Genomic DNA, 115,343 nt, shown 5'->3' with positions numbered 1-115,343 from the left:
GGTGCCGATGGATTCGGCCGGCCAGGAGCGGCTGCGCGCCGCCGGTATCCGTACCGCGATACGGGCGGGCGCAGTCCGCTTCTCCTGCCACCTCTACACGACGCCCGAAGACGTCGACCTGGCCCTCAGGACAATTTCTGGATGATGAGTTCGCGGACGGTCTTGGCGTCGGCCTGGCCCTTGGTGGCCTTCATGACCGCGCCGACCAGGGCGCCGGCCGCCGCGACCTTCCCGCTGCGGATCTTCTCGGCCACGTCCGGGTTGGCCGCGATCGCGTCGTCGACCGCGGCGCCCAGCGCCCCGGTGTCACTCACGACCTCGAGACCGCGCGCGGCCACGACCTCCTCCGGCGTGCCCTCGCCGGCCAGCACGCCGTCGAGCACCTGACGGGCCAGCTTGTCGTTGATCCGTCCCGCGTCCACCAGGGCCTGGACCTCGGCCACCTGGGCCGGAGCGATCGGCAGCGACTCGAGTTCGGTGCCGGTCTCGTTGGCCTTCCGGGCCAGCTCGCCCATCCACCACTTCCGGGCCGCCTCCGGCGACGTCCCGGCGTCGATCGTCGACTGGATCAGCTCGACCGCACCGGCGTTCACCACCGAGGCCCAGTCGTGGTCGTTGAGCCCCCAGGCCTGCTGGATCCGCTTCCGACGCTCGGCCGGCGGTTCCGGCAGCGTCTTCTTCAGCTCCTCCACCCAGGCGACGTCCGGCGCCAGCGGCACCAGGTCGGGCTCGGGGAAGTACCGGTAGTCGGTCGCCTCCTCCTTGCTCCGCCCGGGCGTCGTCTCGCCGGTGTCTTCATGGAAGTGCCGGGTCTCCTGCTTGATCTTCGCGCCGCTGTCGAGCAGGCCGGCCTGCCGGATCATCTCCGACCGCACCGCCCGCTCGACCGACCGCAGCGAGTTGACGTTCTTCGTCTCGGTGCGCGTCCCCCAGGGCTCCCCGGGGCGGTTCAGCGACGTGTTCACGTCGCACCGCATCGAGCCCTGCTCCATCCGGACGTCGGAGACGTCCAGGCCGCGGATGACGTCACGCAGCGCGGTGACGTACGCGCGAGCCACCTCGGGCGCGCGGGCGCCGGTGCCGGTGACCGGCTTGGTCACGATCTCGACCAGCGGGATCCCGGCCCGGTTGAAGTCGACCAGCGAGTGCGTGGCCCCGTGGATGCGCCCGGTCGCGCCGCCGACGTGCAGCGTCTTGCCGGTGTCTTCCTCCATGTGGACGCGCTCGATCTCGACCCGCACCGTCTCGCCGTCGACGTCGACGTCGAGGTAGCCGTCGACGCAGATCGGCTCGTCGTACTGGCTGATCTGGTAGTTCTTCGGCATGTCGGGGTAGAAGTAGTTCTTCCGCGCGAACCGGCACCAGGTCGCGATCGAACAGTTGAGCGCGAGCCCGATCCGGATCGTCGCCTCGACCGCGGCCGCGTTCACGACCGGCAGCGAGCCCGGGAGGCCCAGGCACACCGGGCAGACCTGGGTGTTCGGCTCGGCGCCGAACGTGGTCGCGCAGCCGCAGAACATCTTCGTGTTCGTACCCAACTCGACGTGGGTCTCGAGCCCGATCACCGGCTCGTACCTCGTCGTCACCTCGTCGAAGCCGACCGCGGTGACCGTCACTTCGCACCCCCCAGCAGCGGAGTCTTGTCGGAGAGCACACCCAGCGCGGCCTCGACCGCGGCCGCGACCCGGTAGCACCGGTCGTCGGCCAGCGCCGGCGCCATGATCTGCAGGCCGACCGGCAGGTTCTCGGTGGTGCCCGGGGCGGTCGCCAGCCCGACCGGCACCGAGATCGCCGGCAGCCCGGCCAGCGACGCCGGCAGCGTGCACAGGTCGGCCGCGTACATCGCCATCGGGTCGTCGACGCGCTCGCCCAGCTTGAACGCGGTCGTCGGCGTCGGCGGGCTGACCAGCACGTCGCAGGTCTCGAACGCGGCCGCGAAGTCGCGGCCGATCAGCGTGCGGACCTTCTGCGCCTGGCCGTAGTACGCGTCGTAGTAACCGGAGCTCAGCGCGTACGTGCCGATCATGATGCGCCGCTTGACCTCGGGCCCGAACCCGGCCTCGCGGGTCAGCGACATGACCTCTTCGAGGTCGCGGACGCCGTCGTCGCCGACCCGCAGGCCGTACCGGACCGCGTCGAAACGGGCCAGGTTGGACGACGCCTCGCTCGGCGCGATGAGGTAATAGGCGGCCAGCGCGTACCCGAAGTGCGGGCAGGAGACCTCGACGACCTTCGCGCCCATCTCCTCGAGCTTGGCGTAGGCGGTTTTCGCGGCCGCTTCGACGCCGGGCTCGTACCCGTCGCCGCCGAGTTCCTTGACGACGCCGACGGTCAGCCCGGCCAGGTCGCCGTGCGCACCCTCGCGAGCCGCGGCCACCACCGGCGGGACCGGCACGTTCAGGCTGGTGGAGTCGCAGTGGTCGTAGCCGCCGATGACCTCGTGCAGCAGCGCGGTGTCGAGCACCGTGCGGCCGAACGGACCGGCCTGGTCGAGCGAGGACGAGAACGCGATCAGCCCGTACCGGGACACGCCGCCGTACGTCGGCTTGTGCCCGACGATGCCGGTGACCGCGGCCGGCTGCCGGATCGACCCACCGGTGTCGGTGCCGATCGAGATCGGCGCCTCGAACGCGGCGACCGCGGCGCTGGACCCGCCGGACGACCCGCCGGGCGTCCGGTCGAGCGCCCACGGGTTGTGGCTCGCGCCGAACGCGGAGTTCTCGGTGGACGACCCCATCGCGAACTCGTCCATGTTGGTCTTGCCCAGGATGACGATCCCGGCCTCGCGCATCTTGCGCGTGATCGTCGCGTCGTACGGCGGGATCCAGCCTTCGAGGATCTTCGATCCCGAGGTCGTCTGCAGGCCGCGGGTGACGACCACGTCCTTCAACGCCAGCGGGACGCCGGCCAGCGCGCTTCGCGGCTCACCGTTGGCAATGTCGAGGTCGACGGCCTCGGCGGCGGCGAGCGCGCCGTCGTCGTCGACCACCAGGAACGCGTTGACGTCACCGTCGACGGCGCGGATGCGGTCGAGGTGCGCGCGGGTGACCTCGACGGCCGAGACGTCGCCGCCGGCGATCTTCGTGGCCAGGTCGGCCGCGGTGAGGCGGGTGAGCTCCTCGGACATACTCACTCCTCCTCGGTCAGGATGCGCGGGACGCGAAATCGCCCGTCCTCGGCCGCGGGGGCGGCGAGCAGCACCATCTCCCGGTCGATGGAGGGCCGGACCACGTCTTCCCGGAGCACGTTGGTGAGCGGCACCGCGTGGCTGGTCGGCGGGATGTCGTCGGCGGCGACCTCGCTGACCCGGGCGACCGAGCCGAGGATCACGTCGAGCTGGCCGGCGAACGTGTCCAGTTCGTCGTCGGTGACCGCGAGCCGGGCAAGCCGGGCGAGGTGCGCGACCTCCTCGCGGGAGATGGCGGGCATGGGAATGGTTCCCCTCGTATCGATAAATGCTCGCTGCATCCTACGGCGCAGGCCGGGGTGGCTCACACCGCGTTACGCCCGCCACGCGGCGGGCACTCGGATGGTTACGTACGCGTAATCAGATGCGGTCGCCGGCCGCGTCGGTCAGAGCCGGAACGATCGGGACCGTGCCCTCGACCAGTTCCAGCGCCAGCCCGGCGGTGAACGGACGGCGCAGGGCCGCTAGCAGGACCTCGGCGACGTCGTCGCGGGAGATCGAACCGCGCTCCACTTCGACGTCGAGCGCGACCCGGCCGGTGCCGGGCTCGTCGGTGAGGCCACCCGGGCGGATGATCGTCCAGGCCAGCTTGCGGTTCATCAGGTCGTGGTCGGCCGCCCGCTTGGCCTTCAGGTAGGCCGAGTAGACGGCGTCGGTGCCCGCCGGCGGGTCTTTCTCAACGCCGATCGCCGACACCATGAGGTACCGGTCGACGCCGGCCGCCTCGGCGGCGTCGGCGAGCAGGGCGGCCGCTCCGCGGTCGACCGTGTCCTTGCGGGCCGCGCCGCTTCCCGGGCCGGCCCCGGCCGCGAACACGACCGCGTCGGCGCCCCGGACGACCGCGGCGACCTCGTCGACCGAGGCCTTCTCCAGGTCGAGGACGACGGCCTCGGCTCCCGCCGCTTCGACGTCGGCGGCGTGATCGGGATTTCGGATGATGCCGACCGGCTGGTCTCCGTCCGAGCTCAGCAACCGCTCGAGCCGCAGTGCGATCTTCCCGTGCCCACCCGCTATGACGACTCGCATGCCTCCACCGTAGTCGTGCGGCGGAAAATGCGTCGGCGGGCCGTGGCAGGCTGTGGATATGCCCGGGCCGTTGAAAGTTCGAGGCTCGGTCGTCATACCGGAGGCCGAGCTCTACTGGCGGTTCTCCCGGTCGAGCGGGCCCGGCGGGCAGTCGGTGAACACCGCGGACTCGCGGGTCGAGCTGTCCTGGGACCTGGAGGCCTCCTCGGCGCTCGGCCCGGTGATGAAGGAGCGCGCCCGCGAGCGGCTGGCCGGCCGGCTCGTCGACGGGGTCGTCACGGTCGCCGCGTCCGAGCACCGCTCGCAGTACCGGAACCGGCTGGCGGCCGAGGAGCGGCTCGCCGCCCTGCTCTCCGAGGCGATCGCGCCGCCGCCGCGTCCGCGCCGGCCGACCCGGCCGAGCCGCGGTTCGGTCGAGCGCCGGTTGAGCGAGAAGGCCCGGCGCTCGCAGACCAAGCGCCTGCGCCGTAACAACGACGATTGATCAACGCTCATCCTTCGGACGTTCCGGCGCTTCCGGCCGCTGATGCGGCCGGAGCACCGCCGTCTGGGCCTTCGGACGGATCACCGACGGCGTGCCGGCGACCGGCGCGCTCGCCGCGCCGGCCCGGTTCTGGCTGGGCGCGGCGATCGTCGGCGGCGGGGCCCAGTGCTCACCCACGACCAGCGCCCGACGGACGGGACCGACAAGGAGGTGAAGCTGGCTCCCGGATAACCTCGGGGTCGTCGCGTGCGGCCTGAACCCGGGCGACGATCTCGGCGATCTGAGCGATCACGACCGAGCCGGCCACGATCGTGATCGGCCGCCCGAACTCCTCGCAGCAGGCGATCAACACCGTGCCCAGCACCGCCAGGACCTGCACCACCGTCATACCCCAGACCCTGCCGGTCCGGCGCGGCCACCACAGTGGAGGCCGATGGCCGATCCGGGGTAGACCTAGCTCTACGCCTCGGCTTCTTCCGGCTCGTCGGGACCGCCGATCGCGGCGATCTCCCGGGCCGCGTCCGGGCCGTCGGACAGCAGCACCCGGAAGCCGGCCTCGTCGAGCACCGGCACCTTCAGCTGCACCGCCTTGTCGTACTTCGACCCGGGCGCCTCCCCCACGACGACGAACCCGGTCTTCTTCGAGACCGACCCCGACACCTTGCCGCCGCGGTTCTGGATCTCTTCCTTGGCCGAGTCCCGGCTGAACTCCTCCAGCGACCCGGTCACCACGATCGTGACGCCCTCGAGCGGGCGCGGGCCCTCGTCGACCGCCTCCTCCTCGAGCCGGACGCCGGCCGCGCGCCACTTCTCGACGATCGCCCGGTGCCAGTCGACCGCGAACCACTCGTGCACGGCGGTGGCGATCGTCGGCCCGACGCCCTCGGCGCCCACCAGCTCCTCGGCCGGCGCGTCGGCGATCCGGTCGATCGAGCGGAACGACCGGGCCAGCGCCTGGGCGGCGGTGGGCCCGACGTGCCGGATCGACAGCGCGACGAGGACCCGCCAGAGCGGACGCTCCTTGGCCGCGGCGATCTCGGCGAAGAACCGCTCGGTGTTCTTCGTGGGCACCGACGGGACCTTCGGCGTGCCCTTCGTGTAGAAGAACGGCACGAGTTCCTCGTCGCCGGTCTTCTTGTTCACCCGCTTGATCGCCACCTCGGCGAGGTCTTCCGGGGTGAGCGCGAACAGGTCGCCCTCGTCTTGCAGGGGCGCCTTCGCCGGGGCGTCGGGGTGGGTCAGCGCGATCGCGGCCTCGTAGCCGAGCGCTTCGATGTCGAGCGCCGACCGGCTGGCCAGGAAGAAGATGCGCTCCCGGAGCTGGGCCGGGCACGACCGCGCGTTCGGGCACCGGATGTCGACGTCGGCTTCCTTCATCGGACGCAGCTCGGTGCCGCACTCGGGGCAGTGCGTCGGCATGACGAACTCGCGCTCGGTGCCGTCACGCAGGTCGACGACCGGGCCGACGATCTCCGGGATCACGTCGCCGGCCTTGCGCAGCACGACCGTGTCGCCGATCAGGACGCCCTTGCGGCGCACCTCGTTGGCGTTGTGCAGCGTCGCCATCTCGACCGTGGACCCGGACACCAGCACCGGCTCCATCACGCCGTACGGTGTGACCCGCCCGGTGCGCCCGACGTTCACCCGGATGTCGAGCAGCTTGGTGTTGACCTCTTCCGGCGGGTACTTGAACGCGATCGCCCAGCGCGGGGCCCGGGACGTCGAGCCGAGCCGCCGCTGGGCCGCGACCTCGTCGATCTTGACGACGACGCCGTCGATCTCGTGCTCGACCGAGTGCCGGTTCTCGCCGAAGTTCGCGATGTAGGCGCGCACCTCGTCGAGGGTGTTCACGACCCGGTAGTGCGACGAGGTCGGCAGGCCCCAGGCCTTGAGCCGCTCGTACGCCTCGGACTGCCGGGTCAGCGCGAAGCCCTCGCGGGCGCCGATGCCGTGCACGAGCATGCGCAGCGGCCGGGACGCGGTGACCCGCGGGTCCTTCTGGCGCAGCGAACCGGCGGCCGCGTTGCGCGGGTTCGCGAACGGGGCCTTGCCCGCCTCGACCAGCGACGCGTTCAGGTCACCGAACGCCTCGACCGGGAAGAACACCTCGCCCCGGACCTCGACCAGCGCCGGGATGTCGTGCCCGCCGTCGTCGGACAGCACGTTCGGGATGTCGGCGATCGTCCGGATGTTGAGCGTGACGTCTTCGCCGGTGACGCCGTTGCCGCGGGTCAGCGCCCGGGTCAGGCGGCCGTTCTCGTAGAGCAGGTTGATCGCGAGCCCGTCGATCTTGAGCTCGCACAGGTAGTGCACGTCGTCGCCGACCTCGCGGTGGACGCGCTCGGCCCACTCGCTGACCTCGTCGTCGCTGAACGCGTTGTCGAGGCTGAGCATCCGCTCGAGGTGGTCGACCGCGGTGAATTCGGTGGAGAACGTGCCGCCGACCCGCTGCGTCGGCGATTCGGGGGTGCGCAGGTCGGGGTGCGCCTCCTCGATCGCCTCGAGCTCGCGCATCATCCGGTCGTACTCGGCGTCGGAGATCGTCGGCGCGTCGGAGACGTAGTACGCGAACTGGGCCCCGAGGATCTCCTCGGCCAGCTCGTCGTGCTGCTTGCGTACCTCGGCCGGTGCCGCTGTCTCGTCCACGCTCATGCCTCCGGATCCTTGACGAGGGTGCGCCCGGCTGCCCGGACCTGCGTCAGCACTTCTCGCGCGCGGTCTTCGGTGGCGCCGGCCAGCCCGCAGGCCGGCGTCGTCACCACCTGCTGCGCCAGCGACGTCGGGTCGAAACCCAGGCGCTGCCACAACGTCCGCACGGGCTCGACGCTAGCGCCCGGGTCCGACAGTTTTCGCAGTTCAGCTCGCGGAAGCCCGGTGGGCGCCAGCGCAGGCACCACCCCGGCGAACAGCCCGAGCCCGGCGTCGAGCTCCTCGCCCAGCGCGTCGATCGCCGCAGTGCGCCACCGGTCCGGCGGCCCCCAGAGCGTCAGATCCGCCGACACCGCGACCGCCCCGGCCCGCCGGAACACCCCCCACGGGACGTCCGGCGCGCAGCAGTGGAACACCACCGGCACGCCGAGCTTCTCGACCAGCGTCGTCAACGACTCGAGAACGACGACCTCCTCGGGCCGGCGCAGCGTCCCGTACCCGCTGGGCGTCTTGATGCGTCCGGCCAGCACCGCGGGCAGCGACGGCTCGTCCAGTTGCAGGACGATCGACGCCCCCGGCACCCGCCGGCGCACGTCGGCCAGGTGCGCCAGCAACCCGTCCAGCAACGACGACGCCAGATCCCGCACCGCCCCCGGGTCCGACACGGCCGCCACCCCGTTGTGCAGCTCGACCGACGCGGCCAGCGTCCACACCCCGGCGGCCTGGATCTTGAGCGGCCCCGTGTACCCCTCGGCGTGCTCGGTCAGCGCGTCCAGATCGCGCTCCATCAGGTCCAACGCACGGCGCAGGTCCCGGCCGGGCCGGTCGACCAGCCGCCATCCGGACGGCTGCAGGTCGACCGGGAGTTCCACCAGGAACGACGCGCCCCGGCCGATCACGTCCGAACCGGGACCGCGGCCCGGCAGCTCGGGCAGGTGCGGCAGGTCGGGCAGCTCGCCGAGCACCGTGCGCACGGCCTCGATCACATCGGTACCGGGCATCGACCCGACGCCGGTCGCAGCACCTTCAGGCCAGGGATAGTCCACCCCTGAACCTTATTAGCTGGTCAGAGTCCGCAGATGATCCAGCGCCCGGTCGAGCGCGGCCGAGGCGACCACCTCGATGTCCGGCACCACCCCGACGCCCTCCCAGTTCCGGCCGGTGCGGGGGCTGATCGACCGGGCGATCGGGATCGTCACCCGCAGGTGGGGGTGCACCTGGATCCGATCGACCGGGTGGGCCCCGCCCCGGGTGGTCTCGCCGATCAGCGTCGCCCGCCCGAGCTCCTTCAGGTCCCAGGCCAGCTCCTCTCCTCCGGAGAACGTGGAACCGCTGGTCAGCACCACTACCGGGCGCTCGCTGCCGAAGCGCGGGCCGGGCACGAACGACGACGTCCAGAACTGCCGGGTCTCGTCCGAGGCGCGGAAGTAGAGGTCGTTGAGGTGCACCGGCTCGGGCCCGAACAGGTAACTGCAGAGGAACGCGACCTGGTACGGCGACCCGCCCCGGCAGCGGCGCAGGTCGAGAACGAGGCCGTCGGCCCCGTCGGCCAGCGTCATCGCCGCGGTCGCGGCCGGCGCGGCGATCTCCGGCGGCCAGAGCAGGTCGATCTCGAGGTAGGCCACGTTGCCGTCGAGCCGCTCGACCTTGGCGAAGCCGCCGCCGGTGCGGGCAGCCTCCCGGACCTCCTGGGCGCGCTCCTCGGCCTCGTCGGCGGTCTCGTCCCCGGTGCTCAGCGGCAGCGCCTCGGACGTGAACTGCAGGCGCAGGTGTTTGTCGCCGTTGATCGTCTGCAGGTCCTCGGTGACGAGGTCGGCGAGCGCGTCCGGCTCGAGGCCGTCGGGGTAGCGCCCGGCCGACTGCGCCGACCGCACCGCGGTGGCCGCCTTGGCGCCCACGTCGGGGAACACGTACCGGTCGAGTAACTCGATAGTCCGGTCGATCATCGCGTCGATCTCGTCTTGTCGCATGTAGGCAGTGAAGCAGCGCGCTTGACAAAGCGTCAAGAGGTCTTGACTCTTGGACCCGTGGACGAACACCTCGAGATCTCGGACGCCGCTCAGTACCGGGCGCTCGGCCATCCGCTGCGGCATCGGCTGCTGTTCGCGCTCGGGCAGCAGCCGGCCACGATCAGCCAGCTCGCGAAGGGGCTCGACCAGCGCAAGGGCAACATCGCGCACCACCTCGGGGTGCTGGAGGCGGCCGGGCTGGTGCGGATCGTCGAGACCCGTCAGGTGCGCGGAGGCACCGAGCACTACTACCAGCGGTCGGCGCGTCGGATCTCGTTCGACCGTCCGGACGCCACCCCGGTGATCGCCCGGGCGGTCGCCGACGAGCTCGTCTCGGCCGAGCGGATCGGTGGGCGGATGCGGACCCTCCGGCTGACCGCCGACCAGGCCGGCGCCCTCGCGGCCGCGATCGAGAAGCTGATCGACGGTCTCGAGGACGCCGGCGACTCCGCGGAGCGCTACGGGGTCTTCGCCTCGGTCTGGAAGCCGTGACCCGGTCAGCTGGTCAGGTCGTAGACCGTGGTGCTGCCGACCGTGGTCGCGGTGTAGTTCGCCTCGACCCAGGTCGTGATCTGGCTGAGCACTCCGTCTCCCTGGCCTCCCTGGCCTCCGGCGATGAAGTAGCCGATCCGGCCGGCCTTCACGAGGGCTTGGAACTGGGCCAGCGTCGTCGATTCGTCGCTGCCGGACCAGCCGCCGATCGACATGACCGCCTTTCCGGTGGAGAGCTCCAGGGAGGCCGCGGACTGCGAGGTTCCGACCGCGGCGGCCCAGGTCGCGGTCGATTTCTTCAGCAGCGCGGTCAGCTCCGCGCTGGTGGCTCCGCCACCCGGGTTTCCCGCGTTTGCCGACGTCCCTGAGCCTGGCGACGTGGAGCCGGCGCGCGCGGTGGGGGCGCTGCCGTTCTGGGTGGAGGGGGCGCCGGTGGGCGGGGTGCCGCCTCGGGTGCCGCCGCCGGGGCCGCCGGTGCCCATCGTCGCGGTGGCGGCCGGGCCGGCCGTCGGCGTGCTGCCGTTGTGCGCGGTCGACGCGGTCTGCACCGCGTAGGCGCCGCTGCCGGCCAGGCCGGTGAGCACCCCGGCGATCAGCGCGACCGCTGCCAGCTTCTTCCACCGCGTCCCCACGAGCAGCGCCACCGCGGCGACCACCGCACCGGCCACGATCACGTAGCGCAGCGGCGCGTACCAGTCCGCCGTCCGGTTCAGCAGCGCGTAGCTCCAGACCCCGGTCGCGGCCACCATCGCCGCCAGCGTCACCCGCCCGACGACCCGCCGCCGCTCGGACCAGAGCAACCGGCCCGACACCGCGATCGTCCCGACCACACCCGGCGCCATCGCGACCGTGTAGTACTCGTGCACCGTGCCCTCCATGAACGAGAGCACCAGCCCGGTGACCACCGTCCAGCCACCCCACAGCACCAGCGCGGCCCGGGTCCGGTCGGTCCGCGGCCGGCGCGCGGTCAGCACCAGCCCGACGACCAGCCCGATCAGCGCGGCCGGCAACAGCCATGAGATCTGCCCGCCCATGTTCTCGTTGAACAGCCGGAACAGCCCGGCGGACCCGCTGAAACCGCCGCCACCGCCCCCGCCGTTGCCCTCTCCGCCGGTGAGCCGGCTCAGGCCGTTGTAGCCGAGCGCCAGCTCGAGCGCGCTGTTTCCTTCCGACCCTCCGACATACGGACGGGACGACGCCGGCCAGAGCTCGACCAGCGCGATCCACCAACCGGCCGAGACCACCAGCGACACCCCGGCCAGCAGCAGCTGCCCGATCCGGCGACGCGTCCGCGGCTGACCCGCGACCAGGTACACCAGCGCGAACGCCGGCAAGACGAGGAACGCCTGCAGCATCTTCGTCAGGAAGCCGAACCCGAGCGCCGACCCGGCCGCGAGCAGCCAGCCCGTCCGCCCGGACTCGACCGCCCGCACCATGAAGTACCCGCCGGCCACCAGCAGCAGCGTCAGCAGAGCGTCCGGATTGTTGAACCGGAACATGAGCACGGCGACCGGCGTGAGCGCCAGAGCCGCCCCGGCGAAGAGGCCGGCCACGTGCCCGAACCACCGCTTCACGGCGGCGTACAGCAGCCCGACGGCGGCGACGCCCATCAGGGCCTGCGGGGCGAGCATGCTCCACGAGTTGAAGCCGAAGAGCCGGCCGGAGAGGCCCATCACCCACAGCGCGGCCGGCGGCTTGTCGACCGTGATGTAGTTCGCGCTGTCCAGCGAGCCGAACAGCAGGGCCTTCCAGCTCTGGGTCGCGGCCTGGACCGCGGCCGCGTAGAACTCGTTCGCGTAGCCGGAGGCCGAGAGGTTCCACAGGTAGAGCGCGGCCGTTCCGATCAGCAGCGCGAACAGCGAGGGCCGATGCCAGCCCGGCTGGTGCGCGGGCCCGCGCAGGAATCGCTTCACCCGCCCCGGCGGCGGCGCGTGCCGGTGGGGTGACGATCGGGGGCCGAGCTCGGGACGTGCGAGTGTCGCGGTCATGGGCCCAACGATCGGCAGCCGCCCTGATCGGTACCCATGAGACGACTGAGAACTCGCTGAGCGGTACCCCTGCACACCCCCAGAAACCGGAGGGTGGGTGAGCAACCCGCTACGTGGTGGCGGGGCGTCTCGGCGGACGGTGGGCGCGGCGGGTGCGGAAGCGACCGGGGCCGGCCAGGCAGGCGTAAGAAAGCACGTAGTTCTAGGCGGGGACCGTCTTGTGGGCGGCGTCGATCGTGGCCGAGCCGACGACGGCGTCGCCGTCGTAGAGAACCACGGCCTGACCGGCGGCGATACCGCGCGCCGGGGCGTGGAGGCGGACGATCCAGCGGTCGCCGTCGGGGGACGCGGTGGCCGGGAACACCTGGCCGTGGGCGCGCAGCTGGGCGAGGCACTCGAACGGCTCGGTGCGCGGGCCGTTCGTCCAGACCGGTCGCACGCCGACGACCTCGTCGACGTCGAGGGCCTCGGCCGGACCGACGCGGACCGTGTTCGACACCGGGGAGATGTCGAGGACGTAGCGGGGCTTGCCGTCGGCGGCGGGGCGGCCGAGCTTGAGGCCCCGGCGCTGGCCGACGGTGTACGCGAAGGCGCCGCTGTGGCTGCCCAGCACCTCGCCGGTGGTGTCGTCGACGATGTCGCCGGGGCTGTCTCCGAGGTGCTTGCGCAGGAAGCCGGCCGTGTCGCCGTCGGGGATGAAGCAGATGTCGTGCGAGTCGGGCTTCTCGGCGACGCCGAGGCCGCGGCGTGCGGCCTCCTCGCGGACCTGCGCCTTGGTGGAGTCGCCGAGCGGGAACATCGCGTGCGCGAGCTGGTCGGGACGCAGCACCGCGAGGACGTACGACTGGTCCTTGCCCTCGTCGACGCTGCGGCGCAGAACGCCCTGCTCGAGCCGGGCGTGATGGCCGGTGACGACCGCGTCGAAGCCGAGCGCGATCGCGCGGTCGAGGACCGCCTCGAACTTGATCTTCTCGTTGCAGCGCAGGCACGGGTTCGGCGTGCGCCCGGCCGCGTACTCGGCGACGAAGTCGTCGACGACGTCCCGGCCGAACTCGTCGGCCATGGCCCAGACGTAGAACGGGATGCCGATGACGTCGGCGGCGCGGGACGCGTCGCGGGAGTCCTCGACCGTGCAGCAGCCGCGGGCGCCCAGGCGGTGCTGCTGCGGGGAGGGCGAGAGCGCGAGGTGGACGCCGGTGACGTCGTGCCCGGCGTCTTTGGCGCGGGCAGCCGCCACCGCGGAGTCGACCCCGCCGGACATCGCCGCCAGCACGCGCATTTCCCTGCTCCTCCCGATTGGGCTCGGTACGAGCGTACCGGGGCGCGCCGCGCGAGACGTCGTGCGGTTTGGCGAGCTATGGGTCGCCGGACCGCACACCGCCTCGGGCGGCTACGAGGGCCGGACGGACCTCGGGCGGACGTCGGTGATCAGGCCGTACTCGATGGCGTCGTCGGCGGTCAGGAACCGGCCGCGACGGAAATCGGCCTCGATGTCGTCCAGCGGCCTTCCCGTCAGCTCGGCCAGCCTCGCGTGGAACGACTCGACGAGCTTCTGGTTGGCCGCCGCCTCGCCGGCCAGCTCTCCGGCCGTGCCGGTGATCGACGGCAGCGACGGCTCCGACAGCCGGAACCGTGCGTGCGGGTGCGCGTACCGCTCGGCGACCGCGGTGAGCAGCGCCAGGCTGCCGCCGCCCAGCTCGCCGACGACCAGCGCGTGCACCGGGACGGCCAACGCGTCGAGCGTGTCGACGACCGTCCAGACCGCGGAGAGATCGGCCGTTCCGCTGTTGAGCCGGAGCGTCACCGGGCGGGTCGTGCGCGTGTCGAGCAGCAGCAGCCGGGACGCGATCCGGTTCGCGGAGTCGGCGTCGATCGGGCCGTTGACCTGCACGATCCGCTGGTCGAGGAGGCGGTCCTCCCAGAGCTCGCGGACGTCCTCGGCCGGAGACTGCGGAGGCTGCGGAGGCTGGGGCGGCGGGGTCGGCGGCCAGAACGGCTGGGGCCGAGGGGTCTCCGGCGGCTGGGGCGGCGGTTGCCAGCCCGGCGGGCGCCACTCGGGTTGCGTCGGCTCGCCCGGCCAGGGGCGGGACGGGCGCTCGGGAGGGAACCAGGTTGCGGAAGACATGAGGATCACCACCGTCGATCGTTGGGGTTCCGCGGGGTAGGTGAGTCGCCGGCCACCGGCGAGGTAGGCAGATGCGCCGCCGCCGGCCGCACCGGCGCCGCATCAGGCCCCGCACCCACCCCGGGATCCGGACGAAAACCCGGCGCGACGACGCCGGGGAACGGGCGCACCGGCGAAGCGAACGGCCGACCCGCGGAATGCCCGGGCTCGAACCGCAACGACACGTCGAGCCGCCCGCCCAACGCCTCGGCGTACCGATCCAGCGTCGACATCCGCGGATCCACCTCCCCCGCCTCCAGCCGGGCCACGGACGACTGCGACGTGCCCATCCGGGCCGCGACCTCGGTCTGCGAGAGCCCGGCGGCCCGCCGCTGGTCGGCCAGCGCACCAGCGGTCTCCCGCCGACGCCGCAGCGCCGCTTCCCGCATACCCGGCATCCGGGGCAGATCGTCGTCCATATCAAGAACGGTATCTCGAAATTGAGATACCGTCACTCAGCCGAGAGCGAACCCCGACCCAACTCAGGCTTTGCGGACCGCCCCGGCCCGGCGGGCCCGCTCCACGACCCCGGCGATCTCCGCCACCAGCGCGTCCACGTCCGCCTCGGTCGACGTGTGCCCGAGCGAGAACCGCAGCGAACCGCGCGCCCGCTCGATGCCCGACCCCATCGCGACCAGCACGTGACTCGGCTGGGCCACGCCGGCCGAGCACGCCGACCCGGTCGAGCACTCGATTCCACGCGCGTCGAGCAGCATCAGCAGCGCGTCGCCCTCGCAGCCCGGGAACGAGAAGTGCGCGTTGCCCGGCAACCGATCGCACCGCGACCCGTTCAGCACCGCGTCGGGCACCTCGGCGACCAGCCGCGAGACCAACGAATCGCGCAGCCCCGACACCCGCTCCGCGTACGATTCCTGCGCCTTCACCACGGTCTCGACCGCCACCGCGAACGCGACGATCGCCGGCGTGTCCAGCGTGCCCGACCGGACGTCGCGCTCCTGGCCGCCACCGTGCATCAGCGGGACGCACGGCACGTCCCGCCCGAGCAGCAGCGCGCCGACGCCGAGCGGGCCCCCGACCTTGTGCCCGGTCAGCGTCAGGGCGTCCACACCGGACGCGGTGAAGTCCACCGGCACCTGCCCGACCGCCTGTACCGCGTCGCTGTGGAACGGCACCCCGGCCGCCCTGGCGATCGCGGCCAGCTCGGCGATCGGCTGCACGGTGCCGACCTCGTTGTTCGCCCACATCACGGTGACCAGCGCGACGGCGTCCCCATGTCGTTCGAGGGCGTCGGCCAACGTCGACGGGGCCACCGTCCCGGAGGCGTCGACCGGGAGCAGTTCGACGGTCGCGCCCTCGCGGTCGCGGAGCCAGTCGACCGCGTCGAGCACCGCGTGGTGCTCGACCGCGGAGGCGAGCACGACCGTGCGACGCGGATCCGCGTCGCGCCGGGCCCAGAAGATGCCCTTGACGGCCAGGTTGTCGCTTTCGGTGCCGCCGCCGGTGAACAGCACCTCGGACGGTCTGGCCCCGAGCGCGGCGGCGAGCCGTTCGCGCGCCTCCTCCACGGCCCGCCGGGCTCGACGCCCGGCCGCGTGCAGGGACGAGGGGTTGCCGACGGAGCCGAGTGCGCCGGTCAGAGCGGCAACCGCCTCCGGCAGCATCGGCGTGGTCGCCGCATGATCGAGGTACGCCATGGCACCCTTCAGACTATCGGGCGCCGACGCTCACCCGGCGCCGAAGCCGGGCCGCGACGAGGATGGCGCCGACCGCGATCGCCGCCATCACGAGGTTGCTCGAACCGATGGCCGTCGGCAGCCCGAACGCCCCCGCGGTGGCCGCCGCCACCACGGCCCCGGTGAAGCCGATCGTCAGCGAGCTGAGCAGCGCGTCGGCGATCTGCATGGCCGCGCTGTTGCGGCCGCGGTCGTCGGCCGACGAGAACTCGAGCAGCAGCACCGAGAGCGACGGCATGATCAGGCCCATCCCGAGGCCGCCGACGATCCAGGCCGGGTAGGCCACCCAGCCCGACCCCGGCGTCCAGGCGACGAACGCCATCAGCGCGCACGCGACCGCGACGCACCCCAGGCCGGTGCCGACGACCAGCGACCGGGCCACCGACGGATACCGCCCCTGGATCCACGACGCGCCCGACCAGCCGAGCGCGCCGATCGTCAGCGGCAGGCCGGACGCGGCCGGGCTCCAGCCGTGCACCGACGCGAGCGTGAGCGGGACCAGCGCGTCGACCGCGAAGAACGAACCGGCCGCCAGCCCACGCAGCAGGACGACGGTCGGCAGGCCCGAGCGCGCCGTCGCCGTACCGACCGGGAACAGCATCCGGATCGCGACGACGATCGCGGCCAGGCCCACCAGCGCCAGCGGGACCGCAACGACGTCGAGCCGGTTGCCCGCGACCTGCAGCAGGATGACGCCGGCCCCGGCGAGCAGCGCGAACGGCCACCGCGACCGGCCACCCCCGCGATAGGCCGCCGACGCCCCAGCCGCCTCGCGCGGCGGATCCGACGGCAACCGGCGCAGGCCGGGCAGCACCAGCGCGGCCCCGACCACCACCAGCGGCACCAGCCCGAGGAACACCAGCCGCCAGTGCGCGTGCTCGGCCAGCGTGCCCGCGACGACCGGACCGACCAGCGACGGCAGCACCCAGCCGACCGCGGTCATCCCGAACACCCGGGGGTGCAGCTCGGGCGGGTACCCGGCCCCGATCAGCACGTACATGACGACGATCAGCACGCCGCCGCCCAGCCCCTGCACCATCCGCCCGGCCACCAGCTGGGCCATCGTCGTCGCGGTGCCGGCGATGACCAGCCCGGCGCCGAACAGCACCAGCCCGGCGATCAGCGGCTTGCCCGGCCCGATGCGGTCGGAGATCTCGCCGGCCAGCACCATGCCGAGCAGGTTCGCGACCATGAACGCGGAGAACGGCCAGGCGTAGAACGCCATGCCGTGCAGCGACTCGACGACCGTGGGCATCGCGGTGGTGACCGACATCGCTTCGAACGCCACGATCAGGACGATCAACAGGATCCCGGCGGTCGTCGCGCGCAGCCCCTTGCCGAACACAGTGGGTAAGGGCGGCGCAGCGGTCGATGTCACCCTATGAACGTTACGACGACGCTACGACGGATTTTCCGTACTGTTCGCACGATCACGAACGGCCGGGCCCCCTGGACAGGGAACCCGGCCGTGTGCGCAAATTCAGCCCTTGCGCTTGCGGACCTCGTCCGCGGCCTGCGGAGCCACCGCGAACAGGTCCCCGACGACGCCGAAGTCGGCGAGCTCGAAGATCGGCGCCTCGGCGTCCTTGTTGACCGCGACGATCGTCTTCGAGGTCTGCATTCCTGCCCGGTGCTGGATCGCCCCGGAGATGCCGAGTGCCACGTAGAGCTGCGGCGACACGGTCTTGCCGGTCTGCCCGACCTGGAACTGGTGCGGGTAGAAGCCCGAGTCGACGGCCGCGCGCGAGGCCCCGACCGCGGCGCCGAGCGAGTCGGCCAGCTCCTCGACGACCTTGAAGTTGTCGGCCGAGCCGACGCCCCGGCCACCGGAGACGACGATGTTCGCGTCGGTCAGCTCCGGGCGCGAGCCGCTGGACTCCACGACCCGGTCGAGGATCTTCGCCTTGGTCGCGGACTCGTCGAGGGCCACGTCCACCGGGACAAGCTCGCCGGCCGCGGGCGCCGGGGACGCGTCCACGGCCCCGCCCTTCAGCACGTAGATCGGCGTGCCGGTCGTGACCTTGGACTTCACGATCCACTGACCGGCGAAGATCGCCTGGGTCGCGGTGTCGCCCTCGAGCCCGACGACGTCGTAGAGCAGGCCCGACTCGAGCTTGACCGACAGCCGCCCGGCGATCTCCTTGCCTTCCGCAGTAGCGGCGATCAGGATCGCGGCCGCATCCGTAGCAAGGGAAGCCAGGATCGACGCCTTGGGCGCCACCAGGTACGAGAGCACGTCGTCGGACTCGGCGGCGTAGATCTTCGCCGCGCCGAACTCCTTCAGCGTGTCCGCGTAACCGGCGGCCGTGCCCGGCGTGCCGACGACGACCGCCGACGGCTCGCCCAGCGCCCGTGCCGCGGTGAGCAGCTCGGTCGTGATCTTCTTGACGGCGCCGTCGACGTGCTCGACGAGAACCAGCACTTCAGCCATTGGTGTGATCCTCCTCAGACGATCTTCTCGGCGGCCAGGTACGCGACCAGCTTCGAGCCGGCGTCGCCCTCGTCGGTGATCTTCTCGCCGGCCGCACGCGGCGGCCGCGGGTTCGCGTCGACGACCGCGCTCGTGGCGGCACCGGCTCCGACCGAGGCCGCGTCCACCCCGAGGTCCGCGAGGGACTTCGTGTCGACCGGCTTCTTCTTCGCGGCCATGATGCCCTTGAACGACGGGTACCGCGGCTCGTTGATCGTGTCCCAGACGCTCACGATCGCCGGGGTCTGCGCCTCGACGACCTGGTAGCCGTCTTCCAGCTGACGCTCGATCGTGAGCGTGCTGCCGTCGACGGTGAGCTTGCGGGCGCCGGTGAGGCCGGCCACCCCGAGGCGCTCGGCCAGCATCGCGGCCATCGCGGCCGCGCGGCCGTCGGTCGACTCGGCGCCGGAGATGACGAGGTCCCACTCCAGCCCGGACAGCGCCGCGGCCAGCACCTTGGAGGTGGCCAGGGCGTCCGAACCGTGCAGCGCGGGGTCGTTGACGTGCACCGCGCCGTCCGGGCCCATCGACAGGGCCTTGCGGATCGACTCGGTCGCCTTGTCGGGACCCATCGTCAGCACGGTGACGGTCCCGCCGACCGCTTCCTTGACCTTGAGAGCCTCTTCGATCGCGTACTCGTCCATCTCGTTGATCACGAGGTTGGCCGAGTCACGCTCCACGGTCTTGTCGTCTGCGCGGAGAGACCGTTCGGTACCGGAGTCCGGAACCTGCTTGACCAGTACGACGATGTTCATGGGTCTGTTCAGACCTCCTGCTCAGGTCGCGCGCACGCTGGGTAATACAGTCACGAGTGATGTTACCCGCCGGTAGCATTCTTGTGCATCCGGGGCTTGTTAGCCATATCACCACGTCCGGGCGGCTACGTCAGCGTGTCTCCGCTCACGCATCGGGCCCGCGCGGCGGTGCACTACAGTGCGCGCGGTGGAAATCGTGGCGGACAACTACCGGTTCCGGCGGCACGAGGTCGCGTACCTGGCCGCTCGTCCCTGGATTCGCGGTGCGACCGTGCTCGAGGCCGGGGCGGGCGAGGGCTACGGCGCCGACATCCTCTCCCGGGTCGCCCGCCGGGTGATCGCGGTCGATCCGGACGCGGCCGCGTGCGAGTACGCCGCCAAGGCGTATCCGGGCCTCACCGTGACCAGGGCGAACCTCACCGAGCTGCCGATCGCCGACGGCAGCGTCGAGGCCGTGGTGAGCCTGCAGACCGTCCACCGGCTGGCCGACCGGCCGGGGTTCGTCGCCGAGTGCGCGCGGGTCCTCCGCTCGGCCGGCACGCTGGTCGTGAGCACGCCCAACAGCGGTGAGGTCGACCTCCCCGACCTGCTCGCCCCACACTTCCGCGTCGACCGCCTGTACGGCGTCCACCCGCGCCGCCGGCTCCGCCGCCGCAACCCCGCGACCGTGTCCCACCGCGACTTCCACTTCGCCGAGAACACGACGGACGACGCCCTCGACCTCTTCGCGATCGCCATTCGAATCTAGGGTGGCCGGGGTGGACTCTCGACTGCGTGCACTGGCTGATCTGGACGTCGCCGGAACCCGCGAGGGGTGTGGGCGGCACGAGTACGACGGCACCGTGCAGGACCTGTCGCCGGACGGCGTCCGAATGGGGCTGGCGCGCCTGAACGACGGACCGGCGTACCCCGACCCGCACGACGAGGCGCACGTCGTCGCGTTCGAGCAGCGGGCCCGGGTCGCCCTCGGCGACCTCGCGCTGCACCGCCGGAACCCGCTCGCCCACCTCTCCAACCTCGACCTGGCCTGCTACGACCGCGAGTACGCCCCGGCCGCCGAGCGGGCCGAGGCCCGCGCCAGGCACCTGACCGGCTGGCCGGACGCGGTCGACGCGTCGATCGAGGCGCTGGACGCCGTGCCGGCCGCGGTCGCGGAGGCGAGCCTGGGCAGCGCGACCGGCCTGGCCGCGGGCCTGGACCCGGTCAAGGACGCCAAGGCCCTGGCGGCCCAGCAACGCCTGGTCGAACACCTGACGAACGCGGCCGCCACCAGCGAGGCCCCGGTCGAACTCGGCGCCGACGGGCTGACCGCGCTGCTCTCCAGCGCCGAGGCCCTGCCGGTGAACCTGACCGAACTCGCCGCCGCCGGTCAGGCCGAGCTCGACCGCCTCCGGGCCCTGCTCGACGACGCCTGCGCGCGGATCGCGCCCGGGCAGCCGACCGCCACCACCGTGCGGACCCTGCTCGCCGACCACCCCGACATCAGCGGCGTGATCAGCACGGCCCAGGCCGAGACCTACGAGGCCATCGCCTGGAGCAACGCGTCCGGCCTGTTCCCGGAGACCGACGGCGAGTGTTACGTCGGCCCGGCGCCCGAGTCGCGGCAGTGGGCGATGGCGATGATGGACTGGGCCGCGCCCTTCGAGCCCGACGCGCCGTCGTGGTACCACGTCACGCCGCCCGACCCGGCCTGGCCGGCGGCCGAGCAGGCCGAGTGGCTGTCGGTGTTCAACTCCTCGAGCCTCCCGGCGATCACCGTCCACGAGGTCGCGCCCGGCCACTACACGCACGGCCGGGCCCTGCGCCGGCTCGACTCCGACGTCCGGCGGCTGCTGCTCTCCGACGCGTTCGTCGAGGGCTGGGCCCACTACGTCGAGGAGGTGGCGCTCGAACAGGGGTTCCGCGACGGTGACCCGCGGTTCGCGGCCGGGGTCGCGCTCGAGGCGCTGGTGCGGGTCGTCCGGCTGCTCTGCGCGATCGGGCTGCACACCGGGTCGATGACCGTGCCCGACGCGACCGCGCTCTTCACCGAGCAGGCGTTCCTCTCCGGGCCGGCCGCGCTGTCCGAGGCCCGGCGGGGCACGTTCGACCCCACGTACGGCCGGTACACCTGGGGCAAGCTCGTGCTGCGCGACCTCCGCGCGCGCACGCGGTCCGACCTGCGAGAATTCCACCAGGCTCTGCTCTCGCTCGGCGCGCCCCCACTCGGTCTGGCCCACGTCGTCGTCGAATAAAAAAACTTTCGGAGACGTGTCGAATCCCGCGGTCGTCGTTCGGCGTACCGGGTGAAGCACCACGACGAGCCCGAACGAGGAGCACCCCATGGGATACATCAAGGCCGGTCTGTTCATCTCCGTCGACGGCGTGATCGAGGCGCCGGAGACGTGGCACTTCCCGTACTTCGACGACGCGATGGGCGCGGCCGTCGGCGGGCTGATGGACAACGACGCCACGCTGCTCGGCCGGCGCACCTACGACGGCTTCGCCGAGTTCTGGCCCAAGGCCGACCCGAACGACCCGATGACCGCGCAGATGAACGGCGCGAAGAAGTACGTCGTCTCGACCACGCTCACCGAGGCGACCTGGGAGAACACGACGGTGATCAGCGGGGACGTGGCCGCCGAGCTGCGCGAGCTGAAGAAGGGCACCCGGCTCGGCGTCACCGGCAGCGCGAGCCTCGTCCGCTGGCTGGTCGAGAACGCGCTGATCGACGAGCTGCACCTGCTGGTCCACCCGATCGTCGTCGGGCACGGGCAGAAGCTGTTCGGCGCCGACGGCCCGACCGTGAAACTCTCCCTGCTGTCCTCGACCACGTTCGGCACCGGCGTCGTGCACGCCGTCTACGCACCCGCGGAGTGAACTGATGCGCTACATGCTCATGCACTACGAGACCCAGGCCGACGAGGACGGCGTCAAGCCGACGCCGGAGACGATCGCGAAGGTGGGCGAGTACGTCCAGGAGCTGTCGATGTCCGGCGTGCTCCTGGCCGGCGAGGGCGTCGCGTCCAGCAAGCAGGGCGCCCGGCTGGAGGTCGAGAACGGCGACGTCCGGGTGATCGACGGGCCGTTCGCCGAGGCCAAGGAGCTGATCGGCGGCTTCGCGATCCTCGAGGTCGACTCGTTGGCCGAGGCGATCGAGCACGCCCGCCGGTACGCGCTGCTGATCGGCGTCGAGCGGGTCGACGTCCGCAAGGTCAACGAGTTCGACGACCTGCAGTGACCGACGACCGGATCGATGTCCTGTGGCGGGTCGAGTCGCCACGGGTCATCGCCCGGTTGATGCGTCTGGTCGGTGATCTCGACACCGCCGAGGAGCTCGCCCAGGACGTCTTCGTCTCCGCGATCGAGAAGTGGCGGAGCGAGGGCGTCCCGGACAACCCGGCGGCCTGGCTGAACACCACCGCGAAGTTCCTGGCGATCGACCGGCTCCGCCGCCGGGACGTCCAGCGGGGCAAGTACCGGCTGGTGGCGGCGTCGGAGCCGGAGACGTACGAGGTTTCGGAAGACCAAACGCTCGCCGACGACCTGCTCGGGCTGATCTTCATGGCCTGCCACCCGATCCTGTCGCCGGACGCGCGGTCCGCGCTCACGCTCAAGCTCGTCTGCGGCCTGAGCACCGAGGACGTCGCCCGCGCGTTCCTGACCCCGGTCCCGACGATCGCGCAGCGCATCGTCCGGGCCAAGAAGACCTTGGCCGCGGCCAAGGTCCGCTTCGAGCTTCCCGACGACCGGAAGCCTCGTACGGACGCCGTCCGCGAGGTGATCTACCTAGTGTTCAACGAGGGTTACGCGGCCACCAGCGGAGACCGGTGGATCCGGGGCGACCTGTGCGCGGAGGCACTGCGGCTGGGCCGGATGCTGGCCGCGCTGACCCCGAACGACACCGAGACGCTCGGCCTGCTCGCGCTGATCGAGATCCAGGCGTCCCGGCTGCGGGCCCGGGAGACGCCGGACGGCGAGCCGATCATGCTCGACGACCAGGACCGCACCCGCTGGGACCGGCTGCTGATCCGGCGCGGCCTGGCCACCCTCGACCGGATCGAGCAGCTCGGCGGCACGACCGGCCCGTACGCGCTGCAGGCGGCGATCGCGTCCTGCCACGCCAGGGCGGCCCGCTACGAAGACACGGACTGGGAGCGGATGACCGCGCTCTACGACGGGCTGGCCCGGATCAGCCCGTCGCCGGTCGTGGAGCTCAACCGGGCGGTCGCGACTGCCCGGGCGTTCGGCCCGGCCGCGGGTCTGGAGGTGCTCGAGCCGCTCTTCGCCCTGCCCAGCCTGGCGCAGTACCACCTCCTGAACGCCGTAGCCGGTGACCTGCACTGCCGCCACGGCGACCACGCCACCGCCCGCGAACACTTCCTCACCGCGGCCGCCCGGACCCAGAACGCGGCCGACCGCTCGACGATGCAACGCCGGGCGTCCGAGTGCGCGGCCGGACATTCCTAACCGGCGTTGGCGATCATCGAGTCGGCGAACACCTCGTAGCCGTTGGGGCCGCGTCGCTTCGACACGTACATCGCCGCGTCCGCTCGGCGCAGCAGCGCCTTGGCGTCCAGCGTGCCCGGGTCGGCCAGCGCGATCCCGATGCTGCACCCGACCCGGGCACCGCTCTCCCCGGGCGGCTGGGCGTCCGCGATCCCGGCCAGGATCAGCCGGGCCTGGGCCTCCAGCTGCTCCGGCCCGGCCACGCCGTTGCACAGCACGACGAACTCGTCGCCGCCGATCCGCCCGATCACGTCCCGCTCCCGGCCGGTCGACTCCAGGACCCGGCTGACCAGCTGCAGTTTCTCGTCCCCGGCGGCGTGCCCGTGGTCGTCGTTGACCTGCTTGAACCCGTCCAGGTCGAGGAAGAGCAGCCCGACCGGGTACCCGCCCTCGGCCGCGCCGGCCAGCGTCTGCTCGATCATGAGCTTGACCGCCGAGTTGTTCAGGACGCCGGTCAGTTCGTCGTGCGTCGCCGCGTACAGGATCTGTTCCTGGGCGGTCCGCCGGTCGTGGATGTCCCGGTGGTGGCCGACGATCGCCCGCACGCCGGGGTGCGTCAGCAGGTTGCGGGTGACGAACTCGTGCCAGCGCCACGACCCGTCGGCGTGCCGGATCCGCAGCTCCCGGGCGTGCACGACGTCCGGCTCGGCGCGGATCCGGGCGTTGAACTCCGCGGCGGCCGCGTAGTCGTCCGGGTGGAGGTGCGTCCACAGGCCGTCGCCGAGCAGGCTCGCCGGGTCGTGCCCGGTGATCCGCGCGGCGGTCGGGCTCACGTAGACGACCTGCCCGTCGGCGTCGGTCAGCGTGATGATGTCGGCCCCGTCGTACAGGAGCGCCGCGAAGCGCTCCTCGCTCGCGCGGAGGGCGCCCTCGCTCGCGCGGAGCGCGGCTTCCGCCTCTTCCCTCCGGCGGACGGCCTCCCCGAGCACCGCACTCGTGCTGACGACGCCGAGCCCGATCAACAGCGCGACCCCGTGCCCTTCGGGGAGCGGCAGGTAGCTGAACAGCCCGCAGCCGATCGCGACCTGGCCGATCAGCAGCGACACCGCACTGCACACGGCCAGCGGCCGCCAGGCCCGGGAACCGTCCTGCCGGACGAACCGGGACAGCACGTTGAGGTGCGCGACGGCCAGCATCGCGCCCCAGCCGATCGCGTAGATCAGCGTCGTGTTGATCGCGATCCGCGACCCGACGCGCAGCCACAGCCGCTCGCCGGTCCCGCCGCCCAGCCGGTCCTGCACCCCCGGCTGCTGCAGGACCGCGCCCGCCCCCAGCAGCGCGACGAACACCCAGAACGGCGTGGGGCCGACCAGGTCGAACAACCGCAGCACGGCGAGCACGAGTAGCACGACCACCTGCTCGGCCGCGTTGCGGAGATGGCGCAACGGGCTCACCCGGCCACGGCCGGCATCGATCCGGCGGAGAGCTCGTACCCGTTCCGCCGCCGGCGCTTCGAGGTGTACATCGCCGCGTCGGCCCGGCGCACCAGGCCGCGGGCGTCCACCTCGCCCGGCTGGGCCAGCGCGATGCCGATGCTGCACCCCACCCGCGTGCCCCCGTCGTCGGGCGGCTGGGCCGCGTCGATGCCCTGGATGATCGCCGCGGCGATCGCCTCGGCCTGCGCGCTCCCGCCGACGCCGTTCAGCGCGACGACGAACTCGTCGCCCCCGAGCCGGCCGAGCACGTCCCGCTCCCGGCCGCACGTCCGCAGCACGTCGGCGACCAGGCGCAGCCTCTCGTCACCGGCCGCGTGCCCGAGGACGTCGTTGACCTGCTTGAACCCGTCCAGGTCGAGGAACAGCAGGCCCACCGGGTAGGAGTGCCCGAGCGTCTCCTCCAGCGCCAGCTGGAACGCCGACGCGTTGAGCAGGCCGGTGAGCGCGTCGTGGGTCGCCGCGTAGGCGATCCGGTCCTGCGCGGTCCGCCGGTCGTGCACGTCCCGCTGGTGGCCGACGACCGCGTCGACCTCGGGACGGTCGAGCAGGTTGCGGACCACGACCTCGTGCCATCGCCAGACGCCGTCGGCCCGCCGGAATCGCAGCTCGGCCGAGTGCTCGGTGTCCGGCTGCTCGCGGATCCGGGCCCGCAACTCGTGGGCGAGGTCCCGGTCGTCGGGGTGGATGAGCTTCCACAGGCCGTCGCCGAGCAGGACCTCGGGCTCGTGTCCGACGACCCGGGACGAGTTCGGGCTCACGTACCGCAGGACGCCGTCCCGATCGGTGAACGTGACCATGTCCGACCCGTCCTGGACGACCGACCGGAACCGTTCCTCGCTCCCGCGCAGCGCGGTCTCCACCTGCTCGCGGGCCCGGACGGCGGCTCCGAAGAACCGGCAGGCGAGCACGGTGCCGGCCGCGACCAGCACGGCCACCCCGTGCACCTGGGGCTCCGGGAGGTAGCTGTACAGGCCGGCGTTGATCGCCAGCTCGCCGAGCCCGATCGTCACGGCGCTGCACACCGCGGCCGGCCGCCAGGCCCGCGAGCCGGACTGGCCGGTGAACTCCGACAGCAGGACGAGGTGGGTCACGGCCAGCACCGGGCCCCAGCCGGTCGCGTAGATCGTCGCGGTGTTGACCAGGTACCGCATCGCGACCCGCGGCCAGAGCCGCCGGCTGAGGTCGCCGCCGCTGAGCGCGCGGTGCAGCGCCGGCTCGTGGAACGTCGTTCCGACGACGACGAGCACGGCGAACACCCACAGCGGGGTCGTCCCGGCCAGGCCGAGCACCCGCAGCACGACGATCAGCGACATGACGACGGTGCCGACCAGCACCGAGTGGGCCAGCGCCCGGGCTCGACGCGACAGCACGCCCACCCATCGGCGGGCTAGCCGCGGACTGAAGCCAAACGCGTGGTCAGGAAGTCCCGCTCGGCCGGGTTGTCGGCCAGCGCGATCGCCGACTCGTAGGCCGCGGCGGCGTCCCGGTCGTGACCGAGCCGGCGGAGCAGGTCGGCCCGGGTCGCGTGCCAGGCGTGGTACGGCACGAGGTCGAGCGCGTCGACGGCCGTCAACGCGGCCGCCGGCCCCTCGACCTCGGCCAGCGCGACCGCCCGGTTCAGTGCGACGACCGGCGACGGGGCCACGACCATCAGTTGGTCGTAGAGCGCCAGCACCTGCCGCCAGTCGCTCGCCGGGCCGTCGGTGTGCACGGCGTTGATCGCGGCCAGGATCTGGTAGTAACCCGGGCGCTGGAGCTTCAGGCACTGCCGGACCAGGTCGTGCCCCTCGTCGATCGACGGCCGGATCCACCGGGTACGGTCCTGCTCGGCCAGCGGTACGAGTGTCGTCCCCTCGAACCGCGCCGGCCGACGCGCGTCGGTCAGCAGGAGCAGGGCCAGCAGTCCGGACGTCTCCGGCTCGTCCGGCAGCAGCTGCCGGAGCAGCCGGGCCAGCCGGATCGCCTCGGCGCAGAGCTCGCCCCGGAGCGGGACGTCACCGGTGGTGGCGAAGTAGCCCTGGTTGAAGACCAGGTAGACGACGGCCATCGCCGAGCTCAGCCGGGACGGCAGGTCGGAGGCGAACGGGACCCCGAACGGGATCCGGGCCGCCTTGATCTTCCGCTTGGCCCGGGTGAGACGCTGCGCCATCGTCGTCTCCTCGACGACGAACGCGGCCGCGATCTCGGCCATCGACAGGCCGACGACCAGCCGCAGCGTCAGCGCGACCCGGGCTTCGACGGCCAGCGCCGGGTGGCAGCACATGAAGATGAGCCGGAGCCGGTCGTCGTCGACCGCGCCGAGTGGATCGGAGTCGGGCGGGGTGAGCATGGCCGCCTCCTTCTGGCGGGCGTCCCGGGTGGACTCGCGTCGGATCCGGTCGATGGCCCGGTTGCCGGCCGTGGTGACGAGCCAGCCGCCGGGGTTCGGCGGCAGCCCGTCCCGCCGCCAGGTCTGCACCGCGACGACGAGCGCCTCGCCGGCCGCTTCCTCGGCGATGTCGACGTCGGAGAAGCGGCGGACGAGCGTCGCCACGACCCGCCCGTACTCGGCCCGGACGATGCGCTCGATGTCCTCGTCGGACGCGGTCATTCGCTCTGGAAGGGCCGGACCTCGACCTTGCCCGCGCACGCCTTCGAGCCCTTGGCCGCCCAGCGCAGCGCCTCGTCGAGATTCTCGGCCGTGATCACCCAGAAGCCGCCGATGTGCTCTTTGGTCTCGGCGAACGGGCCGTCGGCCAGGATCGTCTCGGCGCCGGTGTTGTCGACGGTCGTCGCGGTGTCCCGGGGCATCAGGCCGCCGGCGAACACCCAGGCGCCGGCGTCCATGACCTCCTGGTTGAACGCGCCGACGGCCTCGAACTGGGCCTGCATCTCGTCCGGGGGAAGCTCCGGGTACCCGCCGACGTGCCAGACCGAGAGCATGTACTGCTGTGCCATGACTGTTTCTCCTCGCGTTATCGGGCGCGTGACTCGCCGTCGATGACCTCGAAGTCGCCGGCGGCGAACGGTACCGGTTCCAGCGTCAGCAGCGAGACCCCGGTGGGCGTGGTTTCCGCGCTCACCGTACGGAAGCCGGTCGGCGGGGCGTCGGGCGAGAACAGGCGCTTACCGTCGCCGACGGTCACCGGGAAGATCATCAGCCGGTAGACGTCGATCAGGCCGGCCTCGTGCAGGGTCCGGGCCAGCTGGGCGCAGCCGTGGACCTGGAGCTCGCCGCCGGGCTGCTTCTTCAGGTCGCGGATCGCGGCCAGGAAGTCGCCGCGCAGGACCGTGCTGTTGGCCCAGCTCGCGTCGGCGTCGGTGAGGGTGCTGGAGACGACGTACTTGGGGTAGGTGTTGAGCCGGCCGGCGACCGGGTCGGCGGGGTCGGTGACCAGCGGCCAGTGGGCGGCCATGATCTGGTAGGTGAGGCGGCCGTAGAGGAACGCCTCGGCTTCGGCGAAGTAGCGGCTCACGAACGCACCGCCGGCCTCGTCGAAGTACGGCACGACCCAGCCGCCGCGGTCGAACTTGCCCGAGGTGTCTTCCTCCCGCCCGCCCGGCCCCTGCGCGACCCCGTCGAGCGTGAGAAACAGATTGACGCTGAGCTTCATCGGTACGTCCTCCCGGGTGTTGGTGGCTTACACCCTCACCACGAACACCCGGGCCGCGCTACGACACTCTTCTCACGCCAAATTCGAACTGCGGGGGTAGGCGTCGGACGGATCGGTCAGGACGTTCACCAGGTACGGGACTCCGGCGTCGAAGGCTCGGCGCAGGGCCGGACCCAGATCGCCCGGCTTCTCGACGGTCTCCCCCGCGCCCCCGAGTGCGCTCACGACGTCGTCGTACCGCAGCCCAGGCTGCAGATCCGCCGCCACGTCGTAGCCGTACACCGCCTGCATCGGGTGCTTCTCGAGCCCCCAGATCCCGTTGTTCCCGACCACCATCACGACCGGCAGCTTCTGGCGCACCAACGACTCGACGTCCATCAGCGAGAACCCGGCCGCGCCGTCACCGAACAGCACGCAGATCTGCTTGTCGGGCCGGGCCACCCGGGCCCCGATCGCGTACCCGGCTCCGGTGCCGAGGCAGCCGTACGGCCCCGGGTCGAGCCAGCAGCCGGGCGTGTACGAGTCGAGGTACCGCCCGCCGTACGACACGAAGTCACCGCCGTCGCAGATCACGACCGCGTCCCGGTCGAGCACCGAGCGCAGCTCACCGTAGATCCGGGCCGGCTTGATCGGATCGGTGTCGGCCCGCAGCACGTCCAGCTCGGCCGACCGGGCCGCGTCCTCGAGGTCGCGCAGCGACGCGATCCAGCTCTCGTGGTCGGCCCGCGGCCCGGTGTAGTCGGCGAACGCGGTGAGGATCGTCGCCAGGTCGCCGACCGGCGCGGCCGCCGTCGTCACGTGCCCGGCCTTCTGCGACGGCGAGTCGACGACGTGTACGACCGCCGCCTCGCCGAACGCCCCGAACCCGAGCCGGAAGTCCAGCGGCGTCCCGACGACCACGACGAGATCCGCCGACTTGAACGCCTTGCCCCGGACCCGGGCGAACGCCAGCGGGTGGTCGGCCGGGATGCACCCGCGACCCTGCCCGTTGCTGAACACCGGCACCCGCAGCGCCTCGGCCGCCGCGACCAGCGCCTGCTCGGCCGATCCGGCGTAGACGTCCGACCCGGCGATCAGCACCGGACGCTCGGCGCTCGCGATCAGCGCGGCGGCGGCCGAGACCTCCGCCGGGTCGGCCTCGCCGCCCGCGGGCGGCGCCGGCGGCGTGATCTCCGACCGGGCCCGGTCGAAGATCACGTCCATCGGCAGGTCGAGGAAGACCGGACCGCGGTGCGGGGCCAGCGCCAGGTCGGCGGCCGCGCCGACGTCGGCGGCGATCGCCCCGACGTCGGTGACCGTCGCCGCGTGCTTGGTGATCGGCGCGAGCACCGGGACGTGATCGAACTCCTGCAGCGACCCGGCGCCCCAGCGCATCTGCGGCGCCCGCCCGCCCAGGACGACGATCGGCGAGCCGTTGAACTTGGCCGACGTGACGCCCGAGACCCCGTTCGTCACGCCCGGACCGGCCGTGAGCACCGCGAGCCCGGGCCGACGGGTGAGCTTCGCGGTCGCCTCGGCCGCGAACACCGCGCTCTGCTCGTGCCGGACGTCGATCAGCCGGAAACCGGTGGTGTGGGCCGCGTCGTAGAGCGGGAAGACGTGCCCACCGGAGAGCGTGAACATCGCCTCGACACCGCGGGCCCGCAGCGCGGCCAGCGCCAGCTCCCCGCCGTGTCCTTCCAGCTCGGTCATCGGATTCCTCTCGTCGGTCCAACCTTTCTCAGGCGAACCCTACTCAGAGGTAACCGAGTCAGCGGATCTTCTTCCAGAACGCCTCGGTCGCGGCCGCGTCGGTGGTCGTCGTGTAGATCTCGCCCGAGACCGGCTTGCCCGGAACGTCCCAGTAGATGTAGCGGCCACCGTCCTTCGTGGCGTGGCCGGTGATGTAGTTGCCCTGACGGGTCTGCTGGTCGTCGGTCCAGAACGTGTCGCCGTCGACGACCAGCGTGTCGTCGGAGAAGCCGTTGCGGGCGGACTTCGCGTACGAGTCGCGGTCGGCCAGCGTCTTGTAGCGCAGGTAGTAGACCTCGAACGACCCGGTGTACGAGCACTTCAGCGCTTCGTTGGCGGCGTTCGCCCCGGGGATCGTCGACGTGACGACCTCGCAGGTGGTGGCCGTCGCCGTGCCGTGGCGGGCGAAGTCGCGCAGGTCGGGATCCTTGAACTGGGAGAGCAACGGCGGGTCGGACGGCGACGGGGACGTCGAGACCGACGGCGACGGGGCGGCGATCGTCGGCTTGGGCGTCGGCGGGTCGTCGCCGGAGATCGCCCAGAGGCCGAGCGAGACCACGACCACGAGCAGCACGACGACGCCCGCGACGATGCCGAGGATCAGCCCGGTGTTGCTCTTCTTCGGCGGCGGCACCGGCGGATAGCCGTACCCGGGCTGCGGGTAGGCCGGCTGCTGATACCCGGGCTGCGGGTACGCCGGCTGCTGGTAACCCGGATATCCCGACGTAGGCGCACCGGGATATCCCGACGTCGGCTGCTGCGGGTACTGCGGCTGGTTGTAGTCGTAGCCCGGCGTCAACGGGCTGCCCGGCGGCACCTGACCCGGCGGCACCTGACCCGGCGGCACTTGGCCGGGCGGCAGCGGCTGGCCCGTGGTCGGGTCGTACGCCGGCTGGTAGGACCCGGGCTGGGCGTACGGGTCGCCGTAACCGGCGCCGCTGGGGTCATAGGCCCCGGGCTGTTGCTGCCCGTACCCTTGCGGGTCCTGTGGGTACGTCATCCCGTTCTCCTCCACCGCGGCCGCGCGGACGCTTGGCGCCGTCAGGGTAGGCGACACCTGTGAATGTCCCATCCCGGGGTCGGGAAGCGGACTCGCTCCACCGCGCGAACTTCCTCACATCGATGGTTCCTTAGTTCGTTCTTCACCGCGCGTGGATACCTGGGAACGGTGCGTGCTACAACCGGCCAGTTACGACGCTGCCATGAACTCGACGTCCTCCGCTTCCTCGCGGCGGCCGCCGTCGTCGCGTTCCACTGGATGTTCCGCTCGACCACCGGGTCGACCCCGCTGGCGACCACCGGCTTCGAGGGCCACGCGGCCCTGTTCCGGTACGGCTACCTCGGCGTCGACGTGTTCTTCGTGATCAGCGGGTTCGTCATCCTCCGGAGCGCCTGGGGGCGCACCGCGGGCACGTTCCTGCTCAACCGGGCCGGCCGGCTGTACCCGGCGTTCTGGGTCGCCTGCACGGTCACCGCGCTGGCGGTGACGCTCCTGCCCGGCGACCGGCTGTCGGTCTCGTTCGGTCAGTGGGCCGCCAACCTGACGATGGGCAGCGAGGCGTTCGGCGTCACCTACGTCGACGGGGTGTACTGGACGTTGCTGGTCGAGCTCGCGTTCTACGGGCTGGTCGCGGTGGGCACGGTCGTCGGGCTGACCGTGAACCGGGTGCTGGCCGGGGCCGGCCTCTGGCTGGGGATCTCGCTGGTGCACTCGTTCTGGTCGATGTCCGACGGCTGGGCCCGGCTGTTCGTCCCGGAGTGGACGCCGTACTTCACCGCCGGGGTGGGGTTCGCGCTGCTGGCCAAGGAGGGGCCGGGCGCGTCGCTGAGCCGGCGGCAACGCTGGGTGGCGCTGGGCATCACGCTCGCGTCCTGCGGCTGGGCGCTGGTGCGGGGCGTGTCGTTCGCGAACGCGCTGACCCGCAAGTACGGGCTGCCGTTCTCGGGCTGGGTGGTGTGCGCCGTGCTGCTGACGACGTTCGTCGCGTTCGCGCTGCTGGTCGGCGGCGTGCGCGTGCCGGGCGCGGCCCGGATCGCGTTCCTCGGCGCGCTCACCTACCCGCTGTACCTGCTGCACGAGAACATCGGCTACACGCTGCTGACGATCGGCAACGTGCGGCTCGGGCTCAACCGCTGGTTCGTGCTCGTCTTCGTCGGCCTGGTCGTCGTCGGACTGGCCTGGGCCCTCAACCGGTACGTCGAGGAACCCGGCAGCCGTCGGATGAGCCGCGCTCTGAAAGAGCGCAGCCGACAGCACACGCGCAGCGCGCCACGGACGGTCGACACCGAGGCGCGGGCGCTGGCGGCCTACTCCGGCCTCACACCGGTCGGGCGGGCACTCTAGGCGCCGGTGAACTCGGCTTTGCCCGGGCCGTTGGCCAGGAACGACTCCATGCCGATCCGCTTGTCCTCGGTCGCGAACAGACCCGCGAACAGCTGGCTCTCCAGCCGCAGCCCGGTCTCCAGGTCGACGTCGAGCCCGCCGTCGATCGCCGCCTTCGCGGCTCGCAGGGCCCAGGCCGGCCCGTTCGCGAACTGCGACGCCCACTCGACCGCGGCCGCGTACACGTCGTCCGGCGCGACGACCTTGTCGACGAGGCCGATCGCCAGCGCCTCGGCCGCGTCGACGAACCGCCCGGAGTAGATCAGGTCCTTGGCCTTGGCCGGACCGACCAGCCGGGTCAGCCGCTGCGTGCCACCGGCGCCCGGGATGATCCCGAGCAGTATCTCCGGCTGGCCGAGCTTCGCGTTGTCGCCCGCGACCCGGAAGTCCGCGGTCAGCGCCAGCTCGCACCCACCGCCGAGCGCGAACCCGGTGACCGCGGCGATCACCGGCTTGGGGATCCGCGCGACCGCGGTCAGCGACCCGGTCAGCGCCTCGGCCCGAGCCACCATCCGGGTGTAGTCGGTCTCGGCGAACTCCTTGATGTCGGCACCGGCCGCGAACACCTTCGGCCCGCCGTAGAGCACGACCGCGCGCACGTCGTCCCGCTCGGTCGCCTCCTGGGCCGCGGCCCGCAACTCCTGCTGCACCTGGGTGTTGAGCGCGTTCATCTTCGGCCGGTCCAGCCGGATCGTGCCGATCTTGTCCGTCACCTCGAGCGTCACGAATTCGCCGGTCATCCGCCCCGACCACCCTTCTCCGGACGGGCAGCCGTCCGGCCTCGATGCCGTTGGCGGCAGCCTACCGGCGGGTAGTCGGGCTCACCGCGCGAGCGTGACCACGGACACCGTGTTCGACGCCCGGTTGCTCACCCACCCGGTGTACCCGTCCGGCGAGACCGCCACGACCCACGGCTCCTGCCCCACGGCCAGGCTCGCCGTGCGTCGGAGGGTCTTGATGTCGATCACGGTCAGCCGACCGTCTCCGGTGGCCGCGTAGTACGCGTGCCTCCCGTCCGCGGACACCGCCACGCACCGAGGGTTCTTGCCGACGTTCACCGTGCGGACGTTCTTCGTCTTCAGATCGACGACCGACGACGTGTCGACGTCGAAGTTCGCGGTGAGGGCCGTCGTGCCGTCGGGGGTCACGGCGACGCTGTGCGGGCTCTTCCCGACCGGGATCGTGGCCGTCACCGTCGTCTTCGCGGTGTCGATCACCGAGATCAGGTTCGACTCGTGGTCGGCGACGTACGCGGACCGGCCGTCCGGGGCGAACGTCACCCAGTGCGGCTTGGGCTTGACCCCGAGCGTCATCAGGACCTGCTCCTGAGCGGTGCCGATGACCGTGATGACGCTGCGCTCGTGGTCGGGCACGTAGAGGAGAGCGCCGTCGGGCGAGAGCGCCAGCGCGTACGGGTTGGACGGCTGGTCGGGATTGCCCACGTTGATGCGCTTGGTGACCTGGCGGGTCTTCGTGTCGACGACCGCGACCGTGTTGCCGGTGCCGTTGTCGTTGTGGGTTGAGACGTAGAGCTTGGTGCCGTCGCGGTTGATCGCGAGGTACTGGGGTTGGTCGCGGGTGGGGATCGTGGCGACCTGGCCGAGCTCTTCGGTGTCGACGACCGAGACCGTGCGGCTGTCGCTGTTGGCGACGTAGACGAAGCGGTTGTCGGGGGCGAACGCGATGCCCTGGGGGCCCCGGCCGACCGGGATCGTCTTCTGGACGGTCGGCTGGGCGAGGCTGGCCGGGATCGAGGCGGTAGCGGACGGGGTGACGCTCGCGCCGGCCGTCGGAGTCGGGGTGGCGGCGTTGTTCGAGTCGTTGTCGTCGTCCGGGCCGAGCACGATGAACGCGGCCACCCCGAGGAGGATCACCAGGACGACGACGCCGGCCAGGACCGGGATGCGCCAGGAGCGGGTGCCCGGGCGGGGTGGTTCGGGGTCGCGGCGGTGGCTCAGCAGGGTTTGTGGGGTGTCGCGCTCGGGCTCCGGGCGGGGGCGCTTCTCGGTCGGCGCGGCCGGGGCCTCGGCCCGGAATGCGACCTCGGGTTCCGGCGAGGGCGACGGTGTTCGCAGGACGTCGCCCAAGCTCGGCGGAGGGCCGCTGTCGGCCCCGGTCGTCCAGGGAGCCACCTCGGGCGGCGCGGGATAGTACGGCGCTCCGGTGGCCGCGGGGGCGTCGGCGGGGCCGGGAGACGCGAGGAGAGTCGTCTCGGCACTCGAATCGGGCCCAGCGGGCACGGCCGGTTCCGGAGGCGGGGCCGGCGGGGCCTCGGGGGCGGGGGTGGAGCCGTTCGGGTGGCCGGTCGGCGGCGATGGCTGTGCTCCCGCGGGCGTCCCGCCCGTAGGCGGGCCGGTGCGCTTGATCGTCGGCCGGTCGTCCGCAGGCTCCCCCGCGAACCGCTCCCGGACCCCCGGCGTCGGCCGGATCCTCTTCTCGGCCAACCGCAGCGGCGCATCCACCCCGAGCCCGAACGCATCCCGCAACTGACCGATCAGCGCACTGCAGCTGTCCGGCCGAGCCCCCGGCCGCTTCGCCATCGCCGACTGCAACACCGCGTCCGCGGCCGGCGGCACGTTTTCCACCGCGTCCGACAGCAACGGCGGCGGTGACGAGATGTGCGCCCACATCATCGCCACGTAATCGCGCCGATCGAACGGCGCCGACCCGCTCAACACGTGGTACAGCACGCACCCGAGCGAGTACACGTCCGCCCGATGGTCGACCGGCTGGTTCGCGATCTGCTCGGGCGCGACGTAGGCGATCGTCCCGAGGAACTGGCCGGCCGTCGTCAGCCCGGTCACGTCCGCGGCGCGCTTCGTCAGCCCGAAGTCGGTCAGGTACACGTGCCGCTGGGCGAGGTTCATCCCGTACTGATCGTCCGAACCGGTCAGCAGCACGTTGCCCGGCTTCACGTCCCGATGCACCAGCTGCCGCTCGTGGGCCGCGTCCAGAGCCGCCGCCACCGCGGAGAAGATCGTGATCGTCTCCCCCGGCGTCAGCCGGCCCCGGCGCCTGATCACCCGGTCGAGGTCCTCGCCGTCCACATAGCGCAGAACCGCGTACAGCATCCCGTCGAACTCACCGGCCTGGTACACCGGCAGCACGTTCGGATGGTCGAGCGACGCGGCGAGCTCGCTCTCCCGGGTGAACCGGGCCCGGAACGTCGGATCCGACGCCAGCTCCGGCGCGATCAGCTTGAGCGCGACCGGCCGCCCGAGGCGCTTGTCGACCGCCTTGTACACCACGGCCATCCCACCGCGGGCGACGAACGACTCCACCGTGTACCCGGCGATGTCTTCCCCGATCTCGAGGAGCATCTGGTCGTGTCGGCCCATATCCATCAACTCTAGGCCGCGAAGCAATGCCTAATAGCTCAAAGCGCGCGGGCGCTGTACCTTCCGTCGCGCTGGTCGAGACGCAGCGGCAGCCCGAACGTCGACGACAGCGTCTCGGCGGTCAGCGCCGACTCCACCGGCCCGGCCGCAACTACCGCGCCCTTGCGCAGCAGCAACGCGTGCGTGATGCCCGGCGGGATCTCCTCGACGTGGTGCGTCACCAGGATCAGCGCCGGCGAGTACGGGTCCCGCGCGAGCGTCGACAAGCGACGGACCAGGTCCTCCCGCCCACCCAGGTCGAGCCCGGCGGCCGGCTCGTCGAGCATCAGCACCTCGGGGTCGGTCATCAGCGCCCGGGCGATCTGGACCCGCTTGCGTTCGCCCTCGCTGAGCGTCCCGTACAGCCGATCGGCCAGGTGCTCCACACCGAACTGGGCCAGCAGACCCCGGCCCCGCGTAGCGTCCAGACCGTCGTACTGCTCGTTGAAGCGGCCGACCACCGCGTACGCGGCCGTGACCACGACGTCGGCCACCGTCTCGTCGGACGGGATGCGCTCCGCGAGCGACGCGGACGAGAGGCCGATCCGCGGCCGGAGCTCGAAGACATCGACCTTGCCGAGCTGCTCGCCGAGGATCGCGACCCGGCCGCGGGTCGGGTGGAGCCGCGCCGCGGCGACCGAGAGCAGCGTGGTCTTGCCCGCGCCGTTCGGCCCGAGGACCACCCACCGGTCCTCCGGGGCGACCTTCCAGGAGATCTCGTCGAGCAGGTCGTTGCCGCTCCGGGTCACCGTGACGCCGGCCAGGTCGAGCACCGCGTCCGGGTCCGGCTCCGGATACGTCCGCGGCGCCTCCGGCGCCACGACCTTCCGCGGTTTCGCAGGCAGCGCCGCATCGGGGACGACCGATACACCGGACGTCACCGAGAAGATCGGCGAAACGGACGCGGGAGGCACGGAGGCGCGACCAACAGCAGGCACGCCCCCATCCAACAACACGTCGGCCAACCTCGGACGCCCTCCCCCGTCTCGGCGCGCCGCGTGGTACCCAACAGAACCAGGCGCGCAGTCACATCTTGGGAGGTCTAGTTACGTTTACCCGAGCAGACCCCTAATCTGTGCACAACAGGCTGCTAGGGGGCGCAATGAGCACAGCGACGGCCGACCCCAACGGGCCGTGGCCGGGTAGCCCGTTCCCGCTCGGGGCGACGTGGGACGGCGACGGCGTGAACTTCACGCTGTGGAGCCCGCACGCGGTCGGCGTCGACCTGTGCCTGTTCGACGACGCCGGCAACGAGCGCCGGCTGATGCTCGGCGAGAGCACGTACCACGTCTGGCACGGCTACGTCCCCGACATCGGCCCTGGTCAGCGCTATGGCTTCCGGGTGCACGGCCCGTGGAACCCGCTGGCCGGCCATCGCTTCAACCCGGCCAAGCTACTGATGGACCCGTACGCGCGGGCGTACTCCGGGCAGGTCGTCGACGACCCGTCGCTCTACGGCCACGTCGGCGACGCTTCCCGCGGGTGGCCCGACGGGCGCGATTCGGCCCCGAACACTCTGCGCTCGGTCGTGCTGGCCCGGACGATCGGCCTCTCGCACACCCGGCCGCGGGTGCCGTGGGAGGACACGGTCATCTACGAGCTGCACGTCCGGGGCTTCACCGCCCGCCACCCGGACGTGCCCGAGAACCTCCGCGGCACGTACTCCGGTCTGGCCCATCCGGCGGTCATCGAGCACCTGATGAAACTCGGGATCACGAGCGTCGAGCTGCTGCCGGTGCACCACATGGTCTCGGAGCCGTTCATCAGCGAACGCGGGATGACGAACTACTGGGGCTACAACACGCTCGGCTACTTCGCGCCGGACTCCCGGTTCTCCTCCCGCGGCGACACGGGCGGCCAGGTCGAGGAGTTCCGCGACATGGTCGCCGCGTTGCACGCGGCCGGCATCGAGGTCATCCTCGACGTCGTCTACAACCACACCGCCGAGGGCGGGGCCGACGGGCCGACGCTGAGCTTCCGCGGGATCGACAACCGCGGCTACTACCGGGTGGATCCGTCCGACGCCAGCCGCTACGTCGACTACACCGGCTGTGGCAACACTCTGGACGCCCGGCAGCCCGCGGTGCTGCAGATGCTGATGGACTCGCTGCGCTACTGGGCCCTCGACATGGGCGTCGACGGGTTCCGCTTCGACCTCGCGTCGGCGCTGGCCCGCTCGATGCACGACGTCGACCAGCTGAGCGCGTTCATGGCCGTCATCCACCAGGACCCCGTCGTGAACCAGCTCAAGCTGATCGCCGAACCGTGGGACGTCGGCGCGGGCGGCTACCAGGTCGGCAACTTCCCGCCGCTGTGGACGGAGTGGAACGGCCGCTACCGGGACGCCGTCCGCGACCTGTGGCGGGGCGGCACCCGCGGCCTCGGCGAGCTGGGGTACCGGCTGTCCGGCTCGTCCGACCTCTACCAGGACGACGGCCGCCGCCCGTTCGCGTCGATCAACTTCATCACCGCGCACGACGGCTTCACCATGCGCGACCTGTTCACGTACAACCACAAGCACAACGAGGCCAACCGCGAGGACAACCGCGACGGTACCGACGACAACCGGTCCTGGAACTGCGGCGTCGAGGGCGAGACCGACGACGGCGCCGTGCTCGCGCTGCGCAACCGGCAGATCCGGAACGCGCTCGCCACGCTGGTCCTGAGCGCCGGCGTCCCGATGATCACGGCCGGCGACGAGATGCGCCGCACCCAGGGCGGCAACAACAACGCGTACTGCCAGGACAACGAGCTGTCCTGGGTGGACTGGAAGCTCGACCCGGAGGCGGAGTCGCTGCTCGGGTTCACGTCCCGGCTGCTCACGCTGCGGGGCCGGGCGCCGGTCTTCCGGCAGCGGTCGTTCTTCGTCGGCGCACCGGCCGACCTGGACTCGCCGGTCAGCGACCTGTCGTGGTTCCGGCCCGACGGCGGCCTGATGAGCCCGGACGACTGGAACCGCTACGACGCCCGGACGCTGGGCATGTTCCTCGACGGCGACCAGATCCGGAACCGCACGCTGCGCGGCGAGCGGATCGTCGACGACTCGTACCTGCTGTGGGTGCACGCGGCCGACGGCGACCTGGAGGTCCGGCTGCCCGGGCCGCCGTGGGCCCAGCGCTACCAGGTCGTGTTCGACACCGCCCGGCCGGACCTGCCCGACGGCAGCGAGGTCGTCGAGGGCGGCGCGGCCCGCCCGCTCTCCGCCTGGTCGACGGTGCTGCTGCGGGCTGTGCGTTAGGTGGTGGCCGTGCCCAGCGCGACGCCGACGATGAAGATCAGGAACAGGATCCCGGACGCGACGAGTAACCAGAGGGCGGCCGTGCGGCCGAAGATGCCCCGGTTCTGGTCGTTGATCTCGCGGTAGCCGTCGGGGCTGTTGCCGGCCGGCGGCTCGCGCAGCGCGACCCGGGGCGCGCCACGCCCGAGCCCGCCCATGAACCCGCCCAGGCCGGAGGGCGGCCCGGTGTCGACCCGGGTGTCGTCGAGCCGGGCCCGGCCGGCGTCGACCGGCGACGCGGCCTCGGCCCGGGAGATCTGGGTGTACAGCTCGGCCTGCCGCTTCCGCAGGTCGCGCAGTTCCAGCGAGAGCCCCCAGAGGCCACCGAACGCGTGCCAGGCGGCAATGCCGACGATCGGCAGCGCGACGACGGTCAGCGCGCTGAACAACATCCCGACGCCGGGCTCGTCGGACGCGAACGAGACCGCGGCCAGGCTGGCCACGACGATCAGCCCGACGAACGCGAGCCCGAACCCGAGCAGGCCGAACACGTCGATCGCGGCCCGCATCCGGCGCCGGTGCTGCTGGATCTTGGAGTCGACGACGCGGAGCTGGTCGTCGAGGATCCTCAGCTCGGGCTCGCCCGTCGGCCGGTCCGCCACGGGCTCCTCGGAGCTCGTGGCGGACCGACCACCACCGGTTACAGAGGCCATAGCCCAGATTATGGACTAGGCGGTCGTGACTAGACCGAGCTCGACCGGATCGGTCAACAACTCGTGGTGCGGAAGGACACGCACGGTGTACCCGAACGGACCGGCCTGCTCCAGCGGGATGTCGGCTTCGTACCGGTAGGTGTCTCCCCCGTTGCCCAGCGGACGCATCGGTACGGTGGCGACTTCGTGCAGGACGTCGTCGGAGTCCACCGTGCCGTAGCAGGCCTGGACCGCCACCGCCTCGGGCGCCAGCCCGCCGAGGTTGACCTCGGCCCGGATGTTGACGGTCGCGCCGAGCTCGGGCGTGTCGCCGATCCCCGACGACTCCACGTGCGCCACCTTGACGCCGGTCCAGTGCTGCGCGACGTCGGCCCGCCAGGAGGCCAGCTCGCGCGCGCCCGCGAAATTGTCCGCGAGCACCCGGGCCGAGCTCCGTGCGGCCGGCGCGTACAGCCGGTCGACGTACTCGGCCACCATCCGCGTCGCGGTGAGCTTCGGGCCGAGCGAGCTGAGCGTGTGGCGCACCATCTCCAGCCAGCGGGCCGGGACGCCGTCGTCGCCGCGCTCGTAGAACAGCGTCCGGACGTGGGTGGACAGCAGGTCGTAGAACGCCGCCGCCTCCAGGTCGTCGCGCCGGTCCGGGTCGATGACGCCGTCGGCGGTGGGGATCGCCCAGCCGTTCTGGCCGTCGTACATCTCGTCCCACCACCCGTCCCGGATGGACAGGTTGAGGCCACCGTTGAGCGACGCCTTCATGCCCGACGTCCCGCAGGCCTCGAGCGGACGCAGCGGGTTGTTCAGCCAGACGTCGCAGCCCCAGTACAGGTACCGGGCCATGCCGATGTCGTAGTCGGGCAGGAACACGATCCGGTTGCGCACGGCCGGGTCGTCGGTGAACCGCACCATCTGCTGGATCAGCATCTTGCCGCCCTCGTCGGCCGGGTGGCTCTTCCCGGCGATGACGATCTGCAGAGGACGGTCGGGGTCCAGCAGCAGCGCGCGCAGCCGGTCGGGGTCGCGCAGCATCAGCGTCAGACGCTTGTACGACGGCACCCGGCGGGCGAACCCGATCGTCAGCACGTCCGGGTCGAACACCGAGTCGATCCAGCCGAGCTCGGCGTCGGTGTGCCCGCGCCGTAGCGACGAGGCCCGCAGCCGGCGGCGGACCTCCTCGACCAGCTTGCTGCGCAGCGCCCGGCGGGTCTCCCAGAGCTGCTGGTTCGGCGCCTGGCCGATCGCCGCCCAGAGGTCGTCGTTCACCGCGCCCGACCCGATCGCCGCGGTCTCGCGGGCCACCCAGGTCGGCGCGTGGACGCCGTTGGTGACCGACGTGATCGGCACCTCGGAGTTCTCGAAGCCCGGCCAGAGCCCCTTGAACATGTCCCGGCTGACGATCCCGTGCAGCTTGCTGACGCCGTTGGCGCGCTGGCCCAGCCGCAGGCCCATGTGGGCCATGTTGAACACGCCCGGGTCGTCTTCGGCACCCAGCCCGAGCAGCCGCTCGATCGGGATGTCGGGCACGTCGGCCAGAACACCCGCGCCGAACACGTGCGCGATCAGGTCACGGGAGAACCGGTCGATGCCGGCCGGCACCGGTGTGTGCGTGGTGAACACCGTGCCCGCCCGCACCGCCGACAGCGCCTGGTCGAACGTCAGGCCGGTGCCCTGGACGAGCTCGCGGATGCGCTCCACCCCGAGGAAGCCGGCGTGGCCCTCGTTGGTGTGGAAGACCTCGGGTGCGGGCTCGCCGGTCAGCTCGGCGTACGCGCGCAGCGCCCGGACGCCCCCGATGCCGAGCAGGATCTCCTGCAGCAGCCGGTGGTCGGCGCCGCCGCCGTACAGGCGGTCGGTGACCCCGCGCTCGGCCGGGCCGTTGTCTTCGATGTCGGAGTCGAGCAGCAGCAGCGGGACCCGGCCGACCTGCGCCTTCCAGATGTGCGCGTGCAGCGTGCGGTGCTCGGGCAGGTTCACCGAGATCCGCAGCGGAGCGCCGTCGGCGCCGGTCAGCCGCTGCAGCGGCAGGCCGTGCGGGTCGAGCGGCGGGTAGTGCTCGGCCTGCCAGCCGTCGGCGGTGAGCGCCTGACTGAAGTATCCGGATCGATACAGGAGGCCGACCCCGACGATCGGCGCACCCAGGTCGCTGGCGGCTTTGAGGTGGTCGCCGGCCAGGATTCCCAGACCGCCGGAGTACTGCGGCAGCACTTCGGTGATGCCGAACTCCGGGGAAAAGTAGGCGATCGACGCGGGCAGCGGCTTCCCGGCGTCGGCTTCGGCCTGGGCGTGCTCCTGGTACCAGCGTGGCTCGGTGAGATAGCGCTGCAGGTCGGCGTGGGCGTCCCGCAGGCGGCCGAGGAAGTCCGGGTCCGCGGCGAGCGCCTCCAGTCGCTGACCGGAGACCTCCCCCAGTAGACGGACCGGGTCCTGGCGCACCTGTTCCCAGACTCTGGGATCCACGGAAGAGAAAAGATCAACCGTGGGTGGGTTCCACGACCACCGCAAATTCATCACGAGCTCACCGAGCGGGGCCAGCGGTTCGGGCAGCTTGGCCCGCACGGTAAAACGACGTAGGGCTCTCACGGGCCGCACCCTACCGACGCCCGGGTCGGTTCCCGTGTCACGGGCGCGAACATTGCGTCCGTGTCCCGCAAGTATTTTCCGCTCCGGGCGGCTATACCTCCCCAGGGACTCTCGGCCATCGTGTACTTGAGACCCTTGGACCGGGTGCAACGCAAGCCCCTGGACCGTCACCGCGACCGTCCCTCTGACTCGATACGGTAGGCCTTGATGACCGGACGCTTCGCGATCGAAGACATCACCCCCGTCGTGGCTGCTGGTTCGTATCCAGCGCGCGCCGTCGTGGGTGAATTGATGCCCGTCTCCGCCACGGTGTTCCGCGAGGGACACGACGCCGTGGGCGCGAACGTGGTGTGGACCGCGCCCGACGGGCGGCGAACACCGTTCACGCCGATGGTCAAGGGCGAGAACGACCGGTGGCACGCCTCGGTCGTTCCCGACGCTCCCGGCCGGTGGACGTTCGTCGTCGAGGCCTGGGGCGACCCGTTCGAGACCTGGCACCACGCGGTCGAGGTGAAGGTCGCGGCCGGCCAGTCGGCGGTCGAGCTCGCCAACGACCTCGAGACCGGGGCCCGGCTCTTCCTCAAGGCCGGCCGGTTCGCACCGCGCCAGCGCCGGGACGAGCTGTTCGAGGCCGCGGCCGCACTGCGTGACACGACCAAGCCGCTGGCCGAGCGGGTCGAGCTCGGGCTGTCGCTGGGGCCGGCGATGGCCGAGCGTCCGGTGCGTGACCTGGTGACCCGCTCACCCGCGTTCAGCGTCTGGGTCGACCGCGAGCGCGCGCTCTACGGCTCCTGGTACGAGTTCTTCCCCCGGTCGGAGGGCGCGGTCGTCCCCGACGCGGGCACCGACGCCGTCGGCCCGCCGGTGCACGGCACGTTCCGCACCGCCGCGCGTCGCCTGCCGGCGATCGCCGACATGGCCTTCGACGTCGTCTACCTGCCGCCGATCCACCCGATCGGCCGGGTCAACCGCAAGGGCAAGAACAACACGCTCACCCCGACGCCCGACGACGTCGGTTCGCCGTGGGCGATCGGTGCCTCCGAGGGCGGCCACGACGCCATCCACCCCCAGCTGGGGACGTTCGACGACTTCGACGCGTTCGTGGCCCGTACGCGCGAGCTGGGCATGGAGGTCGCGCTCGACCTGGCGCTGCAGTGCGCGCCCGACCACCCCTGGGTCACCGAGCACCCGGAGTGGTTCACGACGCTGCCCGACGGGACGATCGCCTACGCCGAGAATCCGCCCAAGAAGTACCAGGACATCTACCCGCTGAACTTCGACAACGACCGGAACGGCATCTACGCCGAGATGCTCCGGGTCGTGCTGCTGTGGGTCGAGCACGGCGTGAAGATCTTCCGCGTCGACAACCCCCACACCAAGCCGACCGACTTCTGGCACTGGCTGATCTGGGAGGTCAAGAAGGTCCACCCGGACGTGCTGTTCCTCGCCGAGGCGTTCACCCGGCCGGCGATGATGCACCACCTGGCCGAGATCGGGTTCACCCAGTCGTACACGTACTTCACCTGGCGCACGGCCAAGTGGGAGATCGAGGAGTACGGGCGCGAGCTCGTCGAGTCCGGGCACTACATGCGCCCGAACTTCTTCGTGAACACCCCCGACATCCTGCACGCGTCGCTGCAGTACGGCGGTCCGGCGATGTTCGCGATCCGGGCCGTGCTGGCCAGCATGATGTCGCCGACCTGGGGCGTCTACTCCGGCTTCGAGCTCTACGAGCACGTCGCCGTGCGTCCGGGGTCGGAGGAATACCTCGACTCGGAGAAGTACCAGCTCCGTCCGCGGGACTGGAAGCAGGCCGAAGCGGAAGGGCGTACGCTGGCGCCGTTCCTGGGTCGGCTCAACGAGTTGCGCCGAGCTCACCCGGCGCTGCAGAGGCTCCGGAACCTGCGTTTCCACCACGTCGACAACGACGCGATTTTGTGTTTCTCCAAGCAGCAGGGGGCCGACACGGTCCTGGTGGTGTGCACGCTCGACCCGCACAACACGCACTGGGGTAACACCGCGCTCGACATGCCCGCTCTCGGGCTCGACTGGCACGACCGGTTCCGGGTAGTCGACGAGCTCACCGGGGCAAGCTTCGACTGGGGACAGCACAACGCCGTCCGACTCGACCCGTATCAGCAGGTCGCGCACGTGTTCTCGATCCACAGCCAGACGTCCTGAGGGCGCACATGACCATCTCACTGCCTCACCCGCCCAGACTGCGCGCCCACACCCCGGAGCGCACCGTCGAAGACGCCGCCGCGCACCCGCACACGGCCGACGGGCATCTCGTCGAACCCCAGTCCGAGAGCTACAAGCACGCGCGTCAGATGCCGCTCGACCCCGAGTGGTACAAGCGCGCGGTCTTCTACGAGGTCCTGATCCGGGCCTTCTACGACTCGTCCGGCGACGGCACCGGCGACCTCCAGGGCCTGACCGCGAAGCTCGACTACCTGGCCTGGCTGGGCGTCGACTGCCTGTGGCTGCCGCCGTTCTACGACTCGCCGCTGCGCGACGGCGGCTACGACATCAGCGACTTCCGCGCGGTGCTGCCGGAGTTCGGCACGCTCGAGGAGTTCGTGACGTTCCTCGACGAGGCCCACAAGCGCGGGATCCGCGTGATCACCGACCTGGTCATGAACCACACGTCGGACCAGCACCTGTGGTTCCAGGAGTCGCGGCGCGACCCGGAGGGCCCGTACGGCGACTTCTACGTCTGGAGCGACGACGACTCGAAGTACGCCGACGCCCGGATCATCTTCGTCGACACCGAATCGTCGAACTGGACCTACGACCCGGTGCGCGGGCAGTTCTACTGGCACCGGTTCTTCAGTCACCAGCCCGACCTGAACTTCGAGAACGAGGCCGTCCAGGAGGCCATGCTCGACGTCCTGCGGTTCTGGCTCGACCTCGGGATCGACGGTTTCCGGCTCGACGCGGTGCCCTACCTCTTCGAGGAGGAGGGCACGAACTGCGAGAACCTGCCGCGCACCCACGAGTTCCTCAAGCGGTGCCGCAAGGTCGTCGAAGACGAGTACCCGGGCCGGGTGCTGCTGGCCGAGGCGAACCAGTGGCCGGCCGACGTGGTCGAGTACTTCGGCGACCCGAGCGTCGGCGGCGACGAGTGCCACATGGCGTTCCACTTCCCGCTGATGCCGCGCATCTTCATGGCCGTCCGCCGCCAGTCCCGGTTCCCGATCTCGGAGATCCTGGCCCAGACGCCCGACATTCCCGAGGGCGCGCAGTGGGGCATCTTCCTGCGGAACCACGACGAGCTGACGCTCGAGATGGTCACCGACGAAGAGCGCGACTACATGTACACCGAGTACGCCAAGGACCCGCGGATGCGGGCCAACGTCGGCATCCGCCGCCGGCTCGCGCCGCTGCTCGACAACGACCGCAACCAGATCGAGCTGTTCACCGCCATGCTGCTGTCGCTGCCCGGCTCCCCCGTCCTCTACTACGGGGACGAGATCGGGATGGGCGACAACATCTGGCTCGGTGACCGGGACGGCGTCCGCACGCCGATGCAGTGGACGCCGGACCGCAACGCGGGCTTCTCGGTCTGCGACCCGGGCCGGATCTACCTGCCGGTGATCATGGATCCGATCTACGGCTACCAGGTCACCAACGTGGAGGCCCAGCTCGGCGCGAGCGCGTCGCTGCTGCACTGGACGCGCCGAATGATCGAGATCCGGCAGCAGCACCCGGCGTTCCCACTCGGGTCGTTCACCGACCTCGGCGGGTCGAACCCGACAGTGCTGGCGTATGTCCGTGAATACGTCGGGCCGGACGGGGAACATGACGTAGTGATATGCGTCAACAATTTGTCGCGGTTCCCCCAGCCGGTCGAGCTGGACCTCGGCCGGTTCCGCGGCTGCACGCCGGTGGAGCTCACCGGCCGGGTGCACTTCCCGCCGATCGGCGAGCTGCCGTATCTGCTGACGTTGCCCGGCCACGGCTTCTACTGGTTCCAGCTCACCCCGCACGAAGAGCGCGGCTAGGCGACGTGGTGAATCCACCGAGCGCGCGGACGACCGGGAACCGCACGGGAGGTATCGGATGACAGCGCTGGTCACGCATGCCGAAGCCCTCACCGGCTTGCTCTCCTCGTGGCTACCGAAACAGCGATGGTTCGGCGACAAGCAGAGCCACATCGACGACGTGTCGGTCGTGAAGGCCGACACGTGGTTCGACGACCTGCCGTCCGGCGGCCCCCGCCTCGACCACGTCGTGGTGGGGGTGGCCTCCGGCGGGCGGGTCGAGCGGTACCAGCTGCTCGTCGGGCTGCGCCGCGGCGAGCTGCCGGAACGGCTCGACCACGCCCGGATCGGTCCGGTCGAGGATCTCGTCGCCTACGACGCGGCCCACGACCTCGACCTGACCGGGGAGATCCGCGACCTGATCGCGGCGAACAAGGACGTCGGCGGCGTGCGGTTCCGGCACGAGCCGGGCGCCGTCATCGACACCGACCTGGCCAGCCGGCCGATCTCGGCCGAGCAGAGCAACACCTCGGTGGTGTTCGGCGGCGAATACATCATGAAGCTGTTCCGGAAGCTCGACCGGGGCGTCAGCCCCGACCTCGAGCTGCACCGGGCGCTGCGCAGCGTCGGCAGCGAGCACATCGCCGAGCTGTACGGCGCGATCGAGGGCGAGCTGCAGGACGCGCCGGTCACCTACGGCCTGCTGCAGAAGTTCTTCGCGAACACCGCCGACGGCTGGGCGATGGCCACCGCGTCGGTGCGCGACCTGATCAACGAGCCCGAGACGCCGATCGCCGAGCTCGGCAGCGACTTCTCCACCGAGGCCTGCCGCCTCGGTCAGGCAGTCGCCGCGGTGCACCGCGACCTGGTGACCGCGCTGGGCACCGAAGTGGTGCCGGTCGATCGGCTGGACAGCGTCGTCGCCGGGATGAACGCCCGGCTGGACGCCGTGCTGCGCCGGGTGAGCGGGCTGGCTCCGTTCGAGCCCGGCATCCGCCGGGTCTTCGCCGAGGTCGCCGACCACGGCGAGCCGGTCATCGTCCAGCGCATCCACGGTGACCTGCACCTGGGTCAGGTACTGCGGACGCTGCAGGGCTGGGTGCTCATCGACTTCGAGGGCGAGCCCGCCCGTCCGCTGCCGGAGCGGGTCGCGAAGATGTCGCCGCTGCGTGACGTCGCCGGGATGCTCCGCTCGTTCGACTACGCAGCCCACCACCTCCTCGTCGGGCACGTCGAGGCGGAGGAGATCGACCCGTCGGTCGACGAGCGGGTCGTCGAGTGGGCCGACCGGAACCGGGCCGCGTTCATCGAGGGCTACGCGAAAGACGGCATCACGCTCGCCGACCCGGAGGCCAACCCGGCGCTGCTGCGCGCGCTCGAGCTCGACAAGGCCGTCTACGAGGTGGCCTACGAGTACGACAACCGGCCGAGCTGGGTCGACATCCCCCTCCGCTCGATCGCCAGACTCGCGACTACCTGATCCCGTCACTGGGAAACCGAGAGGTCATGACCATTCAGCCCGACATGTCAGTGAGCCGGATCGAGCTGGATCAGCTGATCCGCGGCGAGCACCACAACCCCCACGGTGTTCTGGGCGTCCATCGCCTGGAGAGCGGCGGCTGGGTGGTCCGGACGCTGCGGCCGGAGGCCGCCGCGGTCACGCTGGTCAGCGGCGACGAGCGCCGGGAGATGACCCGGATCCACGACGGCGGGGTCTTCGCGGTGGACTTCGCCGAGCAGCCGGGCGACTACCGGCTCGAGGTGCGGTACGACCACGGTCCGGGGCACGGCGCGCACGTCACCGACGACCCCTACCGCTGGCTGCCGACGCTCGGCGAGGTCGACCTGCACCTGATCAGCGAGGGCAGGCACGAACGGCTCTGGGACGTCCTCGGTGCCCACCTCCGGCACTACGGGACGCCCGGCGGAATGGTCTCCGGCGTCAGCTTCGCGGTGTGGGCGCCCAACGCCCGGGGCGTCCGGGTCACCGGTGACTTCACGTTCTGGGACGGCCGCGGCCTCCCGATGCGCTCGATGGGCTCCAGCGGCGTCTGGGAGCTGTTCGTGCCCGACGTCGGCGTCGGCGCCCGGTACAAGTTCCAGATCCTCGGCCCGGACGGGCACTGGCGGGAGAAGGCCGACCCGCTGGCCTTCGCGACCGAAGTGCCGCCGGCCACCGCCAGCGTCGTCACCGAGTCGTCGTTCGAGTGGAGCGACGCCGAGTGGGTGGCCACGCGCGACCAGGGTGGCTGGCACGCCAAGCCGGTCAGCGTCTACGAGGTGCACCTGGGCTCGTGGAAGCAGGGGCTCTCCTACCGGCAGCTGGCCGACGAGCTGGTCGAGTACGTCACGAACCTCGGCTTCACCCACGTCGAGTTCCTGCCGGTCGCCGAGCACCCGTTCGGCGGCTCGTGGGGCTACCAGGTCACCGGCTACTACGCCCCCACCTCCCGGTTCGGCGTCCCCGACGACTTCCGGTACCTGGTCGACCGGCTGCACGCCGCCGGCATCGGCGTCCTCGTCGACTGGGTGCCCGCCCACTTCCCCAAGGACGCGTTCGCGCTGGCCCGCTTCGACGGGACGCCGCTCTACGAGCCGGCCGACCCGCGCCGCGGCGAGCACCCCGACTGGGGCACCTACGTCTTCGACGTCGGCCGCAACGAGGTGCGCAACTTCCTGGTCGCCAACGCGCTCTACTGGCTCGAGGAGTTCCACGTCGACGGCCTCCGGGTCGACGCGGTGGCCTCGATGCTCTACCTGGACTACTCACGCAAGGACGGGGAGTGGCTGCCGAACGAGTACGGCGGCCGGGAGAACCTCGACTCGGTGAAGTTCCTGCAGGAGCTCAACGCCACCGTCTACCGGCACCACCCGGGCACGATGATGGTCGCCGAGGAGTCGACGTCGTGGCCCGGCGTCAGCCGCCCCACCCACGTCGGCGGGCTGGGCTTCGGGTTCAAGTGGAACATGGGCTGGATGCACGACACGCTCGACTACCTCAGCCGCGACCCGATCCACCGCCAGTACCACCACCACCAGATGACGTTCTCGCTGGTCTACGCGTGGAGCGAGAACTTCGTCCTGCCGCTGTCGCACGACGAGGTCGTGCACGGCAAGGGCTCGCTCTACGGGAAGATGCCCGGCGACCGCTGGCGCAAGCTGGCCCAGCTCCGGGCGCTGTACGCCTACATGTGGGCCCACCCCGGCAAGCAGCTGCTGTTCATGGGCGGCGAGCTCGCGCAGGAGGGCGAGTGGTCGCAGGACCGCTCGCTCGACTGGTGGGCGCTCGAGAACCCCGACCACGCGGGCGTCCAGAAGCTCGTCGGTGACCTCAACCGGGTCTACCGGGAGAGCCCGGCGCTGTGGACCCAGGACGTCGACCCGGCCGGTTTCTCGTGGATCGACGCCAACGACGCGGCGAGCAACGTCTTCTCGTTCCTGCGTCACGGCGCCGACGGGTCGGTGCTGGCCTGCGTGGCGAACTTCGCCGGGCACCCGCACCACGACTACCGGATCGGCCTGCCGCTGGTCGGTACCTGGGACGAGGTCGTGAACACCGACTCCGATCTGTACGGCGGGTCGGGCGTCGGCAACCTGGGCGAGGTCGTCGCCGAGGCCCGGCCCTGGCACGGCGAGCCCGCGTCGGCCTCGGTGACGCTGCCTCCGCTGGGCGTGATCTGGCTACGCCCGTCCGCGTCGGCTGCTGCGTCGGCCGCGGCGCCTGCGTCGTCCTCCGAGGCCGCAGCGCCGGTCGAGAGCGGACCGGGCGCGGCCGCGGGCCGGGACCCCGGAGCGGACCCGGGAGTTGTTCCTGGCACCCCCTCCGGCTCCGAGGAAGACTAAGCTCCGTACCTCTCCCACAACGAAATCAGGACGGAAAGTCACCTTTGTGAGCAGGACGAGAAGTGCATGTGCACCGACTCTCCCGAGCCGGTTGCAGACATCCCCTACCTACACGGCATGATCACAGTCGATGCCACACGATCGGATCCACCACGGCTTCCAGTGCCGTCACGTGAATATCGCCTTGCCCGAGGGGCCGGGCCAGGACCGGATACCCGACCTGCTCAGGGCGGCTGCGGCCACCATCGAGGAGATGGAGACCGACGGTCCCATCGGCGTGATGGACGTGTTGCTGCACTACGACCTCGAGGCCGGCGCTAACCGTCCTCACGTGACGCTCTACTACTACTTCCCCGAGGAAGACGAAGAGTTGCTCTGAGAAGGTCCCGGGTGGTCCCCGGGACCTTCTCCGTGTGTAGCTTTCGTATATAGCGTCCGCGTATTCCCGAGGCATGCTGATCGACCGCGCGGAGATCGAGCGGGCGTTACCGGGGTACGACATCGGCGGCCAGATCGGCCGTGGCGGGTTCGGGCTGGTGTTCACGGCGAGACACCGGCGGCTCGGTGTCACGCGTGCGGTCAAAGCGATCGTGGCGCCCGAGGTCGACGACGCCGAGCTGTCCCGCCGGTTCCTGTCCGAGGCCCAGTTGATGACCGAACTGGACCATCCACACCTGGTCCGGGTGTTCGAGTACGCCGAGCACGGGTCGGTCCGGCTGCTCGTCATGGAGTACCTCGCGGGCGGGACGCTGGGGCAGCGGCTGCACCAGCCGGTGACGCCGGAGCGGGTCTGCGCCTGGGCACTGGCGATCGCCGACGGGTTGCAGGCCGCGCACGAGCGCGGGGTCGCGCACCGGGACATCAAGCCCGACAACGTGCTGTTCACCGCGGGCGGGGCGCCGAAGCTCTCGGACTTCGGGATCGCCAAGCTGTTCGAAGGCACCGCCGCCTCGACCAGCGGCCTGCTCGGGACGCCGATCTACATGGCGCCGGAGCAGTTCCTCGGCGCGCCGGTGGGGCCGGCCGCCGACCTGTACTCGCTGGGCGCGACGCTGTACCGGGCGCTGGCCGATCGGACGCCGGTGGGCACCGACCTGTCGCTCGCCGCGGTGGTCCGGCAGGTGATCGAGAGGGAGCCGGCACCACTGGACGACGTCCCGTCGCGGGTCGCGGCGGTGGTGATGCGGGCGCTGGCGAAGAAGCCGTCGGATCGGCCGGCATCGGCGCAGGAGTTCGCGGTGGAGCTGGCCCGGGCGGCCCGGGACTCCTTCGGCCGGGGCTGGATCACGACGACCGGCGTGCCGCTCCGCGTGGACCCCCGAGTGCTCCTCGACGAACCCGCACCGCCGGCCCCCACTCCCCAGCCGGACGTCCCGACGCGGATCTCCGGCGGCCTGTCCCCGGCGTTCGCGCCCGCGGCTCTCGCCGCCGCGCCCGTGGCCCTCGCCGCCCCGCCCGCGGCTCCGGCGCCCGCTGCGCTCTCCGTCCCGCCTGCGCGGCCCCGCACGGGCCGGCGCACGGCGTGGCTGGTCGCCGCGGCCGGGCTCGCGGTCGTAGCGCTCGTCCTCACCGCCGGCTACGTCGGGTCCCGCCTCGGTTCGCCCTCGGCCGACGTCCGCGCCGGCGCGACGGCGCCCGTCTCCTCCGCGCCGGCCCCGCGCCCCACCCCCACCACGGCGACGCTCGTGAAGACCCTCAGCGGCCACACCGACGACATCTACGCGGTGGCCTTCGACCCGAAACGCCCGGTGATCGCCTCGGGCGGCAAGGACGGCTCGATCCGCTTCTGGAACACCCGCACCGGCGACCCGATCGGGCCGGCCCGCCCGAGCCAGCACGGCAACGTCGACGGCCTCGCCTACACCGCCGACGGCCGTACGCTCGTCACGTCCCAGTCCGACGGCACGATCCTGCTCTGGGACCCCCAGATCGGCCAGCGCCGCGGAGACGCGCTCACCGGCCACGACGGCGCGGTCAACGCGGTCGCGGTCAACCGGGCCGGGACCCTCATCGCCTCGGCCGGCAACGACAAGACCGTGCGCATCTGGGACCTGGCCACCGGCAAGCAGACCGTCCCCGCGCTCAAGGGGCACACCGCCGAGGTCACCTGGGTCGCGTTCAGCCCCGACGGCCGGCTGGTCGCGTCGGTCAGCTCGGACAAGACCGTCCGCCTCTGGAACGCGGCGACCGGCGCGGCGATCGGCGGCCCGATGACCGGCCACACGGCCGAGGTCTGGTCGGTCGCGTTCAACCCGGACGGCAACCGGCTCGCGACCGCGTCCGACGACGGCACGGTCCGGCTCTGGGACGTCGCCACCCGGGCCCAGGTCGGCTCGGCGCTCACCGGCCACAACGAGGGCGTCGACACGGTCGCGTTCAGCCCCGACGGCCGACTGCTGGCCTCGGCCGGCGAGGACAAGTCGCTCGGTCTCTGGAACCCGAACACCGGCCGCCTGATCAGCTTCGTCGCGACCTACCACTCCGACCTGATCTACAACGTGGCGTTCAGCGCCGACAGCCGCGAGATCGCGACCGCCGGCGCCGACCACACCGTCAAACTCTGGCAGCTGGCTTAGGTGTGCGCCGACGAGGCCCGCACCACGGTCCGGATCTGACGCAGCACGACCGTGAGCGTGGCCAGGTCCGAGGGCGCGTCCTCGGCCAGCAGCGCGAGCGTCGTCAGGGCCCGGCTGATCGTGTCCGCGTTCGCGTCGGCCCAGCGGCTGACCCGCTCCTCGGCCGTCATCCGGCCCGGCACCCGGCGCAGCACCTCGCGGGTGAGGCTGTCGAGCGCGCTGTACAGGTCGTAGCGCAGCGCGAGCCGGGCCAGCGCCTGCCAGCGGTCGGCCCGGGGCAGCGCCGAGATCCGGTCGAGCATCTCGTCCACCCGGAAGCGCTCGGACAGCGTATAGTACAGCGTCGCCACGTCGCGTCCGGACAGTTCGGTGTGGTGCGAGAGCTCGACGACGTCGAGCAGGCCGAACCCGTAGAGCGCGGCGGTGACGCGGTCGGCCAGGTCGGCCGGCACGCCCTCGGCCTCCAGGCCCCGGACGAACCCCTGGTACCGGTCGGCCTCCCGGCCGAGCATCAGGCTGCCCATCTCGGCCATCAGCTCGGTCATGCCCGGCCGCAGCCGGGCGATCTCGGCCTCGACGTCGAGCGACCCGCTGCGGCTCTGCAGCAGCCAGCGGACGCCCCGGTCGAGCACCCGGCGGGCCTGCACCATCACCGCCTGCTGAGCGGACGCGGGCACCGAGGAGTCGAGCTCGTTGGCCGCCCGCCACAGGTCGCCGAGCCCGCAGACGTCCCGGATCACCGCGTAGGCCCGGACGATGTCGGCCGGGGTCGCGCCGGTCTCCTCGACCGCCCGGAACACGAACGAGACGCCACCGTGGTTGACGACCTCGTTCACCACCGCGGTCGTGATGATCTCGCGGCGCAGCGGGTGGGTCTCGGCATACCGTGCATACCGTTCCCGCAGCGGGGTCGGGAAGTAGTCGCGCAGGATCGGACGGCACCAGGGGTCGTCCGGCACCGGCCCGGCCAGCACGTCGTCGGCCAGGCCGATCTTCACGTAGGCCAGCAGCACCGACAGCTCGGGCGAGGTGAGCGACTCCCGGGTGGCCGCGGTCTCGTCGTCGGGCAGGAACTCCAGCGCGCGGTCGAGCCGACCGGCCCGCTCGAGCTCGGACATCAGCCGCCGGTGGACACCCAGCAGCCGCGGGGCCAGGTGCCGGGCCAGCGACAGCGCCTCGTTCTGGGCGTAGTTGTCGGCCAGCACCAGGTGCGCGACCTCGTCGGTCATCTCGGCCAGCAGCGCGTTGCGGGCCTCGGTGTCGAGCTCGTCGGCGTGCACCGCCTGGTTGAGCAGGATCTTGATGTTGACCTCGTGGTCGGACGTGTCGACCCCGGCCGAGTTGTCGATCGCGTCGGTGTTCACCCGGCCGCCCTCGAGCGCGTACTCGATCCGGCCGCGCTGGGTCAGGCCGAGGTTGCCGCCCTCCCCCACGACCCGGGCGCGCAGCTGCTTGCCGTTGACCCGGACCGCGTCGTTCGACTTGTCCCCGGCGTCGGCCTGGGTCTCGTCGGACGCCTTGACGTACGTCCCGATCCCGCCGTTCCAGAGCAGGTCGACGGGGGCGAGCAGGATCGCCCGCATCAGCTCGGCCGGGCTGAGCCGGGTGGCGGTCTCGGGGAGGCCGAGGGCCGCGCGCATCTCCGGCGTGACGTCGACCGCCTTGGCCGTGCGGGGGAAGACCCCGCCGCCGGCCGAGATCTTCTGCTTGTCGTAGTCCTCCCAGCTCGACCTGGGGAGGTCGAAGAGACGTCGGCGCTCGGCGAAGCCGACGGCCGCGTCCGGGTTCGGGTCGACGAAGATGTGCCGGTGGTCGAACGCGGCGACCAGGCGGATGTGCTCGGAGAGCAGCATGCCGTTGCCGAACACGTCACCGGACATGTCGCCGACGCCGACGACCGTGAAGTCCTGCGTCTGGGTGTCGTGCCCGAGCTCGCGGAAGTGCCGCTTCACCGACTCCCAGGCGCCCCGGGCGGTGATGCCCATCGCCTTGTGGTCGTAGCCCACCGAGCCGCCGGACGCGAACGCGTCGCCGAGCCAGAACCCGTACTCGGCCGCGACCTCGTTGGCGATGTCGGAGAACGTCGCGGTGCCCTTGTCGGCCGCGACGACCAGGTACGAGTCGTCCCCGTCGTGCCGGACGACGTCGACCGGGGGGAGCACCGTGCGGCCGTCGCTGTCGAGGTTGTCGGTCAGGTCGAGCAGGCCGCTGATGAACGTCCGGTAGCAGGCGATGCCCTCGGCCTGGATCGCGTCCCGGTCGCCGCCCACTGGCGGGTTCTTGACCACGAACCCGCCCTTGGAGCCCACCGGCACGATCACGGTGTTCTTCACCATCTGGGCCTTGACCAGCCCGAGGATCTCGGTGCGGAAGTCCTCCCGGCGGTCGGACCAGCGCAGGCCACCCCGGGCGACCGCACCGAACCGCAGGTGGACGCCTTCCACGCGGGGCGAGTACACGAAGATCTCGAACTTCGGCCGCGGAGCGGGCAGGTCGGGCACCGCGCGCGGGTCGATCTTGAAGCTCAGGTACGGCTTGTGCCGACCGGCCCGGCCCCGCTGGAAGTGGTTCGTGCGCAGGGTCGCGGTGATCAGCGTGAGGACGCTGCGCAGGATGCGGTCGGCGTCCAGGCTCTGCACGGCGTCCAGGGCCTCGGTGAGGCTGACCAGCAGCGCGTCTCCGGCGGCGGCGCGGGCGTCGGCGTCGCCCCGGAAGTTCGGGTCGAACCGGGCGGTGAACAGGTCGACGAGCATCCGGGCGATCTGCGGGTTCTCGGCCAGCACCCGCTCGACGTACTCCTGCGACCAGCGGCTGCCGGCCTGCCGGAGGTACTTCGCGTAGGCCCGCAGGACCACGACCTCGTCCCAGGCCAGCCCGGCCGAGACCACCAGCGCGTTGAACCCGTCGACCTCGCACTCGCCCCGCCAGCAGGCCGCGAACGCGTTCTCCATCGCCGAGTGCACCCGGCGGATGTCGACCGGCACCGGGGGCGCGAGCGGTCCCGACTCGGCGATCGCCCGCCCGATCATGTGGGGCACGTCCGTGCCGCTGCGCACCCGCAGACCGAAGTCGTAGACCCAGGTCGGCTTGTCGTCGGTGCGCTGCACCCGGTACGGCCGCTCGTCCACCACCTCGACGCCGAGCGAGTGCAGCACCGGCAGCACGTCGGAGAGCGCCATCGCGTCGCCCAGGCGGTAGACCGTGAACCGCAGACCGCGGTCGGCCGACCGGTAGAGGCTGACGCCGAGGTCGCCCTCCTCCTCGAGCACCTCGATCCGGGACAGGTCCTCGACCGCCTCGGCCGGCGTGTGCTCGGCCTGGTAGGCCGCGTTGAACGCGGTCCCGTACCGGCGCAGCAGCCGGGTCGCCTGCTCCTCGCCGATCTCCCGGCGGATCTCGGTCGCGAACTCGTCGTCCCAGCTGCGGGTCGCGTCGGCCAGCCGCTGCTGCAACTGATCGACGTCGATGGGCCCGACCGAGGTGTTCGGGTCGGTGCGGACGACGAACTTCACCCGGGCGAGCACCGACTCGGTGACCCGGGTCGTGTAGTCGACGCCGACGCCGTGCAGCGCGTCCATCAGGATGTCTTGCATGCGCAGGCGGTTCTGCGTGGTGTACCGGTCGCGGGGCAGGTACACGACGCAGGAGATGAACCGGCCGTAGGCGTCCCGGCGGACGAACAGCCGCAGCCGCCGACGCCCGCCCAGCCGCAGCACGGCCATCGTCGTCTCGAACAGCTCGCTGGTCGCGATCTGGAACAGCTCGTCGCGGGGGTAGGTCTCGAGGATCTGCAGCAGGTCCTTGCCCGAGTGGCTGCTGCGGGAGAGCCCGGAGCGGGCCAGCACCTCGTCGACCTTGCGCGAGATCACCGGCAGCGCCCGCACGCTGTCCAGGTACGCCGCCGACGAGAACAGGCCCAGGAACCGGCGCTCCCCGGTGACGTTGCCGTCGGCGTCGAACGTCTTGAAGCCGACGTAGTCGAGGTAGGCCGGGCGGTGCACGGTCGAGCGCGAGTTGGCCTTGGTGATGATCAGCAGACGCTTGGCCAGCACGTTGGCCCGAACCTCTTCGGGCATGTCGGCCAGCCGGCGGGGGCGGCTCGCGCCCTCCCGGAGGATGCCCAGGCCGGTGCCCGGGACGGCGACCAGCGCCCGGTCGTCCCCCTCGAGCGAGTACTCCCGGTAACCGAGGAACGTGAAGTGGTCGTCGGCCAGCCAGCGCAGCAGCTCGCGGGCGTCGGTGACGTCCTTGTCGGGCACCGGCAGGGCCTTGTGGGTGAGCCCGTCGGCGATCGTGAGCGCACGGGCCCGCATCTCGTCCCAGTCGGTCACCGCGGCCCGGACGTCGTCCAGGACCCGGGCCAGGTCGGTCTGGAGTTGTTCCTCGGCCCCGCGGTGCGACCGGCGGTCGATCTCGATGTGCATCCACGACTCGACGACCTCGCCCGCGACCGGCGCGTCGGGGTCGCCCACCGGACGCACCTCGGTCAGCGTCCCCTCGTCGTCGCGGACGACGACCATCTGCGGGTGGACGAGCAGGTGGACGCCGAGCTCGTGCCGGGCCAGCTCGGCCGTGACCGAGTCGACCAGGAACGGCATGTCGTCGGTGACCAGCTCGATCACCGTGTGGCCGCCGCACCAGCCGGCGTCCCCGCTCGGCGTGCGGACCCGCAGCTTCAGCTCACCGCGGGCCCGGACCGCGCCCAGCTCCCGGTGCGAGACCGTCGCCGCGACCAGGTCGGCCGGCGAGCGGTTCAGCAGTTCCTCGGCCGCCACGTACCGGTAGTAGACCGGCAGCAGGGCCGCCACCAGCGGGTCGTCCGTGGTCGCCGCGGACTTCGCGATCAGCGCGTCCTTGTGGGCTTCGACCTCGTCGACCGAGGCGAGGAGATCGGCCCCGGGCGCCAGGCCCAGTTGCGGATCGACCACGAACTCCGAACCGGAGTCCTCCGTCTGCCGGGCGGACAGCGCACGCCGCTCCATTAACGCTCCCTCGATCTGCCGCGACACTGCGGATCACCGCCTGAGGCTGCCGGACGGTGACGCCCGGTCACCCTAACCCGTGTCGGCATCGGGTTCGGGTCCGCGGGTAACCCGGCACCCGAACAGCAACGTGCTGTTTTCACACACGAAAAAGGGGCCCCGCGGGTTCGCGTGGCCCCTCTGACGTGGCTTTCCTAGAACAGTGCGCGACTCAGGTCCCGACGCGCCTTGGCGACGATCGGGTCCTCCGGCGGCGCGATCGCGAACAGATCGAGGATGTGAGTTCGGACTCGGTTCCGGTCATCACCAGCCGTTCGGCGGATCAGCGCGATCAGCCGGTTGAACGCCTGTTCGGCCAGCCCGGACACGAACTCGACGTCGGCGGCCTGCGTCTGGGCGTCGATGTCGTCCGGCGCGGCCTCGGCGGCGGCCAGCACGGCCCGGCCGTCGGTGACGTTCTCCAGCCGGCGCATCAGCCCGATCTGGGCGATGCCGCTGGTCGCGTTGAGGTCGTTCGGCGTCTCGGCCAGCATCGCCTTGTAGGCCGCCTCCGCGCCGTCGAGGTCACCGGCCTGCAGCTTGTCGTCGGCGTCGATGAGGCGCTGGTCGGCCGGCGCCTCCGGCACCTCACCCCCGGCCGCCTGCACGATCGCGGCCAGCCACTGGCGCAGGTTCGCCTCCGGCTGCACCCCGGCGAACGCGTCCACCGGCTGACCGTTCGCGATCGCCATCACGAACGGAATGCTCTGGACGCGGAACGCCTGCGCCAGCCGCGGGTTGGCGTCGATGTCGATCTTGGCCAGGACGAACGCGCCGTCGGCCTCGATCGCCAGCTTCTCGAGCACCGGCGAGAGCTGCTTGCAGGGCTGACACCACTCGGCCCAGAAGTCGATCACGACCGGCGTCTGCACCGAGCGCTGCAGGATGTCGTTCTGGAACGTCGCCTCGGTGACGTCGATGACGTAGGGCGAGTCGCTGGACGGCGGCGCATCTGCTGCGGCCGGTGCGCCACCGGCCGGCGCAGCCGCGGGCGGAGTGGAGCGCAGTGCGGAAAGGTCGACGGCGCCGGCCAGCGAGGCGGCCGTCATGCGGGGATTCGGCTGTCGCATGCCTACAGTCTTCCACTCTCACCGGCGGTGTGACCTGAGGTAGTCCCGTGACAGCTCGTCGAAGACCGAGCGGGTGAGCCCGAACGCCTGACCCCAGGCCGGTGGATCGGCGAGAAAGTCGTCCAGCGAGCCGATGACCGCGGACCGGCTGGGGCTGTCGGCGACCTGTTCCGCGCCGATCCGTACCTCGCGCAGGAACGCGTAGGGGTCGCCGAGGTCGGCCGCCAGCCGCTGTTCGGCCATCAGCACGAGAGACCAAAAGTCCTGGTCAGGATGCAGTTGCTCCACGTACCAGACGATCGACGCGCTGAGATGTGCCGACCACCGGATCGTCGGCTCGGGCGGCCGCGCTCCCCCGGCCCGGTACACGAACTGGCGGATGGTCCGGTCGGCCCAGGCGGTGAGCTCGGCGTGCCGGCTCGACGCGTACGTCTCCACCCCTCGATCAAAGCGTCAGGCCGCAACCGATTCCAGCGGCTGCTCGGCTGCCTTGCGGGCCGCCCAGCGCTCGAAGAAGAGCGTCCCCAGCGGCGGGATCGAGGCCAGCAACCCGACGAACGTCGCCCGGGCGCTCCAACCCGCCACCGGCCGCGTGAGCAGCACCGACACCACGTAGAGGATGAACAGTGCGCCGTGGATCGGCCCGAAGATCTTGACCCCGATCTCGTTCTCGACCACGAGATACTTGAAGACCATTCCGATCAGCAGGCCCGTCCACGACACCGCCTCGGCAAACGCGGCGAGCCGGAACATGCGAAACGTAGTGCTGGATGCCGTCGACATGACGACATAGCGTAGACGATCAGTTGCGGCGCCGGGCGCGGCGGCCCCGCGCCCTTTGCTGAGATCCCACCGTTTGCCGACTAGTCAACGTCATTCGAGCCCCCGACACGTGCCTTTGCCGCCAAACGCCCGCCCGAGCCGCCCGCGAGGTTTGGTGAGAGTCAGGGGTTGACGCGAGGGCCTCCGGGCAGGTGTGCAGTCGACCCACCGACTGGGCTCGGACGCCTGCGGCCGGCCCGCTGCAGCGTTGATGCCCGCTGACCGGCGCGGCGGGCGACCGACCGGTTCCAGGTGCCCCACGCCACCGCCGCCCGCTGGGCGGCCCGCTGCCGGCCTCAAGGCCGGGCCGGGATGACCGACCGGTCCAGCCAGCCCCACCACGGCCCGGCCCGCACCACTCGGCGCACCGAACGGCGGATCATCCGGGTCCGGGTGACCACGCGGATTGGCCCGGCGCGCATCGCGGCCCGGCTAGGCCTCAACGCCCCAACGGTTCGCCGCGTCCTGACCCGCTACGGCCCCGCGCCTGATCCACCTCGACAGCGCCACCGGTGTGTGAGTTGGCCGCAACGTGCGCGACCGACCCGGCGACCTGATCCACGTCGACGTGAAAACCCGACGGCGGCGGCCACCGCATCCTCGGACGCGCACAAGGCAGACGCAACCAGCGCGCCACCACCGCGCGCGAGAACTGCCGAGCGGTGATCGGCTACGCCTACCTGCACACCGCCCGGCGACCACTCGCACCTGGCCTACACCGAAATCCTCGAGACGAACGTGCAGAGACCGCCACCGCGTTCTGAGCCCGCGCCCGAGCCTGGCTCAACAACCGCGGAATCACCGTCGCTCGGGTCCTCACCGGCAACGGCTCCTGCTGCACATCCCGACTGGCCGACACCCTCACCGCGGCCGGGATCACCCACAAACGCACCCGCCCCTACCGGTCAGAAACAGAACGCCAGGGCGCATTCGTGCCCCAACCTGATGGGATAGAACACCCAGCGCTCAACGTCTGCCAGCCTGCACGGTTTACCGCCCAACCTCGGCCCGGCACAACCTCAACCCGAGGCACAACCTCAGCGCGTTCCGCCAAGCTCAGCCCGGCACAACCTCAACCCCAGGCACAACCGAAGCCACCCGCCAGACCACCCCGGCCCACCCGGCCGCCCCGCACCCCCGGCCCCGGCCCGCCTGGCCCCCCGGCCCGCCCGGCCCCGGCCGCGCCCGCCCACACCCACCCCGCCTCAAGCCGAAATGCGAACCCGCTCCGCCCGCACCCGATAAACCCCAACCCCCACCCGCTCAGACCGCGCCTCAACGCCGGCCCGCACCCCCCGCGGCCACCGAGTCTCAGCCGACCACACGACCCCGTCCAACTCCGCGCCCTCGAGCTCCGCCCCCGTCAAGACAGCCCCACTCAAAACCGCCCGCCGCAACGAAGCCCCCACCAACCGAGCCTCGATCAACGACACGTTCGAGAAATCCGCCCCCACCATCAGCGCACCCTCGAAATTCGCCCGAGCCGCATCCGCCCCGACCACCTCGGCCATCCCGAGATCGGCCTCCCGCAGATCCGCCCCGGCCAAATCGGCCGCCACCAGATCGACCCGCCGCAACTGCGCGCGAACCAGATCGGCATCCGCCAACCGAGCCGACCGCAGGTTCGCCCCCAACAGATTCGCCGCGCGCAGCGTCGCGCCGCGCAGGTCGGCCCGGGCCAGACATACGTCGCGCAGATCGACGCTGGTCAGCTCGGCCTTCTCCAACTGCGCGTCGCGCAGGTCGGCACCCCGCAGGTCGATGCCGTCGAGCCGGCCGGCGCGCAGGTCGGCATCCGACGGCAGCAGCCGGACGTCGAGCGCCGTGCCGACCTCGAGGACGGCCGTGCAGACCTGCTGATCGACCCAACCATGCCGGGCCTCGGGGAAAGCGGTGTCGAAGAACTCGCGACTGAGCTCGCGGAAACTCCCGCGCACGTGATCCGGAGGTGCCATCGCCGCCTCCTCAGTGGGAGCTCGTCAACGCGGGCTGCGGGCAGATGGGGCATCGTCCGTGACGCGCCATCTTGTTCAAGAGTAACGCAGATGCACGAACCGCTCGACGTATCGCGAGCTCTCCGGACACATTGGGGCTCACGATATCGGTGTCGAGCACACGCGCGACCACTATCTCCCAGTGCGCCTGGGCGGTTCGTGTTCCATTGTGAAGTCCGACGTACGACGGCACGAAGTCCTGCGGGACGCCCGGCCAGCCGGCGACCGGCGGCGGCAGCGCGGCGACCATCCCCCGCCGGTTGCCGTTGGCCTGCTGCTCCACCAGTTCCCAGAGCAGCGGGATCAGCTCACTCATCGTCGAGTTCCCGCAGGATCTCGCGAAGGTCGTCTTTACTGATCTGCGGGAACGACTCGTTCAGCGACCTCGACCGGCGCGACCCGATCGAATCGCTGACCACGTAACCGGCGACCGCACCGGCGACACCGGGCATCACCAGCCAGCCGGCCACCGACAGGAACCAGGCCAGCACCGGCGCCGACGTCGCGGCCGGCGATTCGATGCCCAGGCTGACGTCGTACGCGTCCCGCCAGCCGACGACGAACCCGGTGACCACGTAGAGCACGGCCAGCGCCACGAGCACCGGCAGCCCGCGGAAGAGTAACCAGTACCGCAGGTTGCGCTGGTGGCCCTGCGAGCGCCACCACCGGCGCAGCAGTTCCCTCCGTCGCTCGCGCGCAACAGCGGGAGCGGGAAGCGGGAATTCCGCGGGCACGTCGGCGTCGCCCGGCTGGGCGTACCCCGGTGACCGAGCCATACGTCCAACGCTAGTGCAGTTCGCGAGCAGATTCGTCCAGCAAGGACTCAGCGGCCGTGTAGGGGTCGAGCTTTCCGTCGAGGATCCGGTCGGCGAGCGCGTCGAGCGCGGTTCCGCCGCGCCGATCGCCGATCCGGGAGCGCACCTCCGCGACCGCGATCGCCTCGATCTCCCGAGCCGCCCGGGCCCGCCGACGGTCGCGCAGGCCTCCGGTCTGCTCCAGCCACGCGCGGTGCGCGTCGATCGCGCTCAGCACGTCGTCGACGCCCTCGGCGCGGGCGGCGACGGTCTTGACGATCGGCGGCCGCCAGCGGTCGTCGGAGTACGCACCGGCCAGGCCGAGCATGCCCTGCAGGTCCCGGACGGTCGTGTCCGCGCCGTCGCGGTCGGCCTTATTGACGACGTAGACGTCGGCGACCTCGAGGATGCCGGCCTTCGCGGCCTGGATGCCGTCGCCCATGCCCGGCGCGAGCAGCACGATCGTCGTGTCGGCGAGCGACGCGATCTCGATCTCGGCCTGACCGACGCCGACGGTCTCGACCAGCACGACTTCGTACCCGGCGCCGTCGAGCACCCGGATCGCCTGCGGGGTGCCGACCGAGAGGCCGCCGAGCTGGCCCCGGGACGCGATCGACCGAATGAAGACGTCCGGGTCGGTGGCGTGCTCCTCCATGCGGATCCGGTCCCCGAGCAGCGCTCCGCCCGAGAACGGCGACGAGGGATCGACCGCCAGCACGCCGACCCGCAGATCCCGCCGTCGCAGCGCCCCGACCAGCGCGTTCGTACTGGTGGACTTCCCCACCCCGGGCGCCCCGGTCAACCCCACCACGTAGGCCCGCCCGGCGTGCGGGGCCAACGCCGCCGCGACCTCCCGCAGCCCGGGATGCCCGTCCTCCACCATGCTCACGAGCCGCCCCACCGCCCGCACCGACCCACCCCGCGCGTCATCGACCAGCGCAGCGACGTCCGCATGACGACGGCTGGACACGATCAACCCTCCCGCTGAATGCACCGGGCCGCGGCGTCGAAGACGGCCGCGGCCCGGGGGTAGGAACGTGCGCCCTCGATCAGGCGCCGGCCACCTTGACGATCAGCGCGTCGCCCTGGCCGCCGCCTCCGCAGAGAGCGGCAGCGCCGACGCCGCCGCCTCGGCGGCCGAGTTCCAGGGCCAGGTGGAGCACGATCCGGGCGCCGGACATCCCGATCGGGTGGCCGAGCGCGATCGCCCCGCCGTTGACGTTGACCTTGGCGTCGATCTCGTCCTCGGAGAGCCCGAGCGCCCGCGCCGAGTGGACGCCGACCGCGGCGAACGCCTCGTTGATCTCGATCAGGTCGAGGTCGGCGACGGTCAGGCCTTCCTTGCCCAGCGCGTGCTGGATCGCGTTCGCCGGCTGGGGCAGCAGCGAGTTGTCGGGCCCGGCGACGTTGCCGTGCGCGCCGATCTCGGCGATCCAGGTCAGCCCGAGCTCCTGCGCCTTGGCCTTGCTCATGACGACGACGGCCGCGGCTCCGTCGGAGATCTGCGACGACGACCCGGCGGTGATCGTGCCCGCCTTGTCGAACGCCGGACGCAGCTTCGCCAGCGTCTCGACGGTCGTGTCGGGCCGGATGCCCTCGTCGGCCGAGAACACGATCGGGTCACCCTTGCGCTGCGGGATCTCGACCGCCGCGATCTCGCCGTCGAACAGCCCGTTCTTCGCCGCCGCGGCGGCCCGCTGGTGCGACCGCGCGCTGAACGCGTCCTGGTCGTCCCGGCTCAGCCCGCTCTTGCCGACGAACGCCTCGGTCGACGCCCCCATCGCGATGTGGTCGAACGAGTCGGTTAGCCCGTCGTGGGCCATCGAGTCGAGCACCTCGATCGAGCCGTACTTGTATCCCGCGCGCGACTTCGGCAGCAGGTGCGGCGCGTTGGTCATCGACTCCATGCCGCCGGCCACGACGATGTCGAACTCGCCCGCCCGGATCAGCTGGTCGGCCAGCGCGATCGTGTCGAGGCCGGAGAGACACACCTTGTTGATGGTCACCGACGGCACCGACATCGGGATGCCGGCCTTCACCGCGGCCGGCCGGGCCGGGTTCTGCCCGGCCCCGGCCTGCAGGACCTGACCCATCAGCACGTACTGCACCTGCTCGGGCGACACGCCGGCCCGCTCGAGCGCGGCCTTGATCGCGACCGCGCCGAGGTCGGCCGCGGAGAAGTCCTTGAGCGAGCCCTGCAGCCGGCCCATCGGGGTGCGTGCACCGGCGACGATTACGGAAGTCATGGGACGCCCTCCGGATTGTGAAGATTTCGGGGATGTCACGTCACCATACCGATGGGTAGCTTCAAACTGGTCGTGAGAGAGGCCACAGCTTTTCGCAGGTCGCGTGCGTACCTTCGCGGTCACGCTGAGAGGAGGCCACCGATGGCCATTCGCCGGATCGATCACGTCGGTATCGCGGTTCCGGACCTGGACGAGGCGCTCGCGTTCTACGAGAAGACGTTCGGCCTCGTTGCCGAGCACGAGGAAGTCAACGAGGAGCAGGGCGTCCGCGAGGCCATGCTGGTCCCGGCCGACGGCGATCCCGGAACCGCCCGCCTGCAGTTGCTCGCCCCCCTGCGTCCGGATTCCGCGATCGGCAAGTTCCTCGACCGGTCGGGCCCGGGCATCCAGCAGATGGCCTACACGGTCGACGACGTCGACGAGACCAGCGCTGAGCTCCGCGCGAAAGGTCTACGCCTTCTTTATGACGCTCCGCGGCGGGGCACCGCCGGCTCGCGGATCAATTTCGTCCACCCCAAGGACGCCGGCGGCGTCCTCGTCGAGCTCGTCGAGCCTGGTGGACTGGATCACAGCTCGGACTTCTGAATCGCTACTGGTAAGTAACATTCGGCGCCTCCGACCCCCCATATCTCTGGAGGCGCCGACCGTGAAGCAGATCCTGGAAGCGATCCTGTCCGACGAACTCGACGCCGTAGCCGGCCTGGAGGTCCCCGAGTCCTACCGGGGCGTCGTCGTCCGGAAGGACGAAGTGGACATGTTCGCGGGCCGGACGACCCGCGAGAAGGACCCGCGCGAGTCGCTGCACGTCCAGGACGTGGCGACGCCGGAGCTGGGCCCGGGCGAGGCGCTGGTCGCGGTGATGGCGTCCGCGGTCAACTACAACACGGTGTGGACGTCGATCTTCGAGCCGCTCTCGACGTTCGGGTTCCTGGAGCGGTACGGCCGGCTCTCGCCGCTGACCAAGCGTCACGATCTGCCGTACCACGTCGTCGGCTCGGACCTGGCCGGCGTCGTCCTGCGCACCGGGCCCGGCGTCAACCTGTGGAAGCCCGGCGACGAGGTCGTCGCGCACTGCCTCTCGGTGGAGCTGGAGTCCTACGAGGGGCACGACGACACGATGCTCGACCCCGAGCAGCGGATCTGGGGCTTCGAGACGAACTTCGGCGGCCTGGCCGACCTGGCGCTGGTGAAGGCCAACCAGCTGATGCCCAAGCCCGACCATCTCTCCTGGGAGGAGGCGGCCAGCCCCGGGCTGGTGAACTCCACCGCCTACCGGCAGCTGGTCAGTAAGAACGGTGCGGCGATGAAGCTCGGCGACACCGTGTTGATCTGGGGCGCCTCGGGCGGCCTGGGGTCGTACGCCACCCAGATGGTGCTGGCCTCGGGCGCCACGCCGGTCTGCGTGGTCTCGTCGGCCGACAAGGCCGACATCGTCCGGTCGATGGGCGCCGAGCTGGTGATCGACCGGAACGCGGAGGGCTACTCGTTCTGGAAGGACGAGCACAACCAGGACCCGCGCGAGTGGCGACGGTTCGGCGCGAAGATTCGCGAACTCACCGGCGGCAAAGACCCCGACATCGTGTTCGAGCACCCGGGCCGCGAGACGTTCGGTGCGAGCGTCTTCGTTGCACGAAAAGGTGGAACGGTCGTCACGTGCGCGTCGACGTCCGGATATCTGCACCAGTTCGACAACCGTTACCTCTGGATGAACCTGAAGCGGATCATCGGGTCGCATTTCGCCAACTACCGCGAGGCCTATCTGGCCAACGATCTGATTGCCACCGGAAAGATTCATCCGACGCTCTCGAAGGTCTACCCGCTCGAGCAGACCGGCCAGGCCGCGTTCGACGTCCACCAGAACCTCCACCAGGGAAAGGTCGGCGTGCTGTGCCTCGCTCCCGAGGAGGGGCTCGGGGTCCGGGACCAGGAGAAGCGGCACCGACACCTCGACGCGATCAACCGTTTCCGGTCGCGTTAGGTCTGACGGCCGTGGGGCTGCGGGCCCCACGGCTGAGTCGGGCATCAGACGAACAGCCGTACGGTGTGTCGCTTGGGATTTTCGTGGCGAATGTGAGAGAGGGTTCGCTAGATGCGGCCATCTGGGTCTGCGATAGTGGGCGGCATGCAGCCGACCCCCACCGAGAACAACCTCTCGTTCTTCGACTCTTCGAACACCGATCCGGGCTTCACCATCGCGCTGCGCGGGTACGACCGGCACCAGGTGAACGAGCACCTGCAACGACTGAACACGGAACTGACCCAGCACCAGAGCGCCAAGGGCGAGGCCGAACAGAAGCTCGCCGAGGCGCAGCACCGGGTCCGCGCCGTCGAGCAGCAGCTCACCGCGTTGCAGCAGCAGATGCGTAGCCAGCAGAAGCAGCTCCAGGAGAACTCGAAGCCGACGCTGAGCGGCCTCGGGACCCGGGTCGAGCAGTTACTGCGGCTGGCCGAAGAGCAGGCGAACGAGCACCGCACCGAGGCCGAGAAGAAGGCGGAAGAGACCCTCTCCGCCGCCCGCCTCCAGGCCCGCGAGCTGACCGAGAAGGCCCGCGCCGAGGCGCAGTCGGTCAAGGTCGCCGCCGAGCGCGACGCCGGCGGCGTCCGCGAGGCCGCGGAGCGCGACGCGTCCGAGATCCGCAACGAGGTCGCTCGCGAGGTCGAGGGCAACCGCGCCACCGCCGACCGCGAGACCCGCCAGATGCGCACGACCGCCGACCACGAGGTCGCCGAGCTCAAGGCGCGCGTGCACCGCGAGGTGGCTCAGCTGCAGGCCACCGCCGAGCGCGAGGCCACCCAGCTCCGGGCCGCGGCCAAGCAGGAGACCGAGCAGCTCCGCAACAAGGTCAAGGCCGAGACCGAGGGCCTGCGCACCACCGTGCGGCAGGAGACCGAGCAGCTGCGCGCCGAGGCGACCCGCGAGGCCGAGCAGAAGCGCGGCGAGGCGAGCCGCATCCTGGCCGAGGCCCGCGAGAAGCGCGACAACGACCTCCAGGCGCTCGAGCTCCAGCTGGCCGAGGGTCGCGAGCGGGCCGAGCAGGAGGAATCGCAGCGCCACGCGGCCGCGGTCTCCGAGACGCAGAAGCTGGTCGGCGAGGCCGAGCAGCGCGCCCGGGTCGCCGAGACCCGCGCCCGCGAGGTCGAGGCCCACACCGAGTCCCGGCGGAAGGCCGCCGAGGCCCAGGCCAAGGACATCGTCGAGAAGGCGCGCGCGCTCGCCGACAAGACGGTCAACGAGGCCAGGGCCGAGTCCGAGCGCCTGATGTCGGACGCGAAGGCCAACGCCGAGCACAACACGACGCAGGCCAAGCGCCAGGTCGCCGAGCTCACCTCTCAGCGGGACGCCATCACCACGCAGCTCGGGCAGCTGCGCGAGATGCTGGCCGGCCTGGTGGGTGGCGGCGCGGCGGCGGCCACCGTGGCCAAGGCGGCCGAGGCCGCCAAGGTCGAGCCGGTGGAGGCACCGAGCGCGAACGGCCGCGGCTGATCGTCCAGTAGTTCTTCGTACCGGGCCCCAATGACGTGGCCGGGTATTCGTACGGGCGGCTGCACCCCGTCGAGGCGCGGTGACCCTGCAGACGCAGGGTCACCGGCCGCTTTCACGGAGTCATCCCGGACAGGAACCGCTCGGGCGTGGAACGATGTGGCGGTGGGTCGTCCACCAGGCGATCACCACACCGGCGTTGCAGGCGCCTGACCGCCGTTCTGGGGGTCTGGCTCGGAACGATGCGAGTATGACTGCATGTCGTTGGAGGACGGGCACGGCCTTCTCCCCGTGAACGGCGGCGAACCTTCGCCGTCGTTCGAGGTGGTGCTGCGCGGATACGACCGACGTCAGGTCGAGGACGCGTTCGGCCGGTTAGAGAGCGAGCTGGGCGCGATCGCGGCTGACCGCGACGCCGCTTACGCGCGCTCCGACGCGTACGGCGCTCAGGTCGAGCGTCTGCACGCGGAGATCGACCGTCACCGGGGCGAGATCTACCACCTGCGCCAGCAGCTCGAGTACGCCGTCCGGAACCCGCACGCCGAGGTCAGCGCCCGCGTCCAGCAGATTCTCGACCTCGCCGAGGCCGAGGCCACCGAGCTCCGGTCCACGGCCCAGAACGAGCTCCTCGGGGCGCGCAACACGGTCCAGCGGGCCGCGGCCGAGGCCGAGGCGGCCGCACACCGCGTCCTCGACGAAGCGGCCCAGGACGCCCGGGGCTTACTCCGCGACGCCGAAGAGGAGATGACCCGGCAGCGCGAAGAAGCCGAGCGCGAGCTCGTCGAACACCTGATCGGCCTGCGGGAAGAGATCGCCCGCGCGCAGGAGATCATCGACGAGAACACCACCGAGGCCCGCCGCCAGGCGGACGCGCTCCTGCAGGACGCCGAGGAGCGCGCGACCGCGATCCCGGCCGAGGCCGAGACCTACGCCGAGCAGGTGCGGGCCGAGGCCGACGACTACGCCGAGACCGTCCGCTCGAAGGCCGACGCCTACTCGGCCCAGGGCCGGTCCGAGGCCGACGCCTACGCGAGCCAGATCCACGCGGCCGCCGACGCTCGTCTGTCGGCCGCCATCAACGACGCCGAGGAACAGGCCGAGCAGCTCGCGGCCGAGGCGCGCGAGCTGGCCAACACGATCGAGGCCGAGGCCAAGGAGCGCGCCGACGCGCTGATCGAGCAGGCCGAGAACCGGGTCGCCGAGGCCGAACAGCGGGTCGCCGACGCCGCCAAGCAGGCCGCGCAGAAGGTCAAGGACGCCGACAACCACGCCGAAGGCGTCGCCCGCGAGGCCGACGACTACGCGAACGCGGCCCGGCACGACGCCGACGAGTACGCCAAGGCCACCCGCAAAGAGGCCGACGACCACGCCGAACGGGTCGCCCGGCTGGCCGACGACCACGAGAGCACGGTCCGGCTCGGGGCGGACGAGTACTCGCAGAGCACCCGTCGCGAGGCCGACACCCACGCGACGAACGTCCGGGCCGAGGCCGACGCGTACAAGACGTCGACGTCGACCGCGGCCGACGAGTACGCGGAGACCACCCGTCGGCAGGCGGACGAGCACGTCAAAACGGCGAACCGGAAGGCCGACGACCACGCCGAGCGGGTCGCCCGCGAGGCCGACGACTACGCGAAGTCCACCCGGCGCGAGGCCGAGCAGGCCGCGAAGCAGACGACCGAGCAGGCCACCGCCGAGGCGGCCCGGGTCACCGCGGAGGCGACCGCCGAGGCCACCCGGCTCACCGACGACGCCCAGCGGCGGGCGGACGATCTCACCGCCGAGGCCGAGGCGCGCCGGCTCGCGCTGACGACCCAGGCGAGCGAAGAGGCGGCGCGCATCGTCGGCGACGCCGAGCGCACCGCGTCCGCGCACACCGCGCAGGCCGACGAGCAGGTCCAGGCGATGATCGACGCGGCCGAGCAGCAGGCCGCGCAGGTCACGCGCGACGCCGTCGCGTCGGCCGAGACGACGGTCGGGCAGGCGCAGGACCGCGCCCGCACGATCATCTCGGTCGCCGAAGACCGCGGCCGCGACCTGGTCACCAACGCCGAGCGGCGGGCCAAGGAGATGGTGGCCGACGCCGAGCGGCGGGCCGCCGCCGTCCGCAGCACCGCCGAGGAGAAGGCCGCGTCGCTGATCTCTTCGGCCGAGGAGCGCGCCCGGGCGCTCCGGGCCGACGCCGAGCAGCACGCCGAGGCCATCGTCACCGAGGCCCACGAGCAGGCCGCGCAGGCCGCGACCGACGCCGCCGAGGCCACCGCGGACGTGTTCCGGCGGGCCCGCGAGGCCGAGGACTCCGCGGCCAAGGCCGTGGCCGACGCCGACGAGAAGGCCGCGACGACGATCGCGCAGTCCGAGGAGAAGTCGGCCGAGCTGGTCCGGGTGGCCCAGGAGAAGGCCAACGAGCTCCGCGACCAGGCCAAGGAGCTGCTGAAGAGCTCCCAGGACGACCGGGACGAGGCCGCGGCCGCGCTCGCCGAGGCGCAGGAGAAGCTGCACACCGCCGAGCAGGAGGCCGCGACGACTGTCGCCGGCGCCAAGATGGTCGCGCGGATGCGGGCCAACGAGCTGACCGAGGCGGCCGAGAAGAAGGCCGGCGAGACGACGGCCGCGGCCGAGCAGCTCGCGAACGAGACGATGAAGGCCGCCGACGACCACGCCGAGCGGGTCGCGCGGGAGTCCGAGGACTACTCGAACACGACCCGCCAGGAGGCCGACGAGCACAGCACGACCGTGCGCGGCGAGGCCGACACCTACGCGGCGACGACCCGCCGCGACGCCGACGAGCACGCCCGCCGGGTGACGGCCGAGGCGTCGGCCCGGCAGGCGGCGGCCGAGAAGCGCGCGGCCGAGGTCACGGCGGCGGCCGAGAAGTCGTCGACCGAGCTCGTGGCCAAGGCCGAGAAGAAGGCGTCGACGCTGCTCTCCGAGGCCACGCAGGTCGCGACCGCGGCGACGACCGAGGCCGACGAGTACGCGACGCGGGTGCACGCCGAGGCCGAGGAGATGTCCCGGTCGGCGACCGAGGAGGCGGCCGCCCGGGCCGAGCAGATGATCTCGAACGCGGTCGCCGAGGCCGAGCGCATCGCCGCCGACGCGAGCTCGCGGGCCAAGAAGACGCTCGACGACGCCAAGGCCAAGAGCGCGACGATGCAGCGGGACGCCGAACTCCGGGCGCGGAACACGAAGGAGAAGGCCGGGCTCGAGGCGCACTCGACGACGCGCAAGGCGCGCGAGGAGGCCGAGAAGACGGTGGCCGGGGCGCGCAAGGAGGAGGCTCGGTTGCGCGCCGAGGTCGCCGCGTTGATCGAGCGGCGCGATGCGATCAACAACGAGATGAACCGGCTGCAGGATGCGTTGTCCGGCCTGGGCGGAGGCCTGTTGGCCAACCTGTCCGCGGTCGCGCCACCCCCGCCGCCGGAGCCCCCGTCCCCGAAGACCGACGCTCCGAAGACCGACGTCCCGAAGACCGACGCCCCGAGGACGGAGGCCCTGAAGGCGGAGGCTCCGAAGGCAGAATCCGCCAAGGCTGAAGCTCCCGAGGCCGCCGAAGCCGCCGAGGCCGAGGCCCCGAAGAAGGACGCGCCCGAGGCGTCCGGGAGCGACGCGCCGAAGGACGAGCCGGCCACGAACTCCGAGGCCGAGAAGCAGCCCAAACCCTCGGTGAACGGCTCCACGCCCGACGAGCAGCCCGAACGCCCCACCCCCTCCGAGCGCGAGACTTCCTCACCCCGGCAGACCCTGGGCGCCCGCCTGGCGGCCAACCCACACCCGCCGGCCCGCACGGCCACCCCCGAACCCCAACCGGCCACCCCGGCGCCGGCCGAGGAGAGCGCCGACGAAGCCGGACGGCAGCGAGCCGGGTCGATGCTCGGCCTGGTGGACGACCGCGCCGCGGTCGGCGTCGGCCCGACCCTCGACCTCACCTGGCGAGCCGAGCGCCGAGACGACCGCCGAGACGGCAAACCCGCCTAGACGCGAACGAACCGCCTAGACGCGAACGAACCGCTCAGACGCGGGCGAGCAGCGCCCGGACGGCGCCGTCGAACGCGGTCGGATCCTCGATCGCGGTCAGGTGCCCGGCGTGCGGTATCTGCACCACCTGAGCGTCCGGCAGCACGTCCGCCATCGCCGCCACGTCCGCGTCGGTGATCAGCGCATCCTCCTCGCCGGAGATGATCAGCGTCGGCACGTCCGCCCGCTCCAGCACGTCGAACGACGACACCCGCGACGCCATCGCGTACTCCGCCCACGCGGCCGCGTCCGGCGGCGCGGCCAGGATCGCCGCCCGGGCCGCCTCGGCCACCGCGGGCTTCGTCTCCCGGGTCGTCGACCCCAGCAGGTTGGTGAAGACGTTCTCGATCAGCGGCTCGGCCGAGTGCGTGTGTTCGAGCGCATGGGCGATCCCGATCCGGTTGGCCGCCGCGTTCTCGTTGTCCGCCGACGCCTTGGTGTTCGCGAGCACCATCCCCAGCACCCGCTCGGGGTACCGCCGCAGGAACGCCATCGTGACGTACCCACCCATCGAGAGCCCGCCGAGCACGACCTTCTCGAGCTTCAGGTCGTCGAGCAACAGCGCCAGGTCGTCGACCAGGACGTCCATGGACGGCTTCTCGTCGCCGAGCGGCGAGTCGCCCCAGCCGCGCTGGTCGGGCGTGATGAGCCGGCACGTGTCGGCCAGCAGCCAGTGCTGGGTGGCCCACATCGCCGAGGAGAGCGGGAACGCGTGGAGCAGCACCAACGGCGTGCCGTGTCCGCTCTCCTGGTAGGTCAACTCGACCGTCACGGTTCCCCCTGGTTAGTCCTGCGGCTCCGGTCGCGGCACGTCCGCGAACGCGGCCACGGTCCGGTCTGCGTACTGGCTGGCGTCTCCAGTTTCCATGGGTCCGTCCCATTCGCGTGGGAGCGGCACCAGGTCGGTTGACACGGTTCGCGCGACGATCTCGTCGAGCACCCGCTCCGCATAGCCCACCCAGAGGTGCTTCGCACCGGCCACGGGGACGATTTCTGCCTGGGTGAGCGGTTCGAAGCGCTCCCGGGCCTCGTCCGGGCGGAGGTAGTCGTCGAACTCCGGTACGAGAGCAACCACCGGTTTACCGGAGTCGGCCCAGGTCTCCAGGTCCGAAGGCCGGCTGAAGCGCAGCGGCGGCGAGAGCAGGATCGCACCGACGATGCCCGGGTCGCACCCGTACATCAGCGCGAGGTCGGTGCCGAACGACCAGCCCACGATCCAGGGATTCGGGAGTTCTTCGAACTCCGCGTACTCGATCGCCGCCGCGACGTCGAAGCGTTCGTCCACGGCCTGCGAGAACGACCCCTCGCTGGTCCCGCGCTCGGACGTCGTCCCCCGCGTGTTGAACCGGAGCACGGCGACGCCGGCCAGCGCGGGCAGGCGCTGGGCGGCCTTGCGGAAGAGGTGGCTGTCCATCATGCCGCCGTGGGTCGGCAGCGGGTGCAGGCAGACCAGCGTCGCGGCCGGCGGCCGCCCCAGCGGCAGCGCCAGCTCCCCGACGAGCGTCAGCCCGTCCGCGGTCTCCAGCGTGATGTCCCGACGATCCGCCGGCAGAACCGAGTTAGCACCGATGCGAGCCACGAACCCATTTTCTCACCGGCGCCGCGACCGGGCGCTCCAGCATGGCGTGTGCCAGTGGCGGCGGTCGTCGGCCGAGGCCTGACCCGCCCAGGCGCCGGCTTCGGGCCACACCACCACGTGCGCCGTGCCCGGCCGGACCTCCTGCTGGCATCCCGGGCACCGGTACGTCTTCCCCGACGACGACCCGGCCAGATGGCGCACCACCCACCCGTCCTCGACCATGTCGACGACGGGTACGTACGGCTCGCGGGGGCCGGGGTCGCTGCCCCGGCCCCGGCGTCGCTGATGGTTGTGCCGGCCCACGCTTACACAGCGTGCCGCACCCCTGAATCGTTCCCGGACCCGCCCGGTCACTTCCGGGCGTAGTCCCGGAAGCCGCGTTGCGTCTTCCGGCCCAGGTAGCCGGCCGCGACCAGGTGCGAGAGCAACGGCGACGGTGAGAACCCCGGCTCGTGGAACTCGGTGTGCAGCTCTTTCTGGATCGCCAGCGAGACGTCCAGCCCGACGACGTCCAGCAGCGCGAACGGGCCCATCGGATACCCGAACCCGAGCGTGACCGCGGTGTCGATCTCGTCGGTGTCGGCGTAGTGGGCGTCGAGCATCGCGACCGCGTCGTTCAGGTACGGGAACAGCAGCGCGTTCACGATGAACCCGGCCCGGTCCCGGCAGTTCACCGGGTGCTTCCCCAGGGAGCCGGTGACGGCGTGCGCGGTCGCCACCACGTCCGGGGCCGTCGACACCGTCGACACGACCTCGACCAGCTTCATCACCGGCGCCGGGTTGAAGAAGTGCAGACCGACGACGTCCTGCGGACGTTTGGTCGCGGTCGCGCACTCGATCACCGGCAGGCTCGACGTCGTCGTCGCCAGCACCGCGCCCGGCTTGCACACCGCGTCGAGCGTCTCGAAGAGCGTCCGTTTGACGTCGAGGTCCTCGACCACGGCTTCGACGACCAGGTCGACGTCGGCCAGGTCGTCGTAGCTCGAGCTGGCCCCGACCCGGGACAGGACCTCCGCGGACGACGCCAGCTTCCCCTTGGCCACCGCGCGGTCCAGCGACTTCGTCAGCGCGGCCAGCACCGCGGCACTCTTCGCGTCGCTCCGGGTCACGTAGATGACCGGGTACCCGGCCTTCGCGAACACCTCGACGATCCCGGTCGCCATCGTCCCCGAGCCGACGACGCCGACCGTCCGCACCGGCCGCGCCTCGACCCCCTCCGGCCCCACCGAGGAATCGACCACCGGCGAACCGTCCACATAGGTGTAGAAGCCGCGCCCCGACTTCACCCCGAGCAGGCCGCCCGCGATCATCTGCTTGAGCAGCGGCGACGGCGCGTGCCGCCGGTCCCCGCTCTGCGCGTACAGCGCGGTGAGGACGTCGAACGTCGTGTCGAGCCCGATCCGGTCGACGACGGCCAGCGGCCCGGTCGGTAACCCGCAGCCGTACCGCATCGCCGCGTCGACGTCGTCGCGGGTCGCGTACCCGGACTCCACGAACGACACGGCCTGGTTCAGGTACGCGAAGAGCAGCGACGACGTGATCAGCCCGGGCCGGTCGCCGACGACCAGCGGGTTCCGGTCCAGCCGCCCGGTCAGCAGCTCGACCGCGTCGTCGACGACCTCGGGATCGGTGAACACGGTCCGGACGACCTCGACCAGCGAGTCGCCGAGGAAGTGCAGACCGACCACCCGGTGCGGGTGGGCGGCCGCCACCGCCAGCTCGGTCACCGACAACGCCGACGCCGCCGAGGCGACGATCGCCGACGGCGGCACGACGGAGCCCAGCTCGGCGAACACCCGCTTCTTGAGCTCGAGCCGCTCGGGCACCGCCTCGATCACCAGATCGACGTCGGACAGCACCTCCACCGAGGACGACACCGGCACGGAGACCCGCGCCCGGGCCGCCGAATCGATGTCCACACCCACTACGTAGAAGCCGGCGCGGGCGAGTTCCTCCGCCAGCCCCGCTCCCAGCGTTCCCAGACCGATGATGCCGATGCGCGCGAAGTCCCTGGACACGGTCGCCCCTCTCCTAGCTGGCCGCGGAGTGCTCAGGAGTGTGGCATACCGGCCAGTAACATAGGCGGCACCATGGCCCGCATCACACGCCTTATGGGGGCTTGCCCGCATCTGAACCGAATCACCTGGGGTTACTCGCGAGTTAGGTTGCGTCCTAGACTCGCGGCCAACAGCCGCACTCGCAGGAGGTCCCGATGACCGTGACCGATCAGACCTCGCGCCCTGGCACTCCGGCGTTCGACGGCGGGTTCCTCGTCTCGTCGAGCCCGGCCACCGGCGAGGAGGTCGGCCGCGTTCCGGTCAGCGACGCCGACGGCGTCCGCGACGCCGTCGAGAAGGCCCGGCCGGCGGCTGCCTGGTGGGCCGCCCTGGGCTACGCCGGACGCCGGACCCGCCTGCTGCAGTGGCGCGCGACGATCACCCAGCGCCTGGACGAGATCACCGACCTCATGCACCGCGAGAACGGCAAACCGACCGACGACGCGATGCTCGAACTGCTGATCACCGTCCACCACATCGACTGGGCGGCGAAGAAGGCGGCCAAGGTCCTCGGGCCGCGCCGGGTCGCGTCCGGGATGCTCGCGTCGAACATCGCCGCCACGCTGGAGTACGCGCCGCTCGGCGTCGTCGGCGTGATCGGGCCGTGGAACTACCCGGTGTTCACGCCGATGGGGTCGATCGCCTACGCGCTGGCCGCGGGCAACGCCGTGGTGTTCAAGCCCAGCGAGTACACGCCGCTGGTCGGGAAGTGGCTGGTCGACACGTTCGCCGAGGTCGTGCCCGAGCACCCGGTGCTCACCGGCGTCTACGGCGGCGGCGAGACCGGCGCGGCGCTGACGTCGGCCGGCGTCGACAAGATCGCGTTCACCGGGTCGACGGCGACGGCCAAGAAGATCATGGCCGCGGCCGCGGCCACGCTGACCCCGGTGCTGATCGAGTGCGGCGGCAAGGACCCGCTGGTCGTCGACGCCGACGCCGATCTGGACGCCGCCGCCGACGCCGCCGTCTGGGGCGGGCTGTCCAACGGCGGCCAGACGTGCATCGGCACCGAGCGGGTGTACGTCCACGAGGCGGTGTACGAGCCGTTCCTCGCGAAGCTCACCAAAGCCGCCGAGAGCATCACGCCCGGCGAGGCCGTCGACGCCCACTACGGCCCGGCGACGATGCCCTCCCAGCTCGACGTCATCCGCCGTCACGTCGACGATGCGCTCGCCCGGGGCGGAAAGGCCGTCGTCGGCGGCAGCGAATCCGTCAGCGGGCCGTTCGTCGAGCCGGTGATCCTCACCGACGTGCCAGAAGACGCGGCCGCGGTGCAGGAGGAGACGTTCGGCCCGACGCTGACGGTCAGCAAGGTCAAGGACATGGACGAGGCGGTCGAGCGGGCCAACGGCACGCCCTACGGCCTCGGTGCCGCAGTGTTCTCGAAGCGGCGCGGGGTCGAGCTGGCCCGCCGGATCCGGTCCGGCATGACCAGCGTCAACTCCGTGCTCTCGTTCGCCGGGGTCGCGTCGCTGCCGTTCGGCGGCGTCGGCGACTCCGGGTTCGGACGCATCCACGGCGAGGACGGCCTGCGCGAGTTCACCCGCCCGAAGGCCATCGCCCGCCAGCGGTTCGGCCTCCCGATGGCGATCTACAGCTTCACCCGCACCGACAAGACCAACGCGCTGCTGGTCCGGACGATGAAGTCCCTATACGGACGTCGGCGCTAGCGCCATCTCGAGCACGTAGGGCACGGCGGCGGCCGCGAGCAGGCGTCCCCAGGTGCGGTAGCCGAGCGGCGACGGATGGAAGCGGTCCATCGCGAAGAACTTCGCCGTGTCGACCGGCAGCGGGCCGGTCAACAGGTGGCCCAGCCCCGGCGTCGACAGGCAGAGCCGGGCCAGTTGCCGGTCGAGCAGCCGCGCGTACCCGCCGATCGACCAGCGGAACACGCGCGGCAACGACCCGAACCGGTGCACCGGCGGAATGCTCACCAGCAGCACGGGCACCGGCCGGCCGATGCGTGCTCGCAGAGCGTCCACCAGAACCGATACGTCGGCCCGCCAGGCCGACGGGCGCCGGAAGCGCAGAGCGTCGTTGGTGCCGGCGGAGAGCACGACGACGTCGGCATCCACCGCGGCGGCCTCGGAGACGAGGGCCGTGATCCCACGGACCGTGTCCCCGCTCCGGGCCAGGACCTGCCACGACACCGGACGACCGGTGCGCTCGGCCAGCGCGGCCGAGAACTGGCCGGCCAGCGCCTCACCGTGGTGACCGGCACCGACCCCGGCCACCGAGGAGTCCCCGACGAACAACACGGACAGGGGTTCCCCATCCCCCGCGGCCAGACCGGCGAGTGGTCCGGCCGCATCGGGGAGATGCGGGATCCGGCGCGAGATCGCGGCGTGCACACGACCGACCGGTTGTGTCATCGGGGCTCCTTCTGGCGTTCACCGTCCGTTCAGCGAGCGGAAGTGTGCCAGATGAAGATGAACTAACCAGCTTTTCCCACAATGTCGATGATCCAGGCCGTCGCGAAGGCCGCCTCGCGCCAGGCGTCGTACCGGCCGCTAGGCCCCGAGTGCCCCGCCCCCATCTCGGTCTTGAGCAGCACGTTCGGTGCGCCGACGGCCCGGAGCTTGGCGACCCACTTCGCCGGCTCGTGGTAGAGCACCCGCGTGTCGTTCAGCCCGCCCAGGGCCAGGATCGCCGGATAGGGGCGTTCCTCGACGTTGTCGTACGGCGCGTACGAACGGATGTAGGCGTACGCCTCCGGGTCGTGCAGCGGGTCGCCCCACTCCTCCCACTCGGTGACCGTGAGCGGCAACGACGGGTCGAGGATCGACGTCAGCGCGTCGACGAACGGCACCTCGGCGACGATCGCCCCGAACGCCTCCGGGGCCATGTTGGCGATCGCGCCCATCAGCAGCCCACCGGCGCTGCCGCCCCGGGCCACCAGCCGTGGCACCGACGTCCACCCGGCCTCGACGACCGCTTGCGCGGCCGCGATGAAGTCGGTGAACGTGTTGATCTTGTGGCCCAGCTTGCCGTCGTCGTACCAATGACGGCCCAGCTCACCGCCACCGCGCACGTGCGCGACGACGAAGACGAAGCCGCGGTCGAGCAGCGACAGCCGGGCCACCGAGAACCACGGGTCCATGCTGATCTCGTACGCGCCGTAGCCGTAGAGCACGCAGGGCGCCGAACCGTCGCGCGGGGTGTCTTTCCTGGCCACGATCGACAGCGGCACCTTGGTGCCGTCGGGGGCGGTCGCCCACTCGCGGAACTGCTCGTACTGCTCCGGGTCGTAGCCGCCGAGCACCGGCTGCTGCTTGCGCAGCGTCAGCTCACCGGTCTCCAGGTCGCAGTCGAACACGGAGTCCGGCGTCACCAGGCTGGTGTAGTGCAGCCGGAACTGCGTCGTCGCGTAGTCCGGGTTCCCGGCCGGCTCGACCGTGTAGACCGCCTCCGGGAACGCCAGGTCCCGGGGTTGCTCGCCGTCGGCCAGCACCCGCAGGCCGGTCAGCCCGTCCTTCCTCAGGTGGACGACGACGTGGCCGGCGAACGCGTCGACGTCGGAGAGGCGAACCGCGGGGTCGTGCGGGATCAGCGGTGTCCAGTCGGCCGGGGCGTCGATCGGGGCGGTGGCGAGCTCGAAGTTCTCGGCGTCGTCGTTGTGCAGGACCAGGAAGCGCTCGTCGCGGCCGGGCGCGTCGGCCTGGTGGTCGACCGAGTACTCGACGCCGTCACGGCGCGGAGCGATCAGTTGCAGGTCGTCCCGGGGGGTCCTCGCGTCGAGGACGTGCACCTCGCTGGTGGTCTTGCTGCTGGTCTGGACGACGATGTACGCCTCGCTGCGGGACAGGCCGACGCCGACCCAGAACCGCTCGTCGGGCTCCTCGAAGACCACGGTGTCCTGGTCGGCGGGCGTGCCGACGGTGTGCCGCCAGACCTGGTTCGGCCGCCAGGCGTCGTCGACCGTGAGGTAGAAGAGCTCGGTGCCGTCGGCCGACCAGGCGGTGCCGTAGGACGTGTTGGGGACCTCGTCGGCGAGGTCCTCGCCGGTCGTGAGGTCCTTGATCCGGAGCGTGAAACGCTCGTCGCCGGCGAAGTCGGTCGAGTACGCGAGCAGCCGGTCGTCCGGGCTGACGTCGAACGTGCCGAGCGCGAGGAACGGTTGGTCACCGGCGACGGCGTTCTCGTCGAGCAGGATCACCTCGCCGGGCAGGGCGGCGCCGTCCTTGGTGTCGGGCGGGGTGATCTGGTCGTTCTCGGCGGCCAGCCGGCAGTGGATGCCGTACTGCTTGCCCTCTTCGGTGCGGGAGTAGTACCACCAGTCGCCCTTGCGACTGGGCACCGAGAGGTCGGTCTCCTGGGTGCGGCGCTTGATCTCGTCGAACAGCGTCTCGCGGAGGCTCTCCAGGTGAGCGGTCTGCTGCTCGGTGTACTCGTTCTCGGCCGTGAGGTACGGCAGCGTATCGGGGTCTTCCTTGTCGGCCAGCCAGGCGTAGTCGTCCTGGAACTCGTCGCCGTGGAAGCTACGAACGAACGGAACCTTCTTGGCGACCGGAGCAGTACTCATGCTCCGCACGTTAGCGCGGGGAATGCCTCCGGAGGTGGGGGGTTGGAATCGGTATGGACGCTGTCTCCGTGCTGGATTTCGTCGGCATTCCGTATGGCGGTACCGCTCACGAGGCGATCGAGGCGAGCGTGTCGCTGGCGCGGTCCGTGGAGCAGCTGGGCTACCGGCGGATCTGGTTCTCCGAGCACCACAACTCGCCGACGCTGGCCTGCACGGCACCGGAGCTGCTGATCGCCCGGGTCGGAGCGGCGACGACGACGTTGCGGGTGGGCGCGGGCGGCATCATGCTGCCGAACCACGCGCCGCTGAAGGTCGCCGAGACGTTCCGGACGCTGGAGGCCATGTTCCCGGGCCGGATCGACCTCGGTCTGGGCCGGGCGCCGGGCACCGACGGGCTGACCGCGCTGGCCCTGCGCGGCTCCGAAGAAAAGGTCATGGGCAACGAGTTTCCGCAGCTCATGGGTTCGTTGTTGGCGTTCTTGACCGACGGGTTCCCCTCCGATCACCCGTTCGCTCAAGTGCAGGCGACGCCGGTCGTGCCGACGTCGCCCGAGCTGTGGGTGCTGGGGTCGAGCGAGTACGGAGCGCGGTTCGCGGCGGTGAACGGGCTGGCCGCGAGCTTCGCGCACCAGATCAACCCCGAGCTCGCCGGCCCGGTCCTGCGCGCCTACCGTCGCGACTTCCGCCCGTCGCAGTTCCTCGACGCTCCGCGCAGCAGCGTCTCGACGATCGCGTTCGCGTCCGAGGACGCCGCCGAGGTCGACGAGTTCGCCGCGTTCTGGACGCTCAACATGGCCAAGCTCCGCTCCGGGCGCCCGTCACCGACGTCCCCGGAGGAGGTCAAGGAGTTCGCCGCCTCACCGTCGTTCCCGGCCGCCCGCGAGGCGATGGCCGGCCGCTTGACCGTCGGCCCGCCCGACGAGGTGGTCAGCGGCTTGAAGGCGCTGCTGGAAGACACGGAGGCCGACGAACTGATCATCGCCACCCCGGCCCCGGACTACGCCGCCCGCCTACGCTCCTACGAACTCCTGGCCGGGCGCCTGCTCCCGGAGTAGCTGCGCGGATTCGCGGAAGTCGTCGAGCAAGGGGGCGGTGGCGTTTCGGCGGGTGGCGACGACTACTCGGAACGGGGCCAGGCCCTCGATCGGGATCGTGGCCAGATCGGGCCGGAGCGTGCTGCGCCGGTCGCCCGCCGGACGGATCGCCACCGCTTCGCCGTCGGCGACCCGCTCCAGCTTCGTCTCCCACCCGTCGATCGTGGCCGGAGGGTCGGCCGACGCGCGGCCGGGCTCCAACCGCCAGAACGTGTTCGACGCCATCGACGTCACCGGGCACGGCAGCATCGGCTCGTCGGCGTAGTCGTCCGGCGTGACCGACGTCCGGGCGGCAAGCCGGTGGAACAGCGGCACGACGAGCACCGACGGCTCCTCGTACAGCTCGGTCACGTCGAGATCGTCGAGCGGGAACGGGAACGGCGTCCGGCCCACGAGCACGTCGACCGACCCGTCGAGCAGCGCCGGATGAGCGTCGCACCAGTTCAGGTGCCGGACGTCGACCCGGGCGTCCGGACGACGGCGGCGGAGGTCGCGCACGGCGGGCGTCACCACGATCTGCTCGACCGAACCGACCGTGAGCGAGTTCGCCGAGGCCGTGGCCGCGTGCGCGGCCTGCCGCGCGGACCGCAACAGGCCCAGCGCCTGCGGCAGGAACACCCGACCGGCCTCGGTCAGCCGGCTGCCCTGCGGCGTCCGATCGAGCAGCCGGACGCCGAGCTGCTGCTCGAGCCGCATGATCTGCCGGCTCAGAGCGGGCTGCGCCACGTGCAGCGCCTCGGCCGCCTTGGCGAAATTCAGATGCTCGGCCACGACCGTGAAGTACCGCACGAGCCGCAGGTCGAAGTCGAGGGCCGCGTCCAGTCCAACCGGCACAGTATCGGGCACCTTTTGGAATCTACCCCCATGCCGCCGAGGCATGACGAGTTGCGAAACGGGTCTTGGACGACATCCGGACCAGCGGATTTGACTCGGTGTCATGAGCACATACGAAGGCAGGAACGTCGTGATCACCGGCGGCAGCAGCGGCTTCGGCCTGACGACGGCGGCCGCCCTGGTGGACGGCGGGGCCCGCGTCCTGATCACCGGGCGCACCCAGTCGACGCTCGACGCGGCCGTCACACAACTCGGCGAGGCGGCGATCGGAGTCCGCAGCGACGCCGGGTCGGTGGCCGACGTCGAGGCGCTGGCCGATCGGGTGAAGACCGAGTTCGGGACGATCGACGCGCTGTTCGTCAACGCGGGCATCCCGTACTTCGCGCCGTTCGAGGCCGTCACCGAACAGGCCTACGACGAGGTGTTCGCGATCAACGCCAAGGGCCCGTACTTCACCGTCCAGAAGCTGGCGCCGCTGCTCAACCCGGGCAGCGGCGTCGTGCTGACCACCTCGGTGGTGAACGTCGTCGGGTATCCGATGGTCAGCGTGTACGCGGCGACGAAGGCCGCGCTACGGCTGATGGCCCGGAGCCTCGGACGCGAACTGCTGCCCGCCGGGATCCGGGTCAACGCGGTGAGCCCCGGGCCGATCGACACCGGCATCCTCGACCGCAACCTGCCGCCCGAGGTCGCCGCGCAGACCAAGGCGCAGATGGCCGCCGACAACCCGATGGGTCGCTTCGGGAGGCCGGACGAGATCGCCAGGGCCGTGCTGTTCCTGGCGTTCGAGGCGACGTTCACGACCGGCGCCGAACTCACCGTCGACGGCGGCGCCTCACAACTCTGACCTAGAACAGCTTTCCGTCCGAGTCGTCGATCCCCCGCAGCGCGTCGTAGTTGAGCGTCACGCACCGGATCCCCCGGTCGAGCGCCAGCACCGACGCCTGCGGCTTGATCTGCTGAGCCGCGAACACCCCACTCACCGGCGCCAGCAACGGATCCCGGTTCAACAGCTCCAGATAGCGGGTCAGCTGCTCCACGCCGTCGATCTCGCCGCGCCGCTTGATCTCGACCGCGACCGTGCCGCCGGCCGCGTCCTTGCAGAGGATGTCGACCGGGCCGATCGCGGTCGGGTACTCGCGCCGCACCAGCGTGTACCCCTCCCCCAGCGTCGTGATGTGCTCGGCCAGCAGCCGCTGCAGATCGGCCTCGACCCCGTCCTTCACCAGCCCGGGGTCGACCCCGAGCTCGTGCGACGAGTCGTGCAGCACCTCGTCGATCGTGATCCGCAGTTCCTCGCCCGCCTTGTTGATCACCGTCCACACGCCGGGCTGCTCTTCCAGCCGGCACGGCGGGCTCATCCAGTTCAGCGGCTTGTAGGCCCGGTCGTCGGCGTGGATCGACACCGAACCGTCCGACTTGACCAGCAGCAACCGCGTCGCGGGCGGCAGGTGGGCGGTGAGCCGACCGATGTAGTCGACCGAGCAGCGAGCAATGACCAGGCGCACGGCGAATCAGGCTAGTCGGGTGCCAGACATCGATCCAACCGCGGCGGCGCTAACGTCATCGTCGTGAGCGCACCGACCAGCAGATTCGTCAGCCACGTCTTCGGAACCTGGTCCGATCCGCTGGAGGTGCACGCCGCCGGCGTCGCGCTCCGCGACAAGACCCCGGTCACCACCCACTCCCGCTACGGGCGCGCGCACGACCGCCCCGACCCGGTCGAGTTCGTCGAGCGCACCAACGAAGGCCGCGTCGACCAGCTGATCGCGCTCCGCGTCGGCCGGATGGTCGCGTCCCCGTTCGCGTTCCTCCGCGGCAGCGCCGGTCTGATGGCGGCCGATCTGGCGCCCACCCCGACGTCCGGCATCACGGCCTGGATCTGCGGCGACGCCCACGCATCGAACTTCGGCCTGTACGCGTCGCCCGAGCGTCGTCTGGTGATGGACGTCAACGACTTCGACGAGACCGTCGTCGGACCCTGGGAATGGGACCTCAAGCGTCTGGCGGCCAGCCTCGTCGTGGCCGGCCGCGAGGCCGGCGTCGACGAGGGCCGCGCCCGTGCGGCCGCGTCCGACGCGGCCCGCACCTACCGCGCCGCCCTGCGCGAGCTCGCGCACATGCCGATCTTGGACGCGTTCTACCTGACCACCGACGAGAAGACGATCGACCATTTCGACGTCGATCAGCTCGGCGAAGTCTTCAAGAGGATCGGCAAGAAGGCCCGGAGGAACACCAGCCGCCGGGTCGTCGAGAAGTTCGCCGAGCGGGCCGAGACCGACCACTGGCGGTTCGTCGACGACCCGCCGATCCTCGCCCACGTGAGCCCGGAGACCGAGCAGTCGGTGCTGGACGGCCTCGAGGAGTACGCCAGCGGCTGCCTCGACGACGAGCTCAAGCAACTGCTCCAGCGGTACTCGGTGGCCGACATCGCGCACCGGGTCGTCGGGCTGGGCAGCGTCGGACGGCGCAGCTTCATCGTCCTGCTGCACGGCAACGGCGAGGACGCGCTCGTGCTGCAGGTGAAGGAGGCCGGTCCGTCCGCGCTGGCGCCGTACGTGGAGGCGACACCGTACGAGCACAACGGCGAGCGGATCGTGCGCGGGCAGCGCTGGATGCAGACGGTCAGCGACATCCTGCTCGGATGGACGACGGTCGACGGCCGGCCGTTCCTGGTCCGCCAGTTCCGCGACATGAAGGGCAGCATCGACCCGGCGCTGCTGAAGCCGAACCAGCTCGACGACTACGCCCGGGTCGTGGGCGCGGTGCTGGCGCGGTCGCACGCCCAGTCGGCGGATCCGCGCGTGCTGAGCGGCTACGTGGACGGTGACACGGGCGACGGTGACGACTTCGACCAGGCGATCGCGTCGTTCGCGGTGGCCTACGCCGACCAGACCGAGTCCGACCACGACGCGCTGGCCGCGGCCGTCCGCCTAGGACGTCTCCCGGCCGAGATCGAGGACCCGGACTGAGCGAACGCCGCCCGCGGCGCGCCGGTCGACGCGTCGACAGCGGGGCGTGAGCGTGCCACGCTCTGGCCCATGACCGCTCCGTTCGAGAACCGCGTACCTCCGCTGCCGATGCCGGGCCCGCCGGTGCCGCCGCCGGCCCCCGCGCCGGTTCCGGTCCCCCCGCCCGGTCCCAGCCCGTACCCGGGCCCCGAGCCGTCTCCGGAGCCCGGCCCGTCCCCGCTGCCCCCGGACCCGGAGCCCCAGCCCGACCCCGAGCCGATTACGCCGCCTTCCTGACAGCAGCGCGTAACTGTCGCACCACGGTTCTACCGTGTGAAGCGTGCTCGAATTTCTCACCGGTACCGGTCTGGCTGCCTCGTCAGGTCTGAACGCCTACATCCCGCTGCTCACGCTCGGGGTGCTCTCCCGCTTCACCGACACCGTCACGCTCCCGGCCGGCTGGCAGTGGCTCGACAGCGGCTGGGCGCTGGTGATCCTGGCCGCCCTGCTGGCGATCGAGATGGTCGCCGACAAGGTGCCGGTCGTCGACTCGCTGAACGACGTCCTGCAGACCGTCGTCCGGCCGACCGCAGGCGGCCTCGCGTTCGGCGCCACCGCGACGTCCGACGCGGTGACCGTGAACGACCCCGGCAGTTTCGTCGAGCACGGCGCCTGGGTGCCGATCGCCGTCGGCGTCGTGCTCGCGCTGGTCGTCCACGCCGGAAAAGCCACCGCCCGCCCGGTTCTGAACGCCGGGAGCGCCGGTTTCGCCGCGCCGGTGGTCAGCGTCCTCGAAGACGTCGCGAGCGTCGGGCTCTCCCTGCTCGCGCTCCTGGCGCCCGTGCTCGTCGTCGTGGCGCTGGTCGCGATGGTCGCGTTCTTCGTCTGGGCCTACCGGAAGATCCGGGCCCGCCGACGCCTCCGCAAGACCCGAAAGAATGCCGTAATTCAGTCAGACCCTCTGCTTAGGTAACATAGTGGACGGCTCATTCCTCGAGGTGTAGCAGGAGCCACAGGAACGTGTCACGGTCACTCGACCGGGTAGAACCCCGGCAGCACGACCGCAGGGGGGTCCGATGGAGATCGACATCATCAGCGTGCCGTTCAGCGCGTCCGGCCGGGCGGGCGGCGCCGCCGCCGCACCGGCCGCCGTCCACGCCCAGGGGCTGGTGGGACGCGTCCGGGCGGCGCTGCCGTCCGGCTGGTCGCCGCAGGAGCCGCCGCCGGTGGCCGGGGGCGACCGATCGCTGACCCGGAACTCCGAGACCGGTCTGCTGAACGAGCAGGCGCTCGCCGCGATGATCGACGGCGTGGCCGACGCGGTCTCCGCGAGCCACGGAAGCGGCAACCTGCCGCTGCTGCTCGGCGGCGACAACCCGGTGCTGCTCGGCGGCCTGGTCGCGACCGGGCACCGCCCCGAGGGCCCCACCGGCCTGCTCGTGCTGTCCGGTCGCGAGTGCGCGTGGCCGCCCGACAAGTCGCCGACCGGCGTCGCGTCCGACTGCACGCTCGGCCTGGCGCTGCTAGCGCAGACCAACGCGGTGCTCTCCAACGGCCTGTCCAGACGGCTGCCGCTGGTGCCCCCGGGCGCGGTCGCGGTCCTCGGCACCCGGGACGCCGACGAGCTCACCGCCGAGGGCATCCCGTCGCTGTCCGGCAGCATCCGGATCCGGTCGGCCCAGGATCTCGGCGTGGCCGGCCCCCACCCGGTGCCGGGCGCGGCCGTCGTGCGGCACGCGATCGAGGCCGTCGAGCACATCCGGCGTACCGGCGAGCAGTGGTGGTTGCACGTCGATCTGAGCGTGCTCTCGGCGCAGGCGCTGGCCGCCACCGAGCGTCCGCTGCCCGGTGGCCTGAACTGGGAGCAGCTCGCCGCGCTCACCAAGTCCGCGCTCGGCGCGCCCGGCCTGGTCGGCTGGAGCGTCGCCGGGTACAACCCCGACTCGGACTTCGAGCGGGTCGGGGCCGCGGCCCTCGCCGACTACCTGGTCGAGTCGGTCAGCGCGCTGCCCCCGGCGTCGCGGGTGGCCGTCGCGAGCAACGGCATGCTCCGCACGCCGTCCGCGCTAGACGCGCTCACCGAGACCAAGGAAGAAGAGGAAGAGGCTCAGGCCGTAGCGAGCCCGTGAGTCTGTTCAATGACCGTGACGATCTCCGACATGATCTCGTTCAGCCCGTAGTCCTTCGGCGTGAACACCCGCGCGACCCCGGCCGCCTTCAGCATCTCGGCGTCGTCCTCGGGAATGATGCCGCCGACGATCACCGGAACGTCGTCCAGACCGGCGGCGCGTAGCCCGTCGATCACGGCCGGCACGGCCAGCGCGTGCGCACCCGACAGGATCGACAGCCCGACCACGTGCACGTCCTCGGCGACCGCGGCCGCGACGATCTGCGCCGGGGTCAACCGGATGCCCTGGTAGACGACTTCGAACCCGGCGTCCCGGGCCCGCACCGCGATCTGCTCGGCGCCGTTGGAGTGGCCGTCCAGACCCGGCTTGCCGACGAGCATCCGCAGCCGTCCGCCCAGCTGTTCACCGGTGGCGCGCACCCGCTCGCGAACCGCGGCGATCGAGTCACCGGGGTTCGAGGCCGCGGCCGCCGACACCCCGGTCGGTGCCCGGTACTCGCCGAACACGTTCCGCAGCACGCCGGCCCACTCCCCCGTCGTGACGCCGGCCCGCACGCAGGCGATCGTCGGCTCCATCAGGTTCGTGTCGTTCTTGGCCGCGTCCGCGAGCGCGGCCAGCGTGGCGTCGACCGAGGCTTGGTCGCGGTCGGCCTTCCAGGCCGCGAGCCGGTCGCGCGCGGCCTGCTCGACGTCCGCGTCGACCGTGAAGATCGCCTTCTCGGCCCCGGTGAGCGGGCTCGGCTCGGTCTCGGTGTACTTGTTGACGCCGACGATCACGTCCTCGCCGGCCTCGACCCGGGCCCGACGCTCGGCCAGCGAGCGCACGAGCTCGCCCTTCATGTAGCCGGACTCGATCGCCGCAACCGCACCACCGCGGTCCTGCACCCGGGCGATCTCCGCCCGCGCACCCTCCAGAATCGACCCGACCTTCTCCTCGACCACGCGGGAGCCGTCGAACAGATCCTCGTACTCCAGCAGGTCGCTCTCGAACGCGAGCACCTGCTGCATGCGCAGCGCCCACTGCTGGTCCCAGGGCCGGGGCAGGCCGAGCGCCTCGTTCCAGGCCGGGAGCTGCACGGCCCGGGCCCGCGCGTTGCGCGAGAGCGTCACGCCGAGCATCTCCAGCACGATCCGCTGGACGTTGTTCTCCGGCTGCGCCTCGGTGAGGCCGAGCGAGTTCACCTGGACGCCGTACCGGAACCGCCGGTGCTTCGGGTTCTCCACCCCGTAGCGCGAGAGCGTGATCTCGTCCCAGAGCTGCGCGAACGCCCGCAGCTTGCACATCTCCTCGACGAACCGCATCCCGGAGTTGACGAAGAACGAGATCCGGGCGACGACGTCACCCATCCGCTCCTGCGGCACCTGGCCGGAGTCGCGGACCGCGTCGAGCACGGCGATCGCGGTCGACAGCGCGTACGCGACCTCCTGCACCGGCGTCGCACCGGCCTCCTGCAGGTGGTACGAGCAGATGTTGATCGGGTTCCACTTCGGCAGCGCGACGACCGTGTGGGCGATCATGTCGGTGATCAGCCGCAGGCTCGGCGCCGGGGGGAACACGTAGGTGCCCCGGGAGAGGTACTCCTTGATGATGTCGTTCTGGGTCGTGCCGGTGAGGTCCGTCAGCTCCGCACCTTGCTCCAGCGCGACGACCTCGTAGAGCGCGAGCAGCCACATCGCGGTCGCGTTGATCGTCATCGACGTGTTCATCCGGTCGAGCGGGATGCCGTCGAACAGGATCCGGGCGTCGCCCAGGTGGGAGATCGGCACGCCGACCTTGCCCACCTCCCCGGCCGCCAGCTCGTGGTCGGGGTCGTAGCCGGTCTGCGTCGGCAGGTCGAAGGCCACCGACAGACCGGTCTGGCCCTTGGCCAGGTTCCGCCGGTACAGCGCGTTCGAGGCCGCCGCGGACGAGTGGCCGGCGTACGTCCGCATCACCCAGGGGCGATCGCGTTCCGGCGAGGACGGGTACGGCATCGGGCACCTCCGGCGTCGGTGCCGAGAAGTCTACTGACGGGTAACTGGCCTACGGCGATGACGCACGCCACAACCGGTCAGGTGAATCGAGCAAGGTGATGCGTCTCGTGGCGGAGGACCCGGCTCAGCCCCGTCGCCCGCAACAGCCGGGCCACGCGCAGCGGCACGTCACGCAGGAGCAGTTCACGCTGGGCGCACGCGGCCCGGCGCTCGACCCCGAGCAGCATGCCGAGCCCGATCGCGTCGACGGTCTGGACCGCGCTCAGATCGAGCACGAGCGGCCCCGAACCCGACCCGATCGCCTCGTCCAGACGTCCACGCAGCGCACCGACCGTCGCCGCATCGAGCCGAGGGCCGGCGGTGACGATCTGGCTCATCATGCGTACCTCTCCGCTAACAGCGTCTCGGTACGCATTATCACCTATTCAGGACAATACGGGTGTGCGCAACTGCAGCCACATGGCCGTCGTCAGCATGGCTCTGGGCTGGCACACTGGAGCCGTGACGGGTGTCGTAGCTCCGATCGTCGCTCTCCTGGTGGTGGCGTTCCTGGCTTTGCTGTTGCGGTGGACGTACGGAACCCAGCGGGTCGTGGGCCCGCGTCCGGACGGAAAGAGCACCGATTACGGTCTCCTCCACGAGGTCGCGGTCGCGCCCTCCCGGGGCGAGGCGAACGCGCTGCGCGCCGTGCTGTCGGACGCCAACATCCGGTCGACCACCGCCGAGGCCGGCCGCGGCCGCGTCCGGGTCCTCGTGTTCGCCGCGGACGTCGAGCAGGCCCGGGCCCTGGTCGGGCCCGGCACCTACTGATCAATCGGTTCTCAGACGGCGGGGAACTCGTCGTCCTCGACCTTGATGCGCTCGATCGTCGCGCCGAGCCCACGCATCTGGCTGAGGAAGTCGGGGTAGCCGCGGTCGATGTGGAACGCGTCGGCCACCTCGGTGACGCCGTCGGCCCGTAGACCCGCGATCACCAGGCCGACGCCGGCCCGGATGTCGGTGGCCTTCACCGGGGCGCCGGACAGCCAGGTCTTCCCGCGGACGACCGCGTGGTGCCCGTCGGTGCGCACGTCGGCGCCGAGGCGCAGCATCTCGTTGATGAACATGAACCGGGCGTCGAAGACGTTCTCGGTGACCATCGACGGCCCGTCGGCCACCGCGCCCAGCGTGATCGCCATCGGCAGCATGTCGGTGGCGAAGCCCGGGTAGGGCAGCGTGACGATGTCGACGGCCTTGGGGCGCCGGTCCATCCGGACCCGGAAGCCCTCGCCGGGCTGCATCGGGTCGAGCAGGTCGATGTGCGCGCCGGCCTGGTTGAGCTTGTCGAGCGCGATCTCCAGGTGCCGCGGCTCGCCCCGCCGGACGATGATGTCACCCTGGGTGATCGCGGCGGCGAACGCCCAGGTGCCGGAGACGATGCGGTCGGGCACCGTGCGGTGGGTGACCGGACGGAGCTCCTCGACGCCCTCGATCTCGAGCGTCGACGTGCCGGCGCCGGAGATCTCGGCGCCCATCTCCTTGAGCATCGAGCAGATGTCGACGATGTCGGGCTCGCGGGCCGCGTTGTCGATCACCGTCGTGCCCTTGGCCAGGACGGCGGCCATCAGGATGTTCTCGGTGGCGCCGACGCTCGGGAAGTCGAGCCAGATCCGCGCGCCGTGCAGGCGGGACGCCCGGGCCACGACGAAGCCGTGCTCGCTGGTGATCTCGGCGCCCATCCGCTCGAGACCCGCGATGTGGTAATCGAGCCCGCGGGACCCGATCGCGTCACCACCCGGGTGCGGCACCCGCACCTCGCCGCGCCGGGCCAGCAGCGGCCCCAGCACGTTGATCGACGCCCGCATTCGGCGGACCAGGTTGTAGTCGGCCTCCGTGCCCGGCACCGCCGGCACGTCGATCGTCAGCGTGTCGCCCTCGAGCGCGGCCTCGCAGCCCAGCCGCCGGAGCACCTCGCTCATGATCGTGACGTCGAGGATGCGCGGGACGTTGGTGAGAACCGTCCGTCCCTCGACCAGCAGCGACGCCGCCATCAGCTTGAGGACGCTGTTCTTGGCGCCGCTGACTGTGACCTCACCGACCAGTGGGGTCCCACCTGTCACTCGAAAAAGCTCCACGCGGCCACGGTACAGGGCTCGGGCGTGTGCTCCGTGTCATGTCCACAACGGTCCGGCCGTCCGGTGGATGACCGGTGCCTATGCTCGGTGGATGGCCGTACACCTGACCCGCATCTATACGAAGACCGGCGATTCCGGTACGACCAACCTGGGCGACCTGAGCCGGGTGCCGAAGACGCATCCCCGGATCGGGGCCTACGCCGACGTCAACGAATCGAACGCGGTGATCGGCGTCGCGCTGGCCCTGGGGCAGCTCGCGCCGGAGGTGGCGGACGTCCTGAAAGCAGTACAGAACGACCTGTTCGACGTCGGAGCCGACCTGGCGACGCCCGTCGCGGAAGACCCGAAGTACCCGCCGCTGCGGGTCACCGAGACGCAGGTCGAGCGGCTCGAAGGCTGGTGCGACGAGTTCAACGGCCGGCTGCCCAAACTCGACAGCTTCATCCTGCCGGGCGGGACGCCCGGCGCCGCCCTGCTGCACCAGGCCACGACCGTCGTCCGGCGGGCCGAGCGCTCCACCTGGACGCTGCTCGAAGCCGAGCCCGAGATCACCCACGAGATCCCGGCCAAGTACCTCAACCGGCTCTCGGACCTGCTGTTCATCCTGTCCCGGATCGCCAACCCGGACGGCGACGTCCTGTGGAAGCCCGGAGCTAGCGCGTAGGGAACGAGCCCGGCGCGGCCGACTCCAGCCAGGAGAGGAAGCCGGTCAGCGCCGACCCGCTCATCGCGAGTTCGACCGGGCCGCTCCGGTCGGTGCACTCCAGCACGACCGAGCCGGTCAGCAGCGCGAGCGTCTCCTGCTCGCTGGGGTCGCGACGCCCCACCACGACCAGATCCCGACGGGTGAGCACCCGGCGCGGCCACGGGCTGAAACTGAAGAGCCGGTACCAGCGCAGCTGGTCACCGGCGAAGCGGGCGAGCCCGAGCGCCCAGCCGCGGCCGAGGCGGGCCCGGTACAGCCGGACCGACAACTCGACCGCGCCGCTCCGGGCGATCAACAGCCGACGGACGAACAACACCGCCAGCAGCAGAAAGATGAACGCAAGCAGCAGGGCTACCGCCTCGAGCACGGTGGTCATCCCGCGCGCCCCCGTGCCTGCTCCGGCCTCAGTACTGCCCGGCGCGAGAACCCTCGGGGGTACTCACGTTCTCCGCCAGTACCGAGACACCCGTGTCGGAGACCGAGAGGAACCCTCCGTGGACGGTCCAGCGGTGCTCGCCGTCGGCGCTGCGCACCAGGACCTCGCCCGGGTCCACCAGCTCACCGAGCAGCGGCGTGTGCCCCGGCATGATGGCCAGCTCGCCCTCGACCGTCCGGGCGATCAGGATCGTCGCCTCGCCGGACCAGATCTTCTCCTCGACCGACACGACCTCGACGTGAAGCTCGGCCACCACTGCTCCTTAACGTTTTGTGGGGGGTGTGGGTCCCGGGCCTGTGGCCCGGGACCCAAGAATCACTCCTTGGCGAGCTCGGCCGCCTTCTTCTCCACGTCTTCGATCCCGCCGCACATGAAGAACGCCTGCTCGGGGAACTTGTCGAGCTCGCCGGCCGCGATGGCCTTGAACGCCTCGATCGTGTCCTTGACCGGCACGGTCGAACCGGGGATACCGGTGAACTGCTCGGCCGCGTAGGTGTTCTGCGACAGGAACCGCTCGATCCGACGGGCCCGGCCGACGAGGAGCTTGTCTTCCTCGGAGAGCTCGTCGATACCGAGGATCGCGATGATGTCCTGGAGCTCCTTGTACCGCTGGAGGATCTCCTTGGTGCGGGTCGCGACCCGGTAGTGCTCCTCACCGATGTACCGCGCGTCGAGGATCCGGGACGTCGAGTCCAGCGGGTCGATCGCCGGGTAGATGCCCTTGTCGGAGATCGCCCGAGACAGCGTGGTGGTGGCGTCGAGGTGCGCGAACACCGTGTGCGGCGCCGGGTCGGTGATGTCGTCGGCGGGGACGTAGATCGCCTGCATCGAGGTGATCGACCGGCCCCGGGTCGACGTGATGCGCTCCTGCAGCTCGCCCATCTCGTCGGCCAGCGTGGGCTGGTAACCCACCGCGGACGGCATGCGGCCGAGGAGGGTCGAGACCTCCGAGCCGGCCTGGGTGAACCGGAAGATGTTGTCGACGAACAGCAGCACGTCCTGGTTCTGGACGTCGCGGAAGTACTCCGCCATCGTGAGCGCGGCCAGCGCGACCCGCAGACGCGTGCCCGGCGGCTCGTCCATCTGGCCGAAGACCAGCGCGGTCTTCTCGAGCACGCCGCTCTCGTCCATCTCCAGGATGAGGTCGTTGCCCTCGCGGGTGCGCTCACCCACGCCGGCGAACACCGACACACCGCCGAAGTTGTTGGCGACGCGGATGATCATCTCCTGGATGAGCACCGTCTTGCCCACGCCGGCGCCGCCGAAGAGGCCGATCTTTCCGCCTCGGACGTACGGGGTGAGCAGGTCGATCGCCTTCAGACCGGTCTCGAAGACCTCGGTCTTGCTCTCGAGCTGGTCGAACGGCGGCGGGTCACGGTGGATCTCCCACCGGTCGGTGACCTCGAGCGTCTCGCCCTCTTCGAGGTTGAGGCACTCGCCGAGCGCGTTGAACACCCGGCCCTTGGTGATGTCGCCGACCGGGACCGTGATCGCGGAACCGGTGTCGATCACCTCGGCCCCGCGGACCAGGCCGTCGGTGGGCTGCATCGAGATCGTGCGGACCACGTTGTCGCCCAGGTGCTGGGCGACCTCGAGGGTCAGCGTCTTCGCGATGCTCTCCACGTCGACCTTCACGTGGAGCGCGTTGAACAGGTCGGGAATCGTGTTCTTGCCGAACTCGACGTCGACGACGGGGCCGCGAACGGATACGACGCGGCCGGCGGCGGCCTCGGACTGCGTCCCGGCCGTGTTCTCAACAGTGGTGGCAGTCATCAGTCGTCACTTCCTGCAGCGGCGAGGGCGTTGGAGCCACCAACGATCTCGCTGATCTCCTGGGTGATCTGGGCCTGGCGTGCCGCGTTCGCCTCACGGCTGAGGCTCTTGACGAGGTCGTCGGCGTTGTCGCTGGCCGACTTCATCGCCTGCCGGCGCGACGCCGACTCCGAGGCCGCGGACTCCAGCAGAGCCGCGTAGATGCGGGTGTTCAGGTACTTCGGGAGCAGCGCGGACAGCAGCTGCTCGGGCTCCGGCTCGAACTCGTAGATCGGCCGGGGCCCCTCGGGGTGGTCTTCCTCCGAGACGTCCATCGGCGCGAACCGATGGGCGACCGGACGCTGGGTGATCATCGACACGAGGTCGGTCGAGACCAGGTGCAGCTCGTCGACGCCCCGGATGCCGTCGAGGCCCGGACCGTCCACCGTGTCGTCGGCGCCGGCCAGGAACGTCTGGACGAGAACCTCGCCGACCTCCTTGGCGTCGTCGAAGTCCGGCGACTCGGAGAAGCCCGTCCACGACCGCTCGATCGGCCGGTTGCGGAACCGGTAGTACGCGGCGCCCTTGCGGCCGATCACGTACAGCACGGGCTCCGCGCCCTCGGACTCGACCTGGGCCACGAGCTGCTCGGCCCGGCGGATCACGTTCGCGTTGTATCCGCCGGCCAGGCCGCGGTCGCTCGTGATCAGCAGGATCCCGACCCGCTTGACGTGCTCGCGGGCGTTGAGCAGCGGGTGGTCCAGCGCCGAGGAGTTCGTCGCCAGGGCGGTGAGCACCCGGGTGATCTCGTCCGTGTACGGACGGGACGCCTCGACCCGGGCGCGCGCCTTCGCGATCCGCGAGGTGGCGATGAGCTCCTGCGCCTTGGTGATCTTCTGGGTCTGCCGGACCGACTTGATCCGGCGGCGCAGCACCCGAAGCGAGGCGGCCACGATCAGCCCTCCGAGTCGGTGTGCCGGGTGACGGTCTCGGACGAGTCCTCGTCCTTGGCCTCGATGACCTGGTCGCTGCTCGCGCCGACCTCGAACTGCTGCTTGAACTCGCCGATCGCGTCGGTGAGGGCAGACACGGTGTCGTCGCTCAGCTGGCCGGTCTCCGCGATCGTGCTGAGGATGTCGGCCTTGTTCCGCCGCATGAAGTCGAGGAACTCCGACTCGAAGCGGCTGATGTCGGCGACCGGGATCTCGTCGAGCTGGCCGGTGGTGCCGGACCAGACCGAGACGACCTGCTCGTTCACCGGGAAGGGGGTGTACTGCGGCTGCTTGAGCAGCTCGACCAGCCGGGCCCCGCGCTCGAGCTGGTTGCGCGACGCGCGGTCGAGGTCCGAGCCGAACGCCGAGAACGCCTCGAGCTCGCGGTACTGGGCCAGGTCGAGACGCAGCCGACCGGCGACCGACCGCATCGCCTTGACCTGCGCCGAACCACCGACCCGGGAGACCGAGGTACCGACGTTGATCGCCGGGCGGACACCCGAGTTGAACAGGTCGGTCTCGAGGAAGACCTGGCCGTCGGTGATCGAGATGACGTTGGTCGGGATGTAGGCCGAGATGTCGTTGGCCTTGGTCTCGATGATCGGCAGACCGGTCATCGAGCCGCCGCCCAGCTCGTCCGACAGCTTCGCGCAGCGCTCGAGCAGCCGCGAGTGCAGGTAGAAGACGTCACCCGGGTAGGCCTCGCGGCCCGGCGGGCGACGCAGCAGCAGCGACACCGCGCGGTAGGCCTCGGCCTGCTTGGTGAGGTCGTCGAAGATGATCAGGACGTGCTGGCCCTGGTACATCCAGTGCTGGCCGATGGCCGAGCCGGTGTAGGGCGCGATGTACTTGAAGCCCGCCGGGTCGGACGCCGGAGCTGCGACGATCGTCGTGTACTCCATCGCGCCGGCCTCTTCGAGGGCACCGCGCACCGAGGCGATCGTCGAACCCTTCTGGCCGATCGCGACGTAGATGCACTTGACCTGCTTCTTCGGGTCGCCGCTCTCCCAGTTCGCCCGCTGGTTGATGATCGTGTCGATCGCCACCGCGGTCTTGCCGGTCTGGCGGTCACCGATGATCAGCTGCCGCTGGCCCCGGCCGATCGCGGTCATCGCGTCGATGGCCTTGATGCCGGTCTGCAGCGGCTCCTTCACCGGCTGGCGCTGGACCACCGTGGGGGCCTGCAGCTCCAGGATGCGGCGGGACTCGGCCTGGATCTCGCCCTTGCCGTCGATCGGGTTGCCCAGCGGGTCCACGACCCGGCCGAGGAAGCCGTCGCCGACCGGGGCGGACAGGATCTGCCCGGTACGCCGGACCGTCTGGCCCTCCTCGATGCCCCCGAACTCGCCGAGGATGATGACACCGATCTCACGCGGCTCGAGGTTGAGCGCGATGCCGAGAGTGCCGTCCTCGAACTGCAGCAGCTCGTTGGTCAGCGTCGAGGGAAGGCCCTCGACGTGGGCGATGCCGTCGCCGGTATCGGCGACCACACCGACCTCCTCGCGGGAGACCTCGGGTGAATAGGAAGAGACGTAACGCTCGATCGCGCCGCGGATCTCCTCGGAGGAGATGGTCAGCTCGGCCATCTGATAGTTCCTCGATCTCGTCTTGTGGTCAGCGGGGCTGACCGAGCCAGCACGTCTAGTGGGATCAGTTGGTGAGTGCGCCGCGCGCTTGTTCGAGCCGGCGGGCAACGCTCCCGTCGTACAGGTCGTCTCCGACCCGCACCGTCACCCCACCGAGTAGCGACGGGTCCACCTCGACCTTCAAGGAGACCGTTCGCCCGTAGATGGCGGCGAGACGCGCGGCCAGCCGCTCCTCCTGCTCAGGAGTCAGAGGTGAGGCCGCTGTCACATACGCTATCTCGCGGTCACGGCGAGCGGCGGTCAGCTCGACCAGCCGCTGCAGCGAGCCGTCGAACGCCCGGCCGCCCAGCCCCTGGACCGCGAAGCCCACCAGGCGCACGGTCACCGGGTCGGCCGAGTGCCCCTCGAGCAGCCCGGTCGCCAGCTCGGTGCGCTGGGCGACCGACGCCGTCGGGTCGGTGAGCAACCGCGAGAGCCGCGGAGTGCCCTCGACGATCCGTCCGAACCGGAACAGCTGGTCTTCGACCTCGGCCAGCGTGTCGCGCTCGGCCGCGTCGGCCAGTTCGGCGTCCACGGACAGCAGCTCGACGGCGTCGACCAGGTCGTGCGCGCTGTTCCAGCGCGCCGAGACCGCGGTCTTCAGCACGTCCAGAGCACCGGCGCCGATCCGCGAGCCGACCAGCGCCTCGAGGAGACCGGTGCGGTTCTCCGTCGGCTTGCTGGAGTCGGCGAGCGCGCGACGCAGCCCGGGCTCGCGCCCGAGCAGGTCGGCGACCGCACGCAGGTCGGCGGCCAGGGCCGCACGGTCGGTGCCTGCGGCACCGACCGTCTCGCCGAACTGCGCGCGGACGCCGGCCAGGGACTCCCGGCTAGCGCCGTGCATCAGCTCCGCCCTCCGCTGGTGGTGGTCGAGTCGAGGTCGTTGAGGAACCGCTCGACCGTGCCGTTCTGCCGAGCCTCGTTCTCCAGCGACTCACCGACGATGCGACCGGCCAGGTCCACCGCGATCCGGCCGATGTCGGCCCGGATCTCGGTCACCAGGCGCTGCCGCTCGGCGGCCAGCTGCTCTTCGCCCCGCTCGACGATGCGAGCGGCCTGCTCCTGGGCCTCGGCCCGCATCTCCTCGACGATGCGCGCGCCCTCGGCGCGTGCCTCCTCGCGGATCCGGCCCGCTTCGGCCCGTGCGTCGGCCAGCTGCGCCCGGTACTGCTCGAGCGTCGCCTTGGCCTCGGCCTGGGCCTCTTCGGCCCGCTTGATCCCGCCTTCGATCGCTTCCGACCGCTCGGTGAAGGTCGCCTCGAAGCGCGGGTAAACGAACTTCGCGAGGAACCAGAAGAGCAGTGCGAATGCGACGAGTCCGACGATGAGCTCGGACGTGTGCGGGAGGAGCGGATTGACCTCGCCGTCCTCGGACGCGAGGAAGGTCGTCACGATCTCCGTCGTCGCAGACATGGTCGTCAGAGCGCGAACGCGAGACCGATACCGATGATGGCGAGCGCCTCAGCCAGGGCGAAGCCCAGGATCGCGATGCCCTGGAGCGTGCCCCGGGCCTCGGGCTGGCGCGCCACACCGGAGATGTAGGCGGCGAAGATCAGGCCGATACCGACGCCGGGGCCGATGGCGGCCAGACCGTAGCCGACCATGTTCAGACTGCCGTCCATAACTGCGTTCCCTTCTCGATGGGTAATAGGCCGCCGCATCAGGTGGGGCGCGGCGGCGGGGAGGTCAGATCAGTGCTCGGCTTCCATCGCGCCGGCGATGTACAGCGCGGAGAGGAGCGCGAACACGTAAGCCTGCAGGATCTGGATGAAGCCTTCGAAGAAGGTCAGGATGATCCCGCCGAGGAACCCGATCGGGCTCAGGAACGGCAGCGCGCCGGTGCCCTCGGTGAGCATGTACTCGCCACCGAGGATGCAGAGCAGCAGCACCAGGTGGCCGGCGAACATGTTCATCGCAAGACGGAGAGCCAGCGTGAACGGCCGGATGATGAACGTGGAGAACAGCTCCAGCGGGGCCAGCAGGAAGTAGATCGGCCACGGGACGCCGGGCGGGAACATCATCGCCTTGAAATAACCGACGAAGCCCTGCCGGCTGATGCCGACCCAGTTGTAGATGATCCAGCTGATGATCGCGAGGAACGCCGGAATAGCGATCTTCGACGAGGCCGGGAACTGCAGCACCGGAATGATGCCGGAGATGTTCAGCGCCAGGATGAAGAAGAACAGCGTGACGATGTAAGGCACGAACTTCTTGCCGTACTTGGTGCCGATCGAGTCGATCACGATGCTGTTCCGGACCAGCCCGTAGGCCGACTCCCCGGCGAACTGGAGCTTGCCCGGTACCAACCGGGGGTTACGGGCGGCGGCGTAGAAGAACGCCGCGATCACGATCGTGCCGATCACGACGATCAGCATCGGCTTCGTGAAGAACGTGCCCTCGCCGAAAAGCGGCGGGAACTCGAAGTCGCCGGGGCCCGGCGCTTCGAATCCGGGGCCGGCGGCAAGGAGCTGGGTGCTCACGGCTTCTCCTCCTCGGCGGTGGTGTCTGACGACGACGGCGGCCCTGACGGTCGCTGAGCGCTCTTGTTGCGGGCGGGAGCCGAGGCGCGTGGCAGATCAGGCTGGGCAGGTGTCATCGAAGATGACGACCCGGATTGCGGCCTACCGTACCGGATGTAAGTCAGCCAGATTCCGAGCACCCCCCCGATGACGAATCCGACTCCGATGAGTGCAGGAATGTCCAGCCAACGCGCCGCCACCCATCCGACGGCGCCCCAAATCGTGACGCCGGAAATCAGATAGCTGATGACGTGCCAGGGGTCGACCATGGGCACGTCGGCCGGGTCTGACCAGGCATTACGCTCATCACTGTGCGCCGACGCGGCCGCGACCTTGGGTGACGTTTCTTCGTGATCGGCGGAGGCCATCATCGGCTACTCCCTCCGGCCTGAGTTCCCGACGGAATGCTCTCGTTCGAGCCCGTTTCCGTTTCGCTGGAGTTCACTTTTCCGAGCCCGTCGAGATGCTTGCGGAGCGCTATCGCATTCCATACGAGCGCACCCCCGATCACGACGAGTCCGAGTGCCCGGGCGTCCAACCACGACTGGTCTTTGAGCGCCACCAGCGCGACCAGTAGGAGCACGACCCGGAACAAGTAGTTGATGCCGAGTACGAGATACGCGACCCCGGGCGCCAGTTGCGCGTCGACGAGAAACGGCAGGCGACCGGAGAGCAGGAACAGAACGACGAGTCCGAGCCCGACGGATGCACCGGCCAACGATTCGAGGCCACCGAGAAGAAACGCCAGTGCCAGCACGAAAACGGCAGCAACTGCTCCGACGAGCAGCGGACTGAGGCCCCAGAAACCCGTCCGACGAGCAGCGCTCGGTCGGCCTGGGTGGGGCGAATCGGTGCGGGGCATAAGGCGGCTCCGGTCGGCGCGGCGCTTCGGTGCGCCGAGTTCGTCGGTCGGGGTCGTCAGGGCGGCGTTCAGCGGGCCAAATCGCGTATCTGACTAGCTCGTGAAACGTATCACGAACGCTCGTACCGTGTTTTCGCGGGGTCCCCGGGCACACCGGAGGACCACCCTCGCGAGTGGCTCGCGCCACCGTACTAGGCCCGCGCCACCTTCGTGGTGAGGCGGTCGGCCAGCACGGTCACCGCGTCGTCGATCTGGTCGGCCACCGCGGTGAAGTACTCGGGCGCGCGTCCCCAGGGATCAGGCACTTCGTCGGAGTACCGGGCTCCGTCCCGCAGCTGGTCGGCCTCCGCGACCAGCGCGCGCCCGCGCGCGGCCAGGTCACTGCCCGGAAGGTCATCGGGGACCTCCGCGGCCAGCCGGGCGAACTCCCCCAGCACGAACGTCTTGGACGCCGCTGAGGGAACCAATTCGGCCACGAACCCGACCTGCTCGATCGTCGCGGTGAGCACCAGATCGGACTCGAGCATCTCCTCGGTGAGCGCCCGGGCCGCGAACGCCGACGGGTCGCCGCCGCGGGCCAGCACCTCCTCGGCCGCCTGCCGATGCATCGGCTCGCCCTCGTGCCAGGCCCCGGTGCCGGCGCCGTGCACCTCGACCAGGTCACCGTCGGCGAGCCGCTCGTCCAGCCGCAGGCGCAGCAGGCGCTCGGCCATCGGCGACCGGCAGATGTTGCCCATGCACACCATCAGCACCGTGAAACGCTCGGTCATTCGGGACCGTTGCCGTCTTTGTCGAGCGCGTCCGGGACGACCTTTCGCAGCATCGCCAGGTCGAGAGCCCCCTGACGCAGCACCCGCGGCACCTCGCCGGTCACGTCGACGATCGTGGACGCCACCGGGTCACCGGACGACCCGGCCTCCAGGTACACCTCGACGAGCCAGCCCAGCTGGTCGCGGGCCTCCTTGGCCGTCGCGGCCGGCGGCTGGCCGGACACGTTCGCGCTCGACACCGCCATCGGGCCGGTGGCCTCCAGCACCTCGAGCGCGACCGGGTGCAGCGGCATCCGGACCGCGACCGTGCCGTCCGCGTCGCCGAGGTCCCAGGCCAGCGACGGCGCCTGCTCGACGACGATCGTCAGCGGGCCGGGCCAGAACGCGTCGACGAGGTCGTGCACGGCCGGCGGTACGGCCATCACCAGCCCGTCGAGCGTCCGCCGGTTGCCGACCAGCACCGGGACCGGCATGTCCCGGCCGCGCTGTTTGGCGGTCAGCAACGAGTCGACCGCGGCCGGCGTGAACGCGTCGGCGCCGATGCCGTAGACGGTGTCGGTGGGCATCACGATCAGATCGCCACGGCGCACCGCGTCGACCGCGGCCGCGACGCCGGTCGTCCGCTCCTCGGGGTCGGAGCACTGGAAGGTCCTGGTCACCCGGCCAGCTTACGGCGGCGCGCGGTCGTGTACCGGGGCCGTCCGGCGAGGTCCCGGTGATCGGCCACGTCGTCGAAGTCCGCGTGCCGTCTCACCAGCGCCGGGAGCGTCCCGCCCTGCACGTCGGCGTGCTCGATGCCCAGTACCCCGCCCGGACGCAGCAGCGCCGACGTCCGGTCGAGCAGCCGCCGGACGACGTCCAGGCCGTCCGGGCCGCCCCAGAGCGCGGCGGCCGGGTCGTGGTCGGCGACCTCGGGGCTGACCGTCGAGCCGTCGGGCACGTACGGCGGGTTCGTCACCACGACGTCCACGGTGCCGTTCAGCGCGGCCAGGACGTCCGGGGCGGTGGCGTCGCCCTGGACCAGCGTCACCGGGCGGTCGCCGGCGGCGGCCCTGGCGGCGGCGTTGCGCTGCGCCCAGGCCAGGGCCAGCGGCTCCCGCTCGACGCCGTAGACCGTCGCCGACGGGCACTCGTTGGCGATGGCCAGCGCGATCGCGCCGGAGCCGGAGCAGAGGTCGACGACGATCGGCGCGGCCAGCCCGGCGGCGGCGGAAATGGCCCAGCCGGCCAGCAGCTCGGTCTCCGGCCGGGGCACGAACACGCCCGGCCCGACCGCCAGCTCCAGGTGCCGGAACCCGGCGACGCCGGTGAGGTGCTGCAACGGCACCCGGCGGGCCCGTTCGCCGACCAGCTCGTCGAACCGGGCCTCGTGGTCGTCGTCGAACCCGTCGGCCAGCAGCAGCCGGCTGCGCGGGACGCCCAGCACGAACGCGGCGAGCTCCTCGGCGTCGAACCGCGGGGACGCGACCCCGGCTTCGGTGAGGCGGCGTACCGCTCCGGCGATCACGGGCCCCAGCGGTACGGTCTGCACCCGAAAACCCTACGCGGCGGTGGAATCCAGCACCCACCGCGTCACCCGCGGCGGGACGACCGTCCGCACCGCGTCGCCCACGACGATCGTCAGGCACAGCGGCACGGCCAGGACGCTCCACACCGTGCCGCCGAGGTGGTCGGGCACCGCGCTGAAGCAGAGCGCGGCGCCGAGCACGAGCGCCCACTTGCGGAACGTCGCACCGCCCAGCGCGGCCAGCAGGACGCCGCCCCAGACCGCGTACCAGGCGTGCATCACCGGCCCGGACACCGCCAGCGTCAGCAGCGCCGCACCCACCAGCGCGCCGGCCCGGCGCCAGCTCGGCTCGGCCCCGGCCCGCCAGAGCAGGGCCGCGATCGCGATCGCCCCGACCGCGCTGACCACCGACCGGGCCAGCGCCAGCGCGTCGGTGAACGGCAGCGAGGCCCCGGTGACCAGGTAGATGAACCCGCCGACGATCGACGCGGGCGCCCAGTAGATCCGCACCATGCCGGGGACGTCCATCGCGCCGATCCACCCGAAGCCGTCCGGGACGAGCAGCGCACACCCGAGCGCCACCGCTCCGAGCGTGGCCGCCGCCCCGACGATCCGGGGCACCGGCACCCGCTGCCGGACCAGGTGCGCGAGCAGGTACCCGACCAGCAGGATCCCCGGCAGCTTGATCGAGAACGCGATCGCGGCGGCCAGCGCGGCCGCCGCGTACCAGCGCCTGCGCACGCACGAGATCGTCACCGCGGCCAGCACCGCGAGCAGCGCGTCCAGGTGCGCTCCCCCGATCAGGTGGATCACCACCAGCGGGTTCGCCGCCACCAGGGCGAGGGCCACCGGCCGTTCGTCGACCGGCGACATCCGGACGACGAGCACCGCCATCGCCACGACCGCCACCACGACGACGGCCCGGAGCAGCAGCGCGGCGACCGACAGGTGGGCGGCCGAGAAGTGCGCGACGACCTCGAGCATCCCCAGCATCAGCGGGCCGTAGGGCGCCGGGGTGTCCCGCCAGACCGGGGACACCGAGTCGAGGATCGAGCCCGGGCCGAGCAACGAGGGCCCGTAGACGTACGGGTTCACACCGGTGTGCACCATCGTGCCCTGGGCCAGGTACGACCAGACGTCGAGGCTGAGGATCGGCGGCGCCAGCAGCATCGGCGCGGCCCAGCACACGGCGACGACCGCGACGTCACGCACGCTCAGCGTGCTCGCCTGCCGGTACAGCTGCAGGAACGCCAGCACCAGCGCGGTCAGCCCGAGGAGCGCCAGGACGGCCCACCCGACCGGGTGGTCGGGGTCGGGCCGCCAGAGCCCCAGCGGGCCGTCCGGCGGCATCGCGCCACCCGCGGTCCCCGCCCGGGTGACGCCGAGTGCGAGCGCCGCCGACGCCGCGGTACCGACCCACTTCACGACCGATAAGCCAGGCACGGGAACACCCAGCCAGACTTCCCGCCGACCTGGACGGCGCCCGGGTGGCCGTGCGGTTACGCCGAGTTGAAGTCCTTACTCCGCGGCCGCTAGCCGGGCCTCGTTGTCGGCCGTCGTCAGCGCGTCGAGCACCCCGTCGAGGTCCCCGTCGAGCACCTGGTCGAGGTTGTAGGCCTTGTAGTTCACCCGGTGGTCGGAGATCCGGTTCTCGGGGAAGTTGTACGTCCGGACCCGCTCGGAGCGGTCGACCGTGCGCACCTGGGAGCGCCGGGCGTCCGACGCCGCCGCGTCCGCGTCGGCCCGGGCCTGAGCCAGCAGCCGGGCGCGCAGGATCCGCAGCGCGGATTCCTTGTTCTGGAGCTGGGACTTCTCGTTCTGGCAGGAGACGACGATCCCGGTCGGCAGGTGGGTGATCCGGACCGCGGAGTCGGTCGTGTTGACGCTCTGCCCTCCCGGCCCGGAGGACCGGTAGACGTCGATCCGCAGGTCGTTGGGGTCGACGGTCACGTCGACCTCCTCCGCTTCCGGCATGACGAGTACGCCGGCCGCGGACGTGTGGATACGGCCGGCCGACTCGGTCACCGGGACGCGCTGGACGCGGTGGACGCCGCCCTCGTACTTGAGCCGCTCCCAGACGCCGCCCTCGGCACTGGCCCGGCTCTTCACCGCGACCGAGACGTCCTTGTAGCCGCCCAGGTCGGAGCCGGTGGAGTCGATGACCTCGGTCTTCCAGCCCTCGCGCTCGGCGTAGCGCAGGTACATCCGGAGCAGGTCGCCGGCGAACAGCGCGGACTCCTCGCCGCCCTCACCGGCCTTGATCTCGAGGATGACGTCCTTGCTGTCGTCCGGGTCGCGCGGGAGCAGCTGCTCGCGGAGCCGGGCCTCCAGCGCCGGGATCCGGGCGGCCAGCTCCTCGGCCTCCTCGGCGAACGCCGGGTCGTCGGCCGCGAGCTCGCGGGCGGTGCCGAGGTCGTCCTGGACCGAGTCGATCTCCCGGACGGTGGCCACGACCGGACCGAGCTCGGCATAGCGTCGGCCCAGCTCACGGGCCTTGCCCTGGTCGGCGTGGATCGCCGGGTCGGCCAGCTGCTGCTCCAGCGAGGCGTACTCGTCGAGCAGCGCGGTCAACCGGTCGGTGCGGGTGTCGGTCATGTCTGGGCTCCGGTCGAATGGGCTGGCACAAACGAACGGCGCCCGCCCACCCCCCGGAGGGGGCGGACGGGCGCCGTCGGGACGCTACTTGTCGGCCGAGCCGGCGGCCTGACGCTTGCCGAAGCGACGCTCGAACCGAGCCACGCGGCCACCGGTGTCGAGGATCTTCTGCTTGCCCGTGTAGAACGGGTGGCACTGCGAGCAGACGTCGGCCGTGATCGTGCCACCGGTCGCGGTGCTGCGCGTGGTGAACGTGCTCCCGCACGAGCAGACGACCTGCGTCTCGACGTACTGCGGGTGGATGTCGGGCTTCATGGTTCCTCTTCTCGAAGTGGTCGCCGGGTCGCCGGGCGCCCGGAGGAGCGCAGCGTGAACCGGAACCGATGAGGGCCAGTGTGTCAGACGGGCTAACGAAACGCCCAATCCAGCTATTCCTCGCGTGGCCGAAGGCCGGCTCCGCGAGGGGCCGGCCTTCGGTGCGGACGAGCGTCAGTCGTTCGAGACCGTGGTCTTCTGGACCTGCATCAGGAACTCGATGTTCGTCGAGCTCTTGCGCAGCCGGTCCAGCAGCATCTCGATCGCCTGCTGCGGCTCGAGCGCGTGCAGCACCCGGCGCAGCTTGTGCACGATGACCATCTCCTCCGGCGCCAGCAGGATCTCTTCCTTGCGGGTGCCGGACGCGTCGACGTCGACCGCGGGGAAGACCCGCTTGTCGGCGATCTTGCGGTCGAGCTTGAGCTCGGCGTTACCCGTGCCCTTGAACTCCTCGAAGATGACCGTGTCCATCGTGGAACCGGTCTCGACCAGCGCGGTGGCGAGAATCGTCAGCGAGCCGCCGTTCTCGATGTTGCGCGCCGCGCCGAGGAACCGCTTCGGCGGGTAGAGCGCGGTCGAGTCGACACCACCGGACAGGATCCGGCCGGACGCCGGCGCGGCCAGGTTGTAGGCCCGGCCCAGGCGGGTGATCGAGTCGAGCAGCACGACGACGTCGTGACCCAGCTCGACCAGGCGCTTGGCCCGCTCGATCGACAGCTCGGCGACCGTCGTGTGGTCGGACGGCGGGCGGTCGAACGTCGAGGCGATGACCTCGCCCTTCACCGACCGCTGCATGTCGGTGACCTCTTCCGGACGCTCGTCGACCAGGACGACCATCAGGTAGCACTCGGGGTTGTTCTTCGCGATCGCGTTGGCGATCGACTGCAGAACCATCGTCTTGCCGGCCTTCGGCGGCGAAACGATCAGCGCCCGCTGGCCCTTGCCGATCGGCATGACCAGGTCGATGATCCGGGTGGTCATGACGTTGGGCTCGGTCTCCAGGCGCAGACGCTCCTGGGGGTAGAGCGGCGTGAGCTTCTGGAACTCCGGCCGCTTCCGCGCCTCCTCGGGCGGGAACCCGTTGACGGTGTCGAGCCGCACCAGCGCGTTGTACTTGTCGCGCCGCTCGCCCTCCCGGGGCTGGCGGACCGCACCGGTCACCGCGTCACCGCGGCGCAGGCCGTTCTTGCGCACCTGCGACATCGACACGTACACGTCGTTCGGGCCGGTCAGGTACCCCGACGTGCGCACGAACGCGTAGTTGTCGAGGATGTCGACGATGCCCGCGACCGGGATCAGGACGTCGTCGTCGGCGACCTGCGGCTGCTGCTCGTCGAACCGCTCGTTGCGGCCGTCGCCGCGGCCACGACGGTTGCGCTCACGGAAGCGTCCGCGGCGCCGGCGGCTGCCGCCCTCGTCATCGTCGTCGTCCTGGTCGTTCTGGTTCTGGTTCTGGTTCTGGTTGCCGCCGCGGTTCTGGTTGCGGTCCGCGTTCCGGTCGGCGTTGCGGTCGCTCTGGCCCCGCTCGCCCTGGTTCCGGTCGCGGTCGTTACGGTCGCGGTCGCTCTGGCCGCGGTCGTTCTGGCCGCGGTCGTTCTGCTGGCTGTTGCGGTCGCGGTTGCGCTGGTTGCGGTCACCGCGCTCGCCCGGCGAGCGCTCGCCGGAGTCGTCGCGTCCGCCCTGGCGGTCGCCGTCGGCGGCCGGACGCCGGTCGCGGTTGCGCTGGTTGCGCTCCCCGCCCTGGTTCTCGTCCTGGTCACCGCGCTCGCTGCGCGGTCCCCGGTCGCCGCGTTCGCGGCGGGGACGCTGCGGCGCCTCGTCGGTGGACGGCGCCTCGTTCGCGGGCGCGTCCGTCGAGATGTCCGACGTCGGAGCCGCCGACGTCCGGGTCGCGGACGTCGGAGCCGTGGACGTCTGGGGAGCAGTCACGGGGGCCGGCGCGGCCTCGGCCGGAGCCGCCTCGGCGGGAGCGGCGGACGCCTGCGCGGGGGCTGCGACCTGCGGTTCCGCGGTGGCGACGGACGCCTCGGCGGCCGCGGGAGCACCGGCGGCGCGGGACGCGGCCCGGCGGCGCCGGGGGGCGGCCGTGGCGGCGGGCTCGGCGTCGACCGGGAGGGTCGGCTGCTGGGCGGTCTCCGCGGGAGCCTCGGTGGCCGGGGCGGCGGCGGAACGCGGCGCCGGCACGGTGGCGGCCTTGTCGGCCGCCTTCGCGGGCTCGCCACCGGCCTGACGGGCCTGAATGGCGGCTACGAGCTCGCTCTTACGCATCCGGCCGGTGCTCGGAATGCCGAGCTCACCGGCGAGCTTCTGCAACTCGGGCAGGAGCATTCCGGACAAACCCCCGGCTCGGCGGCGAGGCTTGGCCGCCGGGGCGCCCTCCGCCGCAGGAGCTTCCTGCGACTGGGGGGCGATTTCAGTGGTGTCGCTCAATGGGGGTCCTTCCCTGCGACGGGCGACGGCTGGATCAGCCGTACGGCCGGGTATGGAGCACGGCCTTTCGGCCGGTCTTGACCACCCGTCGGCAGACGAGTGGAACGGGGACAACCGCCTAACCTCAGAAGGGCCGGGGTGGAGCGCTCTCTGGCTCGACCTCAGCACCGGTTGCGGTCAGGTTCCGCGCCCGTTGCATCGGTTGGAGTTGCCGGCGGGAGCGTTAAGAAGACACTCGGCCCGGCGTGATCGCGCGCCCGAGGGCGGCTGTGCTGCCTAGCAGCGTAGACGCCCAGGTCCACTCGCAGCAACACATCCCGCCACCGGCGTGTTCCTCATCGGCGCCTGGACGACGTCGGGAACGAATTGCGGCCTGCGTCACACTCGCATCACCGCTGGTCACAACCGGATAGCCACCGCACCGACCGATGAAACGTCGACCGCGACTATCTCGAAGGTAGCCGAACCGGCAACCTTCGTCGCAATCGCCTCCACGTTTTCGACCGGGGCGAACGCGAGAACCGTCGGGCCGGCGCCGCTCACGACCGCGGCGACGCCGTCGGCGCGGAGCGCGTCGACCAGGTCGAGGCTCTGCGGCATCGAGGCCCGCCGGTAGTCCTGGTGGAGCCAGTCGCGGGTGGCCGGCAGCAGCAGGTCGGGCTGGGCGGTCAGCGCGCGGACCAGCAGCGCGGCCCGTCCGGCGTTCGCCGCGGCCTCGGCGTGCGGGACTTCGGCCGGGAGCAGGCCACGGCTCGCCGCGGTGTAGCCGCGTGTTTTGGGGACGCAGATCACCGGGCGCAGATCGGCCGCCGGTTCCATCCGCGCCGCCCGGGCCAGGCCGGTGACGTCGTCGGCCCAGGCGATCGTGACACCACCCAGCAGACAGGGGGCGACGTTGTCGGGATGGCCCTCGATCTCGGCCGCCAGCGCGAGCGCGTCGGCGTCGGTCATCAGCTCGGCGCCGCCGTCGACGAGTCCGCGGGCCGCCACGATGCCGCCGACGACCGCGGCCGACGACGAGCCCATCCCCCGCGCCTGCGGGATCCGGTTCAGGCAACGCAGACGCAGGCCGGCCGGCTGGCCGCCGAGCCGGTCGAACGCCGCCCGGGCCGCCCGGACCAGCAGGTGGCGCTCGTCGGTGGGCAGTTCGTCGGCGCCCTCGCCGGTCAGCTCGACCTCGAGGCCGCCGCCGGTCACGGCCAGCTCGATCTCGTCGAACAGGGTGAGCGCGGCGCCGAGCGCGTCGTAGCCCGGCCCGATGTTCGCGGTCGTCGCCGGTGGCCGCACGGCCACCGGCGAGGACACAAAGGTCACGCGAGGCCCAGCTCGGACGCCGCGACGGCCGCGTCGACCGGAACCGTGCGCGGCGCGGGGGCGCCGGAGATCGCCCAGTCGGGGTCCTTCAGGCCGTTGCCGGTCACCGTGCAGACCACGCGCTGACCCCGCTCGAGGGTTCCGTCGTCGGCCGCGGCGAGCAGGCCGGCGACCGAGGCCGCCGACGCCGGCTCGACGAAGACCGCCTCCGACCGCGCGAGCAGCCGGTACGCGGCCAGGATCTGCCGGTCGGTGACCGCCTCGATGTTGCCGCCCGACTCGTCCCGGGCGGCGATGGCCTTCGTCCACGAGGCCGGGTTGCCGATCCGGATCGCGGTCGCGATCGTCGACGGCTCGCGCACGACCTGGCCGGACACCAGCGGCGCCGCCCCGGCGGCCTGGAACCCGCGCATGACCGGCTTCTTCGTGGCCCAGCCGTGCTCGGCCGCCTGGACGTACCCGCGCCAGTACGCGGTGATGTTTCCGGCGTTGCCGACCGGCAGGAAGTGCGCGTCCGGCGCGTCGCCGAGCGCGTCGACGATCTCGAACGACGCGGTCTTCTGGCCCTCGAGCCGGAACTCGTTGGTCGAGTTGACCAGGCTGACCGGGTACTCCAGCGAGAGCTTCGACGCGAGCTGCAGGCAGTCGTCGAAGTTGCCGTCGACCTGCAGCAACTTGGCTCCGTAGACCAGCGCCTGGGCCATCTTGCCGAGCGCGATCTTGCCCTGGGGCACGAGCACGGCGCAGACCAGACCGGCCCGGGCCGCGTAGGCCGCCGCCGACGCCGACGTGTTGCCGGTCGACGCGCAGATCACGGCCTTGGCGCCGCCCTCGACCGCCTTCGAGATCGCCATCGTCATCCCGCGGTCCTTGAAGGACCCGGTCGGGTTGGCGCCCTCGATCTTCAGGTAGACGTCGCACCCGGTGCGGTCCGACAGCGTCGGGGCCGGGAAGAGCGGCGTCCCACCCTCACGCAGAGTCACTACGGGGGTCTCGGGAGTCACCGGCAGGAACTCGCGGTACTCCTCGATGATGCCCCGCCAGGCCGGTCTCGACCCGCTCCTGGTGGTTCCGGCCGGGATCACTTCGACTCTCCCCCTTCGACCCGCATGACGCTGACGACGTTCCGGACGATCGGTAGTTCACGCAGTGCCTCGACCGTGGCCGCCAGGGCCGCGTCGGTGGCGGTGTGCGTCACGGCGACGAGCGTCGCGTCGTCGCCACGCCCCTCCTGACGGACCGTGGAGATGCTCACGTCCTGGCGGGCGAAAGCCGCGGCCACCTCGGCCAGCACGCCGGCCTTGTCGGAGACGTCGAGCGAGATGTGGTAGCGCGTGCGGGCCTCGGCCATCGGCCGGATCCGCAGGTCGGCGTAGGGCGACTCGGGCGTCGCGCGGGCGCCGGCCAGCCGGTTGCGGGCCACCGCGACCAGGTCGCCGAGCACCGCGCTGGCGGTCGGCGCGCCGCCCGCTCCGCGTCCGTAGAACATCAGCTGACCGGCCGCGTCCGCCTCGACGAAGACCGCGTTGAACGCGTCTCCGACGCTCGCCAGCGGATGCGTCCGCGGCAGCATCGCCGGGTGCACGCGGACGCTGACCGACTCGCCACCGTCGGCGTCGGTGTGCCGCTCGGCGATGCAGAGCAGCTTCACCGTGCAGCCCATCGCCCGAGCGCTGGCCACGTCGGCCGCGGTGACCTCGGTGATGCCCTCGCGGTGGACGTCGGCCGCGGTGACCCGGGTGTGGAACGCGAGCGAAGCGAGGATCGCGGCCTTGGCCGCGGCGTCGAAGCCCTCGACGTCGGCGGTCGGGTCGGCCTCGGCGTAGCCGAGCTCGGTGGCCTCGTCCAGGGCCTCGTTGAACCCGGCGCCGGTGGAGTCCATCGAGGACAGGATGTAGTTCGTGGTTCCGTTCACGATGCCGGTGATGCGGGTGATCCGGTCGCCGTGCAGCGACTCGCGCAGCGGGCGGAGTATCGGGATCGCGCCGGCCACCGCGGCCTCGTAGTACAGGTCGGCGCCGCCGGCCGCGGCCGCCTCCTGGAGCGTGGCGCCATCTTCGGCCAGCAGCGCCTTGTTGGCGCTGACCACGGACTTGCCCGCCTTGAGGGCGTCGACCAGCCAGCTGCGGGCCGGCTCGATGCCGCCGACGACCTCGACGACCAGGTCGATGTCGTCGCGCACCGCGAGCCCGTGCGCGTCGGTCGTCAGCAGCGCCGGGTCGACCCCGCGGTCGCGGCCTCCTCGGCGCACCGCGATGCCGGCGATCTGCAGCTCGGCGCCGACGCGCGCGGTCAGATCGTCCGACTGGGACTCGATCAGCCGGACGACCTCGCGGCCGACCGTGCCGCAGCCCAGCAGGGCGACCCGGAGGGTCTTTTTCTCGGGGTCGGTCATCCGACGTCCAGCCGCATGAGGTCGTCCTCCGTCTCACGCCGGACCAGGACCTTCGTGGTCCGGTCGGCCACCGCGACCACCGGCGGACGCGGGGTGTGGTTGTAGTTGCTGGCCATGCTCCGGCAGTAGGCGCCGGTGGCGGCCACCGCGAGCAGGTCGCCCGGCACGACGTCGGACGGCAGCCAGACGTCCTTGACGACGACGTCGCCGCTCTCGCAGTGCCGGCCGACGACGCGGGCCAGCATCGGTGGTGCGTCGCTGGCCCGGGACGCGAGCACACAGGTGTACTCGGCGTCGTAGAGCGCGGTGCGCAGGTTGTCGCTCATGCCGCCGTCGATGCTGACGTACGTGCGCGTGCCGGTGCCGGTGTCCACCGGCTTGACCGTGCCGACCTCGTACACCGTGACGCCGGCCGGGCCGACGATCGCCCGGCCGGGCTCGACCGCGATCCGGGGGATCGGCAGGCCGGCACTGGTGCACTCGGTCTCGACGATCCGGCGCAGCTCCTTGGCCACCGCGCCGATGTCGAGCGGGGTGTCGCCCTCGACGTAGGCGATGCCGAGACCGCCGCCGAGGTCGAGTTCGGGCAGCTCCAGGCCGTGCTCGTCGCGGATCTGGCGGAGCAGGCCGACGAGCCGGTGCGCGGAGACCTCGAACCCGGACGTGTCGAAGATCTGCGATCCGATGTGGCTGTGCAGGCCGACGAGCTTCAGGCCGGGCTGGCGCAGGACCCGCGCGACCGCCTCGGCGGCCTCGCCGCCGGACAGCGAGAAGCCGAACTTCTGATCTTCGTGGGCGGTGGCGATGTACTCGTGGGTGTGGGCCTCGACGCCGACCGTCACCCGGACGAGGACCTGTACTTCCTTGCCCGCGCGTTGCGCGATGTCCGCCAGACGGACGATCTCGACGTAGGAGTCGAGGACGACGCGGCCGACGTTGTGGTCTACGGCTTTTTGCAGCTCAGCGGTCGACTTGTTGTTGCCGTGCAGCGCGATCTTCTCCGGCGGGAACCCTGCGCTGAGGGCGACCTTCAACTCGCCACCGGTGCAGACGTCCAGGTGGAGGCCCTCTTCGTCGACCCAGCGGGCGACGCCCCGGCTCAGGAACGCCTTGCCGGCGTAGAACACGTCGCCGCCGGTGAACGCCTCGGCGTAGGCCCGGGCGCGCCCGCGGAAGTCACCCTCGTCGAGGACGATCGCGGGCGTGCCGTGCTCGGCCGCCAGGTCACGCACGTCGACGCCGCCGAGGTGCAGGACGCCGTTCTCGCGGGTGGCGTTGGCCGGCCAGATCGTGGGGTCGAGGTCGTTGAGGTTCTTGGCCGGGTTTCCCAGGTGGGAAGCGGGCAGAACCTCGGCGTGCCGGGGACCGGCCGGGTGCGCCCTCACATCCGCCCCCTCAGGTCCCCAGCCGCACTTACGCCGCGTCCTCCGAGGCGGTTCACATCCGCTCCGGCGCACTAACGCCGAGCAGGGCGAGCCCGTTGGCGACGACCGTGCGGGTGGCCACGTTGAGCCAGAGCCGGGTCCGGTTGACGTCGGTGATCTCCTCGTCTCCCTTCGGGATCACCCGGCACTCGTCGTACCAGCGGTGATAGGTGGCGGCGAGCTGCTCGAGGTAGTGCGCGACCCGGTGCGGCTCGCGCAGCTCGGCCGCGCCCGCGACCACCCGCGGGAACTCCCCGAGCGCGCCGAGCAGCGCGGACTCCCGCTCGTGGGTGAGGAGCTCGGGCTTGAAGTGCGTCTCGTCGAGCGTGATGCCGACGTCGGTGGCGTTCCTTACCACCGCGGCCGTCCGCGCGGCCACGTACTGGACGTAGAACACCGGGTTGTCGTTGGTGCGCCGGGCCCAGAGGTCGAGGTCGAGGTCGATCATCTGGTTGACGCTCGAGCGGGCCAGCGCGTACCGGGACGCGTCCACGCCGATCGCGTCCACCAGTTCTTCCAGCGTCACGACCGCGCCGGCGCGCTTGGACATCCGGACCGGCTGACCGTCCTTGACCAGGTTGACCAGCTGGCCGATCAGCACCTGGATGTTGTAGTTCGGGTCGTCGCCGGCGCAGGCGGCCAGCGCCTTCAGCCGCTGGACGTAGCCGGCGTGGTCGGCGCCGAGCATGTAGATGCAGATCTCGAAGCCGCGGGCCCGCTTGTTCAGGTAGTACGCGGCGTCACCGGCGATGTAGGCCGCGTCGCCGTTGCTCTTGATGATCGGCCGGTCTTTGTCGTCGCCGTAGTCGGTGGTGCGGAGCCAGACCGCGCCGTCCTTCTCGAAGATGTGACCATGCTCACGCAGCGTGGCGACCGCACGCTCGACCTCACCCGACTCGAACAGCGAGTTCTCGTGGAAGTAGACGTCGAAATCGACGCCGAAGTCGTGGAGGCTCCGCTTCACCTCGTCGAACATGAGGTCGACGCCTGTCTCCCGGAAAACCTCCTGCGGATCCGGGGCTTGAAGCGCATCGGGGCGCTTCCGGAGGACCTCGGCGGCGATCTCGGGGATGTAGGAACCGCCGTAGCCGTCCTCGGGGGTGGGCTCGCCCTTGGCCGCGGCGAGGAGCGACCGGGCGAACCGGTCGATCTGGGCGCCGTGGTCGTTGAAGTAGTACTCGCGGGTCACGTCCGCGCCGACCGCCTCGAGCAGCCGGGCCAGCGAGTCACCGACGGCCGCCCACCGGACCCCGCCGATGTGTACCGGTCCGGTGGGGTTCGCGGAGACGAATTCGAGGTTGATGCGCTTTTTGTGCAGGGTGTCGGTGCGGCCGTAGGCGTCGCCGCTGTGCACGATCGTGCGGGCCAGCTCGCCCTGCGCAGCGGCGTCGAGCGTGATGTTGAGGAAGCCAGGGCCGGCGACGGCGGCGTTCTGTATGCCTTGTTCCTGGGTCAGCGCCTCGGCGAGCCAGCCGGCGAGGTCGCGGGGTTTGACTCCGGCTCGCTTCGCTACCTGGAGCGCGATGTTCGTGGCGTAGTCGCCGTGCTCCGGGTTGCGGGGTCGCTCCACCGCCACCGTGTCGGGCAGCATCGCGGAGTCGAGTCCGCGCTCGGTGAAGACGGCACGCGCCGCGGTGAGGATCGCGGCCGAGAGGGCATCGGGAGTCACTACGTCATGCTATCGAGCGTCGCGGTGGTGCCCCGCCCGCTACCGTGGGGGCGAGCGTGCCCCGCGGGTGTCGCGCGCGGAACGAGGCCCGATCATGGATCGTTATGCGGTCGGGCTTCGCTCGCGAGTGTGGCTCCGCACGCACGGTCTGCTCCCGAACGGTCTGCACCCGCCTCGGAGTTTTCGCCTTTCCGGCGAGCTCGCGCACGGAAGTCATGAAAGGTCCCATGCCCAACAGCACCCAGCGCAGGTCCGGTTCCGGTAAGCGGCCCGAGCGCAACACCGCCGGCACGTCGGCCTCCTCCGAGAACGTCGACAGCACCGCGGCCGAGGAATCCGCCGGGGCAACGGAGACCGATCAGACGCTTCCGGAGGCTCCGGAGACGTCCGACGCCTCCGCTCCCACGGGGGCCGACGCGGACGGACACGCGGCCGCGGCCGCGGAGCCGGCGGACGCAGTGCCGGCGGACGCAGTGCCGGCGGACGCAGTGCCGGCGGA

The 115,343-nt window shown here is 71.3% G+C and carries 99 protein-coding genes and 1 pseudogene (1 of these 100 running past the window's edge); 29 read left to right on the top strand and 71 right to left on the bottom strand.

Annotated elements, in window-relative coordinates; translation table 11 throughout:
• Nucleotides 1-145, top strand: partial view of an aminotransferase class V-fold PLP-dependent enzyme gene (locus tag FL583_RS14820; RefSeq protein WP_205752148.1) — the final stretch only. 890 nt of this gene lie to the left of the window's left edge; the window shows 145 of its 1,035 coding nt (coding positions 891-1,035); its start codon lies beyond the left edge, outside the window; the stop codon is at nt 143-145.
• Here FL583_RS14820 and gatB read toward each other — a convergent pair.
• The 4 genes from gatB to FL583_RS14800 form a co-directional block, all read right to left on the bottom strand.
• A complete protein-coding gene (gene gatB, locus FL583_RS14815; RefSeq protein ID WP_142705209.1) occupies nt 126-1,616 on the bottom strand; it encodes an Asp-tRNA(Asn)/Glu-tRNA(Gln) amidotransferase subunit GatB in 1,491 nt (496 codons plus the stop codon). The genes FL583_RS14820 and gatB overlap by 20 nt on opposite strands.
• Complete coding sequence (gatA, locus tag FL583_RS14810) at nt 1,613-3,127, bottom strand: Asp-tRNA(Asn)/Glu-tRNA(Gln) amidotransferase subunit GatA (RefSeq protein WP_142705208.1); 1,515 nt, start codon at nt 3,125-3,127, stop codon at nt 1,613-1,615. Before gatA ends, gatB begins: the two co-directional genes overlap by 4 nt.
• Nucleotides 3,128-3,129: 2 nt before the next feature.
• Nucleotides 3,130-3,429, bottom strand: coding sequence for an Asp-tRNA(Asn)/Glu-tRNA(Gln) amidotransferase subunit GatC (gatC, locus tag FL583_RS14805; protein ID WP_142705207.1), 300 nt, complete (start codon nt 3,427-3,429; stop codon nt 3,130-3,132).
• Between the two features lie 118 nt (nt 3,430-3,547).
• On the bottom strand, nt 3,548-4,213 hold the full coding sequence (locus FL583_RS14800; protein ID WP_142705206.1) for an SDR family oxidoreductase: 666 nt from the start codon (nt 4,211-4,213) through the stop codon (nt 3,548-3,550).
• Between the two features lie 58 nt (nt 4,214-4,271).
• On the opposite strand from FL583_RS14800, the gene arfB reads away from it, so the two are divergent.
• On the top strand, nt 4,272-4,697 hold the full coding sequence (gene arfB / locus FL583_RS14795) for an alternative ribosome rescue aminoacyl-tRNA hydrolase ArfB (protein ID WP_142705205.1): 426 nt from the start codon (nt 4,272-4,274) through the stop codon (nt 4,695-4,697).
• 169 nt (nt 4,698-4,866) lie between these two features.
• Here the strand turns inward: arfB and FL583_RS14790 are convergent, their stop codons facing one another.
• From FL583_RS14790 to FL583_RS14775, 4 genes are all read right to left on the bottom strand, one after another.
• Nucleotides 4,867-5,085, bottom strand: a complete 219-nt coding sequence (locus tag FL583_RS14790) for a hypothetical protein (protein ID WP_142705204.1) — start codon at nt 5,083-5,085, stop codon at nt 4,867-4,869.
• A gap of 71 nt (nt 5,086-5,156) precedes the next feature.
• The gene (gene ligA, locus FL583_RS14785) at nt 5,157-7,349 is read right to left on the bottom strand and encodes an NAD-dependent DNA ligase LigA (protein ID WP_142705203.1); all 2,193 of its coding nucleotides are present in this window, start codon (nt 7,347-7,349) and stop codon (nt 5,157-5,159) included.
• Complete coding sequence (locus tag FL583_RS14780; protein ID WP_142705370.1) at nt 7,346-8,347, bottom strand: methionine synthase; 1,002 nt, start codon at nt 8,345-8,347, stop codon at nt 7,346-7,348. Before FL583_RS14780 ends, ligA begins: the two co-directional genes overlap by 4 nt.
• Before the next feature lie 57 nt (nt 8,348-8,404).
• Entirely contained in the window at nt 8,405-9,316 is a 912-nt protein-coding gene (locus FL583_RS14775) for a S41 family peptidase (RefSeq protein ID WP_170323651.1), read from the bottom strand.
• 57 nt (nt 9,317-9,373) lie between these two features.
• On the opposite strand from FL583_RS14775, the gene FL583_RS14770 reads away from it, so the two are divergent.
• Nucleotides 9,374-9,847 (top strand): ArsR/SmtB family transcription factor, encoded by a 474-nt coding sequence (locus tag FL583_RS14770; RefSeq protein WP_142705202.1) that lies wholly within the window; start codon nt 9,374-9,376, stop codon nt 9,845-9,847.
• Between the two features lie 5 nt (nt 9,848-9,852).
• Here the strand turns inward: FL583_RS14770 and FL583_RS14765 are convergent, their stop codons facing one another.
• The 8 genes from FL583_RS14765 to FL583_RS14730 form a co-directional block, all read right to left on the bottom strand.
• Nucleotides 9,853-11,835 (bottom strand): glycosyltransferase family 39 protein, encoded by a 1,983-nt coding sequence (locus tag FL583_RS14765; RefSeq protein ID WP_142705201.1) that lies wholly within the window; start codon nt 11,833-11,835, stop codon nt 9,853-9,855.
• 202 nt (nt 11,836-12,037) lie between these two features.
• The gene (gene mnmA / locus FL583_RS14760) at nt 12,038-13,114 is read right to left on the bottom strand and encodes a tRNA 2-thiouridine(34) synthase MnmA (RefSeq protein WP_142705200.1); all 1,077 of its coding nucleotides are present in this window, start codon (nt 13,112-13,114) and stop codon (nt 12,038-12,040) included.
• Between the two features lie 111 nt (nt 13,115-13,225).
• Entirely contained in the window at nt 13,226-13,960 is a 735-nt protein-coding gene (locus FL583_RS14755; protein ID WP_142705199.1) for an ATP-dependent Clp protease proteolytic subunit, read from the bottom strand.
• Between the two features lie 5 nt (nt 13,961-13,965).
• Entirely contained in the window at nt 13,966-14,418 is a 453-nt protein-coding gene (locus FL583_RS14750; protein WP_142705198.1) for a helix-turn-helix domain-containing protein, read from the bottom strand.
• A gap of 63 nt (nt 14,419-14,481) precedes the next feature.
• Nucleotides 14,482-15,654 (bottom strand): cysteine desulfurase family protein, encoded by a 1,173-nt coding sequence (locus tag FL583_RS14745; protein WP_142705197.1) that lies wholly within the window; start codon nt 15,652-15,654, stop codon nt 14,482-14,484.
• Between the two features lie 13 nt (nt 15,655-15,667).
• Nucleotides 15,668-17,071, bottom strand: a complete 1,404-nt coding sequence (locus tag FL583_RS14740) for an MFS transporter (protein WP_205752146.1) — start codon at nt 17,069-17,071, stop codon at nt 15,668-15,670.
• A 102-nt stretch (nt 17,072-17,173) separates the two neighbouring features.
• Complete coding sequence (locus FL583_RS14735) at nt 17,174-18,124, bottom strand: electron transfer flavoprotein subunit alpha/FixB family protein (protein ID WP_142705196.1); 951 nt, start codon at nt 18,122-18,124, stop codon at nt 17,174-17,176.
• A gap of 14 nt (nt 18,125-18,138) precedes the next feature.
• Nucleotides 18,139-18,918, bottom strand: coding sequence for an electron transfer flavoprotein subunit beta/FixA family protein (locus FL583_RS14730; protein ID WP_142705195.1), 780 nt, complete (start codon nt 18,916-18,918; stop codon nt 18,139-18,141).
• 187 nt (nt 18,919-19,105) lie between these two features.
• Between FL583_RS14730 and FL583_RS14725 the strand changes: the two genes are divergently transcribed.
• The 5 genes from FL583_RS14725 to FL583_RS14705 all read left to right on the top strand — a co-directional run bounded on the left by FL583_RS14725 (nt 19,106) and on the right by FL583_RS14705 (nt 23,367).
• On the top strand, nt 19,106-19,666 hold the full coding sequence (locus FL583_RS14725; RefSeq protein ID WP_170323650.1) for a class I SAM-dependent methyltransferase: 561 nt from the start codon (nt 19,106-19,108) through the stop codon (nt 19,664-19,666).
• A 10-nt stretch (nt 19,667-19,676) separates the two neighbouring features.
• Nucleotides 19,677-21,152 carry a DUF885 family protein gene (locus FL583_RS14720; protein WP_142705193.1) on the top strand — a complete coding sequence of 492 codons (1,476 nt, stop codon included), beginning with the start codon at nt 19,677-19,679 and terminating at the stop codon, nt 21,150-21,152.
• Nucleotides 21,153-21,240: 88 nt separating this feature from the next.
• On the top strand, nt 21,241-21,777 hold the full coding sequence (locus FL583_RS14715; protein ID WP_142705192.1) for a dihydrofolate reductase family protein: 537 nt from the start codon (nt 21,241-21,243) through the stop codon (nt 21,775-21,777).
• A 4-nt stretch (nt 21,778-21,781) separates the two neighbouring features.
• Nucleotides 21,782-22,138, top strand: a complete 357-nt coding sequence (locus FL583_RS14710) for a YciI family protein (RefSeq protein ID WP_142705191.1) — start codon at nt 21,782-21,784, stop codon at nt 22,136-22,138.
• A complete protein-coding gene (locus FL583_RS14705; RefSeq protein ID WP_205752145.1) occupies nt 22,135-23,367 on the top strand; it encodes an RNA polymerase sigma factor in 1,233 nt (410 codons plus the stop codon). Before FL583_RS14710 ends, FL583_RS14705 begins: the two co-directional genes overlap by 4 nt.
• On the opposite strand, the gene FL583_RS14700 is transcribed toward FL583_RS14705, so the two are convergent.
• The 7 genes from FL583_RS14700 to FL583_RS14670 all read right to left on the bottom strand — a co-directional run bounded on the left by FL583_RS14700 (nt 23,364) and on the right by FL583_RS14670 (nt 31,166).
• Nucleotides 23,364-24,800 carry a diguanylate cyclase gene (locus FL583_RS14700; RefSeq protein WP_142705190.1) on the bottom strand — a complete coding sequence of 479 codons (1,437 nt, stop codon included), beginning with the start codon at nt 24,798-24,800 and terminating at the stop codon, nt 23,364-23,366. The genes FL583_RS14705 and FL583_RS14700 overlap by 4 nt on opposite strands.
• Nucleotides 24,797-26,212, bottom strand: coding sequence for a diguanylate cyclase domain-containing protein (locus FL583_RS14695; RefSeq protein ID WP_142705189.1), 1,416 nt, complete (start codon nt 26,210-26,212; stop codon nt 24,797-24,799). Before FL583_RS14695 ends, FL583_RS14700 begins: the two co-directional genes overlap by 4 nt.
• A 17-nt stretch (nt 26,213-26,229) precedes the next feature.
• Entirely contained in the window at nt 26,230-27,432 is a 1,203-nt protein-coding gene (locus FL583_RS14690) for an RNA polymerase sigma factor (RefSeq protein WP_142705188.1), read from the bottom strand.
• On the bottom strand, nt 27,429-27,779 hold the full coding sequence (locus tag FL583_RS14685) for a YciI family protein (RefSeq protein WP_142705187.1): 351 nt from the start codon (nt 27,777-27,779) through the stop codon (nt 27,429-27,431). Before FL583_RS14685 ends, FL583_RS14690 begins: the two co-directional genes overlap by 4 nt.
• Before the next feature lie 17 nt (nt 27,780-27,796).
• Nucleotides 27,797-28,435 (bottom strand): dihydrofolate reductase family protein, encoded by a 639-nt coding sequence (locus FL583_RS14680; RefSeq protein WP_142705186.1) that lies wholly within the window; start codon nt 28,433-28,435, stop codon nt 27,797-27,799.
• A gap of 72 nt (nt 28,436-28,507) precedes the next feature.
• Nucleotides 28,508-30,127, bottom strand: coding sequence for an acetolactate synthase (locus tag FL583_RS14675; RefSeq protein ID WP_142705185.1), 1,620 nt, complete (start codon nt 30,125-30,127; stop codon nt 28,508-28,510).
• A 58-nt stretch (nt 30,128-30,185) separates the two neighbouring features.
• On the bottom strand, nt 30,186-31,166 hold the full coding sequence (locus tag FL583_RS14670) for a hypothetical protein (RefSeq protein WP_142705184.1): 981 nt from the start codon (nt 31,164-31,166) through the stop codon (nt 30,186-30,188).
• A gap of 168 nt (nt 31,167-31,334) precedes the next feature.
• On the opposite strand from FL583_RS14670, the gene FL583_RS14665 reads away from it, so the two are divergent.
• The gene (locus FL583_RS14665) at nt 31,335-32,510 is read left to right on the top strand and encodes an acyltransferase family protein (RefSeq protein ID WP_170323649.1); all 1,176 of its coding nucleotides are present in this window, start codon (nt 31,335-31,337) and stop codon (nt 32,508-32,510) included.
• On the opposite strand, the gene FL583_RS14660 is transcribed toward FL583_RS14665, so the two are convergent.
• The 3 genes from FL583_RS14660 to FL583_RS14650 all read right to left on the bottom strand — a co-directional run bounded on the left by FL583_RS14660 (nt 32,507) and on the right by FL583_RS14650 (nt 36,747).
• Nucleotides 32,507-33,289: an enoyl-CoA hydratase/isomerase family protein gene (locus tag FL583_RS14660; RefSeq protein ID WP_142705182.1), complete on the bottom strand. Its 783-nt coding sequence runs from the start codon at nt 33,287-33,289 to the stop codon at nt 32,507-32,509. The two genes, FL583_RS14665 and FL583_RS14660, sit on opposite strands and share 4 nt — an antisense overlap.
• A gap of 81 nt (nt 33,290-33,370) precedes the next feature.
• Nucleotides 33,371-35,887, bottom strand: coding sequence for a protein kinase domain-containing protein (locus FL583_RS14655; RefSeq protein WP_170323648.1), 2,517 nt, complete (start codon nt 35,885-35,887; stop codon nt 33,371-33,373).
• A 38-nt stretch (nt 35,888-35,925) separates the two neighbouring features.
• Nucleotides 35,926-36,747, bottom strand: coding sequence for an ABC transporter ATP-binding protein (locus FL583_RS14650; RefSeq protein WP_142705366.1), 822 nt, complete (start codon nt 36,745-36,747; stop codon nt 35,926-35,928).
• A gap of 281 nt (nt 36,748-37,028) precedes the next feature.
• Between FL583_RS14650 and glgX the strand changes: the two genes are divergently transcribed.
• Nucleotides 37,029-39,164, top strand: a complete 2,136-nt coding sequence (gene glgX, locus FL583_RS14645) for a glycogen debranching protein GlgX (protein ID WP_142705180.1) — start codon at nt 37,029-37,031, stop codon at nt 39,162-39,164.
• Here the strand turns inward: glgX and FL583_RS14640 are convergent.
• Together FL583_RS14640 and glgP are read right to left on the bottom strand one after the other, a co-directional pair.
• The gene (locus FL583_RS14640) at nt 39,161-39,805 is read right to left on the bottom strand and encodes a hypothetical protein (RefSeq protein WP_142705179.1); all 645 of its coding nucleotides are present in this window, start codon (nt 39,803-39,805) and stop codon (nt 39,161-39,163) included. The two genes, glgX and FL583_RS14640, sit on opposite strands and share 4 nt — an antisense overlap.
• A 66-nt stretch (nt 39,806-39,871) precedes the next feature.
• A complete protein-coding gene (gene glgP, locus FL583_RS14635; protein ID WP_142705178.1) occupies nt 39,872-42,433 on the bottom strand; it encodes an alpha-glucan family phosphorylase in 2,562 nt (853 codons plus the stop codon).
• A gap of 207 nt (nt 42,434-42,640) precedes the next feature.
• Between glgP and FL583_RS14630 the strand changes: the two genes are divergently transcribed.
• The 6 genes from FL583_RS14630 to FL583_RS14605 all read left to right on the top strand — a co-directional run bounded on the left by FL583_RS14630 (nt 42,641) and on the right by FL583_RS14605 (nt 52,835).
• Nucleotides 42,641-44,614, top strand: a complete 1,974-nt coding sequence (locus FL583_RS14630) for an alpha-1,4-glucan--maltose-1-phosphate maltosyltransferase (protein ID WP_142705177.1) — start codon at nt 42,641-42,643, stop codon at nt 44,612-44,614.
• An 8-nt stretch (nt 44,615-44,622) separates the two neighbouring features.
• On the top strand, nt 44,623-46,437 hold the full coding sequence (gene treS, locus FL583_RS14625; RefSeq protein ID WP_142705176.1) for a maltose alpha-D-glucosyltransferase: 1,815 nt from the start codon (nt 44,623-44,625) through the stop codon (nt 46,435-46,437).
• Nucleotides 46,438-46,495: 58 nt separating this feature from the next.
• Complete coding sequence (locus FL583_RS14620) at nt 46,496-47,896, top strand: maltokinase N-terminal cap-like domain-containing protein (RefSeq protein WP_142705175.1); 1,401 nt, start codon at nt 46,496-46,498, stop codon at nt 47,894-47,896.
• Nucleotides 47,897-47,922: 26 nt separating this feature from the next.
• Nucleotides 47,923-50,259, top strand: a complete 2,337-nt coding sequence (glgB, locus tag FL583_RS14615; RefSeq protein WP_142705174.1) for a 1,4-alpha-glucan branching protein GlgB — start codon at nt 47,923-47,925, stop codon at nt 50,257-50,259.
• 172 nt (nt 50,260-50,431) lie between these two features.
• A complete protein-coding gene (locus tag FL583_RS14610; protein ID WP_142705173.1) occupies nt 50,432-50,638 on the top strand; it encodes a hypothetical protein in 207 nt (68 codons plus the stop codon).
• 73 nt (nt 50,639-50,711) lie between these two features.
• A complete protein-coding gene (locus FL583_RS14605; RefSeq protein WP_142705172.1) occupies nt 50,712-52,835 on the top strand; it encodes a WD40 repeat domain-containing serine/threonine protein kinase in 2,124 nt (707 codons plus the stop codon).
• Here FL583_RS14605 and FL583_RS14600 read toward each other — a convergent pair.
• The 9 genes from FL583_RS14600 to FL583_RS14555 form a co-directional block, all read right to left on the bottom strand.
• Complete coding sequence (locus FL583_RS14600) at nt 52,832-57,817, bottom strand: NAD-glutamate dehydrogenase (RefSeq protein ID WP_142705171.1); 4,986 nt, start codon at nt 57,815-57,817, stop codon at nt 52,832-52,834. The two genes, FL583_RS14605 and FL583_RS14600, sit on opposite strands and share 4 nt — an antisense overlap.
• A gap of 194 nt (nt 57,818-58,011) precedes the next feature.
• A complete protein-coding gene (gene trxA / locus FL583_RS14595) occupies nt 58,012-58,926 on the bottom strand; it encodes a thioredoxin (RefSeq protein WP_142705170.1) in 915 nt (304 codons plus the stop codon).
• Nucleotides 58,927-58,944: 18 nt separating this feature from the next.
• On the bottom strand, nt 58,945-59,364 hold the full coding sequence (locus FL583_RS14590; RefSeq protein ID WP_142705169.1) for a hypothetical protein: 420 nt from the start codon (nt 59,362-59,364) through the stop codon (nt 58,945-58,947).
• A 15-nt stretch (nt 59,365-59,379) separates the two neighbouring features.
• Nucleotides 59,380-59,679, bottom strand: a complete 300-nt coding sequence (locus FL583_RS14585; RefSeq protein WP_142705168.1) for a DUF3817 domain-containing protein — start codon at nt 59,677-59,679, stop codon at nt 59,380-59,382.
• 1,274 nt (nt 59,680-60,953) lie between these two features.
• Nucleotides 60,954-61,703, bottom strand: coding sequence for a pentapeptide repeat-containing protein (locus FL583_RS14575; protein WP_142705166.1), 750 nt, complete (start codon nt 61,701-61,703; stop codon nt 60,954-60,956).
• Nucleotides 61,704-61,713: 10 nt separating this feature from the next.
• Nucleotides 61,714-62,058: a hypothetical protein gene (locus FL583_RS14570; RefSeq protein WP_142705165.1), complete on the bottom strand. Its 345-nt coding sequence runs from the start codon at nt 62,056-62,058 to the stop codon at nt 61,714-61,716.
• Nucleotides 62,051-62,518 (bottom strand): DUF6313 family protein, encoded by a 468-nt coding sequence (locus FL583_RS14565; RefSeq protein WP_142705164.1) that lies wholly within the window; start codon nt 62,516-62,518, stop codon nt 62,051-62,053. Before FL583_RS14565 ends, FL583_RS14570 begins: the two co-directional genes overlap by 8 nt.
• Before the next feature lie 10 nt (nt 62,519-62,528).
• Nucleotides 62,529-63,506 carry a methylmalonyl Co-A mutase-associated GTPase MeaB gene (meaB, locus tag FL583_RS14560; protein WP_240746689.1) on the bottom strand — a complete coding sequence of 326 codons (978 nt, stop codon included), beginning with the start codon at nt 63,504-63,506 and terminating at the stop codon, nt 62,529-62,531.
• A 79-nt stretch (nt 63,507-63,585) separates the two neighbouring features.
• Entirely contained in the window at nt 63,586-64,782 is a 1,197-nt protein-coding gene (locus tag FL583_RS14555; protein ID WP_142705163.1) for an acetyl-CoA C-acetyltransferase, read from the bottom strand.
• A 141-nt stretch (nt 64,783-64,923) separates the two neighbouring features.
• Between FL583_RS14555 and mce the strand changes: the two genes are divergently transcribed.
• From mce to FL583_RS40100, 4 genes are all read left to right on the top strand, one after another.
• Nucleotides 64,924-65,367, top strand: coding sequence for a methylmalonyl-CoA epimerase (mce, locus tag FL583_RS14550; RefSeq protein ID WP_170323646.1), 444 nt, complete (start codon nt 64,924-64,926; stop codon nt 65,365-65,367).
• A 61-nt stretch (nt 65,368-65,428) separates the two neighbouring features.
• Nucleotides 65,429-66,760 (top strand): crotonyl-CoA carboxylase/reductase, encoded by a 1,332-nt coding sequence (ccrA, locus tag FL583_RS14545; protein WP_142705162.1) that lies wholly within the window; start codon nt 65,429-65,431, stop codon nt 66,758-66,760.
• Between the two features lie 144 nt (nt 66,761-66,904).
• On the top strand, nt 66,905-68,266 hold the full coding sequence (locus FL583_RS14540; RefSeq protein ID WP_142705161.1) for a coiled-coil domain-containing protein: 1,362 nt from the start codon (nt 66,905-66,907) through the stop codon (nt 68,264-68,266).
• A gap of 255 nt (nt 68,267-68,521) precedes the next feature.
• Nucleotides 68,522-72,241 carry a hypothetical protein gene (locus FL583_RS40100; protein WP_170323645.1) on the top strand — a complete coding sequence of 1,240 codons (3,720 nt, stop codon included), beginning with the start codon at nt 68,522-68,524 and terminating at the stop codon, nt 72,239-72,241.
• A gap of 34 nt (nt 72,242-72,275) precedes the next feature.
• Here the strand turns inward: FL583_RS40100 and FL583_RS14525 are convergent, their stop codons facing one another.
• From FL583_RS14525 to FL583_RS14510, 4 genes are read right to left on the bottom strand one after another with little or no spacing between them, the layout of a single operon-like run.
• Nucleotides 72,276-73,052, bottom strand: coding sequence for an alpha/beta fold hydrolase (locus tag FL583_RS14525; RefSeq protein WP_205752144.1), 777 nt, complete (start codon nt 73,050-73,052; stop codon nt 72,276-72,278).
• A 12-nt stretch (nt 73,053-73,064) separates the two neighbouring features.
• Complete coding sequence (locus FL583_RS14520; protein WP_142705160.1) at nt 73,065-73,859, bottom strand: alpha/beta hydrolase; 795 nt, start codon at nt 73,857-73,859, stop codon at nt 73,065-73,067.
• Nucleotides 73,860-73,871: 12 nt separating this feature from the next.
• Entirely contained in the window at nt 73,872-74,162 is a 291-nt protein-coding gene (locus FL583_RS14515) for a hypothetical protein (RefSeq protein ID WP_205752143.1), read from the bottom strand.
• Nucleotides 74,163-74,209: 47 nt separating this feature from the next.
• On the bottom strand, nt 74,210-75,877 hold the full coding sequence (locus tag FL583_RS14510; RefSeq protein WP_205752142.1) for a 3-hydroxyacyl-CoA dehydrogenase family protein: 1,668 nt from the start codon (nt 75,875-75,877) through the stop codon (nt 74,210-74,212).
• 194 nt (nt 75,878-76,071) lie between these two features.
• On the opposite strand from FL583_RS14510, the gene FL583_RS14505 reads away from it, so the two are divergent.
• Nucleotides 76,072-77,586 (top strand): aldehyde dehydrogenase family protein, encoded by a 1,515-nt coding sequence (locus FL583_RS14505; protein WP_142705158.1) that lies wholly within the window; start codon nt 76,072-76,074, stop codon nt 77,584-77,586.
• Here FL583_RS14505 and FL583_RS14500 read toward each other — a convergent pair.
• Together FL583_RS14500 and FL583_RS14495 are read right to left on the bottom strand one after the other, a co-directional pair.
• Nucleotides 77,566-78,288 carry an SGNH/GDSL hydrolase family protein gene (locus tag FL583_RS14500; RefSeq protein ID WP_142705157.1) on the bottom strand — a complete coding sequence of 241 codons (723 nt, stop codon included), beginning with the start codon at nt 78,286-78,288 and terminating at the stop codon, nt 77,566-77,568. The two genes, FL583_RS14505 and FL583_RS14500, sit on opposite strands and share 21 nt — an antisense overlap.
• A 62-nt stretch (nt 78,289-78,350) precedes the next feature.
• On the bottom strand, nt 78,351-80,447 hold the full coding sequence (locus tag FL583_RS14495) for a S9 family peptidase (RefSeq protein WP_142705156.1): 2,097 nt from the start codon (nt 80,445-80,447) through the stop codon (nt 78,351-78,353).
• A 44-nt stretch (nt 80,448-80,491) separates the two neighbouring features.
• Here FL583_RS14495 and FL583_RS14490 point away from each other — a divergent pair, with 44 nt between their 5' ends.
• Complete coding sequence (locus tag FL583_RS14490; protein ID WP_142705155.1) at nt 80,492-81,493, top strand: LLM class flavin-dependent oxidoreductase; 1,002 nt, start codon at nt 80,492-80,494, stop codon at nt 81,491-81,493.
• Here the strand turns inward: FL583_RS14490 and FL583_RS14485 are convergent.
• Nucleotides 81,449-82,366: a LysR family transcriptional regulator gene (locus tag FL583_RS14485; protein ID WP_205752140.1), complete on the bottom strand. Its 918-nt coding sequence runs from the start codon at nt 82,364-82,366 to the stop codon at nt 81,449-81,451. The genes FL583_RS14490 and FL583_RS14485 overlap by 45 nt on opposite strands.
• A gap of 103 nt (nt 82,367-82,469) precedes the next feature.
• Here FL583_RS14485 and FL583_RS14480 point away from each other — a divergent pair, with 103 nt between their 5' ends.
• The gene (locus FL583_RS14480; protein WP_142705153.1) at nt 82,470-83,213 is read left to right on the top strand and encodes an SDR family oxidoreductase; all 744 of its coding nucleotides are present in this window, start codon (nt 82,470-82,472) and stop codon (nt 83,211-83,213) included.
• Nucleotide 83,214: 1 nt separating this feature from the next.
• Here FL583_RS14480 and nucS read toward each other — a convergent pair whose 3' ends face one another.
• On the bottom strand, nt 83,215-83,874 hold the full coding sequence (gene nucS, locus FL583_RS14475; protein ID WP_142705152.1) for an endonuclease NucS: 660 nt from the start codon (nt 83,872-83,874) through the stop codon (nt 83,215-83,217).
• 63 nt (nt 83,875-83,937) lie between these two features.
• Here nucS and FL583_RS14470 point away from each other — a divergent pair, with 63 nt between their 5' ends.
• The 3 genes from FL583_RS14470 to FL583_RS14460 all read left to right on the top strand — a co-directional run bounded on the left by FL583_RS14470 (nt 83,938) and on the right by FL583_RS14460 (nt 87,446).
• The gene (locus FL583_RS14470) at nt 83,938-85,338 is read left to right on the top strand and encodes a DUF2252 domain-containing protein (RefSeq protein WP_142705151.1); all 1,401 of its coding nucleotides are present in this window, start codon (nt 83,938-83,940) and stop codon (nt 85,336-85,338) included.
• Nucleotides 85,339-85,657: 319 nt separating this feature from the next.
• The gene (locus tag FL583_RS14465) at nt 85,658-86,290 is read left to right on the top strand and encodes a DUF4126 domain-containing protein (RefSeq protein WP_142705150.1); all 633 of its coding nucleotides are present in this window, start codon (nt 85,658-85,660) and stop codon (nt 86,288-86,290) included.
• 103 nt (nt 86,291-86,393) lie between these two features.
• The gene (locus FL583_RS14460) at nt 86,394-87,446 is read left to right on the top strand and encodes an arginase family protein (RefSeq protein WP_142705149.1); all 1,053 of its coding nucleotides are present in this window, start codon (nt 86,394-86,396) and stop codon (nt 87,444-87,446) included.
• Here the strand turns inward: FL583_RS14460 and FL583_RS14455 are convergent.
• Nucleotides 87,425-89,419 (bottom strand): protein meaA, encoded by a 1,995-nt coding sequence (locus FL583_RS14455; RefSeq protein ID WP_142705148.1) that lies wholly within the window; start codon nt 89,417-89,419, stop codon nt 87,425-87,427. The two genes, FL583_RS14460 and FL583_RS14455, sit on opposite strands and share 22 nt — an antisense overlap.
• Nucleotides 89,420-89,496: 77 nt before the next feature.
• Nucleotides 89,497-89,796, bottom strand: coding sequence for an STAS domain-containing protein (locus tag FL583_RS14450; RefSeq protein WP_205752139.1), 300 nt, complete (start codon nt 89,794-89,796; stop codon nt 89,497-89,499).
• A gap of 124 nt (nt 89,797-89,920) precedes the next feature.
• Between FL583_RS14450 and FL583_RS14445 the strand changes: the two genes are divergently transcribed.
• Entirely contained in the window at nt 89,921-90,229 is a 309-nt protein-coding gene (locus FL583_RS14445; protein ID WP_205752138.1) for a putative signal transducing protein, read from the top strand.
• Nucleotides 90,230-90,240: 11 nt separating this feature from the next.
• Here FL583_RS14445 and murA read toward each other — a convergent pair whose 3' ends face one another.
• Nucleotides 90,241-91,533 (bottom strand): UDP-N-acetylglucosamine 1-carboxyvinyltransferase, encoded by a 1,293-nt coding sequence (gene murA / locus FL583_RS14440; protein WP_142705147.1) that lies wholly within the window; start codon nt 91,531-91,533, stop codon nt 90,241-90,243.
• A 91-nt stretch (nt 91,534-91,624) separates the two neighbouring features.
• Between murA and FL583_RS14435 the strand changes: the two genes are divergently transcribed.
• Nucleotides 91,625-92,197, top strand: a complete 573-nt coding sequence (locus tag FL583_RS14435; RefSeq protein ID WP_142705146.1) for a cob(I)yrinic acid a,c-diamide adenosyltransferase — start codon at nt 91,625-91,627, stop codon at nt 92,195-92,197.
• Here the strand turns inward: FL583_RS14435 and FL583_RS14430 are convergent.
• The 23 genes from FL583_RS14430 to argS all read right to left on the bottom strand — a co-directional run bounded on the left by FL583_RS14430 (nt 92,187) and on the right by argS (nt 114,844).
• Nucleotides 92,187-92,615, bottom strand: coding sequence for a DUF2550 domain-containing protein (locus tag FL583_RS14430; protein WP_142705145.1), 429 nt, complete (start codon nt 92,613-92,615; stop codon nt 92,187-92,189). The genes FL583_RS14435 and FL583_RS14430 overlap by 11 nt on opposite strands.
• Before the next feature lie 28 nt (nt 92,616-92,643).
• Complete coding sequence (locus tag FL583_RS14425; RefSeq protein ID WP_170323644.1) at nt 92,644-92,931, bottom strand: F0F1 ATP synthase subunit epsilon; 288 nt, start codon at nt 92,929-92,931, stop codon at nt 92,644-92,646.
• 59 nt (nt 92,932-92,990) lie between these two features.
• Nucleotides 92,991-94,448 carry a F0F1 ATP synthase subunit beta gene (atpD, locus tag FL583_RS14420; protein WP_142705143.1) on the bottom strand — a complete coding sequence of 486 codons (1,458 nt, stop codon included), beginning with the start codon at nt 94,446-94,448 and terminating at the stop codon, nt 92,991-92,993.
• Nucleotides 94,448-95,380 carry a F0F1 ATP synthase subunit gamma gene (locus tag FL583_RS14415; RefSeq protein ID WP_142705142.1) on the bottom strand — a complete coding sequence of 311 codons (933 nt, stop codon included), beginning with the start codon at nt 95,378-95,380 and terminating at the stop codon, nt 94,448-94,450. Before FL583_RS14415 ends, atpD begins: the two co-directional genes overlap by 1 nt.
• A gap of 2 nt (nt 95,381-95,382) precedes the next feature.
• Nucleotides 95,383-97,005, bottom strand: coding sequence for a F0F1 ATP synthase subunit alpha (gene atpA, locus FL583_RS14410; RefSeq protein WP_142705141.1), 1,623 nt, complete (start codon nt 97,003-97,005; stop codon nt 95,383-95,385).
• Between the two features lie 64 nt (nt 97,006-97,069).
• Nucleotides 97,070-97,888: a F0F1 ATP synthase subunit delta gene (locus FL583_RS14405; protein ID WP_142705140.1), complete on the bottom strand. Its 819-nt coding sequence runs from the start codon at nt 97,886-97,888 to the stop codon at nt 97,070-97,072.
• A complete protein-coding gene (locus tag FL583_RS14400) occupies nt 97,888-98,457 on the bottom strand; it encodes a F0F1 ATP synthase subunit B (RefSeq protein ID WP_142705139.1) in 570 nt (189 codons plus the stop codon). The genes FL583_RS14405 and FL583_RS14400 overlap by 1 nt, the downstream gene beginning before the upstream one ends.
• Before the next feature lie 5 nt (nt 98,458-98,462).
• Nucleotides 98,463-98,666: an ATP synthase F0 subunit C gene (gene atpE / locus FL583_RS14395; RefSeq protein ID WP_142705138.1), complete on the bottom strand. Its 204-nt coding sequence runs from the start codon at nt 98,664-98,666 to the stop codon at nt 98,463-98,465.
• 69 nt (nt 98,667-98,735) lie between these two features.
• Nucleotides 98,736-99,524 (bottom strand): F0F1 ATP synthase subunit A, encoded by a 789-nt coding sequence (atpB, locus tag FL583_RS14390; protein ID WP_205752137.1) that lies wholly within the window; start codon nt 99,522-99,524, stop codon nt 98,736-98,738.
• Nucleotides 99,521-99,934 carry a hypothetical protein gene (locus FL583_RS14385; protein ID WP_142705137.1) on the bottom strand — a complete coding sequence of 138 codons (414 nt, stop codon included), beginning with the start codon at nt 99,932-99,934 and terminating at the stop codon, nt 99,521-99,523. The genes atpB and FL583_RS14385 overlap by 4 nt, the downstream gene beginning before the upstream one ends.
• A complete protein-coding gene (locus FL583_RS14380; protein WP_142705136.1) occupies nt 99,931-100,320 on the bottom strand; it encodes a hypothetical protein in 390 nt (129 codons plus the stop codon). The genes FL583_RS14385 and FL583_RS14380 overlap by 4 nt, the downstream gene beginning before the upstream one ends.
• 296 nt (nt 100,321-100,616) lie before the next feature.
• Nucleotides 100,617-101,195 (bottom strand): arsenate reductase/protein-tyrosine-phosphatase family protein, encoded by a 579-nt coding sequence (locus FL583_RS14375; protein ID WP_142705135.1) that lies wholly within the window; start codon nt 101,193-101,195, stop codon nt 100,617-100,619.
• Nucleotides 101,192-101,854: an L-threonylcarbamoyladenylate synthase gene (locus FL583_RS14370; protein ID WP_142705134.1), complete on the bottom strand. Its 663-nt coding sequence runs from the start codon at nt 101,852-101,854 to the stop codon at nt 101,192-101,194. The genes FL583_RS14375 and FL583_RS14370 overlap by 4 nt, the downstream gene beginning before the upstream one ends.
• The gene (gene prmC / locus FL583_RS14365; protein WP_240746688.1) at nt 101,851-102,726 is read right to left on the bottom strand and encodes a peptide chain release factor N(5)-glutamine methyltransferase; all 876 of its coding nucleotides are present in this window, start codon (nt 102,724-102,726) and stop codon (nt 101,851-101,853) included. Before prmC ends, FL583_RS14370 begins: the two co-directional genes overlap by 4 nt.
• Before the next feature lie 9 nt (nt 102,727-102,735).
• Complete coding sequence (mptB, locus tag FL583_RS14360) at nt 102,736-104,145, bottom strand: polyprenol phosphomannose-dependent alpha 1,6 mannosyltransferase MptB (RefSeq protein WP_142705133.1); 1,410 nt, start codon at nt 104,143-104,145, stop codon at nt 102,736-102,738.
• Between the two features lie 75 nt (nt 104,146-104,220).
• Entirely contained in the window at nt 104,221-105,297 is a 1,077-nt protein-coding gene (gene prfA, locus FL583_RS14355; protein WP_142705132.1) for a peptide chain release factor 1, read from the bottom strand.
• An 84-nt stretch (nt 105,298-105,381) separates the two neighbouring features.
• Nucleotides 105,382-105,612 (bottom strand): 50S ribosomal protein L31, encoded by a 231-nt coding sequence (gene rpmE, locus FL583_RS14350; protein ID WP_142705131.1) that lies wholly within the window; start codon nt 105,610-105,612, stop codon nt 105,382-105,384.
• 174 nt (nt 105,613-105,786) lie between these two features.
• The gene (rho, locus tag FL583_RS14345; RefSeq protein ID WP_240746687.1) at nt 105,787-107,940 is read right to left on the bottom strand and encodes a transcription termination factor Rho; all 2,154 of its coding nucleotides are present in this window, start codon (nt 107,938-107,940) and stop codon (nt 105,787-105,789) included.
• Between the two features lie 501 nt (nt 107,941-108,441).
• Entirely contained in the window at nt 108,442-109,356 is a 915-nt protein-coding gene (gene thrB, locus FL583_RS14340; protein WP_205752136.1) for a homoserine kinase, read from the bottom strand.
• Complete coding sequence (gene thrC / locus FL583_RS14335; protein WP_142705356.1) at nt 109,353-110,438, bottom strand: threonine synthase; 1,086 nt, start codon at nt 110,436-110,438, stop codon at nt 109,353-109,355. Before thrC ends, thrB begins: the two co-directional genes overlap by 4 nt.
• Nucleotides 110,438-111,751, bottom strand: a complete 1,314-nt coding sequence (locus FL583_RS14330) for a homoserine dehydrogenase (protein WP_142705129.1) — start codon at nt 111,749-111,751, stop codon at nt 110,438-110,440. Before FL583_RS14330 ends, thrC begins: the two co-directional genes overlap by 1 nt.
• Nucleotides 111,748-113,136, bottom strand: a complete 1,389-nt coding sequence (lysA, locus tag FL583_RS14325) for a diaminopimelate decarboxylase (protein ID WP_142705128.1) — start codon at nt 113,134-113,136, stop codon at nt 111,748-111,750. The genes FL583_RS14330 and lysA overlap by 4 nt, the downstream gene beginning before the upstream one ends.
• Nucleotides 113,137-113,188: 52 nt before the next feature.
• Complete coding sequence (gene argS, locus FL583_RS14320; protein WP_142705127.1) at nt 113,189-114,844, bottom strand: arginine--tRNA ligase; 1,656 nt, start codon at nt 114,842-114,844, stop codon at nt 113,189-113,191.
• A gap of 227 nt (nt 114,845-115,071) precedes the next feature.
• Between argS and FL583_RS40925 the strand changes: the two are divergent.
• Nucleotides 115,072-115,343, top strand: a pseudogene (locus FL583_RS40925) (hypothetical protein); the annotation flags it as partial.

This window comes from Cryptosporangium phraense (assembly GCF_006912135.1).
In the GTDB taxonomy this organism is placed as follows: Bacteria; Actinomycetota; Actinomycetes; order Mycobacteriales; family Cryptosporangiaceae; genus Cryptosporangium; species Cryptosporangium phraense.
The sequence above is the reverse complement of the archived record's forward strand: the minus strand, read 5'-3'. Positions and strand labels throughout refer to the sequence as shown.

Excerpts from the sequence above, each read along its gene's own strand:
- FL583_RS14775 (WP_170323651.1), bottom strand. The coding sequence starts at position 9,316 with ATGCGACAAGACGAGATCGACGCGATGATCGACCGGACTATCGAGTTA.
- FL583_RS14735 (WP_142705196.1), bottom strand. The coding sequence starts at position 18,124 with ATGGCTGAAGTGCTGGTTCTCGTCGAGCACGTCGACGGCGCCGTCAAG.
- FL583_RS14630 (WP_142705177.1), top strand. The coding sequence starts at position 42,641 with ATGACCGGACGCTTCGCGATCGAAGACATCACCCCCGTCGTGGCTGCT.
- rho (WP_240746687.1), bottom strand. The coding sequence starts at position 107,940 with ATGCTCCTGCCCGAGTTGCAGAAGCTCGCCGGTGAGCTCGGCATTCCG.
- FL583_RS14570 (WP_142705165.1), bottom strand. The coding sequence starts at position 62,058 with ATGAGTGAGCTGATCCCGCTGCTCTGGGAACTGGTGGAGCAGCAGGCC.
- FL583_RS14780 (WP_142705370.1), bottom strand. The coding sequence starts at position 8,347 with ATGCCCGGTACCGATGTGATCGAGGCCGTGCGCACGGTGCTCGGCGAG.
- mnmA (WP_142705200.1), bottom strand. The coding sequence starts at position 13,114 with ATGCGCGTGCTGGCGGCGATGTCCGGCGGGGTCGACTCCGCGGTGGCG.
- FL583_RS14730 (WP_142705195.1), bottom strand. The coding sequence starts at position 18,918 with ATGAACATCGTCGTACTGGTCAAGCAGGTTCCGGACTCCGGTACCGAA.
- FL583_RS14450 (WP_205752139.1), bottom strand. The coding sequence starts at position 89,796 with ATGAGCCAGATCGTCACCGCCGGCCCTCGGCTCGATGCGGCGACGGTC.
- treS (WP_142705176.1), top strand. The coding sequence starts at position 44,623 with ATGACCATCTCACTGCCTCACCCGCCCAGACTGCGCGCCCACACCCCG.
- FL583_RS14330 (WP_142705129.1), bottom strand. The coding sequence starts at position 111,751 with ATGACCGACCCCGAGAAAAAGACCCTCCGGGTCGCCCTGCTGGGCTGC.
- FL583_RS14690 (WP_142705188.1), bottom strand. The coding sequence starts at position 27,432 with ATGACCGCGTCCGACGAGGACATCGAGCGCATCGTCCGGGCCGAGTAC.
- FL583_RS14660 (WP_142705182.1), bottom strand. The coding sequence starts at position 33,289 with ATGACCGGCGAATTCGTGACGCTCGAGGTGACGGACAAGATCGGCACG.
- FL583_RS14620 (WP_142705175.1), top strand. The coding sequence starts at position 46,496 with ATGACAGCGCTGGTCACGCATGCCGAAGCCCTCACCGGCTTGCTCTCC.
- FL583_RS14655 (WP_170323648.1), bottom strand. The coding sequence starts at position 35,887 with ATGGGCCGACACGACCAGATGCTCCTCGAGATCGGGGAAGACATCGCC.
- FL583_RS14585 (WP_142705168.1), bottom strand. The coding sequence starts at position 59,679 with ATGTTCCGGCTCGCCGCGTTTGCCGAGGCGGTGTCGTGGACGGGCCTG.
- FL583_RS14755 (WP_142705199.1), bottom strand. The coding sequence starts at position 13,960 with ATGTCTTCCGCAACCTGGTTCCCTCCCGAGCGCCCGTCCCGCCCCTGG.
- atpD (WP_142705143.1), bottom strand. The coding sequence starts at position 94,448 with ATGACTGCCACCACTGTTGAGAACACGGCCGGGACGCAGTCCGAGGCC.
- FL583_RS14745 (WP_142705197.1), bottom strand. The coding sequence starts at position 15,654 with ATGGCGTACCTCGATCATGCGGCGACCACGCCGATGCTGCCGGAGGCG.
- FL583_RS14405 (WP_142705140.1), bottom strand. The coding sequence starts at position 97,888 with ATGCACGGCGCTAGCCGGGAGTCCCTGGCCGGCGTCCGCGCGCAGTTC.
- FL583_RS14505 (WP_142705158.1), top strand. The coding sequence starts at position 76,072 with ATGACCGTGACCGATCAGACCTCGCGCCCTGGCACTCCGGCGTTCGAC.
- FL583_RS14670 (WP_142705184.1), bottom strand. The coding sequence starts at position 31,166 with ATGACGTACCCACAGGACCCGCAAGGGTACGGGCAGCAACAGCCCGGG.
- FL583_RS14710 (WP_142705191.1), top strand. The coding sequence starts at position 21,782 with ATGCGCTACATGCTCATGCACTACGAGACCCAGGCCGACGAGGACGGC.
- FL583_RS14480 (WP_142705153.1), top strand. The coding sequence starts at position 82,470 with ATGAGCACATACGAAGGCAGGAACGTCGTGATCACCGGCGGCAGCAGC.
- FL583_RS14575 (WP_142705166.1), bottom strand. The coding sequence starts at position 61,703 with ATGGCACCTCCGGATCACGTGCGCGGGAGTTTCCGCGAGCTCAGTCGC.
- FL583_RS14455 (WP_142705148.1), bottom strand. The coding sequence starts at position 89,419 with ATGCCGTACCCGTCCTCGCCGGAACGCGATCGCCCCTGGGTGATGCGG.
- FL583_RS14765 (WP_142705201.1), bottom strand. The coding sequence starts at position 11,835 with ATGACCGCGACACTCGCACGTCCCGAGCTCGGCCCCCGATCGTCACCC.
- FL583_RS14555 (WP_142705163.1), bottom strand. The coding sequence starts at position 64,782 with ATGACTTCCGTAATCGTCGCCGGTGCACGCACCCCGATGGGCCGGCTG.
- FL583_RS14715 (WP_142705192.1), top strand. The coding sequence starts at position 21,241 with ATGGGATACATCAAGGCCGGTCTGTTCATCTCCGTCGACGGCGTGATC.
- glgB (WP_142705174.1), top strand. The coding sequence starts at position 47,923 with ATGACCATTCAGCCCGACATGTCAGTGAGCCGGATCGAGCTGGATCAG.
- FL583_RS14540 (WP_142705161.1), top strand. The coding sequence starts at position 66,905 with ATGCAGCCGACCCCCACCGAGAACAACCTCTCGTTCTTCGACTCTTCG.
- FL583_RS40100 (WP_170323645.1), top strand. The coding sequence starts at position 68,522 with ATGTCGTTGGAGGACGGGCACGGCCTTCTCCCCGTGAACGGCGGCGAA.
- FL583_RS14800 (WP_142705206.1), bottom strand. The coding sequence starts at position 4,213 with ATGCGAGTCGTCATAGCGGGTGGGCACGGGAAGATCGCACTGCGGCTC.
- FL583_RS14460 (WP_142705149.1), top strand. The coding sequence starts at position 86,394 with ATGGAGATCGACATCATCAGCGTGCCGTTCAGCGCGTCCGGCCGGGCG.
- prfA (WP_142705132.1), bottom strand. The coding sequence starts at position 105,297 with ATGACCGACACCCGCACCGACCGGTTGACCGCGCTGCTCGACGAGTAC.
- FL583_RS14565 (WP_142705164.1), bottom strand. The coding sequence starts at position 62,518 with ATGGCTCGGTCACCGGGGTACGCCCAGCCGGGCGACGCCGACGTGCCC.
- FL583_RS14600 (WP_142705171.1), bottom strand. The coding sequence starts at position 57,817 with ATGGAGCGGCGTGCGCTGTCCGCCCGGCAGACGGAGGACTCCGGTTCG.
- FL583_RS14430 (WP_142705145.1), bottom strand. The coding sequence starts at position 92,615 with ATGACCACCGTGCTCGAGGCGGTAGCCCTGCTGCTTGCGTTCATCTTT.
- FL583_RS14680 (WP_142705186.1), bottom strand. The coding sequence starts at position 28,435 with ATGAAGCTCAGCGTCAATCTGTTTCTCACGCTCGACGGGGTCGCGCAG.
- FL583_RS14790 (WP_142705204.1), bottom strand. The coding sequence starts at position 5,085 with ATGACGGTGGTGCAGGTCCTGGCGGTGCTGGGCACGGTGTTGATCGCC.
- arfB (WP_142705205.1), top strand. The coding sequence starts at position 4,272 with ATGCCCGGGCCGTTGAAAGTTCGAGGCTCGGTCGTCATACCGGAGGCC.
- glgX (WP_142705180.1), top strand. The coding sequence starts at position 37,029 with ATGAGCACAGCGACGGCCGACCCCAACGGGCCGTGGCCGGGTAGCCCG.
- FL583_RS14750 (WP_142705198.1), bottom strand. The coding sequence starts at position 14,418 with ATGGACGACGATCTGCCCCGGATGCCGGGTATGCGGGAAGCGGCGCTG.
- gatA (WP_142705208.1), bottom strand. The coding sequence starts at position 3,127 with ATGTCCGAGGAGCTCACCCGCCTCACCGCGGCCGACCTGGCCACGAAG.
- FL583_RS14685 (WP_142705187.1), bottom strand. The coding sequence starts at position 27,779 with ATGGCACAGCAGTACATGCTCTCGGTCTGGCACGTCGGCGGGTACCCG.
- mce (WP_170323646.1), top strand. The coding sequence starts at position 64,924 with ATGGCCATTCGCCGGATCGATCACGTCGGTATCGCGGTTCCGGACCTG.
- FL583_RS14375 (WP_142705135.1), bottom strand. The coding sequence starts at position 101,195 with ATGACCGAGCGTTTCACGGTGCTGATGGTGTGCATGGGCAACATCTGC.
- gatC (WP_142705207.1), bottom strand. The coding sequence starts at position 3,429 with ATGCCCGCCATCTCCCGCGAGGAGGTCGCGCACCTCGCCCGGCTTGCC.
- FL583_RS14435 (WP_142705146.1), top strand. The coding sequence starts at position 91,625 with ATGGCCGTACACCTGACCCGCATCTATACGAAGACCGGCGATTCCGGT.
- ligA (WP_142705203.1), bottom strand. The coding sequence starts at position 7,349 with ATGAGCGTGGACGAGACAGCGGCACCGGCCGAGGTACGCAAGCAGCAC.
- atpA (WP_142705141.1), bottom strand. The coding sequence starts at position 97,005 with ATGGCCGAGCTGACCATCTCCTCCGAGGAGATCCGCGGCGCGATCGAG.
- FL583_RS14490 (WP_142705155.1), top strand. The coding sequence starts at position 80,492 with ATGGACGCTGTCTCCGTGCTGGATTTCGTCGGCATTCCGTATGGCGGT.
- rpmE (WP_142705131.1), bottom strand. The coding sequence starts at position 105,612 with ATGAAGCCCGACATCCACCCGCAGTACGTCGAGACGCAGGTCGTCTGC.
- atpE (WP_142705138.1), bottom strand. The coding sequence starts at position 98,666 with ATGGACGGCAGTCTGAACATGGTCGGCTACGGTCTGGCCGCCATCGGC.
- FL583_RS14385 (WP_142705137.1), bottom strand. The coding sequence starts at position 99,934 with ATGATGGCCTCCGCCGATCACGAAGAAACGTCACCCAAGGTCGCGGCC.
- FL583_RS14675 (WP_142705185.1), bottom strand. The coding sequence starts at position 30,127 with ATGACCGAGCTGGAAGGACACGGCGGGGAGCTGGCGCTGGCCGCGCTG.
- trxA (WP_142705170.1), bottom strand. The coding sequence starts at position 58,926 with ATGCGACAGCCGAATCCCCGCATGACGGCCGCCTCGCTGGCCGGCGCC.
- FL583_RS14500 (WP_142705157.1), bottom strand. The coding sequence starts at position 78,288 with ATGACACAACCGGTCGGTCGTGTGCACGCCGCGATCTCGCGCCGGATC.
- FL583_RS14400 (WP_142705139.1), bottom strand. The coding sequence starts at position 98,457 with ATGTCTGCGACGACGGAGATCGTGACGACCTTCCTCGCGTCCGAGGAC.
- FL583_RS14605 (WP_142705172.1), top strand. The coding sequence starts at position 50,712 with ATGCTGATCGACCGCGCGGAGATCGAGCGGGCGTTACCGGGGTACGAC.